Origin of the sequence: Nocardioides sp. GCM10028917, from assembly GCF_042666175.1 — a bacterium.
In the GTDB taxonomy this organism is placed as follows: domain Bacteria; phylum Actinomycetota; class Actinomycetes; order Propionibacteriales; family Nocardioidaceae; genus Nocardioides.
Window position 1 is genome coordinate 1 of the sequence record NZ_JBHTFL010000006.1, and the last position, 111,177, is coordinate 111,177.

Sequence of the window (111,177 nt, forward strand, 5' to 3'; positions counted from 1 at the left end):
CTGCCTCGCGGGTGAGTGCCGGGGCCGAGTGGATGGTGACCTCCGCGACCGCGCGGGCCCGCCAGGCCGGCACCCGCCCGCACTGGACCTGCGCCCACAGGCGCGCGAGGCGGTGCCGCAGCTCGAGGGCATGGCCGACGAGCTTCTTCGCCGCCGTCGTCGAGATCCCGAGGACGGTGCCGAGCTCGGCCAGGCAGAACTCCGCCACCAGCGGCGCCCCCTCACCCGCGATGGGCGCCTCGTGCTCACAACCCGGCACCGCGAACGCAGCCGCGTCGTGGATCGACTCCGGCGGGTGCAGGTCGGCCCACCGGGCTGCGACGACGAGCAGCTCTGCGGCAGCGCGGTCCTCGGCTGCCTTCCGGTCGCGCGCCAGTGCGAGCAGGTCAGAGGCGGTGAGGTCGTCGACCCCACCCATCTCTACCTTCGCCACAGCCTCGATCATGTGTTCGATTCTACCGGCGGCCACCGACAGCGGCCATGGCTGTGGACGGTTCCTGGCCACCCTTTCTCAGAGTGGTTTCGTGACGGGACTTCGTCCCTCCTCAACCACCGGCCGCAGGGCGCTGACTTCCACTTTGCTCGTACCTGGCGCCAGTGAACTTCGACCTACGAAGCTGGCCGTTCCTCTCGATCGGCGGTCCAGCCGGAACCCGGCGCGCAGGACGAGGCGGAGGGCTACCTCCAGGCCTTGGCGAGCCGCTCGACGATCTGGGTGAGCCGGTCCGGGGAGGTGGCGATGTTGAGCCGCACGTGGCCGGTGGTGCCGGGTGCGTAGGACTCCCCCGGGCTGACCTGCACGCGACCGCGCTCGAGCGCGACGGCCGCGGCGTCGTCGTGGCCGTAGGCGGAGGCGTCGAGCCAGGCCAGGTAGGTCGCCTCGAGCGGACGCATCCGCGCCTCGGCGAGGTGGGCGGCGAGGAGCTCGCCGAGCAGCGCGCGCTGCTGGTCGAGCCGCTCGACGAGGGACGCGAGCCACGGGTCGCCGAGGTCGTACGCCGCCCGCGCGGCGACGGCGCCGAGCGGGGACCACGAGTCGTTGCGCGACATCGGCTCCGCGTCCAGGCGGGCGCGGGCCGCGGGATCGGGCACCACGAGCTGGGCGCAGCGGAGGCCGGCGGTGTTGAACGCCTTGGACGCGGCCACGACCGCGACCGCGTGGTCGTGCGTGCCGTCGATGGAGAGGTAGGAGACGTGCTCGGCGCCCGGCAGCACGAGCGGCGCGTGGATCTCGTCGCTCACGACACGAGCGCCGTGCCTCACCACCACGTCGCGGATCCCCTCCAGCTCCGCGCGGGTGAACACCCTGCCCCACGGGTTGTGCGGCTGGGTCAGGATCAGCGTCTGTGCCCCGTCGGCGAAGAGGCGGTCGAGCCGGTCGAGGTCCACCTCGGCCCGGTCGGCCGAGGCGGCCACGTCGAGACGGACCTCCTCGCGACCGGTGACGGTGGCGAGGCCGAACTGCGCGTTGTAGCCCGGCGTCGGGAACACCACGCCGCCCGGCCCGCTGAGGACGTCGATCGCCAGCCGGACGCCGGCCGTCACGTCGACCACGGGGCGCACGGCCTCGGGCTCGGGTGCCCAGCCGAAGTGCCGCGCGGACCAGCCGGCGTACGCCTCGGCGAGGCCGGGGTCCCGCTCCTGCGGGTAGCCGGTGACTCCGTCGGCCAGCGCCTGCTGGACCGCCTCCATCACGACCGGGTCGACGGCGTAGTCCATCTCGGCCACCCAGGCGGGCAGGACGTCGCCCGGCACACCCCACTTGAGCGGCAGGGCCCGCCGCGCCTGCTCGTCGGTGAGGTCGACGATCGGGCGGCGGGCGTCGGTGGTCGTCACCCCGACGTCAGACCTGCTCGCGCGAGGCGACCGCGGCGGCCACCCGCTCGATGGCCTCGGCCAGCGGCACCCCGTTGTCCTGGCGGCCGTCGCGGTAGCGGAACGACACAGCGCCCGCCTCCACGTCGGCGTCGCCGGCGATCATCATGAAGGGCACCTTGGCGAGCTGCGCGTTGCGGATCTTCTTCTGCATCCGGTCGTCGGACTCGTCGACCTCGACCCGCAGGCCCTGCGCCTTCATCTGCTTCGCGATGTCGAACAGGTAGTCGTTGTGGCGCTCGGCGATCGGGATGCCCTGGACCTGGACGGGCGCCAGCCAGGGCGGGAACGCGCCGGCGTAGTGCTCCACGAGCACGCCGATGAACCGCTCGATCGAGCCGAACTTGGCGGAGTGGATCATCACCGGCTGCTGGCGGGTGCCGTCGGCGGCGACGTACTCCAGGTTGAACCGGTCGACCGCCGGCTGGTTGAAGTCGTACTGGATCGTCGACATCTGCCAGGTGCGACCGATCGCGTCCTTGGCCTGCACCGAGATCTTCGGGCCGTAGAACGCCGCGCCACCGGGGTCCGGCACGAGGTCGACGCCGAACTTGCGGGCCGCGGTCTCGAGCACGGAGGTCGCGGTCTTCCACTGGTCGTCGGAGCCGATGAACTTGTCGGGCTTGGAGTCGTCACGGGTCGACAGCTCGAAGTAGTAGTCGTCGAGGCCGAAGTCGCGCAGCAGCCCGGTGACGAAGGTCAGGAGGTGCTCGACCTCGGCCGGCGCCTGCTCCGGGGTGACGTAGGAGTGCGAGTCGTCCTGGGTCATCGCGCGCACGCGGGTCAGGCCGTGCACGACGCCGGACTTCTCGTAGCGGTAGACCGACCCGAACTCGAAGAACCGCAGCGGCAGCTCGCGGTAGGAGCGCTGCCGCGAGCGGTAGATGAGGTTGTGCATCGGGCAGTTCATCGCCTTGAGGCGGTACTCGGCGTGCTCCATCTCCATCGGCGGGAACATGGTGTCCGCGTAGTAGGGCAGGTGCCCGGAGGTGTGGAACAGCCCGTCCTTGCTGATGTGGGGGGTGCCGACGTAGTCGAAGCCCTCCTCGAGGTGCCGGCGTCGGACGTAGTCCTCCATCTCCCGCTTGATCACGCCACCCTTGGGGTGGAAGACCGCCATGCCCGACCCGATCTCGTCGGGGAACGAGTAGAGGTCGAGCTCCCGACCGAGCTTGCGGTGGTCGCGCCGCTCGGCCTCCTCGATGCGGTGGAGGTGCTCCTCGAGCGCCTCCTTGGTCTCCCAGGCGGTGCCGTAGATGCGCTGGAGCTGCTTGTTCTTCTCGTCACCGCGCCAGTACGCCGCCGCGCTCCGCATCAGCTTGAAGGCGGGGATCCGCTTGGTGGTCGGCAGGTGCGGGCCGCGGCACAGGTCGGACCACTTGGCCTCGCCATTGCGACCGATGTTGTCGTAGATGGTCAGCTCGCCGGCCCCCACCTCGACGGAGGCGCCCTCCCCGATCGAGTCCGGGTCGGAGGCACCGGCGCCGCCCTTGAGGCCGATCAGCTCGATCTTGTAGGGCTCGTCCTGGAGCTCGGTCAGCGCGTCGGCGTCGGTGGTGACCCGACGCTCGAAGCGCTGGTTCTCCTTGATGATCTTGCGCATCGCGGACTCGATCTTGACCAGGTCCTCGGGGACGAACGGGGTCTCGACGTCGAAGTCGTAGTAGAAGCCGTTCTCCACCGGCGGGCCGATGCCGAGCCTGGCCTCCGGCCAGATCTGCTGGACCGCCTGCGCCATCACGTGCGCGGTGGAGTGGCGCAGGATGTCGCGGCCGTCGGGGCTGTCGATGGCCACGCCCTCGACCTCGTCGCCGTCGGCGAGCTCGTACGCGAGGTCCTTGAGCTGGCCGGCCACGCGGGCGGCGACGACGTCGGCGTCGTCGCGGAACAGCTCCCAGGCCTTGGTGCCCGTCGTGACCGTGGTCTCCGCACGCTGATCGGCGTGGATGCGGACGACCTGGATGTCGGACACGAGGGCTCCTTCAGGGAGGTGTGAGGGGTGGGACGGATGTCCCCGGCGATGCTATCGGCCGGGCACCCAGTGCCTCACCCCGGTTTGTCCGCCCGGCCCCGGCGGTCAACCGCCCTGCACGCGTCGGCGGGCGAGCTCGACGACGTTGGCGCCGATGGCGAGCAGGGCGTTGCCGTGCCCACCCCGCAGGCCGTTGAGCTCCTCGCGCGACTGCAGCACGTTGCCCGGGCTCGGGCTCACCTCCACCGTCTGGTCCTGGGCCGCGAGGGAGAACAGCGGACCGACGAGTCGGTCGTAGGCCCACGGCAGGGCGGTGAAGCCGAACCGGATCACCTCGTTGGCGAGCCCGACCTGCCCACCGCTGCGCCGCCCGTCGGCCACCGCGAGGGCACGGTCGGCGATCCGCTCGGGACTGGTGACGGGGAACGGTGGACGCCCGGCCGCGTCGCCGTACGTCGCTGCCTGCCGGTAGATGGGCGTGTCGACGCCGCCGGGAGCGACGTACTCGATCCGGATGCCGGGGCAGTCGCGGTTGTCGACCTGCAGCTGCCGCACCAGCGCGCGGACACCCCACTTGCTGATGACGTACGCCGCCATGTCGGGGACGGCGACGTGACCGATCACCGAGCCGACCACCACGAGTTTGCCGGCCCCCTGCGTGCGCAGGACCGGCAGCACGTGGCGTGCGAGGTTGACCGACCCGAGAAGGTTCGTGGCCACCACCTGGTCGAACACCTCGGCCGGCACGTCCTCCACCCGGCCATAGGCGACCACTCCCGCGGAGCCGATGACGGTGTCGATCCAGCCGTGACGTTCCATGACGGTGGCGACGGCGGCTCCGACCTCGTCGTCGGCGCTGATGTCGGCCGTCACGACCGTGGTCGAGGCGGCACCCAGCCCGTCGCAGTCACCGGCCACCCGCTCGAGGGCGTCGCGGCCGCGGGCGAGGAGGACGACATGGTCACCGCGGCTCGCGACGCGGCGGGCAGCAGCCTCGCCGATGCCGCTCGAGGCACCGGTGACGAGGACGACGCGTGGCGGTCGATCGTGGGTCGGCATACCCGCCGGTACCCCGAGCGGCCCGGGTCAGACGCCCGCGGCCCCCTGCGGTGGAGAACGGCGTGCCAGCCGAGGGCTTGCGCGGCGGCGACGTTGGCCACCCAAGGGACGCTCGGGATCCCCCGGTCGCCTCACCCGGCGACGGAGTCCTGCTCCTGTGCCTGGCCCGTCTGGACACGCCAGAGGGCTGCGTAGGACCCGCCCCGCTCGATCAGCTCGTCGTGCGTCCCGGACTCGACGACCCGGCCCGCGTCGAGGACCCAGATGCGGTGGGCGTGCCGCACGGTCGAGAGGCGGTGGGCCACGACGATTGCCGTGCGCTGGGCGGTGGCCCGGCGCAGCGAGCGCTGGATCGCGGCCTCGGTCTCGTTGTCGACGGCGCTGGTCGCCTCGTCGAGCACCAGCACCGCGGGGTCGCGCAGGAGTGCGCGGGCCAGGGCGAGCCGCTGCCGCTGGCCACCGGACAGGGTCACCCCCCGCTCGCCCACCCAGGTGTCCAGGCCGTCGGGCATCGCCTCGATGAAGTCGAGCGCCGCGGCAGCCTCGGCGGCGTCCCGCACCTGCTCGCGCGTGGCGTCGGGTCGGCCGTAGGCGATGTTGTCGGCCACGGAGCCGGCGAACATGAAGACGTCCTGGGCGACGTAGCCGAGCGAGCCGCGCAGCGAGTCCCAGTCGAGGCCTCGCACGTCCTGCCCGTCGAAGAGCACCGATCCCTCCCGGGGATCGTCGAAGCGCAGCACCAGACGCAGCAGCGACGACTTCCCCGAGCCGGTGGAGCCGACGATCGCGTGAGTCTCGCCCGCCGGCACGAGGAGGTCGATACCGTGCAGGACGTCGGGCCCGTCGGCGTACCCGGCGCGCACGCCGCGCAGCTCGACGCGGCCGGCGACCGGGCGCTCGAGCGCCGTGACGCCGGCCGGGACGGTCACCGGCACCTGGAGCAGGCCCAGGATGCGGGCGGCCGACGCGCGACCGCGCTGGTACAGGTCGAGGACCTCGGCGACCTCGGTCAACGGCCAGAGCAGGCGCTGCGTCATGAAGACGAGGACGGAGTAGAGGCCGACCTCGAGGTCGCCGCGCAGCGTCGCCCAGCCGCCGAGCAGCAGCGTGCAGGTGAAGCCGGCCAGGATCGCCATCCTCACCAGCGGCACGAACGCGGCCGAGGAGCGGATCGCGTCGGTGTTGGCCCGCCGGTAGGCCAGGGAGACGGCCGCCACGCGGTCGCGCTCCCGATCCTCGGCGGTGAACGCCTTGATGGTCGCGATGCCGGAGATGTTGGAGGAGAGCGTGCTGGAGAGGTCGGCGACGGCGGCCCGGACCCGGTCGTAGAGCGGCTCGAGGCGACGCTGGAAGACGAGCGACCCGATGACGATCAGTGGGATCGGCAGGAAGGCGAAGACCAGCAGCTGGCCCGACGCGGCCGCGAAGACGGCCCCCACGAGCAGCACGTTGAGCGCCGTCTGCAGGATCGCCGGCGCGCCGACGTCGAGGAAGCGCTCGAGCTGGTTCACGTCGTCGTTCAGGGTGGCGAGCGTCGAGCCCGCCGGACGGCTTTCGTGCCAGTCGAGGTCGAGGTGCTGGACGTGGTCGTACGCCTCCACGCGCAGGTCGTGCTCGACCCCCTGGGCGAGGCCGCGCCACAGGACGCTGGCGACGTACTCGCTCACCGACTCCACGAGCCACACCACGGCGTTGATGACGGCCAGCCAGCCGAGCTGCGCGAAGCGCGACTCGACGCCCAGCACCTCCCCGACGAATGACGCGTCGCCGCGCACCACGACGTCGACGGCCGCACCGATGAGGAGCTCGGGCACGACGTCAGCCACCTTGTTGACCGTCGAGGCAGCGACGGCGCCGACGAACCGCGCCCGGTAGGCCCCGTAGCGCCGCCAGAGGGCTCTCAGCGGCTGGACGGCGTCGGGGCTGGAGGGCTCGGGCACGCGCACAGGTTAGGTGCGCCTAACTGCTGAACCCTCATCGGGCGGCGTCGATGTAGGCGACCATCCGGTCGAAGAGCAGCGTGGCCCGGTAGAGGTCCTCGGAGGCCCCGGGCGGGTCCGGTTGGGCCGGGACGTCGGCGAGACGCCAGTCCGGCCGCAGCTCGTCGGTCAGCGCGCCGGCGATCGTGCTGGCGTCACGGACCACCTGGGGGTCGACCGACCAGACGGCCTCGAACGTGCGCTCGCGCCCACCGTCGGCGCCCGGGCCGGGGCGCTCGACCGCCACCAGGCAGGCCGGCAGGTCCGCTGCGTCGCACACGACCAGCCACTCGCGGTTGAGCGGCGACTCGGGCGGGACGGCGACCTCCACCGGGACCCCGCGCGTCGGCGGGGCGGGGTCGGCCCCGAGGGGGAAGTCCGCGAGCACGACTGCGGACCGCGCCGTGCGGGCGAGCTCGCGCCAGCGGTCGTAGGACGCGCGGAGGAACCGCTCGCGCTGGAACCCCCCGAAGAGGACCGGGTCGGCGGCGCGCGCCGCGCACTCGTCCTCGATCGCGTGGCTCATCGACACCAGCGTGCCTCGGGACAGCACCTGCGGTCGGAGCAAGGGGTACATCCGGCGAAGGTCTGCGAAGACGGAGCCCGACCGGACCTGCGGGACGTCGGCGCGGTGGACGGAGGCGGCCAGCGAGAGGCCCCCGCGGCGGCGCGCCAGCACGTCCAGGACGGCCTCGACGTCGGCCTCGCTGTAGCGGCGGTGACCCCCGGGCTGCCGACGCGGCACCGGAAACCCGTAGCGCCTCTCCCAGCTGCGCAGCGTCGAAATGGGTACTCCGGTCCTGTGCGCCAGATCACCGATCGTCAGAGATGCGCGATCATGGGTGTCCAATCCTTGTCCACTCCTTCGCACTGTGCCTAGATTTAGTTGGAAGTGTTGCATAGGTTTGGCAACCAAGGAACGGTCGAGCTGCGGGAGGCACCAGATGATCGGCACCGCTACGGATGCGGCACTGGCACGGGTCATGGACGGCGGTCGACGGCGCGCGGCCGCGATCGACGCCCACCACGCACTCCTGTGGGAGGCGCTCTGCGCCGCCACCGAGGGCGGGAAGCGGTTCCGGCCGGCGCTGGTGGTCGCCACCCACGACGCGCTGGGTGGTGGCGCGTCCGACGCAGCGGCCGAGGTGGGTGCGGCGGTCGAGCTGCTCCACACCGCGTTCGTCATCCACGACGACGTCATCGACGACGACCACGTGCGTCGCGGACGGCCCAACGTCAGCGGCACGTTCCGTGCCCTCGCCGGGATCGACGGGGCCGACCCCGAGGTCGCGGCGGGCTACGGGCTCACCGCCGCGATCCTGGCCGGCGACCTCGCCCTCGCTGCCGCGGTCCGCACCGTCGCGCTGAGCGGCGCTCCCGCGCCGGTCGTCGAGCGGCTGCTCGACCTCTTCGACACCGCGCTGCACCGCACGTCCTCCGGCGAGCTCGCCGACGTCCGCCACTCCCTCGACCTCGCCCCCGCCACCCTCGCGCAGAGCCTGGAGATGGAGGCGCAGAAGACCAGCGCCTACTCCTTCGCCCTGCCGTTGCAGGCGGGTGCGGTGCTGGCCGGCGCCGACGCCGGGACGACCAGCCGGCTCGGTGACGTGGGCCGCGCGATGGGGATCGCGTTCCAGCTCGCCGACGACCTCATCGGCGTCTTCGGCGACCCGGCCCGTTCGGGCAAGAGCGCCACCTGCGACCTGCGCACCCGCAAGCAGACGCCGCTCCTCGTCCACGCCCGTACGACGTCGGCGTGGCCGCAGATCAGCGGCTACGTCGGCCGCGAGCTCAGCGACGCCGAGCTCGACGAGGCCCGCTCGCTCCTCGTGGCCTCCGGCTCGCGCCGCTTCGTGGAGGACCTCGCCCAGCAGCACCTCGCCCAGGCGCGCACCGTGCTCGACGGACTCGGCGTCCCGGTCGACCTGATCGACGGCGTGGCCCGCCCAGCCGTGCTGGCCGACGGCAGCGAGGTCGCGGCATGACGCTCTTCGTGGGCCGCAGCGCCCCCCGCAGCCTCTACGACTCCGTGTCCGAGGCGAGCTCGGCCGTGGTGATCCGCGAGTACTCCAGCTCGTTCGGCCTGGCCTCGCGCCTGCTGGGCGGGCCGGTGCGCACCCAGGTCCGCAACATCTACGCGCTCGTGCGGGTCGCCGACGAGATCGTCGACAACCCCGACCCGACCCTCGACCGGTCCGCGCGCGCCACCATGCTCGACTGGCTCGAGGGCGACGTCGCCCACGCGATGCGCACCGGCTACAGCGGCAATCTGGTGGTGCACGCCTTCGCGCGCACGGCCATCGCCGTCGGGATCGAGCCGGAGATCGTCTCGCCGTTCTTCACCTCGATGCGCACCGACCTCGACACCCGTTCCCACACCCCGGAGAGCTTCGAGCGCTACGTCTACGGCTCGGCCGAGGTCGTCGGGCTGATGTGCCTGCGCGCCTTCCTGGCCGCGCCCGACGGGCCGCCCGACCAGGAGGCGCAGTACGAGCGGCTCGCGCCGGGCGCACGGAGCCTGGGGGCGGCCTTCCAGAAGCTCAACTTCGTGCGCGACCTGTCCGACGACCACGACCTGCTGCGCCGTGACTACTTCCCCGGACTGGACGTCGAGCAGTTCTGCGAGGCCGACCGCGACCGCATCCTCGACGACGTCGACGAGGACCTGCGGGCGGCTGCGGCAGTCGTGCCCGACCTGCCCCCGAGCAGCCGCCGCGCGGTCCGCGCGGCCCACGCGACCTTCGCCGAGCTGGCCCAGCGGCTGCGCGCCGCCTCGCCCGACGAGATCCGGCACACCCGCGTCCGGGTCCCCACCCCGGTCAAGCTGCGCCTCGCCGCGAGCTCGCTGCGCGGAGGACGCTCGTGACGCTGCGCCTGCCCGAACGCCTCAGCCGGATCACCGCGACGCCCCGCCGCGCCGGTGACGGTTCGCCGCGGCGCGTCGTCGTCGTCGGTGGCGGCATCGCGGGCCTGGCCACCGCAGCGCTCCTCGCCTCCCGCGGCCACTCGGTCGACCTCCTCGAGAAGAACGACGACCTCGGCGGCCGAGTCGGCAGCGTCGAGCGCGACGGCTTCCGGTTCGACACGGGCGCCTCGTGGTACCTCATGCCCGAGGTCTTCGAGCACTTCTTCTCCCTCCTCGGCACCAGCGCCGAGGCCGAGCTCGACCTGACCGTGCTCGACCCGAGCTACCGCGTCTTCTTCGAGGGCCACTCCGAGCCGGTGGACCTGCGACCCGACCGGGCCCACAACCGGGCCCTGTTCGAGCGGCTCGAGCCGGGGGCGGGTGACCGCTTCGACGCCTACCTCCGCTCCGCGGAGGACACCTACGACATGGCTCTGCGCCGCTTCCTCTACACGAGCTTCGACTCACCGACGGCCTTCGTGCACCCCGACGTCGTACGCCGGACGCCTGCGCTCGGCCGGCTGCTGACGCGGTCGCTGGAGAGCCACGTCGCCGGCTCGTTCACCGACAACAGGCTGCGCCAGGTGCTCGGCTACCCCGCCGTCTTCCTGGGCTCCTCCCCCAGCCGCACGCCGAGCCTGTACCACCTGATGAGCCGGCTCGACCTCGGCGACCGGGTGCTCTACCCCCAGGGCGGCTTCAGCCAGCTGATCCGGGTCATCGCCGACCTCGCGGAGAAGCACGGCGCGCGGCTGCACACCGGTGCGGCCGTCACCCGGATCCTCACCTCCGACACGGCCGGCGGACGACCTGTTGTCACCGGTGTCGAGCACGAGACACCGGACGGCCCCCGCGCCCTCGACGCCGACGTCGTCGTCGGGGCCGCCGACCTGCACCACCTCGAGACGGCGCTGCTGCCCACCGGGCTGCAGACGCACCCCGAGGCGGCATGGCGCGACCGCTCCCCCGGCCCCGGTGCCGTGCTCGCGATGCTGGGCGTCGAGGGGCGGCTGCCGGAGCTGCCGCACCACTCGCTGTTCTTCACCCGCGACTGGGGGCAGAACTTCGGTGACATCTTCGGCAAGGATGCACGGGTGCCCGACCCCGCCTCGATCTACGTCTGCAAGCCCTCCGAGACCGACCCCACCGTCGCCCCCGAGGGGTGCGAGAACCTGTTCGTGCTCGTCCCCGTGCCGGCCGACACGACCATCGGCAGCGGCGGCGACGACGGAGGCGGGTCCGAGACTGTCGAGCGCACGGCCGACGCGGCCGTCGACCAGATCGCGTCGTGGGCCGGCGTCCCCGACCTGCGCAAGCGGATCCGGGTGCGGCACACGGTCGGCCCGGAGGACTTCGCCACCCGCTACCACGCGTGGCGGGGTGGCGCCCTCGGACTGGAGCACACCCTGCGCCAGAGCGCCTTCATGCGCCCGGGCAACGTGTCCGCCAAGGTGGACGGCCTGCTCTACGCCGGGGCGAGCACCGTCCCCGGCGTCGGCCTGCCGATGTGCCTGATCAGCGCCGAGCTCGTGCTGAAGCGCCTCAGCGGCGACCGCTCCAGCCTGCCGGTGCAGGCATGAGCGCCCCATGAGCCTTCCCCACTGGGCGTACGTCGCCATGCTGGCGTTCTGCGTCGCCGGGACGCTGCCCCTGGTGCCCGCCTTCCGGCTGCAGGTGCTCAAGCAGCCCGGACGCCTGCTCCTCACCATCGTCGCCGCCGGGACGCCGTTCCTGCTGTGGGACCTCTGGGCCACGCACGTCGGGCACTGGTGGTTCGACGAGGACCAGACGCTGCCGTGGCGCGTCGCGGGCCTGCCGCTCGAGGAGATCGGCTTCTTCGTGGTCATCCCGCTCGTGTCGGTGCTGACGCTCGAGGGCGTGCGCGCGGCCCGGCGCGGCGTACGACCCGGGGCGCCGCGGTCCCGCGAGGAAGCGAGGTGAGCGCCCCGTGACCTACACCGCCATCGCCCTCCTCTGCGTGCCGCTGGCCGTCGTGCTGGACCGCTGGGTCGTCCGCACGCGGCTGACCTCGACCCGCGACTGGTGGGCCGCCTACGCGATCATCGTGTTCTTCCAGCTCCTCACCAACGGCTGGCTGACCGGCCGCGGCATCGTGCGCTACTCCGGTGACGCGATCATCGGCAGCGGGCGGATCACGGTCCTCGGCGACGGCCGCCTGTTCTACGCACCGATCGAGGACCTGATGTTCGGCTTCGGGCTGGTGCTGTGGAGCTGCACCGCCTGGACGTGGCTGGGTCGCCGACGCGACCGGGCCGTCGACGAGGCGCTCCGATGAGCGTCGCGACACGCCTGCAGGCGATGCAGCCGACCGACGTCGGGGTGCCGGGACCGACGTCGTGGGACATGGCCCGCGCCTTCCGGTCGATCCGCGCCGACCCGCTCTCGTTCCTCGTCGAGGTGTCCCAGCACCACGGCGACACCGTCTCCTTCCCGGTGCCCGGCGCTCCGGCGCTGCTGCTCAACGACCCGGCCGACGTTAGGCACGTGCTCCAGACCTCGGCGCGCAGCTGGGGCAAGGACACCGTCCAGTACGCCGCCCTGGCGCGCGTCACCGGTCCCGGCCTGCTCGCCTCGGCCGAGCCGAGCTGGATCGACCACCGGCGGCTCGCCGCACCAGCCTTCCACCACCAGCGGCTGGAGGCGGTGGGTGACGAGGTGCGCGCCGCCGCCCGCACCGCCATCGCAGCACGCCTGGGCGGACCGCACGCCGCCGCGGTCGCGGACGGAGCCGTCGTCGACGTCGCCGCACTCACCCACACCATCGGCCTCGACGCGGTCGGCCGCGCGCTCTTCAGCACCGACCTCTCCGACCAGGCCCACGACCTGCTGGCGGCCACGAGCGAGGCCGCCGACCTCGTGGTGCGGCTCGGCCGCTCGATCCTCCCCCGCGCCGAGTGGACCCCCACCCGCACGAACCTCCGGCTGCGCTCCGCCCGCCGCCGTCTCGACGCCGGCGCCGCCGCGATCATCGCCGAGCGGCGGGCCCGCAACGCGCGCGCCGATGGCACGCCGCACCACGGCGACGACCTCCTCGGGCTGCTGCTCGACAGCGGCATGGGCGACATCGAGGTCCGCGACGAGCTCGTCACCATGGTGATCGCCGGCCACGAGACCGTGGCGGCCGCGCTCGCCTGGACCCTCATGCTGCTGGCGGAGCACCCGGAGGCGCAGGAGCGCGTGCGCTCCGAGCTCGACGCCCATCCCGGGCCGGTCCCGCTCGTGGGGCACCGCGACCGCCTGCCGTGGACCCGCGCGGTCGTCGACGAGGCACTGCGCCTCTACCCACCGGCCTGGGCCATCTCCCGCCGCTCGCACCGCGACGACGAGGTCGGCGGGCGCCAGGTCCCGGCCGGCACGCTCGCCATCATCAGCCCCTGGCTGGTCCACCGGCGTCCCGACCTCTGGCCCGAGCCCGAGGCCTTCCGTCCCGAGCGCTTCCTCGACGGCACCGCCCGCACGGGCTACCTCCCGTTCGGGCAGGGACCGCGGCTGTGCATCGGGCGGGAGTTCGCGCTCGGCGAGATGGTCGTCGTCCTCGCCGAGCTCCTGCGCGAGCACCGCATCGACGTGCCGGGCGGCTGGACCCGGCCGGTGGCGGAGGCCAAGGTCGCGGTCCACCCCCGCGGCGGCATGCCGCTCGTCGTACGACGGACGGGCACGCCGTGACGACCGCCCTCCTCGTCGACGTCGCGCTCGCGGTGCTGCTCCTCGGAGCGGCGGTGTGGGCGCAGCGGCTGGTGGCCGACCTCCGCACCTTGCCGCGAGCCGACGCCGCGACGGGTGCGACGACGGTCCCGGTGTCGGTGGTGGTCCCGGCACGAGACGAGGAGCAGACGCTGCCCGCGCTGCTGCGGTCGGTGGCCGAGCAGCTGCCGGAGGTCCGCGAGGTGGTCGTGGTGGACGACGCGTCGCGCGACGGGACCGCCGCCGTGGCACGCGCGGCCCGCGCCCGTGTCCTGCCGGCCGGCACGCCGCCGCCCGGGTGGACCGGCAAGGCGTGGGCCTGCCACACCGGCGCCGCGGCGACGACGGGCGACCTCGTGCTCTTCCTCGACGCCGACACCGTCCTCCGACCGGGCGCCCTGGCCCGCCTGCTCGCCGCCCACGCCCGGCACGGCGGGCTCGTGTCCGTGCAGCCGCACCACGACGTCGTACGCCCCTACGAGCAGCTGTCGGCCTATTTCAACGTGGTCGCGCTGATGGCCAGCGCAGCCTTCACCCGGCGCGATCGGGACGCCGCGAGCCCGGCGCCGATGGCGTTCGGGCCGTGCCTGCTGACCTCCCGCGAGGACTACGTGCACGCGGGCGGGCACGAGGCGGTCCGCGCCGACATCCTCGACGACGCCGCGCTCGCCGCGGCCTACCACCGGGCAGGGCTGCCCGTCTGGTGCGCGGTCGGGGGTGACGCGGTGCGGATGCGCAGCTATCCCGGCGGCCTGGGCCAGCTCGTGGCCGGGTGGACCAAGAACATCGCCTCCGGGGCAGCGGACGCGGCGCCGTCGGCGACCGCCGCCACTGTCGCGTGGATCAGCGCCCACCACGCCGTCGCCGTCGGCGCCGTCCTGTCCCTCCTCGTCGCGCTCACCGGACGGGGCGGGGCGCTGGTCGCCGGCAGCCCCCTGCTCTGGGCGGTGGCGTACGTCGCCGCGGCGCTGCAGCTGCGCTGGGTGCTGCACCGCGCCGGCTCGTTCAGGTGGTGGGCGTGGGCGTTGTTCCCCGTGCCCCTGCTGGCCTTCGACCTCGTCTTCGCGCGCTCGCTGGCCCTCACCGCCGTCCGCCGCTCGGTGTCGTGGCGCGGCCGCGACGTCTCCCTCGCCGACAACCGGTCCGGGGAGGAGGTGGCCTGATGCTCCGACTCGTCATGCCGCAGACCGTCACGATCGTGGTCGACGTCGTCGCGTGGGGCGTCTTCCACGCCGCCACGGGCTACGCCGCCCACCGGCTGGGCGACGAGCGGTTGTCGCGCGACGGCTGGGGGCTGCGGGAGCGGCCCTTCGAGGACCGCGGCCGCTGGTACCGCCGACGGCTGCGCATCCACCGCTGGAAGGACCGGTTGCCCGAGGCGGGCGCCCTGTTCGAGGGCGGCGTCAGCAAGCGCGAGCTGCCCGCGCTCGATGCCGAGGGCCTCGAGCTCTTCGTGCGCGAGACCCGCCGTGCCGAGCTGGGGCACTGGTGGGCGCTGTGGTGCAGCCCGCTCTTCGTCCTCTGGAACCCACCCCTGGCCGCCTTCCTGCTCGGAGCCTACGGCGTGCTGGTGAACCTGCCGTTCATCGCGATCCAGCGCTACAACCGCTTCCGGACCGAGGCCCTGCTCGAGCGCGTCTCACGCCGGCGGAGAACGACATGACCAGCTCCGCGACCGCACGGTCCCGATCCGGCGCCGCCACGGCGACGCCGGAGGGCGAGGTCGCGGCCGCCGCGGACACCCGCCACGGCCCGATCGCCCAGCTGCTGATCGCGTGGTCGCCGCTCAGCGCGATCCTGGTGGCCTACTGGCTGGCGCAGTGGATCACCGCCCCGCTCGGGGTGGGCGACGCCGCCGACACCAACCGCCTCGGCGCGAGCCTGCACGTGCTGGGACCGGCGCGCGCCGACGAGGCGCTGGTGGGGACGGTGCCCAGCGTCTGGCTGCAGGCCCGCCTCGTCGACGGCTCCCCACACTGGTACGACGTCGTGGCCGCGCTCGTCTACGTCACCCACTTCGTCACCATCCCGCTCATCACCGCGGTCGTGTGGTTCCGCCTGCGCCCCCGGTTCGGGCAGTGGCTCACCGCGGTGCTCGCGATGTCGCTGGTCGGCATCGCCGGCTACCTCGCCTACCCGGCGGCGCCACCCTGGCTGGCCGCCCAGCGCGGCGACATCGGCGCGCTCGACCGCATCTCCCACCTCGGCTGGGAGGTCCTCGGGCTCGACGCGGTCGGCCGGCTCGTGCAGCTCGGCCAGTCGGGCAGCAACCCCGTGGCCGCAATGCCGTCGCTCCACGCCGGTGCCGCGCTGCTGACGGCGCTGTTCCTGTGGCCGTCGGTGTCGCTGGTCGGGCGCGTGCTGCTCGCGGCGTACGCCCTGGCGATGGCGCTGACCCTCGTCTACACCGGCGAGCACTACGTCGTCGACGTGCTCGCCGGCTGGCTCGTCGCGGCCGTCGGCATCGGCATCTCGCTCCTGGTGGGGCGACTCGCCCGGGCTCCGGAGCCGGCGGGAGGACCGACATGAGCACCCGGCCCGTGACCGGCGGCGTCTCCGCCGGGAGCTCGCCGGGCCCGTCGCGCGCGCGGGTGCTCGTCGGCGCCGCGCACGCCGGGCCCGCCCTGGCGGTCACCGTCCTGGCCGGGCTGCTGTCCGTCGCGCAGGGGCTGGACCCGACCACGACCGCCGTGCTGGTCGCGGCCGTCCTCGCCGGCCAGCTGTCGATCGGATGGAGCAACGACCTCGTCGACCGCTCCCGCGACCGGGCGGCGGGGCGACGGGACAAGCCGCTCGCCAGCGGCAACGGCTCGGTCGCCCTCGTCCGGGGGGCGTGCGGAGTCGCCGTCGTCGCGTGCCTCGTCCTCTCGTTCGCCCTCGGACCGGCCGCCGGGCTCGTGCACGTGGTGTGTGTCGCCTCCGCGTGGGCCTACAACCTCGGGCTCAAGGCCACGGTGTGGTCGTGGGCGCCCTACGCCGTGTCGTTCGGTGGGCTCACCGCGGTGGTCACCCTCGCCGACGGTGAGGCACCGCCCTGGTGGTGGCCGGTCGGTGCCGCTCTCCTCGGCGTGGGCGCCCACCTCCTCAACGTGCTGCCGGACCTGGCGGACGACGCCGCCACGGGCGTGCGCGGGCTCCCCCACCGCCTCGGCCCGCGGCGCATCGCTCCTGTCGCCGCCGTCGTCCTCGTCGCGGCGTCCGCCGTGGTCCTCGTCGGCGCCGCCCCGCCGCTGGCCGCGACCGTCGCGGTCGCAGTCCTCGTGCTGGCACTGGCCGTCGTGGTCGTCGCGGGCACCGGACGGCTGCCCTTCGTCGCAGCGGTCGGCATCGCCCTGGTCGACGCCCTGCTCCTGGTGGTGGCGCGATGAGCCCCGGCACCGCCACCGAGCACTGGGACCTCGTCGTCGTCGGCGCCGGTCCTGCCGGCTCCGCCACCGCGCTGGGCGCGCTGGCCGAGGACCCCAGCCTCCGCGTCCTGCTCCTCGACCGCAGCGAGTTCCCGCGGGACAAGTCCTGCGGCGACGGCATCGCCCCCCACGTGCTCGACGCCCTCGCGCCGGTCGGTGCGGCCGACGTGGTCGACGGCTGGGCGCCGCTGCGCGACCTCGAGCTGGCCCACGGCGGTGTGTCCGTCGCGGGCCCGATGCGTCGCGAGGTGCACGTGGTGCCGCGCCGCGTGCTCGACGCCCGGCTGGTCGAGCGGGCGGTGGCCGCCGGGGCGGTGCTGCGCACGCACCGCGCCACCTCGCTGACGCGCACCGGCACGCCCCTGGAGTCGGGGGTGGTGCTGGGAGTCGGGTCGGGCGAGGTGTCCGCCGACGTCGTGGTGGGCGCCGACGGAGCGCACTCGTTCGTCCGGACGGCACTGCTGGGCAAGCGCCGCGAGCCGCGAGCCATCGCGATCCGCGGCTACGCGCCGACGACGCCCGAGATGGCCGGGCGGCAGGTCATCCGCTACGGCGACCGCCGCCAGCCGTCCTACGCGTGGGCCTTCGACCGTGGCGACGGGCTGGCCAACGTCGGCTACGGCGAGCTGCTGCCGGGTGAGCGTCACGGCGGTGCGCCGAGCCGCCGGCTGCTCCTCGACCAGCTCGAGCTGCTCGTGCCGGGAGCCGCCAGCACCGGCGACGACTGGCGCGGCCACCACCTCCCGCTGAGCAGCTGGCGGTGGGACCAGCCCGACGGCCCGGTCCTGCTGGTCGGCGACGCCGCCGGACTGGTCAACCCGATGACCGGTGAGGGGATCTACTACGCCGTCGCCACCGGCATCGCCGCGGGCCGCACCGCGGCGCGGGCGGTGCGTGCCGGTCGGCCCGCGGGGGCCGGCGCCGAGCACCGACGCGTCGTACGCACCCTGCTGGGCTCCCACCTGCGGCACACCTGGACGGCCTCGCGGCTGGCGCAGTCGCCCCGCATCGTCGACGCCGGGATCCGCGCTGCCGCCCGCGACCGCCACGCCTTCGACGCGCTCGTCGAGCTCGGCCTCGGCGACGGCCGCATCGACGCCCGACTCGCCGGCGGGCTGCTGCGCAGCCTCGCCCGTCCTACCCGACCCGCCCCCGACCCCCCAACGACCCCCACACCCCGAGGTGGCTGACATGAGGATCCTCTCCGTACGAGGCGCACTGCCGCCCCACTCGCACCCGCAGGCCGAGATCACCGAGGCCTTCGGGGAGTTCATCTCCGAGCGCAGCCTCGACCGGTCGCTGCTGCGCCGCTTCCACGCCAACGCGGGGGTCGAGCGACGCCACACGGTCCTCCCGCTCGACCAGTACGCCGGGCTCGGCGACTTCGGGCACGCCAACGACCTCTTCATCGAGCACGCCGTCGAGCTGGGCTCCCGCGCGCTCGTCGACGCGCTCAAGGCCGCCGACCTGACGCCGTCCGACGTCGACCTCGTGGTGACCGCGACGGTGACGGGCCTCGCCGTGCCGTCCCTCGACGCGCGCATCGCGGCCCAGGTCGGCCTGCGGGAGGACGTGCGCCGGATGCCGCTCGTCGGACTGGGGTGCGTGGCCGGAGCCGCCGGCATCGCCCGCGTCCACGACTACCTCCTCGGCCATCCCGACCACACCGCGGTGCTGATCGCCGTGGAGCTGTGCTCGCTGACCGTGCAGCGCGACGACGCCTCGGTGCCCAACCTCGTGGCGAGCGGGCTCTTCGGTGACGGGGCGGCGGCCGTCGTCGCGGTCGGGCCGTCCGCCCGGACCGGTCGACCGGGCCCGGTCGAGGTCCTCGACTCGCGAAGCCGGCTCTACCCCGACAGCGAGCGCACCATGGGCTTCGACGTCACCGGCAACGGCCTGCGCATCGTGCTAGACGCGGAGGTGCCCGCCCTCGTCGGCCGCTTCGTGCGCGGCGACGTCGACGCGTTCCTCGCCGACCACGGGCTCACCCGCGCCGACATCGGGTGGTGGGTCTGCCACCCCGGCGGACCCAAGGTGATCGAGGCCCTCGAGGAGGCCCTGGAGGTGCCCCGTGACGCCGTCCGGCTGACCTGGGAGTCGCTGGCCCGGGTGGGCAACCTCTCCTCGGTGTCGGTGCTCCACGTCCTGGAGGACACGCTGCGCGACCGTCCACCCGCCCCCGGCAGCCACGGCGTCCTGATGGCGATGGGACCCGGCTTCTGCTCCGAGCTCGTGCTGCTGAGGGCCACGTCGTGACCGGGCTCGTCGCGTTCACCGTCCTGGTGGCGCTCGTCGGCCTCGAGCGGGTCGCCGAGCTCGTCGTCTCGACCCGCAACGCCCGCTGGAGCCGCGAGCGCGGCGGCGTCGAGTACGGTCTCGGCCACTTCCCGTTCATGGTCGTCCTGCACATCGCGCTGCTGGTCGGCGCGCTGGCGGAGGCGTGGATCCGGCAGCCGCAGGTGCCGTCCCTGCTCGCGTGGTCGATGCTCGCGCTCGTCGTCGCGTCCCAGGCCCTGCGCTGGTGGTGCATCGTCACCCTCGGCCGGCGCTGGAACACGCGCGTGATCATCGTGCCGGGGATGGCGCCGGTGACGTCGGGGCCCTACCGGTTCCTCCGCCACCCCAACTACGTCGCCGTCGTGGTCGAGGGGATCGCCCTGCCGCTGGTGCACGCCGCCTGGATCACCGCCCTGGTCTTCACCGTCCTCAACGCCGCGCTGCTCGTCGTACGCATCCGCGTGGAGGACGCGGCCCTCGCCACCCTGCCGCGCGCCGACGCGACCACCGAGCCGCGGACGGAGGCCGCCGGTGCATGACCTCGTGGTGGCCGGCGGCGGTCCGGTGGGCCTCGCCGCGGCGCTGCACGCCCACCGCGCCGGGCTCTCCGTCGTCGTGCGCGAGCCCCGCACCGGGCCGATAGACAAGGCGTGCGGCGAGGGGCTGATGCCCGGCGCCGTCGCCGAGCTGGCCGCCCTCGACGTCCACCCGCACGGCCGCGAGCTGACCGGGATCCGCTACCTCGACGGCAGCGCCGACGGTCCCGCGGCGACGGCGAGGTTCACCCGCGGACCCGGACGGGGCGTGCGCCGCACCGTGCTCCACGACGCGCTGGCCGAGCGGGTCTCCGCCGCCGGCATCGCCGTCGACCCCCGCCCCGTGGCCCGCGTCGACGACGCCGGCGACCACCTGCTCGTCGACGGCGAGCCGGCCCGGCACCTCGTCGCCGCCGACGGCCTGCACTCCCCCGTGCGCCGCCTCGTCGGGCTCGACGTGCCCGTCACCGGTCGGCGCCGCTTCGGGCTGCGCTGCCACGTGCAGCAGGCACCGTGGTCGTCGTACGTCGAGGTGCACTGGTCGCCGCGCGCCGAGGCCTACGTGACACCGGTCGACGACGACCTCGTCGGCGTGGCCGTCCTCGGTGCGGCCGGGTCGCGCTTCGAGGAGCTCATCGACGACTTCCCGCTGCTCCAGCAGCGGCTCACCGGTCCGCGCACGCGGGTGATGGGCGCGGGACCGTTGCGCCAGCGCGCCCGCTCGCGCTCGGCGGGACGGGTCCTCCTCGTCGGCGACGCCGGGGGGTACGTCGACGCCCTGACCGGCGAGGGCCTCGCCCTCGGCCTGGCCCAGGCGCGCGTCGCCGTCGCGTGCATCGCCGACGGTCGCACCGACCGCTACGACCGGCTGGCCGGTCGGCTGGGGCTGCGCCACGAGCTCCTGACGCACGCCCTGCTGCGGGCCACCGCCCACGCCGCCGTCCGCCGGCGTCTCGTCCCGGCAGCGTCCCGGCTGCCGTGGCTCTTCGACACCGCCGTCAACCAGCTAGCCCGACCCGTGGGGAGGCCCGCATGACCACGACCGACACCAGCACCACGACCGACACCGCCACGCCCGAGCTGGTGGTGCTGCTCGACGAGGACGGACAGGCCGTCGGCACGGCCGACAAGGCCGGCGTCCACGACGCCGACACCCCGCTGCACCTCGCCTTCTCGTGCTACCTCTTCGACGACGCGGGCAACGTGCTGGTGACCCAGCGGGCGCTGCACAAGCGCACGTTCCCCGGCGTGTGGACCAACAGCTGCTGCGGCCACCCCGCGCCCGGCGAGCGGCTCGAGGACGCCGTGCGCCGCCGCGTCGAGCAGGAGCTCGGCACCACCGTGACCGACCTGCGGCTCGTGCTGCCCCGCTTCCGCTACCGCGCCGAGCAGGACGGCGTCGTGGAGAACGAGATGTGCCCGGTCTTCGTCGGCTCCACCTCCGGGACGGTCTCCGCCGACCCCGACGAGGTCGGCGACGCCCGGTGGGAGGCGTGGCTGCCGTTCCGCGCCGCCGTGCTCGACGGCAGCCGCGCGGTGTCCGCGTGGTGCCGCGAGCAGGTCGCCCAGCTGCCGGCCGACCCGCTGTCAGCGGCGGCTGCGGACGTCCTGGACCTCCCGCCCGCTGCGCAGGTCGTCCACCGAACGCCCTGAGGTTGCGCCGTTCGGCGGCGCCGCACCCGCGCGTGTGACACCCTGAGCCTGTGCCTCGAGGACCGTGGGCCACCGACCTCGCACGAGCCGGCTCGGGCTGGCATGAGAAGGACCTGTGACCGACGACGACGCCCCGCCGCCGACCTCGCGGTCCGTCCTCGACGCGGAGAGCGACCGCCTCGCCTGGCGCCTCGCGGTCGACGCAGCCGGCGTCGGTGCCTTCGTCTGGGACCTGGTGACCGGCGACCTCCGGTGGGACGAGCGGCTCCACGAGCTGTTCGGCCTCGACGAGGAGAGCTTCGGCGGGACGATCGAGGCCTTCAACCGCTGCGTGCACCCCGACGACGTGGGCCGCGTCTCGGACGCCCTCCAGCGTGCCATCGCCACGTGCGGTGACTACGAGTCGGAGTACCGGGTGGTCCTGCCCGACGGGACCCTGCGGTGGATCGAGGCTCGCGGCCACGCCTTCGCCGACCACCCCGACGGCCCGCCCGTCCGCCTGGTCGGGGCGGCGTACAACACCACCGAGGTGCGCGAGGGCGAGGCCCGTGTCGGCCGCGTCCTCGAGTCGATGTCGTCGGCGTTCTTCCAGCTCGATCGCAGCTGGCGCTTCGCCTACGTCAACTCCGAGGCCGAGCGGCTGCTGGGCGCGACGCGCGTCCACCTGATCGGCGCCAGCATCTGGGAGTCCTTCCCCTCGGCCGTGGGCAGCTCCTTCGAGGAGCACTACCGGGCCGCCGTGGAGTCGGGCGAGCCGGTGACCTTCGAGGCCTGGTACCCGCCACCGCTGGACGCCTGGTACGAGGTGCGCGCCTGGCCCTCCCCCGAGGGCCTGGCTGTCTACTTCGTCGACATCACCGCCCGCCGCGACGCGCAGGAGGCGCTGGACCGCTCCGCACACCGCCTCGCGCTGCTGGCGTCGGTGTCGGAGGCCCTCACCGCGACCCTCGACCCCACCGAGGGCGTCAGCCGGCTGGCCACCCGCCTGGTGCCCGAGCTCGCCGACTGGTGCCTGGTGACCCTCGTCGACGACCCCCACGCCGCCGACTGGCGGCGCGGGCTGCGCGACGTCGGCTGGTCGCACCGCGACCCCGCCATGGAGGAGGTCCTGCGCGACTACGCCGCCCGACGGCTGCGCGCGATGACCGACCGCTCCTACCTCGCCCAGGCGATCCGCGAGATGACGCCGGTGCTGATGGAGTCCTCCGCGTCGGAGGCAGTGGCGGCGGTGCTCGAGCCCGGCGCGGCGCGCGACCTGCTGCGCCGTCTGGCGCCCTTCTCGGCCGCGGTCGTCCCGCTGAGGGCCCGCGGCCGGACGGTCGGCGTCGTCAGCGTCTTCCGCGACATCCACCGCACCCCGTTCACCACCGACGACGTGTCCCTCCTCGAGGACATCGGCGCCCGCGCTGCCCTTGCGCTCGACAACGCCCGCCTCTACGAGTCGCAGCGCGACGTCTCCGAGGCCCTGCAGCGCAGCATGCTCACCGCACCGCCGCAGCGCCGCGGACTCCAGGTCGCGACCCGCTACACCCCCGCCGGCGAGGCGGCACGCATCGGCGGGGACTGGTACGACGCCTTCCTGCAGGGCGACGCCACAGCCCCGACCCCCGACATCGTGGTCGTCGTCGGCGACGTCGTCGGCCACGACGTGGAGGCGGCCGCCGCGATGGGGCAGGTGCGGGGCCTGCTGCGCGGTATCGCCGTGCACAGCGGTGACGCGCCCGCCGCGATCCTGTCCGGCCTCGACACGGTCATGCAGTCGCTGCAGCTCGAGACCACCGCCACCGCGGTCGTGGCCCGCTTCGAGCAGGTCACCCCAGCCGGCAACGGCGCCGCCCAGGTCCTGCTGCGCTGGTCCCACGCGGGGCACCCACCCGCGCTGCTCGTCGACCACCACGGGATCGTGACCCGGCTCGCCGACGCCGACGCCAACGACCTGCTGCTCGGCTTCGACCCCGCAGCCGCCCGCCACGAAGGCGTGGTGGCGCTGCAGGCCGGCGCGACCCTCGTGCTCTACACCGACGGGCTCGTCGAGCGCCGTGACCGCGACATCGAGGACGGCATCGAGGCGCTGGAGCGGCTCCTCGCCGAGGTGGCTCCCGGGACGACCGACCTCGACCATCTCTGCGACCGGCTGCTGGGTGCCATGGCGAGCGAGGAGCAGGAGGACGACGTCGCCCTGCTCGTCGTCCGGTGGGCTCCCGACACCGCCTGACCCGCGCCCGTACCCGGCTGCAGGATCAGGTGTTGTAGCGCAGCAGGCTGATCACGACGAAGATCGCCGCGATCAGCAGCAGCAGGCCGATCACGGCCAGGACGGGCGTGACCTTGGGGCGCGGTCCGGGCGCGTTCAGGGGCTGGTTGGTGGTCGGGCGGTCGCGATCGTCCATGCCCCGCCGTACCCCGCGGGCGGACGGCCCATGCCGCTCGCTCCGCCGCTCATCACCCGCGTCGGGGGAGGCGGGCCCGGGGAGGGATGCCGGAAGGTGCGCAGCATGAGCCAGCCCTGGGTCGCGGCTCCCCGACGCGAGGTCTGGGCGCACGGACTCTTCGTGGTGGCCAGGGTCGTGCTGACCGTGTCGCTGCTCTGCGCGACGTACTTCCTGATCCCGACGAGGCGCCCGGGGAGCGGCTTCGGGGTGTGGTGGCTGGTCCTGCAGCTCTGCGTCTTCGTCGCCATCGTCGGCGCCCAGGTGCCGGCCATCATCCGGTCGAGGTACCCCGTCCTGCGGGCGATCGAGGCCCTCGCCGTGCTGGTCACCGTGTACCTGCTGATCTTCGCCCGGATCTACGTGGCGAACTCGCAGAACGACCCCGCCGGCTTCTCCAGCCCCCTCGACCACGTCACGGCTCTGTACTTCACCGTCACCGTCTTCGCCACGGTCGGGTTCGGGGACGTGGTCGCGCTGACCGACAGCATGAAGCTGCTGGTGACCGGGCAGATGCTGCTCAACCTGATGGTGCTCGGGCTGGGGATCAGGCTGCTCACCTCGGCGGCGCGGCGCGGCATCGCCCGTCGCGGGGGCGAGACCGACGTCGGGCAACCGGACCGACTCTGAGACGCACGTCCGGGCGGTGTGACGTCGCTGTCTGCTCCGGGTGATCAGTGCAGGAACACCTTGCCCAGCACCGCGAGGATGCCCAGCGAGGCTGCCCCCGCCGACTCGAGCAGGAGCCACCAGCCCCGGATCTCGGCCCGGTGGGCGCCGAGGTAGCCGATCAGGGCGAGGAACGCCACCGAGAACCACAGCGCCCAGTAGGCCGCACCGCTCGCGGACATCCCCAGCAGGTCGAGCAGGAGGTAGACGACGACGGCGGGCACGGCACCGACGAGGATGAAGACCTCCTTGGCCGCCGCGTGGGGGGTGCGGCGGTAGAGCGGCCGGCGGTCACCGTGGAAGAGCATCTCCTGGGTCTCGGTGTACACATGGGCCAGCCAGTAGACAGCGACGACGGCACCGACGCTCAGCGCGACCCGCTGGACGTGCGAGATGTTCGCACTCACCGCGGCCAGCGATGCGGCCGTGACCACGGCCCCGTACACGATGGCGCCGGGATCGCGGCGTGCCAGCGTGTCCGCGGCCCTGCGGCGGTGACTCTCACTCACGCGTCGATCCTCCCGTCGGGTCGCGGCCAGGGCCGGGCCCGGGTCGACACGCACCATCGTCCGGCCAGACGCTACGGCCCCGCCCCCGGCTCGGACCTCACCTTGCGCGGGTGAGCCGCCGAGCCCCTCCCGCGCGTGGAATGGACCGGCCGACCCGTGAACGAAAGGAAGTCGCCATGTGTCGATGGCTCGCCTACTCGGGTTCGCCGGTGCTCCTCCAGGACCTGCTCTTCGCCCCGGAGAACTCGCTCGTGGTGCAGAGCCTGCACTCGCGGCTCGGTGTCGAGGCCGTCAACGGCGACGGCTTCGGAGTGGGCTGGTACGGCGCCGGGGAGGAGCCCGGGATCTACCACAGTACCGAGCCCGCCTGGAGCGACCGCAACCTGCGCGAGATCTCGGGCCACGCGTCCGCGGGTCGGGTGTTCGCGCACATCCGGGCCACCACCGGCACGCCCGTGCAGCAGACCAACTGCCACCCCTTCCGGCACGGGCGCTGGCTCTGGATGCACAACGGCGCGATCGCGGACTTCGCCTCGGTCAAGCGCGACCTGACGCTGGAGGTGGAGCCCGCGCTGTTCCCCCACATCGAGGGATCGACGGACTCGGAGCTCTTCTTCTTCCTCGCCCTCACCTACGGGCTGGCGCAGGACCCGCCCGGCGCGGTGGCCCGGGCGGTCGGCTGCATCGAGGAGACGGGACGACGGCACGGCGTCGAGCACCCGATCCAGATGACGGTCGGCACCACCGACGGCGAGACCACGTGGGCGTTCCGCTACTCCAGCGAGGGCACGTCCCGGTCGCTGTTCCACAACACCGACGTCAGCGCCCTCCGGCTCCAGCATCCCGACAACCCCACCCTCCAGCACCTGTCCGACGACGCACGCCTCGTCGTGTCCGAGCCCCTGGGCAGCCTGAAGGGCGCCTGGCGGGAGGTGCCGGAGTCGACCTGCCTCGTCATGCAGGGTGGACGGGAGCAGCTGCACCCCTTCTCGCCGTCCCCCGCCGCGTCGTCGGCGGGCTCCGCTGCCGCGGCCCGGTGAGGCGAGCGCGATGACAGCTCTCACGGTCTGGCGCTACGACACCCCCTTCGGGGCCGAGGCCGCGGCGGTGCGTCTGAAGCGCCTCGAGGAGCGCAAGGTCCTCACCGTCCACGACGCCATCACGATCGCGTGGATGCCGCAGGCACGGGAGCCGGTGATCGGGCACCTGAAGCACCCGACGGCCGCGAGCGCCGGCAAGGCGTCGGTGCTGGGCGGTCTGGTGGGCATGCTCGTCCTGGCGCCGGTGGCGGGCGCAGCGCTCGGCGCCGGGGTCGCGTCCGTCTCGGCACGACTGCGCAGGTCCGGAATCGACGAGGAGTTCGTCAAGGAGCTGGGCGCCCAGCTCACCCCGGGCTCGTCCGCCCTCCTCGTGCTGTCGAGCGACGGGGACCTCGACGAGGTACGGCCCGCGATGGAGCGCGAGCTCGAGCGAGGGGATGTCGTGCTGCTGCACGCCGAGCTCTCGGCGGACGCGCCGGCGGCCATCGTCGAGGCGATGGACGAGCTCCAGCGCGACGGCGGCGCGTCGGGGGCCTGACCCGGCGCGTGAGCGTCACCCGTGCCGGGTGAGTCCCCCGCGCCGATGTGGTGCGAGCCTGCTGCCGACAGCGTTGGGACGAGGAGGAGCACCATGACCAGTGACGCCACCCGGTCGCACCGCCTGGAGACGGACGATGCACCGGCCTCTCCCCTGTGGACCGGCATGCTGGGCTTCGCGTCCATCATGCTGTTGCTGCTGGGCGGCTTCCACGTCCTGGGCGGGTTCATCGCCCTCCTGGAGAACCGGGTGTACGACGTCGACGCCTCGGAGCTGCTCCTGTTCAGGAGCTACGCCGGGTGGGGCATCGCCCACATGGCGCTCGGCACCGCCGCGTTCCTCACCGGGATCGCCTTGTTCTACCGCAGGCCCTGGAGCCGGATCGCGACCATCGTGATCGCGTCCCTCAGCGCCGTGACGAACCTGGGGTTCCTCTCGGCCGCCCCCGTCTGGTACGGGGTGCTCATCCTCCTCGACGTCCTCGTCATCTACGCGGTCACCGTCCACTTCGACGACGAGCGCGACTAGCGCTCCGACACGGCGACTTCTCGTCCGAGCCGGCTGGCCGGGGCCCGTCAGCGGGGGTCGAGGTTGCTGAAGTAGTGGTCGTGCACGGCGCGTACGGAGTCGTCCACGGAGTCCTCCTCGTAGGCCGGGGCGGCCGCGAGCTGGCGTCGGGTGAGGACGATCCTGACCGTGCGGCCGTCGTGGTCCATCGACGCGACGGCGCCGGCAGGCACGAGACGCAGCCCCGTGGACACGGGAACGGCGTCGACGACCAGGTAGGCCGCGGCGGACGAGCTGGAGGCACGGACGACGACCCCGAGGCGGCCGTCGGGAGCCTCGACGTCGTAGCCGACCAGGTCGCGGTCCAGTGTCCACGTGGACTCGCGGTAGTCCCAGACGGAGTCCCTGTAGTCCCACAACCCGCTGCTCATCGTGCCACCTCGCTCAGGAGCCGCGGGCCAGTCCCGCGTGCACCTCCAACGTGTGGAGGCCCACGCCGTTACGCCGCGCGCTGAGGTCCGGTACCCACCGGTCGGGAACTTCACGCGGCGGACGGCGACGTGCCGATGACCCGCCTCGACGGGCGTGGCGGCCCGCGTCGGCGGGCGCGGTGTCAGCCGGCGAGAATGCGCGCCTTCTGCTGCTCGAACTCCAGCTCGTTCAGCACGCCGGCCGTCTTCAGCTCACCGAGCTCCTTCAGCTGCGCCAGCTTGTCGTCCATGCCGGCCTGGGCAGGAGGCGGCGGCGCGGCGTACTGCTGTTGCGGCGGCGGCTCCTGGGCGTACTGCTGCTGCTCCTGGGAGGCCCACCTGCCCGCCTGTCGGCGCGAGACCCGGTTGGACACGGCCGTGGCGGTGCCGGCGATGGCGGCGGTGCGTGCGACACCGCGGATGAGACCTGGCATGACGTGTTCCTGTTCTCTCGTGGATCAGACGGAGGCGGCAGCGGCGTCGGCCGCATCGACGGCGGCCAGCATGGCCTGGACGGGGATGCGGCCGCTGGCGACCAGCTGGCCACCCCCCTGACGCACCGCCCGGGCGAAGGGCGCCGCCCAGACGTTCTCGTAGACGAGGATGCCCGCGGAGCTGCCCGCTTCGAGCGCGGTGCCAGCCTCGTCAAGGTCCTCCTCGTCGAGCAGTCCGGACGAGGCGCCCTCGAAGACCGTCAGGTCCAGCTCCCCGTCGCCGTCGACGTCGCTGATGTCGATCGCGTGGATGGTCCCGTCCGGGTCCTTGGTGACGAAGGCGAGGTCGAGGATGCGGATGAGCCCGCGCTCGACGAGGTCGAGCAGGATCGGGAAGCCCTCCCCCGTCATCCTGCTCCCCGGGAACTCGACCACGATGTAGTCGATCGGACCCATGAGATCGAGGTCGTCGCCGGTCTGCTGGTCGAGGTCGTTGGACATGCTTTCCTCCTGCGGCTCGTTGGGACGCGACCCGGTGTGGTCACCCGGCCAGTCGTCCTCTCGGAGCCTAGGGAGCGCGCGCAGGACGCCGCTTCACCCGCAACGGATGAGCCCCGGGGCCGGTGCCGTCAGGGCAGGGTGGCCGACGATCCGATGTCCAGCACGAGCGGCCGGCAGGACGGCGCCTCGTGGGCCAGCGCCTCCACGAACCGCGGCCCGGCGAGATCCATCCAGCCGCGCGGGAACCGTCCGGCGACCGGCACGTGCAGGGTCTGCCAGTGCACCGGCACCGCGGAGCGGGCGCCCACGAGCCGGCAGGCCGTCGCCGCCTGCTTCGGTCCCATGTGCCCCGGGGAGAGCCGCGGCCCCCATCCACCGATCGGGACGACGGCCACGTCCACCGGGGAGCCGGCCAGCTCCGGGTGGTTCTCCATCTCCGGGTAGAGGTCGGTGTCGCCCGCGAGCCAGACGACTCCTGAGGGCCCCCGGACGAGGTGACCGTTCGCCGCGTTGGGTCGGTGCGGCATCGGTCGCGAGTGGTGCACCGCGGGGACCAGCCGCACCGCCACGTCACCGGCGTCGTCGACGGTCACCCACTCCCCCTCGCCGAGCCCGCGCCCGGCCAGACCCTTCTTCACCACCCAGACGGCGTTCTCCGGTGCCGTGAGCACCGGCACCCCGTCGAACATCCTCAAGGACGCGACCTCTGCGTGGTCGTGGTGGAGGTGGGAGAGCAGGACCGCGTCCGCGCCCGACCAGGCCTCGCCCCTCGGAGTGGCGCCACGGCGCCGCAGGATGCCGTTGTGCCGCTGCAGCAGGGGGTCGGACACGATCCGGACGCCGTCCATGTCGACCACGACGGTGGCGTGCCCCAACCAGGTGAGAGTGATGGTCACGCCTGCCCCGAGGGACGAGCGACGTCGGTCACGGCAGGACCACAGGACGCGAGGTCACCACGGCGTCTCCCCCATGCGCTTGCGTGCCGCGCGTGCCAGGACGAGGGACAGACGCATCGCCGTCCGCGCGTCCCGCATCCCCCGACGTACGGAGGGGGACGTGATCGTCAGCCCGAGCACGACGAGCAGCCCGACGGGGGCCGAGACTGCGACCAGGCCCGCCGCGCCGACGGTCGCGAGGGCCGACAGCGCGGCCACGTCCACCACGAGCCGCACCCGCGCGAGGTCGACCTTGCCCAGGCATGCGACGAAGAGCAGCACGGAGATCGCCACGCCGGCGAGCACGATCGCGCTCGGGACGACCCATCCCCACTGCACGACCGCCAGCAGCAGGCCGACGGCGCTGCACCAGTGCAGGCACCGCCACCACGCCCTGTCCCTGCCCCGGTCGATCACCCCTTGCCGGTCCTCCAGCCACAGCTCGTGCGTCGTTCGCGCCATCGGTCTCTCCTCTCACTGCAGCGCGGCGGTGAGCCGCATCGTGTTGTCGAGGTACCGCTGCCAGAACGAGCGCTGCCCCCACTCCTCGAGGGTCAGCTCGCGCGACAGCGCGCGGTAGTCGTCCTCGACCTTGCGGAACCGCGCGACGATGTCCGCGCCGGTGAGCATCATCGACACCTCGTGGTTGAGCGCGAAGGACCGCAGGTCCATATTGCTCGAGCCGATGACGGCGACGTCGTCGTCGATGGAGAAGTGCTTGGAGTGGAGCACGGCCGGGGCGGGGTAGAGATGGATGCGCACGCCTGCCTCGAGCAGCGCCTGGTAGTAGGAGCACTGAGCGTGGTAGACCATGAACTGGTCGCCCTCCTCGCTCACGAAGAGCTCCACCTCCACGCCTCGCCGAGCCGCCGTCGTCACGGCGTACAGCAGCGGCTCGTCCGGGACGAAGTACGGACTGGTCAACGAGACGCGGGACTGCGCCGAGTAGATCAGGGCGGTGAAGAGCCGCAGGTTGTTCTCCGTGACGTAGCCCGGACCGCTGGGCAGCACCTGCGCCGTCACCCCTCCCGCGTGGCTCTGAGGCTTCGTGGCGGAGACCTGCTCGGCCAGGCGCTCGTGGGTCTCGGTGAACCAGTCCTTCGCGAACACGGCGCGCAGGGCACTGACCGTCGGCCCGTCGACGCGCGCGACGAGCTCGACCCACTCGCGTCCCGCGGCATGGTTCTTCGGCTTGTTGTAGCCCGGCTCGATGAGGTTCTGCGAGCCCATGAAGGCCACCGTGCCGTCGACCACCAGGATCTTGCGGTGGTTGCGCAGGTCGGGGCGCTGGAAGTCGCCCTTGAGCGGGCGCACCGGGAGCATCGGCCGCCACTCGATGTCCGAGGCGTCCAGGCGCTTCACGAAGTCGTCCCAGCCCGGAATGCCCCTGGACCCCAGGTGGTCGACGAGCAGGCGCACCTGGACGCCGCGGGCGGTGGCCTCGACCAGCGCCTCGAAGAAGGGGCCGGTCACCTCGTCCCAGGCCGTGATGTAGAACTCGACCTCGACCGTCGACCGGGACGCGGCGACCTCGGCAGTCATCGCCGCGATGGAGTCGTGGTACCCGGTGATCAGGTCGATGCGGTTGCCCCCTTGGAGGGGAAGCGCACCGAGGTTGTAGTTGAGAATGGCCATCGACGGGAGGTACGCCGGCTCGGAGACCGTCGTCGAGGGCAGGATCTCCGTGGCGGCACGGATGGCCGCGTCGGCCTCGCGCTGCCGCGCCAGCCGGCCCCTTCCCAGGCTGGTACGACCCAGGACGAGGAAGATGAGGAAGCCGGCCAGCGGAACGATCAGGATCAGGATCAGCCACGCCATGGCCGACGAGGGCTTCTTGTTGCTCGGCAGCACCCCGAGGGCCAGGAACTTGATCACGTAGTCGAGGAGCACGAGGCCGGCCCCCAGGACCACCATGACGTCGCCCGTCACCGCGCTCGCCCTCGCCGGTGGTCTCGGATCATCTGCATCCACCTCGCCATCAAGCCCGTCGGGGTGACCGACGCACGGAGTGGCACACCGTCCGCACGGCCTCCGGTCGAGTCTCGGGCTCGACGGGCGCCGGCGTATCACCCACCACGTGTGAGCCGCGCAGCCCCTTCGCCTCACCCTCGCCGGATGACGACAGCGGCATCGACGCGACCGAGCATGGCGTGGTCAGGACCCGTGCGGACGCGGGTCGAGGAGGCGACGAGGGCGGGCAGGTGATCGCTCGTGCCGGCACGGACGGTCGCTGCCCGCCAGGGGTGAGCTGATGCGCCTGCTCCCGGAGGAGCGCACGGACGAGGTCAGCGCCCTGTCGCGCCGGGTCGCCGCCTCGTTCCTCGGCCAGTCCGTGCGGCGCTTCGCCCTCGTGGAGGGTTTCGACCGCTGCATCGTGCTGTCGTCCCAGGCCCTGACCGCGCTGATCCCGCTCTTCATCGTCGTGGCCAGTGCCGCTCCGGCCGGGCAGGAGGACGTGATCAGTCGGTCCATCATCCGGAGGTTCAACCTGACCGGTGCCTCGGCCGACGCCGTGGAGCACCTGTTCCTCACCCCCGCCGGGGCGTCCAGCAGCGTGTCGGTGTTCAGCGCACTGCTGCTGATCTACTCCGCGATGGCGTTCAGTCGCCGGCTCCAGTCGATGTACCGCGCCGCGTGGGGACGGACCAAGGCGGGCCTGCGCAGCACGATGTACGCCGGGCTCGGGCTGGTCGCCTTCACCGTGATGATCGGCCTGTCGTACCTGGTCCGTGAGCTGGCCAGTCGGTTCCCGCTCGAGTGGCTCTGGACGATCCCGCTCCAGGCCGGCATCGGTCTGGTGCTGTGGACGTGCATCCCCTACCTCCTGCTCGAGCGGCAGGTGCACTGGCGTCGCCTGCTCGCCACGGGGGGCGCCTCCGCGGTCTGCATGACGATCCTCGCCATCGGCACGCCCATCTACATGCCGGGGATGATGGAACGGGCCACCGCCGACTTCGGCCTGTTCGGGGTCACGATCACGCTGCTCGGGTGGCTGCTGGCGTCAGCCGGCATCATCGTCGGCTGCGCCGTCATGGGAGCCCAGTTCGACTCCTCGGACGCGCGATGGCTCGTCCAGCTGAGGAACCAGTTCGGGCTCACCGACCCGGCGGCCGGGGAGTCCGTGCAGGCGGAGCAGCAAGCTGACAGGGTCGTCGACGGCGGCCTCACCAGCGGCGACCTGCTGACCATCGTCCACGTGCTCGTGAACTGGTCGATCATGGCCGCGGCGGTGTGGGTCGCGACGGCACTCGTCCCGGGCATCGCGGTCAACGGCGGGCTGGGCACCTATCTCGCCGTGTCCGTGCTCTTCGGACTGGTCAACGCGATGGTCGGACCGGTGCTGCAGTGGCTCGCCGGCTCCCAGTCGTGGCTCCGGATGGGCGCCTCCGCGCTCCTCGTCAACGGGGCCCTCTTCGCCGTCACTGCGGGCCTGAGCCCGAACCTGGACATCGCGGGCGCGGGCAGCGCCCTGCTGGGTGCCGTGGTGGTCGCCGTGACGGGGACCCTGCTGGAGCTGGTGATCAGGCCCTCCGCGCCCAGCAGCAGCCCCTGATCGAGGGCTCACACCTGCCAGCCGGGGCACCCTTCGACCCACACCGCGGCGGGCGTCACCCGCGAGGGGTGACGCGTAGCCCACCCAGGTAGCGCAAGGTGGGCGCGTCAAGCATCCAGCGACGAATCGAGGGCCCCATGTCGAGATCGGTCTTCGAGATCCGCGCCGTCGGAGAAGTGCCACGCGACCTGCTGGACGACTTCGAGGGCGCGACCGTCTCCCGCGAACCCGGCGGAAGCACCATCCACGTGGTGCTGGGCGACGACGCCGAGCTCCATGGGCTGCTGGCCGCGCTCAGCCGCGAGGGCTTCGCGCTCGTGGACGTTCGCCGTGAGCCGGACGTCGAGCCCGGCGACGACTAGGAGAGCCAGGTCCCGAGAAAATTGTCCCGGGACCGTCCCAAGACCGTCCCGGGTGCAGACGCCGCCCCACCGCAGGCCGTATGGTCGACAGCAGGTCAGGAGCAGCTCGGGGGACTCGGGCCGGCGGGACGGGAGGCTGACCGATGAGCGCGTACGGGTCGGAGCCGTCGATTCCTCGCGCCGCCCTGCTGCCGATGGACCACCTGTCGGACGTGAAGCTCCACCCGCCGTCGCGGCGCGCGAGCTGGGTCGACCGACCGCGCCTGATGGAGGCCATGGCCCACGCGGTCCGCCGTCCGGTCACCCTCGTGGCTGCTCCGGCCGGATACGGCAAGACCACCGTGGTCGCACAGGCCCTGCAGAGCGAGAAGTGTCCCGACTCCGCCTGGGTGTCCCTCGACGCTGGAGACAACGACCCCGTGCGGCTGTGGAGCCACGTGGCCGCAGCCCTCGAACGGGCGGGGTGCGCCCTGCCCCTCGTCGAGCCCTCGCGGGTGTTCGGCAGACCCGTGCAGGCGCCGCCGACGTTGCTGATGACGATCATGGCAGCGCTGGCGGCCATGCCGGACGACTTGGTGCTCGTCCTCGACGACTTCCACTTCGTGCAGTCGGCCGCACGCCACGAGGAGGTCGAGCTCCTCGTGCAGAGCCTCCCGGTCAAGGCTCACCTGGTGATCATCACCCGGTCCGACCCGGGCCTCCGGCTGGGCCGGTTGCGGGTGTCCCACGACCTGGCCGAGCTCCGGGCCGAGGACCTGGCCTTCACGCCGGAGGAAGCCCACGAGATGGTCGGTCGCACGGGCGTCACCCTGTCGGACGACACCCTCGCCGAGCTGGTCGAGCGCACCGAGGGCTGGCCCGCGGCCCTCTACCTCGCCGCGCTCTCCCTCGCCGACCGACCGGATCCCGACGACTTCGTGCACCGCTTCAGCGGGAGCAACCGGTTCATCGGCGACTACCTCACCGAGGAGGTCCTCAGCCGGCATCCCCAGAGGCTGCGGGACTTCATCCTCGACGTCTCGGTGCTGGACCGGTTCTCAGCTCCGCTGTGCGACCACCTGCTGGGACGCACTGACAGTGCGACCATCCTCAACGCCCTCGAGCGCGCCAACCTCTTCCTCGTGCCGCTCGACGGGGATCGCACCTGGTTCCGTTTCCACCAGCTCTTCGCCGCCGTCGCCCGCAGCGAGCTCGAGCTGTCGCGCCCGCAGCGCATCGAGGAGCTCCACGGACGGGCCGCCGAGTGGTTCTCCGTCCACGGCCTCGTCCCGGAGGCGATCACGCACTGGCTCGCAGCCGGAAGGGCCCCGGACGCAGCCGAGCTCGTCCAGGCCAACTGGTTGCGGTTCGTGGACGCCGGTCGGGCCGCCACCGTCCAGGGATGGCTCGACGTCCTGGGTCCCGGCGACGGCGCTCCACCGGCTCACGTCACCGCGGCCTGGATGGCGGGCCTGGCCGGTGACGAGCAGGGCATGTCGCGCCACCTCCGCGCCCTCGACGGCCTCGACGACTACGGTCCGCTGCCGGACGGCTCCCGGTCGGTCGAGTCCGCCACGGCCCAGATGCGCGCCATCCTCGGCTTCGGCGGCCCCGTCGACATGATGGTCGCGGCACGACGCGCCGCCCAGCTGGAGACCGACGGCCGGTCGGCCCAGTTCGGCATCGCCCAGGCGGGGCTCGGTCATGCCCTCTACCTGCAGGACGAGCTCGACCAGGCCGTCCCTCACCTGCGTGCGGCCAGCCGGACCGACGGCGCGCCCGGGATGATCCGCATCCTGGCCCTGTCCCTCGAGTGCTTCGTCGAGAGCGAGCGGGGCAACGCCCCGCAGGCACGCGAGTGCGCCGAGCTGGCCATGGACGTGCTCGACGGCCGCGGTCTGGGAGCGACTCCTCAGGCTTCATGGGCCTACGTCGCCCTGGCCCAGGCGCAGGCCGACGCGGGCAAGTCCGACGACGCCATGCGCACCCTGGAGCTCGGTCTCGCGACACGCCGGCTCGACAACGCACAGGCGGCGTGGGGGCCCATCCACCACCTCATGCTGAGCGCGCGCATCGCAGCCCGCCTGGGACACGCCCCGCTCGCCCGCGACCTCTTGGCGGACCTCACCCAGCGCATGAACCGCTTCACCGACGGGATGACGGCGATGCGCGCGCGGGCGGACGCGGTCAGGAAGCTCGTCAACGACCTCGACGCCCGGGAGGTGCTCGGCGAGCCCCTCACCGAGCGCGAGCTCGACATCGTCCGCATGATGCAGGGCCCGCTGAGCCTGCACGAGATCTCGGTGGAGCTCTACCTGTCCGCCAACACCGTCAAGTCGCATGCCCGGGCGGCCTATCGCAAGCTCGGGGCGCACTCGAGGGCCGATGCGGTGCGGCTCGCGCGGCGACAGTCCCTCATCTAGTCCACTCAGCCTCACCCGGGTGAGATCACGCTCCGGGTGTTCCCGGCTCACCCCGATAGGTGGGTAGGTGACGGTGCCCGCTCGTCGCCGAACTGGGAGCCCCTCCATGTCACTGCACCCCCCTGCCCGGCAGACCCCGTCACGACAGACGCACCCTCCCGCATGCGTTGCCGACCCGACCGTGCCACGACCCCGCGCGACCGGCCGCGAGCAGGGCTCGCCCACGTGGGGCTGGGCACTGGTGGAGATCAGGGCCGACGGCACCTGGGGCGAACCCCGGGTGATCCCGGCGCCCGGGGCCGTCGAGCCTCCGCTCGCGGACGTCCGACCGACCGCTCCCTCGAGCATCACCGAGCTCAGCGAGCTGCTCAAGACCCACCTCTCGGCCGCACGGGTCGAGGACGCAGGTCGCGGCGAGGTCGCCGCGGTGCTCTCCCGGGGAGCGGAGGCCGCGACCCCCGAGACGCGCAGCCGGTTCCTGGGCCCACTGGCCCACGTGGAGGCGCTGCAGGGCGACCTGCGGCGGGCCGAGCGCCATGTCGAGCAGGCGCAGTCCGGCCCCGTTGACCCTCACGGCGACTCGGGCCGTGCTCACGCCGTCCTCGCCCAGGCCTGGGTCGCCCTCGAGCGCGCGGACTTCCACGGTGCCCGGCGCCACCTCGACACGCTGGACGGCGTCGCGCGCGGGCACGACGCCTGGCTGGCGACGAGCCACGTCCTGCTCGACGCGAAGCTGTCGATCTCGGTGGGCGCACCCGAGACCGCGACGCGGCTCCTCGCGGCTTGGGAGGATGCGGCCCCGGCCGTCGGATCGGACTGGCTCTCCGAGCTGGTGACGGTCGCGCGGGCCGAGGCGCTGATCGCGTCGGGCGAGCCCCACCGCGCCATGGCGTTGCTCACCCCCGTGCCCCGGCACGCCGTGGTCGAGGCGATGGTCACGGCTGCGCTCGCCCGGCGGATGATCGGAGACGTACGCGGCGCGCTGGCCGTCCTCAGCCGTGCAGTCACGGACCTCGACCACGCTCCGCTGGCCCTGCAGATCGAGGCGTGGCTGCTCGAGGCGCGGATGGCCGCGGACCAGCGGCGACCCGACCGAGCGCGACTGCTGACCGACCGCGCCCTCCGCTCGGCCACGAGCGAGGGGATGCGCCGCGCGGTGATGCGGGACGGCGCCTGGTTGCGCAGGACCGTGGAGCGTGACCCCGTCCTGCTGCGAAAGCACCGGGAGTTCCTCGCGACCTGCCCGGGGGACGACCACGCGACCGCGCGCCCGGCGCCAGTCGGACCGATCCTCGGCGCGGACGCCGACCGGCTCCGCCCCTCGCTCCTCACCGAGCGCGAGAGCCAGGTCCTCGAGCTGCTGGCGCAGATGAACTCGACGGAGGAGATCGCCGAGGCCCTCTTCGTGTCCACGAACACCGTCAAGACCCACCTCAAGGGGATCTTCGGCAAGCTCGGGGTCAACCGCCGGGTGGACGCCGTGCGCCACGGCCGGACCCTGGGCCTCTGCTAGCCGGAGCCCACCAGGTCGGGAATGCCGACGCGGTGCACCCGTGCCAGTCCTGCCCCGCAGTCCGTGCACGCCTGCAGGAACCGGTGGAGCTCTCCCGCGGCCAGCGTCAGCCGCACGAGCGTCTGCTTCTGCACGGGGTAGTGCGTGCACTTCAGGTAGCGCAGGGAGCTCCCGCCCAGCTCGCCGACGACCCGCACCTCGTAGAGCGCCGCACCTTCGACGTTCGTCACCCGGTGCACGTCCGTCAGCCTCAGACCCAGGGAGCCGATCTCGACCAGCAGGGCACTCAGCTCCTCGGGTCCGTCGACCCGCCGACGGAGGGCGGTCTGGGCCTCGGTGCTCCGCACCGTCATGCCGGGGTAGAGGGCACGGAGCGTGTCGTCCGGACGGCGGGTCAGCTGGACGTCGTACTCGAACTCTTGCTCCTCGTCGACCATCACGCCACGGTGCTCCGTCGGCGCGGTCCACGCGTCACCCTCGGTGGGTGAGGCCCTCCCACTGCGGTGTCTTCATGCTGGAGGAACGAGCACGACGAGAGGGAGGCAGGCTGATGGCGACACCGACCCCGGTGGCATCGCAGGACCGCCACGAGAACCGTTCGACGGGTGCATGGTCGGGCTGGATCGCGTTCGCGAGCACCATGATGTTCATCCTCGGGTGCTTCCACGCGATCGCCGGCCTCGTCGGCATCTTCGACGAGGACTACTACCAGGTCGGCGAGAGCGGCCTGGTCGTGAGCGTCGACTACACGACGTGGGGGTGGACCCACCTGATCCTGGGCATCCTCGTGGCCTGCGCGGGCGGGGCACTGCTCCGGGGTGCGATGTGGGCCCGGATCGTGGCCATCGTGCTCGCGGTAGCGAGCTCGATCGCCAACCTCGTCTTCATGCCGGCCTATCCCCTGTGGTCGCTCATCATGATCACCGTCAACGTCCTGGTGATCTATGCCGTCACGGCCCACGGTGACCGTCGGTCCCTCGAGGGCTACTGAAAGGCGGCGTCCCTGTGACTCGGCGTCCGTCCCGTCCCCCAGCGTAGGAGTAGGTAGACATGTCAGATGACTTCGGTTTTTGGGACGTGATGGTCTCGATCTTCTGGTTCACGATCCTGCTGGCCTGGATCTCGCTCCTCGTCCACATCCTGGCCGACATCTTCCGCGACGACAGCCTGAGCGGTGGCAAGAAGGCCCTCTGGACGATCTTCATCGTCCTCATCCCCTGGCTGGGAGCCCTCGTCTACATCATCTCGAGGGGCGACTCCATGAACCAGCGCAACCGTGATGCGGCGATGGCGCGCATGGCGATCTACGACTCGCAGCGGTCGCCCTCGACCCAGGTGTCGGAAGAGCTGCGAGGCCTCGCCGAGCTGCGCGACAGCGGCGTCCTGTCCCCCGCCGAGTACGACCAGGCCAAGGCCAAGGTGCTGTCCTGAGCGCGGGGCGCCCCGGCACGGGATGCCCCAGCGGCCCGACAGCAGGGAGGAACGATGGGACTCCGTGACCGGGGCCTCGACGGCCCCACGTTCCGCATGCGCGAGAAGCTGGTCGCGATCGGGGACGACTTCTGGATCGAGGACGACAGCGGCCACCGGCTCTTCAAGGTCAACGGCAAGGCCGCCCGCTTCCGCGACACCTTCCTGCTCGAGGACGCGGGCGGCAACGAGCTGTGCAAGATCCAGGAGAAGAAGCTCTCCGTGCGCGACAAGATGACCATCGAGCACGGCTCGATGACCGCGACCGTGCACAAGCGGCTCCTCGGTATCCGCGACCACTACATCATCGAGGTGGACGACGGCGAGGACCTCAAGGCCCACGGCAACATCGTCGACCACGAGTACGAGATCGAACGAGACGGTGACACCGTCGCAAAGGTCTCCAAGAAGTGGTTCCGGGTCCGCGACACGTACGGCGTCCAGCTGGCCGAGGGCCAGGACATCCCCCTGATCCTCGCCATCACCGTGTGCGTCGATGCGATGGCTCGAGGCTGACGGAGACGTGGTTGCGCGCGCCGGCCGGGCTACGTGGCCGCAACCACCCGCACGCCGTGCGGGAGGAGCGAGCCGTCACCGACCTCGTCGTCGAGCCACAACCCGACCACGCCTGCGAGCTCCGCAGGGTGACTGAAGTTCACCGCGTGTGCCGCTCCGTCGACGAGGGCGACCGTCAGGTGCTCAGGAGCGAGCCGGGCCACGTCGCGGATGCGGTCGGGTGGCGGCAGGAGGGGATCGCGGGTCCCGAGGACGGCGAGGGTCGGGACGGGCGTGTCAAGGAGTCGCTCGAGCGACGGGAAGCGGGTCAGCTCGCGGAAGAGGCGCAGTCCGTTCAGCGGCCCGAACCTCACGTAGTCGGGCAGCGCAACGGGAAACATCCTCGTGCTCTCACGGAGGACGTCCTTCGCCAGCTGCCCGATCGCACGACCCATGGGTTGGTTGTGGACGCCTCCGGCGGGCGACACCAGGACGAGCCGGTGCACCCGCTCGGGCGCTGCGTGCGCGACCTCCAGGCTGATGGCGCAGCCCATCGAGTTCCCGACCAGGACGGCCTTGTCGATGCCGAGACCGTCGAGGATCGCGATCGTGCTCTCGGCCAGGCTCGGGATGTCGAGGACGTGGTCGCGGCGCTCACTGCGCCCGTAGCCGGGGAGGTCCGGGACCACGTTGACCCCACGAGCGGCCAGGGCTCGGGCGGTCGGCATCAGGTAGGCGCCGGAGATCGCGAAGCCGTGCAGGTGGACGAGCGGGATGCCGTCCTCGGTGGTGCTGCGCCGGCAGTAGACCGACGTCCCTCCCACCTGGAGGTGCTCGTCGACCCACCCGTCCCCTGGTCCGCGGTGGGCCTTCATGCGCCGAGGCTAGTGGTCCTGGCCTGCGGACGTCGCGCGGACGACGAGGATGGTCACGCATGGCGATAGATCCCGCCGACGACTGGCGCCGCGGTGATCGGGTGGACACACCGCCTCCGGCATCGCCTCCCACGTTCGAGCTGGCGCCGGACGACGTCTCGGGCACCCCGCTCTGGCCGGTCCAGCAGATCGTCGACGGTGCCTTCTTCGTGATCGGGACGGTGCTCGTCATGTGGTTGGGGTGGATCGTGGTCACCGCCGGCCTCAACGACGGTTGGTACGTCATCGGCTCGGTGTTCCTGTTCTGGGTGCTGCTGGCCTACGTGGGGCTCCCTCGCCTCCAGGAGGTGCTGTCCAAGATCTACGTGCCCGACTACTTCATCGGGCGCTCCCTCACCGACATCGGTGTGCTCGGTGACCCGATCAACCTGGCCGTCGACGGCAACGAGGCAGACATCCACGCTGCCATGGTCCGAGCCGGCTGGACCCGTGCCGATGAGCTCACGATCCGCTCCTCGTGGCGGATCGTGGTCTCGTCGGTGCTGCGCCGCCCCTACCCGGAAGCGCCCGTCTCGTCGCTCTTCCTCTTCGGGCAGCGGCAGGCCTTCGCCTACCAGCAGGAGGTCGACGGCAACCCGGCGCAACGCCACCACGTGCGCTTCTGGCCGGTCCCCGACGGCTGGAAGCTGCCCGGTGGGTTCGAGGTGGAGTGGCTCGCCGCAGCGACGTACGACAGGGCAGTCGGGATCTCCCTGTTCACCCTCCAGGTGACGCACCGTGTGGACGCCGACATCGACATCGAGCGCGACTACGTCATCGACACGGTCCGGTACGCGGTTCCGGACGCCTCGCTGCGCATCATCACGGACTACTCCAGCGCCTTCACCACCCGCAACGGTGGAGGCGACGTCGTACGGACCGACGGCAGCCTGCCGATCCTGGACCTGACCAGCCTCCGCGCACCGGAGCCGGACCAGGGGCAGCCGGAGAGCGATGCGTTGTCCCGCGCGGTGTCCCACCGCGTACCGCCGCCGGCCCTCCTGGCAGCGGCCGTGATGAGCATGGGCAAGGCGGCCGTCACCCTGACGACCGTGTTCGCCGCCGTCGTCCAGGGCGCCAGCGTCCCCGCCACCGCTTCGACCTTCGAGATCGCCGTGATGGGAATCAGCGCCCTGTGCCTCGTCGGCCTGTGGGCCTTCATGCTCGCCCACCACGCGTGGGCCCGGTTCGCCCTCATGGTCGTGTGCACCGTCGAGGCCGTCACGCAGCTGGTCGACCTCGGCGCCGCTGCCGAGGTCCACTTCTCCGTCCTGACGAGCACCGCGATCACCGTCCTCATCCTCATCGCAGTGAGCTCGGACGAGGCCCGCCGCTGGGTGGGGCTCGACCGCCGGCGTGATGCCAGACTTCGGGCGTGACCGCATCCCGTCGCATCGTGATCAAGCCGTACAGCGCGAGGTGGCCGGCCGACTTCGCGCAGGTGGAGGCAACCTTGCACGGGGCGCTGGGCGACATCGCGCAGCGGATCGACCACATCGGCTCCACCTCCGTTCCAGGGCTGGCAGCCAAGGACATCATCGACGTGCAGATCACCGTCTCGGACCTGACGGACCCCGCTGTGACGCGTGCGTTCGAGAGCCTCGGTGCCACGACGACAGACATCACCAGCGACCACGTTCCACCTGGCGATCAGCACGATCCCTCAGCGTGGGAGAAGCGATACTTCCGAGCACCAGCCTCGTGGCGGCCGACCCACCTGCACGTGCGTGAGACGGGCCGCGCCAACACCCGGTACGCCCTCCTGTTCCGGGACTACCTTCGCCACTCGCCTGCTGCCGCGGCTGCCTACGCACAGGTGAAGGTGGCACTTGCGAGGCTGCATCCCGACGTGGACGCGTACTACGCCGTCAAGGATCCGGTATGTGACCTCGTCATGGAGGCGGCCGAGCAGTGGGCTAGAGGCTCGGCGTGGTCGCCCTGATCCCGGGTGGTGCGACCGGTTCGGTCGTGGTGCGTCACCTCGGTGATGCTCTGTCGTTGTACCGACCATGAGTCGTCCGTTGGTGGATCCCGCCGCTGGTGCTGCGGCTGATCTTGGTGGGCGATGCTGGGTTCGAACCAGTGACCTCTTCGGTGCGAACAACAGAGCCGCGCTACGTGGTAGCGCGGCTCTCGGTGATCTTGGTGGGCGATACTGGGTTCGAACCAGTGACCTCTTCGGTGTGAACGAAGCGCGCTACCACTGCGCCAATCGCCCAAGCTCGGCAGAACCGTATCCCATCGAGCGGCCCGGGTCGGAATCCGGGTCAGGTATCGGCCCCGACGGGCCGGTCCTCGGTCTTGCGGCCGCGGGCCTTGATGTCGCTGCGCAGCTCGTCGGCCTTCTCGGGGTGGCCGTGGAAGCGCCGGTAGCTGTAGATGATCAGGCCGACCGCGATGACGGCGGACGCCACCTGGGTGACGCCGGTCCAGATCCCACCGGGCAGCCACCACGTGTCGGCCACCGGCCACCAGTCCGGGGCCGGCGGCTTGATGATCCAGAGCACGCCGCACGCCGCGAGGACGATCGCACCGAGGCAGGAGGCGACGATGCGGGGCCAGGTCTCGACGCTCTCCGCGGCGCCGAGCATCGCCCGCAGCCGGACCGGCTCGACCCGCCTCTCCGCCCAGTCGTACTGCTGGGACAGGAGCGCGAGGCCGGCGAAGATGCCGAGCAGCCCCGGGCCCGGCAGGAAGATCGCCGCCACGCCGAGCACCAGCAGGGTCCACCCCAGGACCTCGAGTCCGATCCGCTTCGCTGCCCCCGTCATGAGAAGAACCTACCCGGGAGGACCAGGAGTTTCGCAGCAGCGGAAAGGTCGGGTTACCGTCAAGTTCGCCCCGAGCCAGCATCAAGTTCCGGTCTGGACCAGCCCGGGTCATCTTTTGCCGTTTTGCATCACGAGCATCCCGGCATGCCGTCTCATGAGCACGCAACCTCGGAGAATCCCTCACTCCGGGCGATCACAAGGAGCCCTCGATGAACCTGTCCGGTAGCGGGCACACCCTGTCCGACGTCGCGTTGGACATCACCGTCGAGTGCATGGACGACCGCGGCATCCGCCACGAGATCGACACCGTGCTGAGCTATGCCGCCTCCGACCCGTTCGCGGTCGCGATGACGTTCGTCACCTCTGACGGCAACCTCGTGTGGACCTTCGGTCGCGACCTGCTGATCCGTGGTATCGAGGCCCCCTCCGGCGAGGGCGACGTCCACGTCTCCCCCGCGATCGGCCTGAGCGGTCGCGCGATGGTCTCCATCGAGCTCAGCTCCCCCGACGGCCACCTCGTGCTGCTGGCCCGTGCCGCGGACGTCGTCGACTTCATCGCGCGCACCGTCGCGGTGGTCTCCCCGGGCACCGAGTCCGACGTCTTCGACGCCGACATGCTCATCAGCCAGCTGCTCGCTTCCTGAGGTCCGCCTCGGCGTCGCGGTGCTACACCCGCGAGTGCTGCGCGACCCAGCTCGCGTGGAGGCCGGCGTAGACGCTGCCGGCCTGGGTGACGAGCTCGCGGTGCGGTCCCCGCTGCACCACCCGTCCCTTGTCGACCACGATCACCTCGTCGGCGCTCTCGGCCGTCGACAGCCGGTGCGCGATGGTGACCGACGTCCGCGACTGCATCAGCCGCTCGAGGGCGCGGCCGATCTGCATCTCCAGCGCCGGGTCGACGGCGCTGGTGGCCTCGTCGAGGACCAAGAGGTCGGGGTCGGCGAGGTGCGCGCGCAACAGCGCGACGAGCTGCCGCTCGCCGGCAGACAACGACTCGCCGCGCTGGCCCACCTGGGTGTGGAGCCCGCGCGGGAGACCGCGCAGCCAGTCGTCGATGCCGAGCTCGACCGCCGAGGCGCGGATCTCGTCCTCCGTGGCGTCGAGCTTGCCGTAGCGCACGTTGGCCGTGATCGAGTCGTCGAAGAGGAAGCCCTCCTGCGGCACCAGCACGACGCTGCGCCGCAGGGACCGCGCCTCGATGCGTCGTACGTCGACGCCGTCGAGCAGCACGGCGCCGTCGGTCGGGTCCATCAGGCGGGTGAGCAGCTTGGCGAAGGTGGACTTGCCCGAGCCGGTCTCCCCCACGATCGCCACCCGGGTGCCCGCGCCGATGGCCAGGTCGACCTCGCGGAGCACCGGCGGCCCGTCGGGGTAGGCGAAGCTGACGTCGGCGAAGCGGACGTCGATCGGGCCACGCGGGAGCTCCGCGCCGTCGGCCCCCGGGTCGACGAGGTCGGCAGGCGTCTCGAGGATGCCGAGGACGCGGCGCCAGCTGGCGATGGCGTTCTGCGCGTCGGTGAGGATCTGGGTGCCCATCTGCACCGGCCCGACGAAGAGGGTGACCAGGAACGCGAAGGCGAGGACCCGGCCGGGAGTCATGTCGCCGGTGAAGCCGAGGAGCACGCCGATCACGATCACGCCGGCGTTGGCCAGGCCGGCCGAGAGGCCGCCGAGCGAGAACGACGTGACGGTGTAGGTCTGCGCGTGGGTGTAGGCGTCCTGCCAGTCCTGGATGGCGGTGTCGATGCGCGCCTGGGTGCGGTCCTCGACGCCGTAGGAGCGGACGACGGCGGCGCCGACGACCGGCTCGGAGATGGCGCCGAGCAGCACGCCCACCTGGTGGCGTACGACGGTGTAGGCGGCCGACAGCTTCTTCTGGAACCAGCGGATCGAGAGGAACAGCGGGGCGAACGACAGCCAGACCACCAGCGCGAGCTGCCAGCTGTAGACCACCATCAGCACCGTCGCGACCAGCATCTGTCCGATGCTGACGACGAAGATGAGGCCACCGAAGACGAGGAACTGGCTCACCTGGTCGACGTCGCTGGTCACCCGGGAGACCAGCGCGCCGCGGCGCTCGGTGTTCTGGGTGAGCAGCGGGAGGTCGTGCACGTGGCGGAACGCCTTGGTGCGCAGCGTCGCGAGCCCGCGCTCGGAGGTGGTGAACAGCCGGCTGGTCATCATGTAGGACGCCCAGCTCGTCACGGCGATCGCGAAGGCGGCGAGCACCCCCATCCAGGCGACGTAGTCGAGGCGGGGACCGCCGGGACCGTTGAGCCCACGGTCGAGGGTCTGCTGGACCGCGATCGGCACGACGATCTGGCCGCACGAGGCGATCACGGCGTAGAACAGCGTGAGCCCGAGGCCCTCGCGCAGCTCGGGTGAGTACTTCATGCCGAGGCGGAGGGTCGCCATGGCGCCGATGTCCTCCCCGGTGTCCATCCGGGTCCCGGAGGTGGGTGCGACAGTGCTCATTCCGGGGCCTCTGTCTCGTAGGCGTTGACCAGCTGGGCGTAGGCCGGGCTGGTGGCGAGCAGCTCGGCGTGGGTGCCCCGTCCGACGATGCGCCCGTCCTCGAGGTGCACGACCTCGTCGGCCAGCGAGATGGTCGCCTTGCGGTAGGCCACCACGACGAGCGAGGCGGCCGAGCCGTCGTCGTCGCCGTCCCCGTGACCGTCGCGGGAGTCGCGCAGAGAGGCCAGGATGCGCGCCTCGACCTCCGGGTCGACCGCGGACGTGGCGTCGTCGAGGATCAGCAGCCGCGGACGGCGTACGAGGGCACGGGCGAGCGAGAGCCGCTGGCGCTGGCCACCGGAGAGCGAGGTGCCGCGCTCCCCCAGCTTGGTGTCGATGCCGTCGGGCAGGGCGGCGACGAAGCCGTCGGCCTGGGCGGTGCGCAGCGCGGCCCACACGTCGGCGTCGGAGACGTCGGCGCCGAGCGTGACGTTGCCCCGGACGGTGTCGTCGAACATGAACGCCGTCTGGGGCACGAGCGCCACGTCGCGGGGCAACGCGCCCTTGCGGAGGCCCTTGACGTCGTGCCCGTCGATGCGGATCCGGCCCGCGTCGGGGTCGACCAGTCGGGTCATCAGGCTGGTGAGCGTGCTCTTGCCGGAGGCCGTCGCGCCGACCAGCGCGACGGTGCGCCCCGGACGTACGTCGAAGTCGACGCCACGCAGCAGCGGCGCCTCGGCGTCGTAGGAGTAGTGGAGGTCCTGGACCTCGAGCAGGGCGCCCGTCGTGAGCACGGGCAGCTCGTCAGTGCCGTAGGCCATGTTGCCGGTCGCGTCGAGCACCGCCTTGGCGCGGCGGTAGCCCACGACCGAGCGCGGGAACTCGCCGAGCAGCCACCCGATCGCCCGGATCGGGAAGGACACGATGGTCAGGAGGTAGGCGACCGTCACCACGTCCCCGGCGTCGGTCGCCCCGCTGGAGACGCGGGCGACACCGACCGCCAGGACGACGAGCACACCGAGGCTGGGCAGGCTGGCCAGGGTCGGGTCGAACACCGCGCGGATCCGGCCGGCGCGCACGTTGACGTCGCGCAGCTCGTGGGCCTTGGCACGGAAGCGGTCGGTCTCCTCGACCTCGCGCCCCAACGTCTTGACGACCATCGCGCCGTCGAAGGACTCGTGGGCGATCTCGCTCACCTCGGCGCGGAGCCCCTGGGCGCGGGTCATCAGCGGGGAGGAGAAGTGCTGGTAGAGCAGGTTGGCCGCGACGACGGCGGGGAAGACGAGCAGGCCCACCACGGCCATCACGACGTCGGCGATGAACATCTGCACCACCGCGATGACCATCATCACGACGGTGCCGAGCGCCATCGGCAGGGGCATGATCGGTGCCCACGCCGCCTCGACGTCGGAGTAGGCGTTGGAGAGCAGCTGGCCGGTCGGGTGGCGCTGGTGCCACTCCATCGGCAGGGAGAGGTACTGCCGGGTCACGCCGCGGCGCGTGTGGGACTGCATCCGGTAGTACATGATGCCGCCGCCGAGGCGACGGGCGACGATGCCGACCGCCCGCAGGATCGCCACGCCCATGAAGAGGGCGACCACCATGACAAGCATGTCGGTGCCGATCTCGCCGGTGTCGAACGCGGGGATCAGGACGTGCTGGGTGGCCCAGCCGAGCACCCACGCGTCAGCCACGGTGAGCACCCCGAAGAGCACGGCTCCCAGCGTCGCGACCGTGAAGACGATGGGCTCGCGCTTGATGCCGACCCACAGGACCCGGAAGCCGTCGAGAGTGGTGGTGCTCCGCAGCTCCGCGTCGTCGCCCACAGGTGTCGCCCGCCTCCTCGTCGTCCGATGTCTCCGCTGGTCGGTTGCCGAGCGCAACCAACCAACCGGGCAAGGCTATTCCTCGGCACCGACACTCCGCGAATCGAAAAGCGTCTCGATGAGGGCTGGATCCGGGCTGGATCAGCGGTCGATCGGCGCTCGATCAGGACGCGCGGATCCGCGAGAGGAAGGAGCGCGTGCGCTCCTGCTGGGGGTCGCCGAGCACCTGCTCGGGCCGTCCCCGCTCGTGGATGCGCCCGTCGTGCAGGAAGCAGACCTCGTCGGCCACGTCGCGGGCGAAGCCCATCTCGTGGGTGTTGAGCAACATGGTCACGCCCTCGGCCTTCAGCTCGGTCAGCAGGTCGAGCACCTCACCGACGAGCTCCGGGTCGAGCGCGCTCGTGACCTCGTCGAGCAGCATCAGCCGCGGGTTGGCCACGAGCGCCCGCGCGATCGCCACCCGCTGCTGCTGCCCGCCGGACAGGTCGTCGGGGCGCGCCTCCGCCTTGGCGGCGAGGCCCACCCGCTCCAGCATCGCCATGCCACGGGACCGCGCCTCCTCGGCGCCCACCCCGTGCACCAGGCGCAGCGCCAGGGTGACGTTGCCCATCACGTCGAGGTGCGGGAACAGGTTGTAGGCCTGGAAGACCAGGCCCATGCGCGAGCGCACCTCGTCGCCGTCGACGCGCGGATCGGTGATGTCGCGGCCCTCGAAGGAGATCACGCCGTCGTCGACGACCTCGAGGAGGTTGACGCACCGCAGCAGCGTCGACTTGCCGGATCCCGACGCACCGATCAGCACGACGCACTCGCCGGGCTCGATGGTCAGGTCGACCTCGCGGAGCACGACGTGGTCGCCGAAGGACTTGCGGACGCCGTCGAGGCGCAGCAGCTCGGACCGGTGCTCGCTGTTCACGGGTGTCGTCACAAGTGCCCTCCTGCCCCGTGGTAGCCCTTCTTGCGGGCGTAGCGGTCGGTGAGCCTGGCCATCGGGATGGTCAGGCAGCAGAACAGCACGCCGGCGACGACGTACGGCGTGTAGTTGAAGTCGATGGCCGTCTCGATCTGGGCCGCGCGGATCGCGTCCACGACGCCGAGCACGGCGATCAGGCCGGAGTCCTTCTGGAGCGAGACCAGGTCGTTCATCAGCGGCGGGATGACCCGGCGCCAGGCCTGGGGCAGCACGACGTGGCGCAGCGTCTGCCCGTAGGTCAGGCCGAGCGACCGCCCGGCCAGGCGCTGGCTCGGGTGGACCGACTCGATGCCGGCCCGGAACACCTCGGCGACGTAGGCCGAGTAGGACAGCACCAGGGCCGCACATCCCCAGAAGAGGGCCGAGGTGGGCAGCCCGGACAGGCTGAGCGCGGGCCCGCCGAAGCCGAGCAGGAAGATCACCAGCAGCAGCGGCAGTCCGCGGAAGACGTCGACGTACGCCGTCCCGACCAGGCGCAGCGGGAAGGCGACGGGACCGCGGATGGTGCGCATCACCGCGATCGTCAGGCTCAACGCGACGATGAGGACCGCGCACAGCGCCATCACGCGGATGTTGAGCCAGAGGCCCTCGAGCACCGCCGGGAACGACGAGACGGCCTTGTCCCAGTCGAAGTACGTCTCCTGGACGCGCTCCCAGCCCGGCGAGCTAACCACCAGGCCGCCGACGACCACGAGCAGCAGCACCGTGCTGCCCGAGGCGATGGCCGCGCTGCGGATCGTGCGCCGGCGCCGCCACTCGTCGCGCTCGCGCTGGACCTCGGAGGGCTCCCAGGCGGTGTCCACCTGGTCGGGCATCAGGACAGCTCGGGAGCGCCCTGCTGGGCCAGCCACTCCTGGCCGATCTGGTCGAGGACGCCGTCCTCGCGCAGCGTGTCGACGGCCGAGGTGACGCAGTCGGTCAGCGGGCTGTCCTTGGCGAGGACCGCGCCGAACTGCTCGGGCTCACCGTCGGGGAGCGGGAGCTGGCCGACGATGACGCCGTCGTCGAGCTGCACGGCGGTCATGAAGTAGGCGGTGGGGAGGTCGACGACGATGCCGTCGATCTGGCCGTTCTTGAGCGCCTGGACCGCCTGATCGTTGGTGTCGAACACGGCCGGGTCCTGCGAGGGCTGGATCTGGTCGGTGATCGCGGTGTAGCTGGTCGTGCCGACCTGGGCGCCGAGCTTGGCGTCGGCGAGGTCGGCGAGGCTGGTGGTGCCGTCGATCGCGCTGCCCTTGTTGGTGATGACGGTCTGCACCACGTCGTAGTAGCCGGAGGAGAAGTCGACGGCCTTGCGGCGGGCCTCGGTGATGGACACCTGGTTGACGTCGAAGTCGAAGTCCTTGGGTCCGGGCTGGACCACCTTGTTGAACGGGACCTTCACCCAGGCGACCTGGTCCTGGGTGTAGCCGAGCTGCTCGGCGATGGCGTACGCCACCGCGGACTCGTAGCCCTCACCGTTGGTCGGGTCGTTGTCGACGAACCACGGCTCGTAGGCGGGGTCGTCGGTCGCGATCGTCAGGGTGCCGTCGGCGACGGTCTCCATCGCGTCGGGCGTGCACTCGTCGGCGGCGGGCGCCTCGGACTCCGAGCTCTCCGAGGTCTCGGAGCCGGAGTCGCTGCCGCTGTCGGCCTCGTCCGTCGGGGCGCACGCGGACAGCGCGATCGCAGCGGACGCGAGGGTGACGACGGCGAGGTGGCGCCTGGCCGCGCGCCGGGAGGTCTTCAGCATGGCCGAATCCTACGACTGCGCCCGCCGTCAGCGGACCGCATGGCCGGCCGTGGACAGACCGGTCTTGACCTCTCCGATGGTCAGCGTCCCGAAGTGGAAGACCGTGGCTGCGAGCACCGCGTCGGCGCCGGCCGCGACGGCGGGCGGGAAGTGCTCGACCGCGCCCGCTCCCCCGCTGGCGATGACCGGGATGCCCACCTCGCGGCGTACGGCGCGGATGAGCTCGAGGTCGAAGCCGTCGGTCGTGCCGTCGGCGTCCATCGCGTTGAGCAGGATCTCGCCCGCCCCGAGCTCGGCGGCGCGCACGGCCCACTCGATCGCGTCGAGCCCGGCGCTCTTGCGTCCGCCGTGCGTGGTGACCTCGAAGCCGCTCTGCGTGCCGGCCGTGCGTCGGGCGTCCACGCTCAGCACGAGCACCTGGTTGCCGAAGCGGTCGGCGATCTCCGCGACCAGCTCGGGCCGGTGGATCGCGGCGGTGTTGACCGCCACCTTGTCGGCACCCGCGCGCAGGAGCCGGTCGACGTCCTGGACGCTGCCGACGCCGCCGCCGACGGTGAGGGGGATGAAGACCTCCTCGGCGCAGCGGCTGACCACCTCCATCGTGGTGGCGCGGCCCTGGTGGGAGGCGGAGATGTCGAGGAAGGTCAGCTCGTCGGCGCCCTCGGCGTCGTACAACCTGGCGAGCTCGACGGGGTCACCGGCGTCACGCAGCTCGGTGAAGTTGACGCCCTTCACCACCCGCCCGCCGTCGACGTCGAGGCACGGGATGACGCGGATCGCGAGGCTCATGGCCGCTGCTGGCGTGCGCGGGCGGACAGGGCGACGTCGACGATGCCGACGCGGGACTGGGCGTCGAGCTCGCCGAGCGGCACCCAGGCCGCGTGGTCGGTCGACCCGTCGACCTCGGTCGTGCCCAGCTCGCCGCCGGTGATCGTCGCCTCGAAGACGAAGCGCTGGGAGCGGAACAGACCGTCGAAGGTCCGCCCCTGACCGGTGAAGAAGTCCTCGGCGAGGAGCGCACCTGGCTCGACGTGGTAGCCGGTCTCCTCGAAGACCTCGCGCACCAGCCCGTCTCGGATCGACTCCTCGAAGTCGATCCCACCGCCGGGCAGGGACCAGGCCGGGTCGCTGTGCCCCTCGCCGTTCCACCACGCGAGCAGCACGCACTCCCGCCCGTCGACCTCGTCGACGAGCAGGACGTAGGCGGCCAGCCGCGTGTGGTAGTCAGTGAACTCCATGCTCACGGCACCGGCTTCGTCAGCGCCAGGGCGTCCTCGAGGGTGAAGCGACCCTCGTAGAGCGCCGTGCCGGCGATGGCGCCCTCCACGCCCTCGTCGACGAGGGTCATGAGCGCGCGGATGTCGTCGAGCGTGGTGACGCCGCCGCTGGCCACGACCGGCTTGTCGGTCGCGGCGCAGACGTCGCGGAGCAGCTGGAGGTTGGGACCCTGCAGCATGCCGTCCTTGTTGACGTCGGTGACGACGTAGCGGGCGCACCCCTCGGAGTCGAGGCGGGCGAGCGTCTCGTAGAGGTCGCCGCCGTCTCGGGTCCAGCCCCGCGCGGCCAGCGTCGTACCGCGCACGTCGAGACCCACCGCGACCCGGTCGCCGTACGTCGCGATGGCGCGGGCGCACCACTCGGGCTGCTCGAGCGCCGCGGTGCCGATGTTGACCCGCCGGCACCCGGCCGCCATCGCGGCCTCGAGCGACTCGTCGTCGCGGATGCCGCCGCTCATCTCGACCTGGATGTCGAGGGTGCCGACGATCCGGGCCTGGAGCTCCCGGTTGTGCCCGTGGCCGAAGGCGGCGTCGAGGTCGACGAGGTGGATCCACTCCGCCCCGGCCTCCTGCCACCGCAGCGCCGCCTCGACGGGGTCACCGAACCGCTTCTCGGACCCGTCCACTCCCTGGACCAGCTGGACGGCCTGGCCGCCCTTGATGTCCACGGCGGGAAGGAGCTCGAGGTACGGCTGCTCGGGGGTGCTGGGCATGGGTCGATCCTAGGAGCGACCGCTCTTCGCCCCCACCGGGTGGTGGCCCGGCGAGACGTGCCGGCTGGTCGCGGCCGGACGTCGTCGCGGCCCTCGTCGCCACGTTCTCGGAGAACTGCGGCCGGGCGACGGGCCAGGCCGGCCCCGGATGTCGGGAGGCCGCAGTTCTCAACGTCAGCTCCGGGGCGCGAACGCTGACAGGCAGGGGGCCGGCAGTGGGGTGCCGGGAGTGGGGAGGATCGAGCGTCCCCCGCGGACGAGACCACCGCTAGCGTGGCGGCGTGATCGGCGACCGGTGGGGTGTCACTGACGCTGAGGTGCGCCGTCCCTACGGGTGCGACGCCTTCGTCACCGCGCCGACGCTGCAGGCGTGGCGCGGCGTCACGGTCCGCGCGGAGCCCACGACGGTGTGGGCCCGCGTCCGGCAGGTGCGCCTGGCGCCCTACTCGTACGACGTCGTCGACAACCTCGGCCGGCGGTCACCGCGCGACCTGCGCGACGTTCCGGAGCCGCGCGTCGGCGACCCGTTCACCCGCGCCCTCGGCCGCGACCACGGGCGGGTGGTGGCGGTCGAACCCGGCCGCGAGCTGACGGCGACGATCATGGGCGCCCACCTGTCGTACGCCGTCCTGCCGCGGGAGGGCGACGTACGACTCGTGCTCAAGGTGGTGGCTCGCACCAGCAGGTTGCTGGCGCCGGTTCTCTCCGTCGGCGACCTGGTGATGGCGCGCAAGCAGCTGCTCACCCTGAAGGCGCTGGCCGAGGGCGACCAACGCGACCGCTAGGGTCGGCCGCGCTTGAGGGTCGGCAGCTCGTAGGCGATCCCGTCCATCGGGTGGGTCGCCCCGATGCCCATGGCCCGCAGGATCGTCGGCATGATGTCGACCGACCTCACCTCCGCGCGCAGGTCCTGGTGCGACGTGTTGGCGCCGGCAAAGACGATAGGGACCTGCTGCGACGAACGCTGGATGCCGCCGTGGTCGCCGAGGACCGAGTACGTCGTGTCGTCAGGCAGCGTCGCGATCAGGTCGGGACCGTGGTCGGCGGCCTGCGTGTCGACGAGCTCCTGCGCCTTGGTGGCGAACCACCGCTTATCGGCGCCGTGCATCCGGTCCCAGCGCACCGGCGTCACGCGGTCGTAGTGGTCGCCGTTGCGCTGCCACACCGCGGTGACGTCGGCCAGGTCCTCCATGACGGCCGCCGCCTCGGCGACCGCCTCGGGCGACTGGTCCTTCAGCCACACGTTCAGCGAGGAGTCGCTGTACGAGAGGCCGACATTGGTCTCCCCCGTCCCGTCGTCGGTGCCGTCGATGAGCGGGAGCAGTGCTTCCTGCGGGCGGAGGTACGGCACGTCGTTGGCCGGCGAGCCGTAGTACCAGTTGAAGTAGCCGTAGTCGTTCACCGGCTCGAAGTCGCCGTGGAAGTGATCCTCGTCAGCCGCGACGGAGCCGTGGTCGGCGGTGAGCACGACGAGCGTGTCGTCGAGCTGGCCGCTGTCCTCGAGCGACTGCATGATCCGGCCGACCTGGGCGTCCGCGGTCTCGGTGGCGTACTCCATGTGCGTCATCGGGTCGTAGCCGGGGGTCGCCCCCTCCGGGTCGTTGACCCCTCCCCACATGTGCGCGGCCTTGTCGACGCCGGGCAGGCTGACGAAGATGCCGCTCCAGCCGTCGCCCTCCTGCCCCATGATCTCGAGGACGGCGTCGGTCGCCCAGATGTCCCCGCCCTGGTGCGCCGGGTCGTTGCCGACCACGTAGCGGTTGTCGGTGGCGGGGTAGAGCTGCGCCGGGTACTGGAGGGTGTCGTACGCCGTGTCGCGGGCCACCACCCAGCGCGAGCCGCAGTCCGCCGAGATGTAGGACGGCACGTTCCAGCCCGTGGGCGCGCGGTGGCGCGTGGTCGCCGGAGGGTTGCTCCCCGGGACAGGGCACGTCTTGCTGCCGAAGGTGATGGTCGAGGTGTTCGCCGAGCCGGGACCGCTCAGGCCCCACGCGGCGTACCCCTTGGGGCTGACCGTGAACACCTTGCCGGTGTCGTCGAGGTAGTCGGACAGGTGCGGGTAGCCGGCCGCCGCCTGCAGCGGCGCCATCTGGTCGCGGCCGAAGTTGCTGGTGATGTAGAGGCCGCCGGGGGCGCCGAGCAGGCCGTCGACGTCGCGGTAGCCCTCGTTGGTCCAGCCCATGTGCTTGGGCGACGCACCCGTCGTGACCACGTTGTGCGTGACGACCGTGACCGACCCGGTGTGGCCGAGGTAGCCCTTGGGCGTGTCGACGCCGTCCTTCATGAGCGCCTGCACGTTGCGCATGCCGTACGTGTCGACGATCTCCTTGCTGAGCGCGTCGACGAGGATGACCACGACCTTCGTGGGCCGGTCGGGCGGATTCGGCCCGTGCCCGCCGCGACCCCCGGCCTGGGCACCCGACTGGGTCCCGACGACGGTGAGCGCGACGGCCGAGGCAGCGACGACGGCGAGCAGGCGGGCACGGTGCTGAGCCATGACGACTCCCTCCCGGCGCGGCAACGCCGCCGCGGTCCGTGAGCCGAACGTAGACCCGGCCCGGATCCCCGGCAATCCCCCGGGATGGGTAGGTCCGCGCCTCCGCCGAGGGCCGGGGATCAGCGCCAGACGGGCGCGACCTCGCGACGGTAGCGGCGCGCGACGAGCAGGGTGAGGATCGTGATGACGGGCCCCGGGATGTTCGCGCGCAGCGCCGACCGCTCCCGCTCTCCCGCGCCGTCCTGCATCCAGGCCAGGGAGTTGGCCGCGTCGACGGGGCTCGCCGGGCGGAGCTTCTTCGTCAGTGCCTTGAACTCCTCGTCGTCGTGCAACGCGCCCATCGGGCCCTCGACGTCACGCTCCTCGTGGTCGAGGTGGCCGTTGATCACCTCGCGGGCTCGCGCGACCTCGTCGGCCGCGGCCGAGGCGTTGGTGGTGGACGGTGCGGCGACGACGGCGTCGAGGCTGGTCGACACCGACGACAGCGCCTGCTTCATCGCCACGTGCTCGGACTCCATCTGCTCGAGGAGCGTGAGGTCGACGCCCCGCGACTGGAGGAACGGCCACACGTGCTCGTCCTCGGCCTCGTGGTGGTGGGTGAGCTCACGGACCAGGTTGCGCCAGGCCGTCCGGATCTCGCGGGCGCGCGCCGTGTCGCCGTCCGGCAGCGAGCGCAGTGCCTGCTCGGTGCGGCTCACGTCGCGGCGCACCGCCGCGTGGATGATCTGGTTCATGCTGAGCTGCTCGGTCATGTCGGGACGCTAGCGAGCGGAGGCCGGAGCCGGCGACCCGATTTCGGGGTAATTCAGGGCTGGACCGACTCCTGGAGCGACGCCACCCAGTTGGCGAGCAGCGCGGCGCCGGCGTCCCCGGACTTCTCCGGGTGGAACTGGGTCGCGGACAGCGGACCGTTCTCGACGGCGGCCACGAACCGGTCTCCCCCGTGCTCGGCCCACGTGACCAGCGGGGCCACCGTGCGGTCGTTGGTGACGAGGTCCCAGGAACGTACGCCGTAGGAGTGCACGAAGTAGAACCGCTCGTCCTCGATGCCGGCGAAGAGGCGCGAGCCCGACGGCGCCTCGACGGTGTTCCAGCCCATGTGCGGCACCACGTCGGCCTGCAGCCGGTCGACCGTGCCGGGCCACTCGTCGCACCCCGCGGTCTCGATCCCGTGCTCCACGCCCCGCGCGAACAGGATCTGCATCCCGACGCAGATCCCGAGCACCGGGCGACCGCCCGCCAGCCGCCGGCCGATGATCCGGTCGCCCTTGATCGCGCGCAGGCCATCCATGCAGGCGGCGTACGCGCCGACGCCGGGCACGACGAGGCCGTCGGCCGCCAGCGCGGTGTCGAAGTCGCTGGTCAGGGTGACCGTGGCCCCGGCGCGCTCGACGGCGCGCACGACCGAGCGGAGGTTGCCCGAGCCGTAGTCGAGGACCACGACGCCAAGAGCAGTCACAGGCTGCCCTTCGTGGACGGTACACCGGTCTCGCGCGGGTCGATCGCCACGGCGTCGCGGAACGCGCGCGCGAAGGCCTTGAACTGCGCCTCGACCACGTGGTGCGGGTCGCGGCCGCCGAGCACCCGCACGTGCAGCGCGAGGTGGGCGTGGAAGGAGATCGTCTCGAAGACGTGACGGGTCAGGGAGCCCATGTAGGTGGCGCCGGTGCCGCCGATGGCGACGTACTCCTGGCCCTCCGGCTCGCCGGTGTGCACGCAGTAGGGACGGCCCGAGACGTCGACGACGGCCTGGACGAGCGCCTCGTCGAGCGGCACGGTGGCGTCGCCGAAGCGTCGGATGCCGGCCTTGTCGCCGAGGGCCTCTCGCAGCGCCTGGCCGAGCACGATCGCGGTGTCCTCGACCGAGTGGTGGGCGTCGACGTGGGTGTCGCCGCTGGTCTGGACGACGAGATCGACCAGGGCGTGCCGGGCGAAGGCGTCGAGCATGTGGTCGTAGAACCCCACGCCGGTCGAGACGTCGGAGCGGCCCGTGCCGTCGAGGTCGACCTCGACGAGGACGCCGGACTCCTTGGTGGTGCGCTCGATCTTCGCGGTGCGGCTCATGTGGGATCCTTCGTCGTCTCGATTGTGTCCAGCAGGGCCTTCTTGAAGGCCGCCATCTCCTCGGCCGTCCCGATCGACACGCGCAGCCACCCGTCCGGGCCGGTCTCCCGGATCAGCACGCCCCGGTCGACCAGACCCTGCCAGACGACGTGCCGGTCGGCGAACCGACCGAACAGCGCGAAGTTGGCGTCGGAGTCGGCGACCTCGAGTCCCTGGTCGCGCAGCCAGGCCACGGTCGCGTCACGCTCGGCACGGAGGTCGTCGACCTTGCCGAGCAGCTCGGGAGCGTGGCGCAGCGCCGCCAGCGCGGTCGCCTGGGTCACGGCCGAGAGGTGGTAGGGCAGCCGGACGACCCGGATCGCGTCGCAGATCGAGGGATCTGCGGCGAGGTAGCCCAGCCGGGCCCCGGCCAGGGCGAACGCCTTGCTCATGGTGCGCGTCACGACGAGGTTGCGGTGCCGCGGCAGCAGCTCGAGCGCGCTCGGGGTACCGGCGCGGCGGAACTCGCCGTAGGCCTCGTCGACCACCACGATGCCGCCGGACTCGTAGGACGCGGCCGCCTCGCACAGCATCGTCACCGCCTCGGGCGGCAGCGCCGTCCCGGTCGGGTTGTTGGGGCTGGGCAGGAGCACGACCGACGGACGACGCTCCTCCACCAGCCGACGCGCGGCGTCGAGGTCGAGCGAGAAGTCCTCGGCGCGGTGGCCGGCCACCCACTCGGTCATCGTGTCGCGGGCGTACTCGGGATACATGGAGTACGTCGGCGCGAACGACAGCGCCACGCGCCCGGGTCCGCCGAATGCCTGCAGCAGCTGGAGCATGACCTCGTTGGACCCGTTGGCCGCCCACACCATGTCAGGGGTGATGCCCGAGCCGCCGGAGGTGTCGAGGTACGCCGCCAGGGCGGTCCGCAGCTCGACGAACTCGCGGTCGGGGTAGCGGTTGAGCGACACCGCGGCCGCACCGACGGCGCGGGCGATGTCGGCCGCCGCCTCCGGCGAGGGACCGTAGGGGTTCTCGTTGACGTTGAGCTGCACGGGCGCCTGCTCGAGCGAGAGCTGGGGCGCACCGTAGGGCTCGATCCCCCGCAGCTCCTCGCGCAGCGGTGGGAACAGCCCGCTCACCTCTGTGACCGGTCGCTGTCGAACCGGACGCTGACCGCCTGGCCGTGGCCAGGGAGGTCCTCCGCCCCGGCCAGCGTCACGACGTGGTCGGCGACCTCGGCGAGCGCGTCGCGCGAGTAGTCGATGACGTGCACCGACTTCGTGAAGGCCCGCACGGAGAGACCGCTGGAGTGGCAGGCGCAGCCGGCTGTCGGCAGCACGTGGTTGGAGCCCGCGCAGTAGTCGCCCAGGGACACCGGCGACCACGGACCGACGAAGATCGCGCCGGCGTTGCGCACGCGTGCGGCGTGGGCAGCGGCGTCGCGGGTGACGATCTCGAGGTGCTCGGCGGCGTAGGCGTCGACGACGTCGACGCCCTGCTCCATGTCGTCGACCAGCACGATGCCGGACTGCCGCCCGCCCAGCGCGGTGCGGATGCGCTCGGTGTGACGGGTGGCGAAGACCTGCTTGTCGAGCTCGGCCTCGACCGCGTCGGCCAGCTCGAGCGAGTCGGTCACCAGCACGGACGCCGCCATCGGGTCGTGCTCGGCCTGGCTGACCATGTCGGCCGCGACGAACGCGGCGTCCGCGGTGTCGTCGGCCAGGATCGCGATCTCGGTGGGACCGGCCTCGGAGTCGATGCCGACGACCCCGCGCAACAGCCGCTTGGCGGCCGCGACGTAGATGTTGCCCGGACCGGTGACGAGGTCGACGCGCTCGCAGGGGCCGGCGCCGTAGGCGAACATGGCGATCGCCTGCGCGCCACCGACCGCGTACACCTCGTCGACGCCGAGCAGCTCGCAGGCCGCAAGGATCGTGGGCTCCGGCAGCCCGTCGCGGTTCTTCTGCGGCGGGCTCGCCAACGCGATCGAGCGCACCCCGGCGACCTGCGCGGGCACGACGTTCATCACGACGCTGCTCACCAGCGGGGCGAGCCCGCCGGGGACGTAGAGGCCGACGCGGTCGATCGGCACCTTGCGGTGCGTGACGGTGGCCCCGGGCGCGACCTCACTCGTGACGTCGCGCTCGAGCTCGGCCTCGCAGGTGGCGCGGAGGCGGCGGATCGACTCCTCGAGACCGGCCCGCACGGCCGGGTCCAGCCCCTCGAGCGCGGTCGTGAGGGCCTCGCGCGGCACCGCGATGTCGTCGCCCTCCACGCCGTCGAAGCGGGCGGAGAACTCGGTGATCGCCTCCACCCCGCGCGCCCGGACCGCGTCCAGGATCGGCTGCACCTGATGCGTGGCGGCCTCGACGTCGAACTCGGCGCGAGGCACGCTCGCGCGGTAGTCGACGGACGCCGCGTCGGCGCCCCTCAGGTCGATGCGACGGATCAGGGACATGCCCTGATTCTAGGTTCCCCCGCGGGTCGGGCCGAAGTCGCGGGCGTCGGGTGGACACCGGCCACTAGTGTCGTGGGTGTGAGCGACCCACTGCCGATGTTCCCGCTGAGCACCGTGGTGTTCCCGGGCATGAGCGTGCCGCTCCACGTCTTCGAGGACCGCTACCGGATGCTGGTGCGCCACCTCCTGGAGGAGGACGACCCGGCGCAACGGGTCTTCGGCACGGTCGCGATCCGCGAGGGCTACGAGGTCGGCGACCACGGCGCCCAGTCGGTCTACCGCGTCGGCTGCGTCCTGCAGCTGACCGAGTTCGACCGGCGCGACGACGGGACCTTCGACATCGTCGCCGTCGCCCGCGAGCGCCTGCTCCTCGAGGAGATGCAGCGGGGCAGCGACTACCCGCAGGGCCTCGCCGCCGTCCTCCCCGAGCCGGAGGTGCACGTGCCGTCCGAGGTGCTCGAACGGGCCCGCGCCACCTTCACCGCGTTCCGCGTGGCGATGACCGAGCTGCAGGGCGACCCCTACAGCGGCACGCTCCCCCGCGACCCCGACTACCTCGCGTGGACGCTGTCCGCCCTCGCACCGCTGCCCATGGCGGAGCGGCAGTCGCTGCTGGAGGCGGAGGACGCCACCGAGCGGCTCACGCTGGTGACCCGGATGCTGACCGAGGAGCTCCGGGCGATCAACGTCATCCCGTCGTTGCCGGCCACCCAGGTGGCCCGCACCGCCTGGTCCCCCAACTGACCCGCGGGCCTCGCTGATGGCGAAGAAGGCGCGCGGCGCCGGAGGTACGCCGGCCACGGTAGCGCTGTCCGCCGCGGGCATCGCCTTCGAGGTCCGCGCCTATGAGCACGACTCGCTGGTGACCGATCGGTCCCTGAGGAGGGCGTCCAACGCCCGTCACGAAGGGTACGGGCTCGAGGCGGCCGAGGCGCTCGACGTCGACCCCGCCCGGGTCTTCAAGACGCTGCTGGCGTCACTGGACGGCTCGCTCGTCGTCGGGATCGTCCCCGTCACGGGCCAGCTCGACCTCAAGGCGCTGGCGCGCGCCCTCGGCGGGAGCAAGGCGGTGATGGCGGAGGTGGCCGCCGCCGAGCGCGCCACCGGCTACGTCGCAGGCGGCATCTCGCCGGTCGGGCAGAAGCGGGCCCACCGCACGGTGCTCGACACGACTGCCCTCGACCACGACACCATCCTGGTCTCGGGCGGGCGGCGCGGCTTCGACATCGAGCTCGCGCCAGTGGACCTGGTGGCGATCACCGGAGCGGTGACCGCCACCATCGGTCGCTGACGACCGGCTCGACCCGGTCCCGCGAGGGGCGCGGACCGGTCAGTCGGTGGTAACCTTCACCAGTCCGTGGACGACCTCGTCGTCGACCCACCCACTGACGCCGAACGCCGACAGCGGCTCGAGGTTCTTGCTGACCTCCGGCGAGTCGCCGGTCAGGCGGACCAACCAGTCGTCGTCGGTGTCGAAGTTGACGAACATGACCGACTGGGCCTCGTCGGCCACGACCTCGGAGTAGGCAGCGCTGTCGCCCAGGCCGCCCCCACCCTCGAGGTCACCGCGGTAGCCCTCCTGCAGCGCCAGCACGGCGTAGCCGTCGCCCTCGGTGACCTGCATGAGCTCCGCCATCTCAGGGCCCGCCTGTGCGGCGATCTTGTCGAGGACGGCCTGGATCTCGTCGGCGTCACCGTCGATGCGGATGCCGAGCGGGACCTCACCCGGGCCGCCGTTGGCGACGGCGTCGGGGTCGAGGCCGCTGCCCATCGACACGGTCAGGCCCTTGCCGAGAAGCGTCTCGATGTCCTCGGGGAAGGCCAGGCCGGTCTCGGACTCGAGCTGCGCGAGCTGCTCGTCGATCGTCGCGCTCTCGTCGGGCAGGTTGCGCTTGACGTAGTCGAGCATCGCGCCGGCCCAGCCCTCCTCGAGGGACATGCCGAAGGCCGCGACGGTGTCGTCCGGCAGGCTGGCGACCATGTCGGCGCCGTTCTGGCTGTCGAGGAACTTCGTCATGTCCGGCTGGTAGTTCGACATGGCGTACTCGACCTCGACCGCGCCGTCGTCGAAGCGGACGGTCGCCGCCATGCCGTCGAAGTCGTCGATCATCCGCTGGAGCTCCTCGGGGACCTCCTCGGAGGGTGGCTCCTCGGCCATCCAGTTCTCGTCCTCCATCGCCGCGCCGGGCATGCCCATCATCCCCATGCCGCCCATGCCACCGAGCTCGTCGAGGTACTTGGTGACCCCCTTGCCGACGTACATCGACATGAAGCCGTCGTCGCCCGCCTCGCCGGTCCACTCCTCGAAGGAGGAGTTGGTCGCGAGCGTCGAGCCGTCGGCCGCGTCGACGACCTTCTGGGCGATCTCCGGGGTCTCTGCCACGACGATCCAGTCGCCGTCGACCACCCAGCCGCCGACGTCGCCCTCGGCGCCCTCGCCGGCCCCGCACGCGTCGACCAGCGCCGACAGACCGTCCTCGGCCTTGCCGGAGTCGGTGGTCTGCACGACCCCGACCGGGGTCGGCTCGTCCTCACCGAGGTCGACCACAGCCATCGCCGCGCGCGAGCCCAGCCACGGCTTGACGTCGGCGTCGTAGTCGAGGCCCTCGCACTCGCCCGAGGAGGTGAGCTCCTCGAAGAAGCGCTCGCGCAGGTCGTCGTCGGTCTGCAGGTCGACCTTGTCGGTGAACCCGGGGAACTTGCGCAACGTCTTGATGGCCTCGATCTTCTGGCCGCCGCTCGGGTCGAGGTCGACGCTGAAGTAGGCGACCGTCGAGGCGGGCAGCGCCTCAGCCGGCTGCGCGCCCGTGGAGAAGAAGCTGGTGGCCGCCCAGGCGCCACCCGCGACGACCGCACCGCCGGCGACGATCGCGCCCACCGCGATCAGTCGCTTCTTGTTGTCGTTGTCGGGCGCCGTCCGAGCCGGCCCCGATCCGTCGAGGTACTCAGGCCCGTCGGCCGGACCGCCCGGTGTCATGCTCATGTCGCTCTGCTCCCCCGTTGCACGGGTCCCGGCGTTGCCGGGACTGCCCACTTGCGGGCGGCGCAAGCCTACCCACGCGAACGCCGCGCGGACCCTCTGTTCCCCAAGAGATAGGTACCGAGCAGACCGGCCATCGCGCCGGCGGGCAGGACGACGAGTGCGGTGGAGTGCCACCGCACCCGCCCGTCGTCGGGGGCGGTCAGGCCGAGGTCGCCGGGCAGCGGGGTGTAGTCGGGCCGGCCGGCGGCCAACGCCTGCGGGTCCGGCGGTCCGAGCGCGGTGCCGACGGCGTACATCACGGCCGCGGCGATGACCGCCGAGACGAGCACCGCGACCACCGTGACGGTCTCGTGGCCGCGCCACAGCCCGACCAGCACGGCCAGCGCGAGGCCGAGCGGGAACGCGATGAGCACGTAGAGGGCGATGCCCTCGAAGGAGAAGTCGGGCCCGGCGGGCTCGAGGTACCAGCGGCCCTGGTAGGCCAGCCCCGTCGGGGCGTCCCACAGCCGCTCCCAGAGCACCCCACCGGCCGCGCCGCCGACGACGAAGAGCGCGAGCACCCACAGCACGCGACGCAGGATCCCCGAGACCTCGCCCGTCGAGCTGGTCGAGCCGTCGGGGCCGGCGGGCGCTGTCACGTCGCTCATCCCGTCAGGCAGCCTGGCCCCAGCAGCTGCTTGAGGTCGGCGAACAGGGCGGGGCTCGGGCTGACGCGCAGGTTGTCGTCGAGGCGAAGCACCTTGGTCGAGCTCCGGGTCAGCAGTCGCAGCTGCACCTCGGTCATGCCCGGGTGGGTGCCGAGGACGTCGCGCAGCTGGGCGACGACCGGCGGGGTGCACCGGGTCGACGGCAGGCTGATCACGACCGGTCCGGCCGGCCCCTGAGTGAGGTCGGGTGCCGTGACCTCCTGGGCGCGGAGCTCGGGCTGGTCCTTGTCACGTGAGAGCTGGCCCTTGATCCGGACGATGTTGTCCTCGACGAGCAGCGTCGAGGCCAGGGTGTAGGAGCTCGGGAAGAGGAGGACGTCGATCGCGCCGTCGAGGTCCTCGAGCGTGATCGTGGCCCACGGGTCGCCCCGCTTGGTGATCTTGCGCTGGACGGAGGTGATGAGGCCGCTGACGGTGAGCGTGGAGTTGTGGGCGCGCTCCTCGTCGAGCATCAGCTGGCCGATCGTGCAGTCGGTGCCCTGCGAGAGGACGTGCTCGAGGCCGAGCAGCGGGTGGTCGGAGACGTAGAGCCCGAGCATCTCCCGCTCGTGGCCGAGCAGGGTCATCTTGTCCCAGTCCTCGACGTCCGGGATCACGACGGTCGCACCAGCAGCTCCGACGTCGTCCGGCATCAGCATGTCGATGAGCGAGTCCTGCCCGCTCTCGTCGTCCTTCTTCGCCTGGACGTACTTCTCGACGGCGTCCTCGTGGATGATCGAGAGCGCCCGACGCCGGTGCTTCATGTCGTCGTAGGCGCCGGCCTTGATCAGCGAGTCCACGACCCGCTTGTTGCAGACCAACGCCGGGACCTTGTCCATGAAGTCGTTGAAGTCGGTGTAGCGGCCCTTCTCCTCGCGGGCGCTGACGATCCGGTCGACGACGTTGCTGCCGACGTTGCGCACCGCGGTGAGGCCGAACCGGATGTCGTTGCCCACCGGGGTGAAGTTGGCGTGCGACTCGTTGACGTCGGGCGGCAGGACCTGGATCTTCATGCGCCGACACTCGTTGAGGTAGATCGCCATCTTGTCCTTGTCGTCCTTGACGGACGTGAGGAGCGCGGCCATGTACTCGGCCGGGTAGTTGGCCTTGAGGTAGGCCGTCCAGTAGGTGATGACGCCGTAGGCGGCGGAGTGCGACTTGTTGAAGGCGTAGTCGGAGAACGGGAGCAGGATCTCCCACAGCTTGTCGATCGCGACCTGGGGGAAGTTGCGCTCGAGCATGCCGGCCTGGAAGCCGGCGTACTGCTTGTCGAGCTCCTCCTTCTTCTTCTTGCCCATCGCGCGGCGGAGGTTGTCGGCGGCGCCCAGGGTGAAGCCGGCGAGCACCTGGGCGATCGCCATCACCTGCTCCTGGTAGACGATCAGGCCGTAGGTCTCCCCCAGGACGGGCTCGAGTGCCTCGGCGAGCGCGGGGTGGATCGGCTCGATCGCCTCGCGGCCGTTCTTCCGGCGGGCGTACTTGTTGTGGGAGTCGGCACCCATCGGACCGGGGCGGTAGAGCGCGCTGACGGCGGTGATGTCGGCGAAGGCGTCGGGCTGCAGGGAGCGCAGCAGCGCGCGCATGCCCGAGCCGTCGAGCTGGAACACGCCGAGCGTGTCGCCGCGGCCCATCAGCTCGTAGGTCGCCCGGTCGTCGAAGGGCAGCTCCTCCAGCACGACCGTCTCGTCGCGGTTGACCTGGATGTTGGACAGCGCGTCCTCGAGGATCCGGAGGTTGGACAGGCCGAGGAAGTCCATCTTGACGAGCCCCAGCGACTCGCACATCGGGTAGTCGAACTGGGTGATGATGGCGCCGTCCTGCGGTCGGGCCATGATCGGGACGACGTCGATGATGGGCTCGCTCGACATGATCACGCCGGCGGCGTGCACGCCCCAGTTGCGGATCTGGCCCTCGAGGCCGAGCGCCGTGTGGAAGATCGTGCGCACGTCGGGGTCGGAGTCGTGCAGGGCGCGGAACTCGCCACCCTCGTTGTAGCGCTTGTGCTGCGGGTCGAAGATGTCCTTGAGCGCGACGCCCTTGCCCATCACGTCGGCGGGCAGCGCCTTGGTGATGCGGTCGGAGATCGCGAAGCCGTGGTCGAGGACGCGCGCCGCGTCCTTGATGGCGGCCTTGGCCTTGAGCCGGCCGAAGGTCGCGATCTGGGCGACCCGCTCGGTCCCGTACTTCTCGGTGACGTACTTGATGACCTCGCCGCGACGGGCGTCGTCGAAGTCGATGTCGAAGTCGGGCATCGAGGGGCGCTCGGGGTTGAGGAACCGCTCGAAGAACAGGCCGTGCTCGAGCGGGCACAGGTCGGTGATGCTCAAGGCGTAGGCGGCGATCGACCCCGCTCCGGAGCCACGACCCGGGCCGACGCGGATGCCGTTGGCCTTGGACCACTGGATGAAGTCGGCGACCACGAGGTAGTAGCCGCAGTAGCCCTTCTGCGAGATGACGCCGAGCTCCATCTCGACCCGGTCCTTGACCTCCTGGGTCAGTCGGTCGCCGGGGTAGCGAGCCTCGATGCCCCGCCACACCTCCTTGCGGAACCAGCTCTCCTCGGTCTCGCTCTCGGGGACGTCGGCGCGGGCCATGTAGCCACCGGTGGACTCGACGAACTCCACGTTGCACCGCTCGGCGATCTCGAGGGTGTTGTCGCAGCCGTCGGGGACCTCGGCCCACAGCTCACGCATCTCGGCCGCGGACTTGATGTAGTAGCCGCCGCCGTCGAACTTGAGCCGGTTGGTGTCGGCCAGCCGCTTGCCGGAGGCGACGCAGATGAGGGCGTCCTGGCCGTCGGCGTCCTCGGGGTTGGTGTAGTGGGTGTCGTTGGTGACGATGGTCGGCAGGCCGAGCGTCGCGGCGATCTTGCGCAGGTCCTCGCGGGTGGCCCGCTCGGCGGCGATGCCGTGGTCCATCAGCTCGAGGTAGAAGTTGTCCTTGCCGAAGATGTCCTGGAACTCCCCGGCAGCGCGGAGCGCCTCGTCGTACTGCCCGAGCGTCAGCCGGGTCTGGATCTCACCGGACAGGCACCCGGTGCTGGCGATGATGCCCTTGGAGAAGCGCTGGAGCAGCTCGCGGTCCATCCGGGGCTTGTAGTAGTAGCCCTCGAGGCTGGCGAGGCTCGCGAGCCGGAAGAGGTTGTGCATGCCCTCCGTGGTCTCCGCCCACATCGTCATGTGGGTGTAGGCGCCACCGCCGGCGACGTCCTTGCCGCCCTCCTCGGCGAGGTCGCCCTGGCCCCAGCGGACCCGGCGGCGCTCGCCGCGCATGGTGCCGGGGGTGAGGTAGGCCTCGATGCCGATGATCGGCTTGACGCCGTGCTGCTTGGCCCGCCGGTAGAAGTCGTAGGCGCCGTGGAGGTTGCCGTGGTCGGTCATCGCGATCGCCGGCATGCCGAGCTCGCTGGTCCGGGCGAACAGGCCGTCGAGCAACGACGCCCCGTCGAGCATCGAGTACTCGGTGTGCACGTGCAGGTGCACGAAGTTGCCCGCGGAGCTGGAGGAGGAGCCGGACGACATGGAGGAGACTTCCGCGCCTTTCAGGGGTCGCTGACGGTGTCACAGGTGGGGCAGGTGCTGGCTGCGCAGCGGGCATCCAGAAGGAGGGGGAAGAGCAGTCAGCCTACGTCAGTGTGCCCGGCCCCACCGACAGGACACTCGACCCGATCCGCGCCGCGGCGGGTGCCACGCTCAGAGCCAGTCGATGGCGTGCCCGTGCCCGTGGCTGTACGCCACCGCGGTGCCGTCGAGCGCGGTCACGAACCGCCCGGAGGGCACCTCCAGCCCGCCGGTGACGCGGGGCAGGACCCGCCTCCCCTCGTTGCTGATCCACCGACAGCGGCCCTCGGCCACGAGCCTTGCCATGAGGTCGTGGAACCGCTCGCGGTCCGGCTCCTCGAGGTAGGCGATCACCGCCGAGTGCAGGACGACCGGCGTGCCGTGGGGCGCCGCCTCGTCGACGAGGTCGGCGACGTGGTCGAGCAGGTCGCCCTGCCGGATTGCCGGTGGCTCCCGGCGAGCGACGTCGACGGCGGCGCGCAACCGCTCCCGGCGCTCGTCCTGCTCCGGCCAGACCAGGTTCTCCAGCCACGCCATCGCGTCGGGGTCCGCGACGTCGAGCGGGTTGAGGTCGACACCGCCGCGCCAGACGACGTGCGGGTGGGTGCCGGGGACGGGAAGGTCGCCGGACGCCCGAGCGCTCAGCAGCGGACCGCCGCTCCCCCGCAGTCCGCCCAGGGGCCGCCACTCGTAGTCGTAGCGGTCGGGGAAGAGGCAGAGACCGGCGCTGGCCCCGACCTCGATCAGGGACAGCGGTCCCTCGACGAGCCCGAGGACCGGGACGAGGACCGCGAGACGGCCGACCTCGTTGGTCTGGGTCGCCCGCTCCATGACGGTGGTGCGGACGGCCGGCTCCTGCTCGAGCAGCACGGCACGCAGGGCGTCGTACGACGCCGGGGCCGGGGCACCGTGCCACCGGGCGGCGGCGAAGACCAGGTTGGGCTGGCGCTTGAGGGTCGGCAGCGTGCCCAGCCAGGCCAGCACCTCCTCGTCGTCGGCGACGCCGAGAGCCCACTCCTGGAAGCACGGCGAGTCACCCGCCGCGTAGGTCGCGAAGTCGCGGTACTCGGCCACCACGTCGTCGTAGAGCAGCACCCCGCCATCATGCTCGGCCCGCCCGGTCCGCGTCCCTCGGTCCGGACGAGGGCGTTGACCTCAGTGACGTGGGTCACATACCGTTCAGCTCGTCCATTTGTTTGGCTTCCAAACAAACAAACTCCCCCCATCATGCGAAGGACGACCCATGAGGAAACCGCTCAGCCTGCTCACCACCGGCCTCGCGGCCGGCGCCCTGCTCCTGACCGGAGCCAGCTACGCCTCCGCCGGAGCCGAGGCCGATCCAGCCACCAGCGCCGCCGCGACTGCGGAGCCCTACAAGGTGCTGGTCGTCGGCAAGACGCTCGGCTTCCGCCACTCCCACATCGACGACACCACCAACGCCGTCATCAAGCTCGGCCAGGAGCACGGCTTCACCGTCGACGTCTGGGACCCGGTGCAGACCACGCTCACGCTGCCCTCGACGCCGTTCACCACGGCCGAGAGCCTCGGTCAGTACGCCACCATCCTGTTCGCATCGCCGGTCGACGCCACGAACAACCTCGACCCGGCGCGCCCGCGCCTGCTCAACGACACCGAGCTCGCGGCGTTCCAGGGCTACATCCGCGCGGGCGGCGGCTACGTCGGCCTGCACGCGGCGACCGACTCGATGCACACCGTGCCGTGGTACAGCGAGCTGACCGGTGGCGGCGCCCGCTTCCGCAACCACCCGGCCCAGCAGACCGCGACCATGCGCGTGGAGAGCCCGACGCACCCGTCGACGGAGATGTTGCCGAAGGAGTGGATCCGCTTCGACGAGTGGTACAACTTCACCGCCAACCCGCGCGAGGACGTGCACGTCCTGCTCACCCTGGACGAGTCGACCTACAACCCGGGCAGCGGCGCGATGGGTGCCGACCACCCGATCGCCTGGTGCCACAACTTCGAGGGCGGCCGCTCCTGGTACGAGGGCGCCGGTCACGTGGACGCGGCCTACACCGACCCGCTGTTCCTCGACCACCTGCTCGGCGGCATCGAGTGGACCGCGGGCGTCGTGGAGGGTGGCGGCAACTGCGTGACCTTCCCGGAGGTCGAGGAGATCACCGCCGACCTGAGCGACGGGGGCAACCGCAACGCCAAGCTCAGCGCCGAGGTGGCAGACGCCCTGGCCGCGGCGGAGGCTGCTGCTGACGAGGGTGACCACGCCGCTGCCGCGCACATCCTCAAGAAGGCCAAGGGCAAGGCGCACGGGCTGCAGGACGAGACCCTCGTCGACAAGCTCGCCGACCTCGTCGACTGGCAGGGAGGCCTCGTCGGCTGGTGACCACCGCCCGGCTGCACCAACTGACACACCAGTGACCGACGACCGGCCACGCCCCACCCCCGGGCGTGGCCGGTCGTCGTGGGTGTTGAGCGGGTGATCAGCGCGTGGTCAGCGCGACGCGTCGAGCGACACGGTGATGATGACGTCGACGATGCGGGCCACCCGCTCCGCCCCCAGCTCGGGCACCACCTGAGCCACCCGTTCGGCGATCTCCGCCTCGCGCACGGGATCACGCTCGGCCGACGGCTTCACCGCCTGCACTGCCCGGGTCAGCGCCGTACGACGCGCGAGCACGTCGCCGAGCACCAGGTCGGTCTCGTCGATCAGGCCGCGCAGGAAGGCCAGCGGGTCGGCGCCGGGCCACGCCACCCGGATGTCCGGCGCGCCCTCCTCGTTGGCCGAGCCGTCGGTGCGCTCGAGCTCGAGGCAGCCGTGCCGGCCGTAGAACGCGCGCGCCGGCACGTTGGACTCGAAGACCCACAAGCAGAAGCCCGCCGGGCGCGTCGACGCGACGAGCTCGAACAGCGCGGTGCCGACACCCTGGCCCTGGTGGTCGGGGTGGACGTAGAGGTCGTCGAGCCAGGTCGACGTCCAGCGGGCGTAGCCGACGGGCTCGCCGCCGCGCTCGGCCACCCAGACGTCGTACGCCGACAGGTCCCAGCCGGCGACCCACGCCCGCGCCTCGTGGTCGGGGTGCACGGGCGGCGGGAAGGAGTCACCGGCCTGGCGCCGAGCGGCGAGATGGAGCTCGGCGACGGCCGGGAGGTCGTCGGTCGTGACGGGACGGAGCGTCAGCTCAGTCTTCATCGCGGATGACGTCGAGCGCGTGCGCGAGGTCGTCGGGGTGCGTGGACTCGTAGGTGACGTAGTCACCGGTCTCGGGGTGCTCGAAGCCGAGGCGCATGGCGTGCAGCCACTGCCGCTCGAGACCGAGCCGCTTGGCCAGGGTGGGGTCGGCCCCGTAGGTCAGGTCGCCCACGCAGGGGTGCTTCAGCGCGCTCATGTGCACGCGGATCTGGTGGGTGCGCCCGGTCTCCAGGTGGACCTCCAGCAGGCTGGCGAACCGGTGCGCCTCGAGCGTCTCGTAGTGGGTGACGCTGTGCCGGCCGTCCGCCATCACGGCGAACTTGTAGTCGTGGTGCGGGTGACGGCCGATGGGCGCGTCGACGGTGCCGGCGAGCGGGTCGGGGTGGCCCTGGACGAGCGCGTGGTAGGTCTTGTCGACCGTGCGGTGGCGGAAGGCGTTCTTCAGCACCGAGTAGGCGTGCTCGGACTTGCAGATGACCATCACGCCGCTGGTGCCGACGTCGAGGCGCTGCACGATCCCCTGCCGCTCGCTCGCCCCGCTGGTGGAGATGCGGAAGCCCGCGCCGGCGAGGTGACCGACCACGGTGGGACCGGTCCAGCCCGGCGAGGGGTGCACGGCTACGCCGACCGGCTTGTCGATCACCACGATGGCGTCGTCGTCGTGGATGATCCGGATGCCCTCCACGATCTCGGGCTTCACCTCGAGCGGGTCGCGCTCGGCCGGGATCGTCACGTCGAGCATCGCACCGGCGTCGACCCGGTCGCTCTTGCCGACGGCCGAGCCGTCGACGTGCACCAGGCCCTGGGCGATCAGGTCGGCGGCCTTGGTGCGGGACAGGCCGAACATCCGTGCCATCGCGGCGTCGACGCGCTCCCCGGCCAGGCCGTCGGGGACGAGGACCGTGCGCTGCTCGGCGTGGGTGGTCACGCCGCCTCGCGCCCGGATCCGCGCTCGGAGTCACGGGTGCCGTCGAGGGCGATCCCGCGGAACGTCTGCAGGATGATCACTCCGGCGGCGATGTTGATGCAGACGTCGGCGATGTTGAAGACCGGCCAGTTGGGCAGCATCAGGAAGTCGACGACGTGGCCGTGGAACGCCTCCGGCTCGCGCACGATGCGGTCGGTGAGATTTCCGGCAACGCCACCCAGCAGCAGGCCGAGGGCCAGCGCCCAGCCGGTGCTGCGGATCCGGCGGCTCAACCACAGCACGACCACGACCGCCACCATTGCCAGGCAGGTGAAGACGATGGTGAAGTCGGTGCCCGTGCTGAACGCCGCCCCCGGGTTGAACGTCAGGTGGAAGGTCAGCCAGTCACCGAGCACGGGGATGTCGCCGTCGGCCAGCTCGGACAGCGCCCACTGCTTGCTGGCGAGGTCGAGCCCGTAGGCAACGAGGGCGACGGCCGCGAACACCAGCCGCGCATCCACGCGGGGTCGGGCCGGGACGTGATCGACCTGGTCGCTGTGGTTCAGCGACGCTCCTCGCGCTGCTTGCATGACATGCACAGTGTGGCATGCGGCACCGCCATCAACCGATTCTTGCCCACGGGGTTGCCGCAGGAGTCGCAGACGCCGTAGGAGCCGTCGTCGATGTGGGCCAGGGCCCGCTCGATCTGCGCCAGCGTCTCCCGCTCGCGGGCCAGGACGGTCAGCTCGTGGTCGCGCTCGAAGCTGGTCGCCCCGACGTCGGCCTGGTCGTGACCGGCCCCGTCGCCGGCGTCGCGCATCAGGCCCGCCAGCTCCTGCTCGGACTCACCCACGATGGCGGTGAGGCGGTCGCGGTGCTCCTTGAGCTCCTTCACGACCTCGTTGAGCTCGCCGCGGGTCCACGGGTCCTCGCCATCGAGCACCACGAGGGTGGAGGGGGTGGCCTTGCGTACCTTCTTCGCCGGCGCAGCCTTCTTGGCAGGCGTCGGAGCAGCCTTCGTCACGGGCGCAGCCTTCTTCGTCGGAGGGGAGGTGGTCGATGCAGTCTTCGTGGGCGCGGTCTTCTTCGCGGCGGCCTTGGCGGCCGGGGCCTTCGTCGCCTGGGTCGCCGCAGGAGTCGCCTTCTTGGCGGGGGCCTTCTTGGTCGCGAGAGCCTTCTTGGCGGGAGCCTTCTTTGCTGCAGCCTTGGTGGCCGGCGCCTTCTTGGTGGCGGGTGCCTTCGTGGCAGGAGCCTTGGTGGCGGGCGCCTTCTTCGCGGGAGCGGCCTTCTTGGCTGGCGCCGCCTTGGCCGGGGCCTTCTTGGCGGGCGTGGCCGCCGCCGTCTTCTTCGTCGCGGCCTTCTTGGCGGTGCTCTTCGTCGCCGGAGCCTTCGTGGCCGTGGGCCCGTCCGCGGCACGCCCGCGACCGATCACCCGCTTCGCAGCGGCGGCCGCGGTGCCGGCCAGGGACTTGCGCGTGGTGCCAGCCATCTCCGAGGGCCTCCAGCATCCGTCAGGTGTGTGGCGGGAACCACACGGTGCAGGGAGGCTAGCCGGTGCACCCTGACGAACCAACCTCGGCTCGCCGAAATGCGAGAACGACCACCCCGAGGGGCGGCCGTTCTCGTCACGCGTGGAGCCAGGTGGTCAGTTCTCGTCGTCACCCAGCACGGAGCGCAGGCGCTTCGGCGCGTTGCCGCTGTCGACGGGAGCCTGCGTCTCGCCGCCGCTGGCAAGTGCCTCCAGCTGCTGCGTGAAGTAGGTCTTCAGGCGGGAGCGGTACTCGCGCTCGAACTGGCGGAGGGTCTCGACGTCGCTGTTGAGCTTGTCGCGCTCCTTCTCCAGGTCGCCGAACATCTGCTGGCGGCGCTCGGCGGTCTCCGAGTCGAGCATCTGCGAACGCTGGCGGGCGTCGGCCTCCATGCGGTCGGCCTTGGTCTTGGACTCGGCCTCGACGCGCTCGGCCTTGGTGCGTGCGGCACCGACGATGCGGTCGGCCTCGTTCTTGGCGTCCTCGACGAGCTCGTCGGCGTTGCGCGTCGCGATCTCGAGGAGGCGGGCGGCGGCGTTGGACGCCTCCGGCACGGTCGACACGCGCAGCGTCTGCATCGGCGCGGCGGCGACGGGTGCCGGCGCAGCCCGCTCCGGCTCCGGCTCGGGCTCGGGCTCGGGCTCCGGCTCAGGAGCGGCGGGAGCGAACGACGCAGGCGCGGGGGCCGACGTCGACGCATCACCGGACTGTGCGGCGGACAGCTTGGCCCGCAGGTCTTCGTTCTCCTTGGTGAGCCGGGCGAGTTCGGCCTCGACCTCGTCGAGGAACTGGTCCACCTCGCCCATGTCGTAGCCCTCACGGAGGCGGACAGGCGTAAAGCGCTTGTTGCTCACGTCCTCAGGCGTCAGCGGCATGACCTCACCCAAACTTTCACGATCGAATATCACGGTGGCTCTGCTGTCAGGAGACAATAGCGCCCGGGAGGCCACCGGGCACAGTGACCCGTGTGACGGATGGTTCTAGAGGCCGAAGATGGTGGCGACCACGTTGAGCAGCAGCCATGCTCCCACCATCACCAGCAGGAAGCTCAGGTCGAGCGCGACCTGGCCGATCCGCAGCGGTGGCACCACGCGACGCAGCGCCACGATCGGCGGGTCGGTGGCGGAGTAGACGCCCTCTAGGGCGACGAGCAGCGGACCCCTGGGCTCCCAGCGGCGGGCGAACACCTGGACCCAGTCGACGACGAATCGCACCCACAGCAGCGCTATGAAGAGCAGCAGGATGACGTAGAGGACCTGACCGAAGGCTTGCACGAGACGAGTATGGGTCAGCTCTGGTTGAAGAAGCCGTCCTCGGCCATCCGCTCCTTGTCCTCGGCCGAGATCGCCACGTTGGGCGGCGAGAGCAGGAAGACCTTGTTGGTGACGCGCTCGATGGAGCCGCGGGTGGCGAAGATCAGGCCGGCGGCGAAGTCGACCAGACGCTTGGCGTCGTTGTCGTCCATCTCGCTGAGGTTCATGATCACGGGCGTGCCGTCGCGGTAGTTCTCGCCGACGAGTCGCGCCTCGTTGTAGTTGCGGGGGTGCAGGGTGGTGATGCGGCTCAACTCGGCCACGACTCCTGTCTGGACCGGGGCCGGACGACGGCGCTCGGCGAGGTCGGACACGGGGGCAGGGCGACGCTCGCGCTGGACCGGACGCTGGTCGACAGCCTCCTGGGTCGAGGTCTCGGCGTCGCCTTCGTAGTCGTCGTAGTGGCCGGTGTCCTCGAGCAGGCCGAGGTACTCGCCGATCTTGCGCATCGCGCCGCTCATGAGACTGTTCCTCCGCTAGACCCGGCACCCGGGACCGGGTGCCTGTTGACTGTTCTGGACATTACTGGACCGTGGGCCTCTCACCGAGGACCGCGGAGCCGACACGCACGTGTGTCGCACCGTGCCGGACGGCCGCCTCGAGGTCGCCGCTCATCCCTGCGGACAGCGTGGTGGCCTCCGGGTGGTCGCGGACGAACGACTCGCGGACGTCCGCGAGCCGGGCGAAGGCGACGTCGGGCTCCTCCCCGAGCGGCGCGACGGCCATCAGGCCGCGCAGTCGGAGCATGCCCGCCTCCTCGACGCGCCGTGCCAGGTCGTCGAGGTCGTCGGGGTCCGCCCCCGACCGGTGGTCGGCGCCCGGTGGGTCGAGGCTGACCTGGAGCAGCACGTCGACCCCCTCCGACCCAGGGTGGCCGCGGGAGTGGGCGCCCCGCGCCAGCGGGGCGACCAGCTTGGCGCGGTCGACCGACTCGACGACGTCGGCGTAGGCCGCGACGGCCGCCGCCTTGTTGGACTGGAGCCCCCCGATGAAGTGCCACCGCAGGCCGAGGTCTGCGCACTCGGCGGCCTTCTCCTCGGCTTCCTGGTGGCGGTTCTCCCCGACGTCCGTGACGCCGAGGTCGGCGAGCAGGCGGACGTCGGAGGCGGGGAAGAACTTGGTGACGACGACGAGGGACACGTCGTCCTCGGGCCGCCCCGCCTCGGCGCACGCCGCGGCGATGCGCCGGCGTACGACGTCGAGGTTGGCGGCGAGCACGTCCGCGCGCGCGGTCATCGGTGGCTCCAGATGACGCCGGCGAACCGGGTCGCCGCACCACCGTCGCGACGGTAGGACGGCCAGGAGGCGTCCTCGCGCGTGCAGGCGTCGATGGTGCGTACGTCGACGATGCCCGCGGCGGTGAGCTGGGCGCGGACTCCCGCGCCCAGGTCGAGCCCCGGCGTTCCCCACGAGGTGGTGGAGCGCGCCGCGGGGACCGCGTCGGCGACCTGCTCCTGCAGGTCGGCGGGCACCTCGTAGCAGGCGCCGCAGACGTGGGGTCCGATCCAGGCGACCGTCGGGTCGCCGCCCCGCTCGCGGACGGCGGCGACGGCTGCCGGGACCACTCCCCCGGCGAGTCCCGGCCTGCCGCTGTGCACGGCCGCGATCCACCCGGTGGCGGGGTCGGCCAGCAGGACCGGGACGCAGTCGGCGGCCCTGGCCAGGAGGGCGACGCCGGGCCGTGAGGCGACGAGGGCGTCGCACGACCGCGCGCGCCCCGCATCCTCGACGGACTCGACGGACGCGACGTCGGCGCCGTGCACCTGGTGCATCAGCACCGGTGCCGCCCCGGTCTCCCGCGCCACCTGCGCCAGCGCGTCGGCGCGCACCGCATCGTCCGCGGCGTCGCCGAGGCTCAGGGAGACGTCGGTGAAGGCGACCTCGATCACGAGGTCGCCTTCGATCCGATCACGGTGGTGCAGCAGCGGCACGATCCTGCGTCAGCTCACTTCAGGAAGTCGGGCACGTCGAGGTCGTCGTCCTCGAACTGCACCTGACGAGCCGGCCGCGAGGGGGCAGGCTGCTGGGTGGACTGCTGGGCCTGCTGCGCCGGCGCCTGGGTGGACTGCTGCGGCTGTGACGGCGCGAACGTCGTGGTGGCCGGACGGTCGGACGTCGACTCGCTGCGCGGCTGCACGGGGGCCCTGGTCGCGATCTGCTGGGCCGCGGCGCGGGTCTCGTCCTGGCTCTGGGCCGGCTGGCCCTGGCGCAGCACGTTGCCGTCGGAGCGACGCTTGGGCATGCCGCCGTCGAAGCCGGCGGCGATCACCGTCACCCGCACCTCGTCGCCCAGGGCGTCGTCGATGGTCGCGCCGAAGATGATGTTGGCCTCGGCGTGGGCGGCCTGGGAGACGAGCGCGGCGGCCTCGTTGATCTCGAAGAGACCGAGGTCGGAGCCACCGGCGATGGAGAGCAGCACGCCGTGCGCGCCCTCGATGCTGGCCTCGAGCAGCGGGCTCGAGACCGCCATCTCCGCGGCGGCGACCGCACGGTCCTCGCCGCGGGCCGAGCCGATGCCCATGAGGGCCGAGCCGGCGTTGGCCATGACCGACTTCACGTCGGCGAAGTCGAGGTTGATCAGGCCGGGGGTCGTGATCAGGTCGGTGATTCCCGAGACACCCTGGAGCAGCACCTGGTCGGCCTGCTTGAAGGCGTCGAGGATCGACACGCTGCGGTCGGTGATCGAGAGCAGCCGGTCGTTGGGGATCACGATGAGGGTGTCGACCTCCTCGCGGAGCTGGCTGATGCCCTCCTCGGCGGAGTTGGCGCGTCGTCGGCCCTCGAAGGCGAACGGTCGCGTCACGACGCCGATGGTCAGCGCGCCCAGCGAGCGGGCGATGCGGGCCACGACGGGCGCGCCGCCGGTGCCGGTGCCGCCTCCCTCGCCGGCGGTCACGAAGACCATGTCGGCGCCCTTGATGACCTCCTCGATCTCGTCCGCGTGGTCCTCGGCGGCCTTCGCCCCGACATCGGGGTTGGCGCCGGCACCGAGGCCGCGGGTGAGCTCGCGGCCGATGTCGAGCTTGACGTCGGCGTCGCTCATGAGGAGTGCCTGGGCGTCGGTGTTGATCGCGATGAACTCGACGCCCTTGAGGCCGACCTCGATCATCCGGTTGACGGCGTTGACGCCGCCACCACCGATGCCCACGACCTTGATGATCGCCAGGTAGTTCTGCGCTGCTGCCACGGCTCCGGGGCCTTCCTTGTGTGGGTCTGTGAAGTCTGGGGATGGACGGTGGTCGACACCCTCGGTGGCCCGCCGGAACCCTAACCGTGAGCCTGAGGGTTATAGTTATGTCAACCCCGCCTTTCGCCAGACACTAGGCACCGATGGACGTGAATCCCCGGCGGACACGCCCACGCGTCGCGTGTCGGCAAAGAATTTCTGGCGGTGCGTCGCCGGACGTCCCGTGGGCGCCTCAGGGCGTGGCGCGGTAGGTCGGGTTCCCCGGGACGCTCACGTCGTAGTACGGCGCCTGCTGGGCGGCCAGCAGCTTGTCGACCACCTGCGCCTTCAGCTCCGACTCCTCCGCACTCCCCCACAGCACCTCGCGCTGGTCACGCATGACGAGGGTGATCTGGTCCACGGTGGCGACCTCGACGTGGTCCACGCGGGTGACCAGGTCGTCGGGCAGCGCCGACACGACGGTGGCGGCCTCGCGCAGCGCGTCGGTCCCGGCGTTCGCACCCGGGCGGATGAGCGGCATCGCCTTGGGGACGGCCTTGTAGTCGCGGAACACCACGCCGTCGGCGTCGAGGCCGCGCAGCCTGCCGGCCAGCTCGACCGCGGCCACGGCGGTGCGCTCGACGACCGCGATGCGTACGACGTCGGGCCAGGTGCGGGTGACGTCGACGGACTCCACCTCGGCGAGCGACCCCACGCGGGCGTCCGCGCGACCGAGGTCGACGAGGGCGAGCTGGTCGCCGACCGGCACGTCGGCCACCTCACGGAGGCGGGCGTCGCTCAGCAGGCTGTTGCCGACCACCTCGACGCGCTTGACCTGCAGGGTCGTCGAGAAGAACACCAGGTAGATCGACGTGCCGAGCAGCGCGAGGACCAGCAGGAGGCCCAGGACGTAGCGCAGCGACAGCCAGCGGCGGGCCCACTGCCGGCGGGCGAAACGACGACGGGTCCGGCGCGTCGCCGCAGCCACCTTGCCCGTGTCGTCCGCGCCAGACGTGCCCTGCCCGCCGTCGCGGCCGATGCTCGTGACGCCGGTCGCCACGCGGTCGCCCTGCTCCGGTGCCTCGGGATCCACTCAGTCACCCCCGAGCAGGTCGAGCACCCGCGGCCCGACGCCGGTGATGTCGCCCGCCCCCAGCGTGATGACGAGGTCGCCCGGGCGCGCGCGCTCGGCCAGCGCCTGGGCGGCGGCGCCCAGCCCGTCGACGTACGTCACGTGCTGGACCGGGAGGGGGACGGCGTCGGCGACGAGCAGGCCCGTCACCTCGGGGTCGGGGTCCTCGCGGGCGACGTAGACGTCGAGCACGACGACCTCGTCGGCCGCGCCGAGCTCGCGGCCCATCGCCTCGCCGAAGATGCGGGTGCGCGAGACGAGGTGCGGCTGGAAGGCGGCGACGACGCGACCGTCGCCGGCGAGCGCGCGGGCCGCCTCGAGGTCGCCCCGGATCTCGACGGGGTGGTGGGCGTAGGAGTCGTAGACGCGCACGCCGTCGACCTCGCCCTTGAGCTCCATCCGGCGTCCGGTGCCGGTGAAGCCGCCGAGGCCCTCGGCGAGGGCGTCGTAGGGCAGGCCGAGACGCAGCCCCATCGCGAGGGCGGCGACGGCGTCGAGGACGTAGTGGCGACCGGGGATGCGCAGCAGCAGCTCCCCGAGGTCGTCGGCGCCGCGGCTGACCCGGCACGTCGAGGTGGAGCCGTCGAGCGTGAGGTCGTGGATGCGCAGGTCGGCGGCCGCCGACTCGCCCACCGTCACCACGTCGAGGCCCCGCTCGCGCGCCAGCGCTGCGAGTTGTGCGGCACCGGGGTCGTCGACGACGCAGACGAGGAAGCCGTGGCGGTCGATCGTGTCGGCGAAGTCCTCGAAGGCCTGGTGGTAGGCCTCCTCCGTGCCCCAGTTGTCGAGGTGGTCGGCCTCGACGTTGGTGACGATCGCCGCGTGGGGGCGGTAGTGCAGGAAGGCGCCGTCGCTCTCGTCGGCCTCGGCGACGAACAGGTCGTCGGCACCGGCGTCGGCATTGCGCCCGGTGGCGCTCAGCACGCCCCCGACGGCGTACGACGGATCGACGCCCGCCGCGAGCAGCGCCGAGGTGAGCAGACCCGTGGTCGTCGTCTTGCCGTGGGTGCCGGCAACGGCGAGGACGCGGGAGCCGGTCATGACCGCCGCGAGCCCGGCGGAGCGGGGCAGGATCCGCAGGCCGCGTCGCCGCGCCTCGAGGACCTCGGGGTTGTCCTCACGGGCGGCGGTCGTCACGACGAGGGTGTCGGCGTCACCGAGGTGGGCGGCGTCGTAGCCGAGGTGGCAGGTCACCCCCAGCTCGCGCAGAGCGGGCAGGAAGGGGGTGTCGTGGTCGTCGCTGCCGCTGACCACGAGGCCGCGCCGGGCCATGATCCGGGCGATCGCGGAGATGCCTGCGCCGCCGATGCCGACGCAGTGGACGCGCCCGAGCTCGGCGGCGGGCAGCACCTCGTCGGGGACCGGGATCCTCATGCTGGCGAGGCCCCTGCGTCGAGGACCATCCGGGCCAGCTTCTCGTCGGCGTCGAGCGGGATCACGCCGGTCGCCGCGGCCCCCATGGTCGCGAGCCGTGCGCTGTCGTTGAGCAGGCCCGGGACGCTGGCCGCCACCCACTCCGGGGTCAGCGCCGCGTCGGCGACCAGCAGCCCGCCGCCGGCGTCGACGACGGGGCGCGCGTTGAGCGCCTGCTCGCCGTTGCCGATGGGCAGCGGGACGTAGATCGCCGGGAGGCCGACGCCGGAGACCTCGGTGACGGTGTTGCTGCCCGAGCGGCAGAGCACCGCGTCGGCGGCGGCGTAGGCGAGGTCCATCCGGTCGACGTAGTTGAGCACGACGTAGGGCACCTCACCCGACGCGATAGTGAGCTCGTGCTTGGGTCCGACGACGTGGAGCACCTGCACGCCCGCCGCGGCCAGGGCAGGCGCTGCCCCGGAGACGGCTGCGTTGATGCGGGCGGCTCCCTGCGAGCCGCCGGTGACCAGGAGCGTCGGCAGGTCCTCGCGCAGGCCGAACGTGGCCAGGGCCTCGGGCCGCAGCGCGTCGCGGTCCATCGTCGAGATGAGCCGGCGGATCGGCAGGCCCGTGCACACCGCGCGCGGCAGGTCGGTGGCGGGGAAGCTCGTGGCGACCCGGGTCGTCATGCGGGCGCCCAGCTTGTTGGCGATGCCGGGGATCGCGTTGCCCTCGTGGACCACGATCGGCACGCCGCGCTTGCGGGCGGCGAGGTAGGCGGGGACGGAGACGTAGCCGCCGAACCCGACGACGACGTCGGGACGCACCCGGTCCACCACCTCGAGCGCGGCCGCGCGCGCGGCGCGCAACCGGGTCGGCGTACGCAGCAGGTCGGGGCCGGGACGACGCGGGAGCGGGACGCGCGGCACGATCTCGAGCGGCAGGCCGGCCTCGGGGACGAGGCGGGCCTCGAGCCCCTCGCGGGTGCCGAGGCAGACGACCTCGGTCGCCGGGTCGAGCCGGCGCAGGGCGTCGGCGGTGGCGAGCAGGGGCGAGGTGTGGCCGGCGGAGCCGCCGCCGGCGAGAAGTACGCGCATCGGGGGCAAATCTAGCGAGCGGGACCCGCGGAGAGTCCGGCGGAGCGGTTGCGACGGCGTGCCGCGAGGGCGGCTGCAGCCTCCGGCTCACGGCGCGCGAAGCCGATCACCAGCCCGAGGCCCACGAGCGAGGGCAGCAGGGCCGACCCGCCGTAGGACACGATCGGGAGCGGGATGCCGATGACCGGCAGGACGGCGAGCACCATGCCGACGTTGATCATCATCTGGCCGAGCAGCCAGACCACGATGCCGAAGGTCGCGTAGCGGACGAAGGGGTCCTCGGTGCTGAGGGCGACGCGGACCGCGGCGTAGGCGATGGTGAAGAACAGCCCGACGACCAGCAGCGTCCCGACGAGACCGAGCTCCTCGCCGAGGACGGCGAAGATGAAGTCGGTGTGGGCCTCGGGCAGGTCACCCCACTTCTGCGTGGACGCGCCGATGCCCTGACCGAACCAGCCGCCGCTGGACAGGGCGTAGAGCCCGTGGGCCGGCTGCCAGCCCGCGTCGGTGTAGTCCTTGAAGGGGTCGGTGAAGTGGGTGATGCGCTCGAGCCGCTCGGGGTCGGTGGCGGCCAGCGCGACCGCGGCGACGCCGAGCACCGAGAGGCTGAGCCCGAAGAGCCGTAGCGGCGCCCCGACGACCCACAGCATCCCGAGCAGGATGGCCGCCAGGACCATCGCGGTGCCGAGGTCGCGGCCGACCAGCACGAGGGCGATGACGGCGAACAACCCGGGCACCACCGGCACGAGCAGGTGGTGCAGCTCGCGCAGGCGCCGCTCCTTGTGGGCGTAGATGTTGGCGGCCCAGAGCACGATGGCGAGCTTGGCGATCTCGGCGGGCTGGATGTTGACCGGACCGAGCGCGAGCCAGTTCTTGTTGCCGTTGATCAGCACGCCGAAGCGGGCGACGAGGCCGAGCAGCACGAGGGCCACCAGGAACCCCGGGTAGGCGAGCCGGCGGACGTGGCGCACGGGGATCCGGGACGCGACCCACGCCGCGGGCACACCCAGCACGACCCACATCAGCTGGCGCTTCACCACGGCGTAGGAGTCGTCGTAGGTGAGGTAGGAGCGCACGCTCGACGCGCTCAGCACCATGATCACGCCGATGGTGAGGAGCAGGGCCGACGACCCGAGCAACAGGTAGTAGGACGCCAGCGGCTTGTCGAGAGCCTCGCGGACCGAGCGCCAGCCGGCGGCGAGACCCGATCCCAGCGGCGCACGCCCGACCTGCGCCGCCGTGCCGCGCGCGTCAGCCTGCGTCTCCGGCGCCGGCCCCGTGCCGACCTCCAGCCCCACTCCTCCGGGGTTCGCGGTGGTCATCCGTCGCGGCTCCCCTCAGGTCGGTGGCTGCTCTAGTCGGTGTCGGGCTGGTCGGGCTGGTCCCGCTGGGTGGTGCGGGCGATGTGGGCGTGCACGGCGGCCGCGAACGCGTCGCCGCGGGCGCCGTAGTTGGCGAACATGTCCATGGAGGCGCACCCCGGCGCGAGCAACACCGTGTCACCGGACCTGGCGAGCCCGGCAGCCGCGTCGACCACGCGCTCCATCGGATCCCCAGTCTCGTCGGCGCCCACATCGATGACCGGCACATCGGGCGCGTGTCGCGAAAGTGCGTCGGCCACGACCTGGCGGTCGCGGCCGAGCAGGACGACGCCCCGCAGCCGGCCGCCCACCGCGCCCACCAGGTCGTCGAACCGCGCGCCCTTGGCCAGGCCGCCCGCGATCCACACGACGTCCTCGTAGGCGGCGAGGGACGACTGGGCGGCGTGCGGGTTGGTGGCCTTGGAGTCGTCGATCCAGGTCACGCCGTCGGCCTCCGCGACGTGGGCGATCCGGTGGCCGTCGGGACGGAACGCCCGCAGCCCGTCGCGCACGGCCTGCTGGCTGACGCCGTGGGCGCGCGCGAGCGCGGCCGCGGCCAGGGCGTTGGCGACGAAGTGCGGGGCGGCCGAGGCGAGGTCGCCCAGCGTGCAGAGCTCGGCCGCGCTGGTCGTGCGTTCCTCGATGAACGCCCGGTCGACGAGGAGGTCCTCGACGACACCGAGGTTGCCCGCGGCCGGCATGCCGAGGGTGAAGCCCACGGCGCGCGCGCCCTCTCCGACGTCGGCCTCGCGGACCATGTCCTCGGTGGCGGGGTCGGCGAGGTTGTAGACGCACGCCCGCTGCACGCCGGCGTAGACGCGGGCCTTGTCGGCGGCGTAGACCTCCATGCCCGTCCGGGCGCCGGGGTCGGTGCCCGCGCCCGGCTCGTCGTCGTACCAGTCGAGGTGGTCCTCGGCGATGTTGAGCACGACGGCCGACTCCGCGGCCATCGAGCGCGTGTAGTGGAGCTGGAAGCTGGAGAGCTCGACCGCGAGGACGTCGTAGGGCTCGGGGTCCATCACGGCCTCGACGATCGGCAGGCCGACGTTGCCGACCGCGACGGCACGGAGCCCGGCGGCGGTGAGGATGGACTGCAGCATCTGCACGGTCGTGGTCTTGCCGTTGGTGCCGGTGACGGCCAGCCACGGGGCCGCGGCGTCGGGGTCGCGCAGGCGCCACGCCAGCTCGACCTCGCCCCACACGGGGATCCCGCGCCCGGCGGCCTGCGCGAGCAGCGGCGCGGTCGGCTTCCACCCCGGTGACGTGACCACCAGGTCGACGTCGTCGGGCAGCACGTCGGTCGCACCCGGCTCCAGCCGCACGGTCCCGCCGAGCGTCTCCAGCAGCTGGGCCTTCTCCGCCTTCTCGTCGCTGGTGGACTCGTCGAGCGCCGTCACCTGTGCGCCGAGGAAGAGGAGGTTGTCGGCGGCGGCGAACCCGGAGACGCCGAAGCCGGCGACCACGACGCGTACGCCGGACCAGTCACTGGTGCGGCCGAGGCCGTCGACGTCCACCCCGCCGGGAGCGTGCTCACCCAACGCCGGCGACCCACTCGGCGTAGAAGAGGCCGAGGCCGGTGGCCACGGCGAGCCCGGTGACGATCCAGAAGCGGATGACGATGGTCACCTGCTCCCAGCCGAGCATCTCGAAGTGGTGGTGCAGGGGCGTCATCCGGAAGACCCGGTAGCCGGGCTGGACCTTGAAGATGCTCCGGAACAGCCCGCTCGCCCGGCTGACCTTGAAGACCGACACCTGGATCATCACCGACAGCGTGATGACGACGAACAGCCCGCCGATGACCAGCAGCAGCAGCTCGGTGCGGGTCATGATGGCGAAGCCGGCCATCGCGCCGCCCAGTGCGAGCGAGCCCGTGTCGCCCATCATGATCTGCGCCGGCGAGGCGTTCCACCAGAGGAAGCCGAAGCACGCCCCGGTGAGCGCCGCTGCCACGACCGCCAGGTCGAGCGGGTCGCGGACCTCGTAGCACTTGGGGCCGGCCTCGAGGGCGCACGACTGGCTGTTCTGCCAGATGTTGACGAGCGTGTAGGCGGCGAAGACCAGGATGCTCGCTCCGGTCGCGAGGCCGTCGAGCCCGTCGGTCAGGTTCACCGCGTTGCTGGCGCCGGTGACGATGACCCAGATCAGCAGGATCGCCACGATCGTCGGCAGGGTGAACCGCTCGTAGTCACGGATGAAGGAGAGATGGTGGGAGGCCGGGGTCCAGCCGCGCTCGTCCTCCAGGGCGGGCGACAGCGCGAGGAAGCCGAAGACCACCGCGACGACGGTCTGGCCGATCATCTTCGCGCGGCTGCGCAGGCCGAGGTTGTGCTGGCGGCTGACCTTGAGGAAGTCGTCGAGGAACCCGACGCCGCCCAGCCCGACGAGCAGGAACAGCAGGAGCATCGCGGACGCGGTCGGGGCCTGGCCGGTGATCAGCTTGGCGGCGAGGTAGCCGATGACGGTGGCCAGCACGATCACGGCACCGCCCATGGTCGGCGTACCGCGCTTGACGTGGTGGGTGGTGGGGCCGTCGTCGCGGATCGGCTGCCCGAATCCCTGGCGCGTGAAGAACCGGATCGCGTAGCGCGTGCCGAGCAGGGAGATCAGCAGGGAGAGGCCTCCTCCGAACAGGATGGCTCTCATGTGGTGGTTCCTTCCTTGCCGATCCCGGTCAGGAGGTCGTCGGCGATCAGTTCGAGCGCCGCCCCCCGCGATGCCTTCACCAGGACGACATCAGCAGCCGAGACATTGTGCCGCAGCCAGGCGACCGCTTCGTCACGCCCCGCCGTGGTGATGCTCACTCCCCCGCCTCCGACAGCGTCGAAACCGCGCGAGATCCCCGCCGCGTCGTCGCCGACGGCGAGCAGGACGTCGACCCCGGCGCGGGCGGCGTAGTCGCCCACCTCCCGGTGAGCTGCTGCGGCGCCCTCACCGAGCTCGAGCATCTGGCCCAGCACGGCGACCGTACGCCGACCGGTGCGGTCGCCGATGCCGGCGAGCGTCTCGAGGGCTGCCCGCATCGACTCGGGGTTGGCGTTGTAGGCGTCGTTGACCACGACGAGCCCGTCGGGGCGCTCGGTCAGCTCCATCCGCCAACGGCTGGCCGGGACGGCGTCGGCGAGGGAGTCGGCGACCGTGTCCAGGTCGAGGCCGGCAGCGAGCGCCATCGCGGCGGCCGCGGCGGCGTTGCGCCACTGGTAGGCGCCGACCTGGGCGAGGTGCACGGTGGCGCCGGAGCCGCGGTGGACCAGCTCGAACGACTGACGCCCCAGCTCGTCGGTGGTCACGTCGCTGACGGCGACGTCGGGGGCCGGGCCGCCCGTCGGGCCGCCGAAGGTGACGACCTGGGCCGTGGTGCGCCCGGCCATCGCGGCCACGAGGTCGTCGTCGGCGTTGAGCACGGCGGTGCCGTCCGCGGGCAGTGCCTCGACGATCTCGCCCTTGGCCTGCGCGATCGCCTCCCGGCTGCCGAACTCCCCGATGTGGGCGGTGCCGACGTTGAGCACCGCGGCCACCGTGGGTGGCGCGATGGCGCACAGCTCGGCGACGTGCCCGACGCCGCGGGCGCCCATCTCGACGACGAGGTAGCGGGTCTCGGGCGTCGCCCGGAGCACGGTCAGCGGCACGCCCAGCTCGTTGTTGAAGTTGCCGCGCGTCGCGACCGTGGGACCCGCCTCAGACAGCAGGTGGGCGAGGTAGTCCTTGGTGCCGGTCTTGCCCTGGGAGCCGGTCATCGCGAGGACGACGACCTCGGGCAGGCGGTCCACGACGTGGCGCGCGAGGAGCCCCAGCGCCGCTGTCACGTCGTCCACGACGACGGTCGGCAGCTCGGTGGGCCGGCTGCCGAGCACCGCCGCGGCACCGGCGGCGCCGGCGGCCGCGGCCAGGTCGTGGCCGTCGACCCGCTCGCCGGCCACGGCCACGAAGAGGCCGCCGTCCTCCGGGGTGCGGGTGTCGACGAACGCGCCGCCGACGACGACCGCCTCGCCGTGGGCGGTGCCGCCGACGACGTCGGCGATCTGGTCCAGGGACATCTCGATCATGCGTCGCTCCCGGGCTGGTCGGAGCCGTCACGGTCGGCCGCGAGCGCGCCGACCTCCTCGGCGGCGACCACGCGGTCGTCGAACGGGTGCACCACGTCGCCGACCTCCTGGCCGGTCTCGTGACCCTTGCCGGCGATCAGCACCACGTCGCCGGGACGCGCACGGCGTACGGCCTCACGGATCGCGAGCCGGCGGTCGCCCACCTCGACCACCTCGGCGGGGCCGCGGGCGCCGGCCAGGACGGCGGCGCGGATCGACGCGGGGTCCTCCGTGCGGGGGTTGTCGTCGGTGACCACGACGACGTCGGCGAGCCGCGCGGCGATCTCCCCCATCACCGGACGCTTCACCGTGTCGCGGTCGCCACCGGCGCCCACCACCACGACGACCTGGCCGTCGGTCAGCGGTCGCAGGGTGGCGAGCACCGCCTCGAGGGCATCGGGCTTGTGCGCGTAGTCGACGACCACGGTGAAGTCCTGACCGGCGGAGACCTGCTCGAGCCGACCCGGCACCCCGCCGACGCGGGCGATGCCGTCGGCCACCTGTCGCGCGTCGAGCCCGGCGAGCGCCGCCGAGGCGATGGCGGCCAGTGCGTTGGAGACGTTGAACTCGCCCGGCACGTGGATCTGCGTGCGCAGCTCGACGTCGGGGCCGAGGACCGTGAAGCTCGCGCCCCCGGCCGTCAGGTCGACGTCGACGGCCCGCCAGTCGGCGTCGGCACCACGGGAGGAGTAGGTCGACATCGGGATGCCGGCGACGTCGAGGAGGCGACGGCCGAACTCGTCGTCGATGTTGGTCAGCCCGACACGCGCGCGCTCCGGGGTGAAGAGACCGGCCTTGGCGGCGAAGTAGTCATCGAGGTCGGCGTGGAAGTCGAGGTGGTCGCGCCCGAGGTTGAGGAAGGTCGCGACGTCGAAGACGACGCCGTCGACCCGGCCGAGGACGAGCGCGTGGCTGGAGACCTCCATGGCGCACGTGTCCACGCCGCGCTCGCGCATCACCGCGAACAGGCCGTGCAGGTCCGGCGCCTCGGGCGTCGTGAGCTGGGTCCTGACGTCCTCCCCCGCGATCCGGGTGCCGACGGTGCCGATGACCGCCGAGGTGACGCCGGCCTCGGTGAGCCCCTGCTCGAGCACCCGGGTGGTGGTGGTCTTGCCCTGGGTGCCGGTGACGCCGATGACGCGCAGGCCGGAGGCCGGGTCGCCGTAGATCCGCGCGGCGAGACGTCCGAGCACGCGGCGCGGCTCCGCCACCACGAGCGCGGGCGTGCCCGGCGCGAGCCGGTCCAGTCCGGCGCGGTCGGTCAGCACCACGACCGCGCCGGCCGCGACGGCCTGCGCGGCGAAGTCCGCACCGTGGGCCCGCGCGCCCGGGAGCGCGGCGTACAGGTCACCGGGCCGCACGCGTGCCGTGCTCAGCGAGATGCCGGAGACGGCGACGGGCAGGTCACCGTGCACGTCCACCTCCGTCGTGGCTGCGAGCCAGTCGGCGAGCTCGGTCGCAGGGGTCGACGGGGACCGCTGCGGCCGCGTCGCACTCTCAGGGTCGTGCACCGGCCGAGGGTACCGAGTCACCACTCGACGGGCAGGCGTGACGGCGTGCCGTTGGTCGGCTCGACGCCGTAGCGGCCCAGGACGTAGCCCATGATCCGGGAGAACACCGGCCCGGCGATCGAGCCGCCACCCCCGTCGACCTTGGGTGCGTGGACCACGACGTAGACCGTGAAGCGGGCGCCGTCCGCCGGCGCGAAGCCGCCGAAGGACACCGAGGTGCTGCCGTCGTAGCCCGAGCCGTCGCTGGCGACCCGCTGGGCGGTGCCGGTCTTGCCGGCCACGAGGTAGCCGGGCACCTGCGCGGCGGGCGCGACACCGTCCTCGGGGTCGACGACCTTCTCCATCATGCGGGCGGTCGCGCGTGCGGCCTGCTTGCTGACGACCCGGGTGCGCGTCGCGACGTCGGTGCCCACGGTGACCCCGTCGTCGGTGACCGCGGAGCCGGCGATCAGGCTCGGCGAGACCCGCACTCCGCCGTTGGCGACCGTGTTGACGGCCGCAGCCATCTGGGCGACGTTGACAGAGAGGGACTGGCCGAAGGCGACGCGGTCCTTGGTCTGCGAGGTCATCGCCTCACCCGGCGTGAGGATGCCGGGGGTCTCGCCGCGCACGCCGACGTCGGTCCGCTGGCCGAGGCCGAACTTCTGCAGGTAGGCGACGAGCTCGACCGGCGAGAACGCGTCGGCGGCGAGCACGGTGCCGATGTTGGAGGACTTGGCGATGATGCCCGCCAGCGTGAGCCGGATGTTGCCGTGGTCGAACCAGTCGCCGATCACCCGGTCCTGCCGGGCGAGGCTGGGCGGCACCTTGAAGCGCTGGCGCGGGAACGCCTTGCCGGCGTCGATGAGCGATGCGGCGGTGAGCACCTTCTCCACCGAGCCCGGCTCGTAGGTGTCGCTCATGGCGCGGGAGCCGAGGTCGTCCTCGTCGGCCTCGGTCGGCGCGTTGGCGTCGAAGGTCGGGACGTCGGCGAGCGCGAGGATCTCGCCGGTGCGGGTGTCCATGACGACCGCGGCACCGCTCTCGGCGCGGTACTGGCGCACCGACTGCGCGAGCACCTTCTGGGTGAACCACTGGAGGTCGCGGTCGATGGTGGTGCGCAGCGGCGCACCGTTCTGCGCGGCCTTGAGCGTGCTCTCGCGCAGCGGGATCCGCACGCCCTTGCCGGAGTTCGACTGCCACGTCGCCTCGCCGTCGACACCGGCCAGCTGCTTGTCGAAGGTGCGCTCGAAGCCGCCGAGCGGCTCGTCGGTGCCCATGTAGCCGAGCAGGTTGGCGGCCACGTCGCCAGAGGGGTAGGAGCGGATCGGGTCGTCCTGGAGGCTGATGCCGGTGTACCCGGCGTCCTCGAGCTCGGCGAGCGTGTCGCCGGCGAGGGTGCTCGGCACCCGGCGGGCGACGTACTCGTAGCGGCTGCCCTCCTTGCGACCGCGGAGCGCCGTGAGGGTCCTGAAGTAGTCGACGGAGAGCCGGTCCGAGAGCAGGCGCGCGAGCTCGGGCGCGCGGTCGGCGGTCAGGTCGGGGTCGGCGATGACCATCTTGCCCTTGACCGAGTCGGCGAGGGGTACGCCGTTGCGGTCGAGGATGTCGCCCCGCTCCGCCACCAGGGGCAGCCGCACCGCGCCCTCGGCGGCCGCACGGACGGCGTACGAGCGCGGGTCGACGCCCTGGAGCTGCACGAGCCTGGCACCGAAGAAGGAGAGGACGATCGCGATGAGGACGAACCCGATGCGCAGTCGCAGCATCGGCGCGCCGCGCGAGGCGCCGCGCCTGGTGCGGGTGCTCGGCACTGGTCTCCCTCGTTTCCCGGTCGGCTCCCGGCTGGATCCGACCTGCTTCGACAATCTAGGTGTGCGGTGCCGTCGAACGGCGTGACCGCGCCGTCAGCGGTTGCGGTTCTTGCGGGGCCTGGCGTTCGCCACCCCGGGGTCCGTCGCCGCCTGCTCCTCGACGGTGGGAGCGGCGGGCACCTCGACGTACGTCGGCTCGGGCGCGAGGACCGCCGGCTTGATCGGGGCCGGCGGCTGCAGCTGGAGGGCGTTCTCCCGGGTGGCCGGCGTCCGCACGCCGGTGGTCTTCCCGGTCTCGAGGTCGAGGAACACCGGGGCCGCCGGGATCACCATGCCCATCGTCTGCGCCTCGGCCGCCACGCGCTGAGGGTTGCGGAGCTCGTCGAGCTCCATCCGTAGCGTCTGCTCGCGCGCGGCGAGGGTGTCGGCCTCGGCCTCGAGGGCGGACGCGGTGAAGGACGCCTGCTGCATGGAGGTGTTGAAGAGGAGCAGTCCCACGATGCCGCCGACCAGGACGAGGCTCACCAGCGTCATGAACGGCACCCGCGGCGCGCGGGACCGCACGCGCGGCACCACGGTGAGGCGGGCCTTGTCGACCGCCTCCTGGGCGATCCGCGTGACGCGGGTCCTGGGCTGGAGGGCGGGACTGCTCATCGGGCGGCTCCTGGGGAAGAGGGAGAGGACGAGGACGGGAGGACGCGCTCGACGGCGCGCAGACGGACGGACGCTGCTCGGGGGTTCTCGGCGATCTCGTGCTCGTCGGCCTGCTCGGCGCCGCGGGTGACCAGCCGCAGGGCCGGCTCGGCGCCCTCGGGCACGAACGGCAGGTCCGGCGGCACGTCGAGCCGGGTGGCGTCGGCGAAGGCTCGCTTGACCAGGCGGTCCTCGAGCGAGTGGTACGCCTCCACGACCACGCGACCGCCGACGCCGATCACCTCGATGGAGGCGGGGATGGCCCGGCGCAGGACCGCGAGCTCGTCGTTGACCGCCATCCGCAGCGCCTGGAAGGTGCGCTTGGCGGGGTGTCCACCCGTACGCCGCGCCGGTGCGGGGATCGATGCGTAGAGCAGCTCGACGAGGTCGGCGCTGGTGGTGAACGGCGTCGTCTCGCGCCGGCGGACCACCTCGCGGGCGATCCTGCTGGCGAACTTCTCCTCGCCGTACTCCCGCAGGATGCGCGTGAGCTCCTGGGCCGTGGCGGTGTTGAGCAGCTCGGCCGCGGTCCGGCCGGTCGTCGGGTCCATCCGCATGTCGAGCGGTGCGTCCTCGGCGTAGGCGAAGCCGCGTTCGCGGACGTCGAGCTGCATCGAGGAGACCCCGAGGTCGAAGAAGACGGCGTCGACGTGGTCGAGGCCGAGCGAGCCGACCACCTCGGGCAGCTCGTCGTAGACCGCGTGCACGGCCGTGAAGCGGTCGCCGTGCGCCGCGAGCCGCTCGCTCGACATCTGCAGGGCGGTCGGGTCGCGGTCGATGCCGATGACCCGGGCGTTCGGGAGCCGCTCGAGGACCGCCTCGCTGTGGCCGCCGAGGCCGAGGGTGCAGTCGACGTAGACCGATCCGGGGGCCTCGAGCGCAGGCGCCAGCAGGGCGACGACCCGGTCGAGGAGCACCGGGGCGTGGCGGGGAGTCGTCATCTGCTCAGCCCTGGGAGCCCAGGTGGGTCAGCAGGAGCAGGGCCAGCGCCAGGCCGCAGGCCGTGGCGGCCGAGAACGCGATGAGGGCGGCTGCCTCGCGCGCCTGCTCGCGCACCCGCAGCGGCGGTGCCGCTGCCGTGCGTCCCACGGGCTGGGTGGTGCTCATGGTCTCGACCCCACTTGTTGCTGCGGACTTGTTGCTGCGGATGTGCGTGCTGGTGCTGCTGGTTGGCGGTGCGGCTGACACTCCCCGTCGTGTGGCACGGGGCGAGCCGCCGCACCAGGTCCCTGCCCGCTCCTCTGCCCCCGTCGGGGGTAGGTGCCCTCTGGTGCCGGGGAAGTGCCCCAGATGGCCACGCGAGGAGCGGGCTCGAGACCTGGTGATACGGGTCGCGATGTCAGCTGTGGAGTTGTCGGGTGGTGCTGGCTCAGATGCCGGGGAAGACCTCGTCGCTGAGCTCGGAGAACTTCTGCTCCTGCTCCTCGGAGTAGGTCGCCCAGGCGGTCGGGTCCCAGATCTCGATCCGGTTCATCGACCCGATGACGACGCACTCCTTGCGGAGCGAGGCGTACTCCCGCAGCGGTGCCGGGATGTTGATGCGTCCCTGCTTGTCCGGCACCTCCTGGCTGGCGGCGGCGAACAGCATGCGGACGTAGTCACGGGTGTTCTTCTGCGTGACCGGCGCCTCGCGGAGCCGGTCGGTGAGCTTCTCGAAGTCGGCCATGGACCAGACGGTGAGGCAGCGCTCCTGACCCCTGGTCACCACGAGTCCCTCCGTCAGCTCGTCCCTGAACTTCGCCGGGAGGAAGAGCCGGCCCTTCTCGTCGAGCTTGGGCGTGTACGTGCCGAAGAACATCCGGCACCTCCCCTGCTCGGCGGGCAGATCGACCCTGTCCCCCACTTCGCACCACAGTACTCCACTTCGCTCCACCGTCAACCAGATCCCGCGTGTCTCACGCACGAATTTCGGGCTGCCGGAGCCCCGCCGGCGGCTCCGCCAGCCGCTGGTCCGGCGCTCGACCAGGCGCACAGGAGCGCCGATCCACGCTCAGCACGGGCCGCGCGCGGGCCAGGTGGAGCGCCGGTGGGGAGATCCGGCCACCGGTGGTGGAGCGAAGTGGGGGAAGCGGGGTGCCCCGGGTGGGTGACGCCCGCAGAGACGGGCCGCGCGGGCCGGTTCGGGCGGGTATGTTGCGCGCACCACATACCGTGGTGGCGAGCACGTACGAAGGGGACGGACAACGTGACGACTGGGTTTTCCGAGCAGGCGCCCGACCTGGACACCGTTCGGCGGGTCACCGGCGCCGTGCGCCAGAACATCGAGCGCGTCATCGCGGGGAAGCCCGACGTCGTCACCGCCGCCCTGGTCGTCCTCCTCGCCGAGGGTCATCTCCTCATCGAGGACGTGCCCGGCGTCGGCAAGACCCAGCTCAGCAAGGCGCTGGCCCGCAGCATCGACTGCTCGGTGGCGCGCATCCAGTTCACCCCGGACCTGCTGCCCTCCGACGTCACCGGCGTCTCGATCTTCAACCAGGACACCCGCGAGTTCGAGTTCCGGCCCGGCGGCGTCTTCGCCAACATCGTCGTCGGCGACGAGATCAACCGGGCCTCGCCCAAGACGCAGTCAGCCCTCCTCGAGGCCATGGAGGAGCGCCAGGTCACCGTCGACAACGCGACCTACATGCTCGAGAAGCCGTTCATGGTCATCGCGACCCAGAACCCCATCGAGATGGAGGGCACGTACGCCCTCCCGGAGGCGCAGCGCGACCGCTTCATGGCACGCGTCTCGGTCGGCTACCCCGTGGAGTCCGCGGAGATCGCGATGCTCGAGGGCCACACCGCCCACAACCCGCTCGACGACCTCGAGCCGGTCACCGACGCCGGGGAGATCCGCAAGGTGATCGAGATCGTCGGCCGGGTGCACGTGTCCACCGCCGTCCAGCGCTACGCCGTGGCCCTGACCACCGCGACCCGTGCCAGCAACGACCTCCACCTCGGGGCGTCACCGCGGGCGACGCTCCACCTCGTGCGGGCGGCCAAGGCGGTCGCCGCCACGCAGGGACGCGACTACGTCCTGCCCGACGACATCCACGGCATCACCTCCCCCGTCCTCGCCCACCGGCTGCTCCCCAACGTCGAGGCGACGATGAGCGGACGGACGACCGCCGCGATCCTGTCCGGGATCGTGGAGTCGGTGCCCGTCCCCACGGCGTCCGGCTCCACGTCGATCCCACGCGGCAGCCGTGCGTGAGGCACTCGCTGCTCTGACCGTCCGCGGACGGGCGTTCCTGGCGGCCGGGATCACCACCGTGGTGGCCGCGATCGTCGTCGGTCACTCCTCGGTGGTGCGCATCGGCGTGCTGGTCGCGGTGCTGCCGCTGCTCACCGCCTGGTGGGTCGGCCGCTCCCGCTACCGCCTCTCGCTCGTCCGCACGGTCACGCCCCAGCTCGTCGTCGCGGGGCAGCCCGCGACCGTCGAGCTCATTGTCTCCAACGAGTCGCGCACGCCCACGGGCGTGCTGCTGCTGGAGGAGCGACTCCCGTACGTCCTCGGCACCCGCCCGCGCTTCGTGCTGGAGGGCCTCGGGCACGGATGGCGCCGGCACGCGACGTACCAGGTGCGCTCGGAGCTGCGCGGACAGTTCGAGATCGGCCCGATGTCGGTGCGGGTGACCGACCCGTTCGGCTTCGTCGAGCTCGGCCGCACGTTCCACGCCATGACGCGACTGACCGTCACACCGCGCACCACCCCCCTGCCGAGCATCCCGCTCGGTGGGGCCTGGACCGGGTCCGGCGACAACCGTCCCCGGGCCTTCGCCACCGGCAGCGCGGAGGACGTCACGGTCCGGGAGTACCGGCGCGGCGACGACCTCCGGCGCGTCCACTGGCGCAGCTCGGCTCGCGTCGGCGAGCTGATGGTGCGCCGCGAGGAGCAGCCGTGGCAGTCGCGCGCCACCGTGTTCCTCGACAACCGCGGCACCGCCCACCGCGGCCAGGGAGCGGCCAGCTCGCTCGAGGGCGCCGTGTCCGCGGCCGCGTCGATCGCCATCCACCTCGCCCACCACGGCTACACCGTCCGCCTGGTCACTGCGTCCGGCGACACCCGCGAGACCGAGTGGCACTCCCACAGCGCCGAGGCCACCACCATCCCTCTCCTCGAGGCGCTCGCCGTCGTGCAGCTCGACCACTCCCCTGCTCCCGACACGCAGTGGCTGGCCGAGCCCGGCCACGGCGGTCTCACGATCGGGATCTTCGGAGGACTGGGCGAGCCCGACCTGCCGTTCCTCCGCCGCCTGCAGCACCACGCCTCGTCGAGCCTGGCGATCGCGCTCGACGTGGACGCCTGGGCCCCCCACCTGCCGGTCCAGCCCGGCATCGGCGCGTCCGCCCACCTCACCTCGACCGGGTGGCGCTCGATCACCCTCGGCCCGCGCGACCGCCTCGACACCGCCTGGCAGGAGCTCGGGCTGATGCAGAGCCGGGCCACCGTGTCATCAGCCGGAGCCGCGCGATGAGAGCCTCGTGGAGCACGCTCCCGCACCAGCTGCGCATCGCCGGCATCGCGCTCCTCGCGGCCTGGACGACCGTGCTCTCCTGGCGCGTCCTGACAGAGGACTTCGGCCAGGTCGCGATCCCGCTCCTCCTCATCGGGGTGGTCCTGGGCGGGGCCGGCGCCCTGGCGCGCTGGAGCAGGCTCCCGGCGCTCGCGATCGTCGCCGGTCAGCTGGTGCTCGGCGGACTGCTCGTGCTCGGCACCACGACCGGATCGTCGATCCCGACCCCGGGCAACGTCGACACCTTCATGACCGCGCTGTCCGACGCGCTCGAGACGTCGCGCAGCTACGCCGCCCCCGTGCCGTCCGGCGTCCCGCCGGTGCACCCGTTGCTCCTCATCGGCGGCACGCTCGTCGTGCTGCTGGTCGACCTGATCGCCTGCACCATGCGCCGGGCCCCGGTGGCCGGCCTCGTGCTGCTCGCCGCCTACACCCTGCCGGTCGCCGTCACCGGGGACGCGGTGTCGTGGTGGCTCTTCGCCGTCATCGCCGGCCTGTTCCTCACCCTGGTGTTCATCCAGCACAGCGACCACGTCGCCAACTGGGGCCGCGCACCGGAGGGCGAGAAGGGCTCCTTCTCGGTCCGCACCGGCGCGATCGGCAACACGGCGCTGGCGCTCGGGGCGACCGCCATCGCGCTCGCGGTCGTCGTACCGGTCGCCGTGCCCACGATGAGCATGAGCGTCTTCGAGGGCAACGGACCCGGCACCCGCGAGGTCGAGGTCCAGGACCCGATGGTCGACCTGCGCCGCGACCTGCGCCGCGGCGAGGACATCCCGCTCCTGTGGGTCACCACGGTCGGGCCGAAGCCCACCTACCTCCGCTACACGGTCCTCTCCCGGTTCAGCGGGTCGCAGTGGACGCCCGGGGACCGCGAGATCCCGGAGTCGCAGGCCGCGACGGGCGCGCTGCCCCCGCTCGACGGCGTGGGCGTCGACGTGCCCCGTCGCGAGTTCAGGTACGACGTGCGGGTCGGCCCCGAGTTCGCCTCGTCGTGGCTGCCCACCGCGGCGCAGACGACGCGGATCGCGGCCGGCAACGACTGGCGATACGACCTCAACACCCGCGACGTCATCGCCGCCCGCGAGGACATCACGACGGCCGACAGCACCTACGACTACACCGGTGTCCAGCTCACCTACGACGCCGAGCGGATGAACTCTGCGGTGTCCGGTGCCGGCTCGGTGCCCGGGATCTTCACCGAGGTTCCGAGCACGCTCAACAACGAGATCCGCCGGATCGCGGCGAGCATCACCGCGGACGCACCCACGCGCTTCCAGAAGGCGCAGGTGCTGCAGCAGTGGTTCCGCGAGGACGGCGGCTTCCGCTACGACCTCAGCGAGGTGCCGTCCGCCGGCGACGGCAGCGCCGACCTCCTCGCGTTCCTCAACGACCGGGTCGGCTACTGCGAGCAGTTCGCGGCCTCGATGGCGATCATGGCGCGCATCATCGGCATCCCGAGCCGGGTGGCGGTCGGCTTCCTCGAGCCCGAGCGCGCCACCAACGGCTCGTGGGAGTTCTCCTCACACGACGCGCACGCCTGGCCCGAGCTCTACTTCCCGGGATCGGGCTGGGTGCGCTTCGAGCCCACCCCACAGTCCCGCGCCAGCCAGCCCCCGGACTACACCGAGGCACAGTTCGCCGCGGTCCCCGAGACACCCACGCCCAGCGCCGCCCGCCCCAGGGAGGACCTGCCCGAGCGCGGCGCGGAGGCCGGCGCCGACGCGACCACCGACGACGCCAGCGCCTCGTCGATCCCCTGGGTGCCGGTCGTCGCCGGCGTGCTGGGCCTGGCGCTCGTAGGGCTCCTGCTGATGACGCCACGGCTGGTCCGCACGGCGCGGCGCCGGCGCCGTCTCGACGGGGACGTCGAGGACCTCTGGGTCGAGCTGCGCGACGTCGCCGTCGACCTGGGCCATGCCTGGCCGGTGGGCAGGTCGCCCCGGCGCGCCGGCGACTGGCTCGGCCACCTGCTGGCGACGCCCGTCCACGACGGCTCGCGACCCGACCGCCCGCGACGCGGTCGCGACCAGGCACCCGAGGCGGCTCAGGCACTCGACCGGCTGGTCTCGGCCCTCGAGCGCAGCCGCTACGCCCGCGACCCCGAAGCCTTCACCGCCGACCACCTGGCCGACGACCTCGGCCTGGTCGAGGAGTCGCTCGCGGCTGGGGTGACGTCACGGGAGGCGCGTCGCGCCGAGTGGTGGCCCACGTCCGTCGTGGGTCGGCGCAGGTCGTGGCGCCCACGCGCCCGCGCTGGTCGGGCCACGACCACCACCCCGGACCACGAGTCCGCCCGGACGGTCGACGAGCTCGTCGGCTGAGCCCACCGGCCGCCGGCCGCTGGGTCGTCGTACCGGCCCGCGCCGAGGTGGTACGCCTGCGCGTCCCCGCTGTGGACGCACGAACGCCCGGTCCGAGGACCGGGCGAGGGGGTGCGATCAGGTGGTGGGATCGGCGGCGATCAGAGACCCCGCTCGCGGCGACGGCGCCACCGCTCCTCCATGCGCTCCATGAAGGGACTCCCGGAGCGCTGGCGGCTGGGGCGGTGCGGGCGGCCGCCGTCGACGACCCCGAACCCGGTGCGGCCGGAGGCGCGGACCTTGGGCGTCGCGCGACCGGGGCTGCGCGCGGAGGTCAGGGCCAGGATCGCACCGGCGAGCATCACCACGAAGCCGAGGACACCGGTGATCGTCTGGAGGACGGCGGTCAGGTCGAGCAGCACCGCGACGATGAGGAGGCCGATGCCGACGAGGAGGATCGCCCCGCCGAGGATCATCCGACGACGTGCGGCCCGTTGGAACGACGTGCCGCGCAAGGTCGAGGCGAGCTTGGGGTCCTCTTCGACGAGGGCGCGCTCCATCTGCTCGAGCATTCGCAGTTCTTCTTCGGAGAGCTCCACGTTTCCTCCTCACCTCTGGGGCAAGTCTAGGCACCCACTACCGCCTACGGTAGGCGTCCCCGGAAAATTCCACCCCGGGGCAGGAGCCTGACGTCAGACCAGGCTCGCTGGACGGACCGCCGCGGCCCCGAAACGCCGTGTCGCGCGGTCGACCGCGCGGTCGGCCTCGGCCCACCCGTGCTCCGGCTCGCCGAGGACGAGCTGCCGGTGCACAGCGGCCCGCGGCACGAGTCCCTCCACCCGTACGCCGACCAGTCGCAGGCGCGCGCGCTGGAGCCCGAGCGCGTCGTAGAGACGGGTCACCGCGCGGTGGACCTCGACGGTGACGTCGGTCGCCTCCGGCATCGTGCGGGAGCGGGTGATGGTGGTGAAGTCGGCGAAGCGCACCTTGAGGGTCGTGGTGCGGCCGGCCACCCCGGCCGCGCGCATGCGTCCGGCCACGCGGGCCGAGAGGCGCAGCAGCTCGCGGACGATCACGTCGCGGTCGTCGGTGTCGCGCGCGAAGGTCTCGTCGGCGCCCATGGACCGCTCGGGCTCGTGCGGGCCTGCCGTCGGGGTGAGGTCGCTGCGGTCGGTGCCCCAGGCCAGGTGGTGGAGCTGGCGACCGAGGTGGTCGCCGACCGCGCGCTGGAGGGTCTCGAGCGGCGTGTGGGCGACGTCGCCGACCGTGAGCAGGCCGAAGCGGTGCAGGAGTGCCTGCGTCTTCTCCCCCACGCCGTAGAGCTCGCCGACGTCCAGGGGGTGCAGGAACGACGTGACCTCCCCCGGAGGGACCACCACCACACCGTCGGGCTTGGCGCGCCGGCTCGCGACCTTGGCCACCGACACCGACGCCGCCACCCCGACGGAGCAGGTGATGCCCTGCTCGTCGTGGATCGTCGCCCGGAGGTGCTCGGCGATCTCGGCGGGAGTGCCGAGGCGTCGGGTCGCGCCCCTGACGTCGAGGAACGCCTCGTCGAGCGACATCGCCTCCACCACCGGGGTGACGTCGCGAAACGTCTCCATCACCGACGCGGAGACGCTGGTGAAGGTGGAGTAGTCGGGCGGGAGGACCACGACGTGGGGGCAGAGGCGGCGGGCCCGGGTCATCGGCAGCGCCGACCGGATGCCGTAGCGGCGCGCGACGTAGTTGGCGGCCAGCACGACACCTCGGCCGCTGCCGCCCACCACCACCGGCTGGTCGACCAGGTCGGGGCGCTCACGGAGCGCGACGGAGGCGTAGAACGCGTCCATGTCGACGTGGAGCAGCGGGGTCTCGGTCATCGCCGGCCCCCGTCGGGGTGGTGGTCAGCGGCGCGCGACGACGTGGAGCTGGGCAGCGAGCGGGAGGTACTCGGGGCGGGTGGCCACGGCCCTCTCGAGCTCGACCAACGCCGCCGTCGCCCCGGGCTCGAGGTCGAGGAGGCTGCCCGGCACCAGGTCGGCGAAGACGCGGACGGCGTGGATCCACTCGGGGTGCAGTCCGGCGCCGGCCAGGAGGTCGACGACCTCGTCGTGGGTGAAGCGGCGCCCGCCTCGCCCCACCGGGCCGCCCGAGGCGTGACCCGGACCGGCCGAGCCGTCGGGCGCGTCGTCGAGGAGCTCGCGGGCCGCCTGGAAGTGGCCGGCCATGGCGCGTGCCACCACGGCGGCGTGCCGTTGGGCGACGAGCAGGCTGAGGTGGCCGCCGGGGCGCAGCACGTCGGCGATGGAGGCGAGGGAGGCCGCGGGGTCGTCCACCATCTCGAGGACGCCGTGGCAGAGGACCAGGTCTGCCTCCTCGGCGAGGTCGGACAGGTCGGACAGGTCGCCCTGCTGGCCCGTGACCCGGTCGGCGACGCCGGCCTCGCGGGCGCGCCGGTCGAGGGAGGCGAGGGCGTCGGGGCTGGGGTCGATGACCTGGACGGTGTGGCCCAGCTCGGCGAGCGGGACGGCGAACCCGCCGGTGCCGCCCCCGACGTCGACGATGCGGGCCTGCCGTCCGTCGGTCGCGTCGCCGGCCTCGAGGAGGCGGCGTACGCCCTCCCAGGCCACGCCGGTGCGGACGGACTGGCGGCGCTCGCTGGCAGAGGAGCTCGCGGTCGGCTGGGCCATGGGCGCAACCCTAGTGGCTCGCCGTGCGGGGTCCCCTCGCGGCCGGACGGGCCGCACGCGCAGCACGTGGGAGCGGTGACGTCGGTCATCCGGGGCTCCCGGGACTGCGGTGCCACAGGGTCCGGGACGGAGGTCGGTCGCCGACCCGGGCATCGTCGCCGGCGGCCGCACCGACCTTGCGCCCGACGTCGCGGGCGGGGTCACCGGCCGGCGCGACGTCGGCGTAGGGCGAGAGCCGGAAGCCGCTGGAGTGGACGAGGGCCCGCCTCACGGTCGGCTCACCCGCGCCCTCCGCCAGTGGCTCGGGCCGTCGGGCCAGCTCGGCGCGCACCTGCTCGAGCGCCTCGTCGGTGGTGCGGGCGCGTTGCCACAGCGCGTCCAGCGCGGGCAGGTCCCACGCGCCGGTCGCTCGCAGCGACACGCCTCGGCGGCCGGTGCGCCGCAGCTCGCCGCGCACGAGCAGCAACCAGGACGAGAACACGGTCGCGGCGTAGGGCCCCTGGGCGTCCTCGAAGAAGGTCGCGTCGACCGGTCCGGTCCCGTCGTCGAGGGTCAGGAACACCACCCGCCGCCCCGACCTGATCGGCGGCGTCTGGGTCGCGACCTTGACCCCGGCCACCACCAGCTCGGACCTGCTGCGCCGGCGCAGCAGGTCGCGGCTGCGCGTCACCCCGAGCGCATCGAGGAGCGAGGCGTAGGGCGTGACCGCGTGCTGGCTGACGTCGAGGCCCAGGATCTCCAGCTCGGCGCGCATCCGCTCGAGCGTCGTCATCTCCGGCAACCCGGTCGCCCGCTCCCCCGGCCGGCCCGGCTCGTCACCCAGCTCCAGCGTGAGCTGGACCGACTCGGCCCGGACCACCGGCCGCGGCGCCTGCGACTGCGCGGAGGCGCGTGCCCAGACGCCCGCCTCGGCCAGCGCGTGCCGCTCGGTCGACCGCGAACCGTCCCGCACCGTGGGGTCGGTGCTGTTGCGGGCAGCGGCGTCGGTCGCGGCAGCGGTCGCCGTCGACGGCACGCTCCGCCTGGTCAGGCCGCGACCCCGCGCTCGCGAGGCCCGGTCGACCAGACGCGCGTGGAGGTCGAGCTCGGCGACCTGCAGCAGCAGGTCGCGCCGCGTGGTCCGACCACGCCGGCCGAGGGCCTGCTCGCCCGTCGCGATGCCGTAGACACCGTCGAACCCGCCGGCCAGCACCAGGCGCTCGAGGGTCGGCCGGGAGACCCGGGCCCGGTGGAAGAAGTCGGACAGCGACGCGTAGCGGCCGCCCCCGCGTGCCTCGACGATGCGGGCCACCTCGGCTGCGCTGATGCCCTTGACGTCGGCGAGCGAGAGCCGGATCGCGTGGCTCCGCGGCCCGTCCCCGGTGTCGGCCCGCTCCACGACGTACGTCGATGCGCTGGCGTTGACGTCGAGCCCCCGCACGCCGACCCCGACCTGGCGGGCGTCGTCGAGGATCAGCCGCTTGGGGTACATGCCCGGGTCGTGGGTCAGCACCCCGGCGAGGAAGTGGGCCGGCCAGTGGGCCTTCAGCCACGCCGACTGGTAGGTCGGCAGGGCGAACGCGGCGGCGTGGGCCTTGCAGAAGCCGAACGACGCGAACGCCTCGAGGACCGTCCAGATGCGCTCGACCAGCGCCAGGTCGTAGCCCTGTCCCAGCGCCCGCGGGAGGAACCACGTCCTCGTCGCGGCCATCCCGTCGGTGGTCCCGAGCGCTCGGCGCTTCTCGTCGGCCTCGGCGTAGGAGACACCGCCGAACGTCGCGATGATCTCGATCACCTGCTCGTGGAAGACCACCACGCCGCGGGTGCCCTCGAGGATCGGGCGCAGGTCGTCGTGGAGGTAGTGGACGTCTCGCCACCCGTGCTTCGCCTCGAGGTAGGGCGTGATCATGTCGCTCTTGACCGGGCCGGGGCGGAAGAGCGAGATGTCGGTGATGATGTCGTCGAAGGTCTCGATGCCGGACTTCCCGACGAGCTCACGCTGTCCCGGTGACTCGATCTGGAACACGCCGAGCGTCTTCGCGCTGCTGATGAGGTCGTAGGTCGTGGCGTCGTCGAACGGCACCTGAGCCTCGTCGTCGAGGTCGACGTGAACCCCGTCGACACGGCGCACCTCGGCGACCGCGTGCGCCATCGCCGACTGCATCCGGATGCCGAGCACGTCGAGCTTGAGCAGGCCGAGCTCCTCGACATCGTCCTTGTCGAACTGGCTCATCGGGAAGCCGGCGTGGGACGCCTCGACGGGTGTGCGGTCGAGCAACGTCACGTCGGAGAGCAGCACCCCGCAGGGATGCATCGCGATGTGGCGCGGCAGCCCGTCGAGCCGCTCGACCAGGCCGAAGAAGCGGTCCAGCGCGCCGTCGCCGAGCCCGCTGGCCCTCAGCTCGGGCAGGTCGCGGAGCGCCGAGCGGGCGTCGCGGGCCCGGACGTGGGGGAACGCCTTCGCGATCGCGTCCACCTCTCCCGGAGGCATGCCGAGGGCGGCGCCGACGTCGCGGACGGCGTGGCGGACCCGGTAGGTGTCCATCATCGAGACGGTGACGCACCGCTCGCCGCCGAAGCGGTCGAGGATGGCGCGGTAGACCTCCTCGCGCCGCGCGGACTCCACGTCGACGTCGATGTCGGGCAGCGAGGCACGCAGGGGCGAGAGGAACCGCTCCATCAGCAGGCCGTGGCGGATCGGGTCGACCCCGGAGATGCCGAGCAGGTAGTTGACCAGGCTGCCGGCGCCCGACCCGCGCGCGGCACGACGTACGCCCATCTCGCCGATCAGGTCGGTGACGTCGGCGACGGTCAGGAAGTAGGACGCGTAGCCCAGGGACCGGATGGTCTCGAGCTCGTCGTCGAGCCGCTTCCAGACGCGCATCCTCGGGCCGGTGCCGTAGCGCCAGCCGATCGCCGCCTCGCAGCGGGCGCGCAGCAGGGCGTCGGCCGTGCGGTGCGGACCCGCCTCGGGGAGCTCGAGCTCCGGGAAGTGCACCTCGCCGATGCCGAGGTCGGTGCGCGGGTCGAGCGCGCACCGGTCCGCGGCCGCGCGCGTACGGGCGAGCAACCGCCTCGCCTCCCGCGCGCTGTCGCCCAGCCCGGCGAGGCGGCAGATCTCGTCGGCCACCTCCTGCATCTGCTTCCCGGTCTTGAGGAATCCCTCGGCGTTGCCGCGCGTGCCGTCGGGACCGACGTCACGCAGCCCGGCCGAGCCCAGCGGCACCAGCCGCCGGGCCGCGTCGAGCACGTCGACCGTCGGCGCGTCGAGCCGGTCGGCGTAGCGCACCGCGTTGGTCAGCACCGTCGTGAGGCCGGCGCGGCGGGCGAGGCCGGCCATCCGCGCGGCGTGGGCAGACGTACCCGGCCCCCAGGCACCCGCGCGGCCGCCGAGCCGGTGGGACACCAGTCCGACGACGAGATTGGCACGCGGCACCACCTCCAGCCATGGCGCGAGCACCGCCGGGCCGAGGTCGTCGCGGCGCCGGGTGGCGACCGCGCCCACCTCCGAGGACGGCCCGAGCAGCACGAGCACGTCACCGCCGGCAAGGTGGGGGGCCAGCAGGTCGAGCGTCGCGACGGGTCGCCCGCGCTCGCCGGACAGGTGCACCGAGGACACCATCCGGCACAGCGCCGCCCAGCCAGCCCTTCCCATGGCCAGGAACGTGACGCGGGCGCTGCCCCCCGGCAGCTGGGACGGATCACGGGACACGCCACCGCGCGCCGGTGCCGGACGTCGGGGCGGGCGCCCACCGCCGCCCCTGACCGCCGCCCCTCCGGTCGCCGCGTCGGTGGTCGGCGCGACCGCGAGGTCGACCCCGAGCACCGGCCGGATGCCGGCCCGGCGGGCGGCGCCGACGAACTTGACGGCGCCGTAGGTCCCGTCACGATCGGTGAGCGCAAGGGTGTCCATCCCGTGCTCGGCAGCCCGCTGGACGAGCACGTGGGGGTGGGACGCGCCGTATCGCAGGGAGAACCCGGAGGCGACGTGGAGGTGGACGAACGGGTCTGACGACACCTCGCCCCGCCCTCAGGCGACGCTGGCGTGCGGGACCAGGCCGAGCGCCTGCTCGACCACGGCGAGGAACCGGTCGGCGTCGCGCACCAGGTCGTCGGCCTCCCGCTCGGTCACGGCCCGGGTCGACCCGGCCTCGGCGGCCGCCCGCTTGCCGGCACCGGCGGCGAAGAAGCTCGCCCACTCCGTCAGCTCGGGCGCCACCTCGGCGAGCAGGACCCACGCGTTCTTCTGTCGGCGGCCCCGGGGAGCCGGGCGGGCCCGGGCCGCGAGCAGGGCTGCCGCGGCACAGAGCGCCGCGACGTGGGCGCAGGCGTACCGAGTCGGCACGTCGCGCGCCGTGATGGAGTCGCGGAGCGACGTCGCGGAACGCTCGAGGTAGGAGTGCGCGGTGGCCGGGAGCAGGTGCGGTCCGGCGGAGGGACCGGGGCTGGTCGTGGAGGTCATGGCGCCGGCCCTCAGTCCAGGCACCCGACGAGCTGCCAGCGCCCGTCGGACCAGTCGAAGGAGAGGTCGAAGACACCGTAGGACTGCTGGTCGCCGGCCTGCTGCCGTCCGCCCTGGATCCCGCGGCCGGCCTCCACCCGCCACAGCTCTCGCTCGGCGACGAGATCGGTCGGGGTCCTCGACTGCTCGCCGTCGGTCGCCCCCTGCCACCAGGGACCGGTCTCCACCCAGTGCGCGACGACCGCGCGCACCTTCCACAACCTGCCTCGCCACAGGAACTGGTCGGGGTCCTCAGCCTCGCCTCGTCGCACCTCGACGGGGTCGTCGTACTGCCTCATCGCGCCTCCTCGCATCCGTCGACCCCGGGCCGACCCGGGGGGCGGTGGGGGTCGAGGTCACCGCCACCCGGGTCGCATCGAACACCTGTTCGAACAACCACAACGGTACTCCCCCCCACCGACAACCCGTCAAGGGCCGGCGCGACTTCTGGGGACGAAGTCCGGATACGAACGGAGGTGAGCGGCGGACGGGCGCGGAAGGTCGTCAGACCCGACGCAGGTACGCGGTCGTCTCGCGCTGCCAGAGGAAGAACGAGAGCACCAGGCCCTCGACGATCACCAGGGCCGACAGCACGACGAAGACGACGGGGAGGTTGCTGTCGAGGCAGACCACGCCGACCAGGACACCGACGCCCGCGGTGGCGGTGAGCACCGGACGGGTCCAGCCGTAGCCGCCCACGAAGAAGGAGCCGAGCACGAGCACCAGCGCAGCGAAGCCGACGAACGCGACGACCGAGAGCGCGACGAAGCCCGGCACGATGGGGCTCTCCCGCAACATCTCGATGCCACCCTGGGCGAGCAGCTCCTGCGCCGACGGGTTGCCCTTCGCCCAGCCGAGGATGACGTCGTCGCGCCTCAACCAGATCAGCAGCGTGATCACGCCGGACGTCGCCACGATCAGTCCGAGCACTCGCAAGCTGTTGACCACGGATCCCGGCAGGTCGCGCGCCATGGTGAAGTCCCCCTGAGGCTGGTCGTCGTTCGTCGCTAGGCTCGCATCATGTCGACCGAGCACGCATCGATCACCTCATTTCGAGGCGACCTCACCCGGCGCGGAGGCACCGGTGACGTGGTCATCCTGCCCGAGAGCGCCCACACTGCCGCACTCGCCGCGGCGGCGCTCGGCTGTGAGGTCGGCGCCATCGCCAACAGCCTGCTCTTCGACGGTGACGGCGAGCCCGTCCTGGTCCTCACCTCCGGTGCCCACCGCGTCGACACGGCGCTGGTCGCCGAACGCATCGGCGTGACCCGGCTCCGGCGTGCCGACCCCGACTTCGTGCGCCGGCACACCGGCCAGGTGATCGGGGGCGTCTCCCCCATCGACCACCCGGCGCCGATCCGCACCTGGATCGACCCGTGGCTGCGTCGGCACGACGTGGTGTGGGCGGCGGCCGGCCACCCGGCCGCGGTGTTCTCGACGTCGTACGACGAGCTGGTGGCGATGACCGGCGCGGTCGAGGTCGAGGTGGACTGATGGGGGCCCGCTGATGGACGCACTGGCCCTCACCTTCTCCAGCGGGTGGGCGAGCGGCATCAACGCCTACCTCGTCGTGCTGGTGCTGGGCATCGCCGACCGGGTCGGCTCCTACTCCGACATCCCCGACGTCCTGGGCCGGTGGGACGTGCTGGCCGCGGCCGGCTTCATGTTCGCGATGGAGTTCGTCGCCGACAAGATCCCCTACATCGACTCGACGTGGGACGCGATCTCCACCGCGATCCGGCCGACCGTCGGCGCGGTCATCGGCGTGCTGCTCGCCGGCGACGCCACGTCGCTGGACCAGGCCGTCCTCGGCGTGGTGGGCGGCGGCACCGCACTGCTGAGCCACCTGGCGAAGGCGGGCGGCCGGCTGGCCATCAACTCCTCCCCCGAGCCGGTGACCAACGTCGGTGCCAGCCTGACCGAGGACGCCACGGTGCTCGGCGTGGTGTGGTTCTCGCTCGAGCACCCGCAAGCGGCTGCCGCGATCGCCGGCGTCCTGCTCCTGGCCGGCCTGGGCCTGCTGCTGGTCCTCAGCCGGCTGGTGCGCCGCGGGTGGCGGCGCTGGAAGAACAAGGAGCCCGTCGACCGGACGACCTAGGGGACGCCTAGGGTTCCCTCGTGGCTCGTGTGGCGGTGGTGGGAGGCGGCTTCAGCGGCATGGCAGCCGCTGCCCGGCTGGCCAGGCTGGGCCACGAGGTCACCCTCCTCGAGCGCGCCGAGCACCTCGGCGGGGCACTGACCACGGTCGAGCACGACGACTTCGCCTGGGACGCCGGACCGACCACGACGCTCCTGCCAGCGGTCGTGCGCGACCTGTTCCGCAAGTCGGGCCGCCCGCTCGAGCGGGAGGTCGACCTCCAGCCGCTCGACCTGGTCCGCGAGCACCGCTTCGCCGACGGTTCGTCGGTGCGCCTGCCCGGCGGCTCGCGAGCCGCCCAGCACGCGGCCTTCGAGTCCCTCGGTGCGGGCCTGGGTCGGCAGTGGGTCGACCACGTGGCGTCGTACGGCGAGCCGTGGGAGCTGCTGCGCAAGGAGTGGTACGAGCGGCCCTTCGACCCCGACGTCGCGCCACGCGAGCTCGTGGCGCTGCTCGACCGGCGCGAGTCGCTGCACAAGCGGCTGCGTCGGTCGCTCGGCGACGAGCGGCTGCGCCTGGTCGCGGGGCACCGGCTCGTCATGGACGGTCACGACCTGCGGCGGGCGCCGGTGCTCGCCGGCGTCGACGTCTACCTCGAGCAGCGGTTCGGCTCGTGGACCGTCCCCGGCGGGCTCGCCGCCCTCGGCGTGGCGATGGCCGACCGCCTCGCGCTGCGCGGCGTCACCGTGCTGACCGGTACGCAGGCGATGGACCTCGTCGTGCGCGACGGTCGGGTCGCGGCGGTCCGCGCCGCGGGCAGCGAGGTCGACGCCGACCACGTGGTCGTCGCGATCGACCCGCGACGGCTGCCCGCTCTCGCGTCGTACGTCCGGCGCTCGATGCCCGCCTTCCCGCCGGTCGTGTGCCACGTGGGGCTCGAGGGCGAGCTGCCCGACCTGCCCCACGAGGTGGTGCTCCACGGCGACCCGCTTCTGGTGGTGCGCCCGGGTGGCCGGGCGCCGGACGGTGCTGCGGCGTGGACGGTGCTGGCACGAGGCCTCGTCGCCGAGGACGTCCTCACGGCGCTGGCGCGCCACGGCCTCGACGTCCGCCGACAGGTCGTCGCCCGCGTGGACCGCACCCCGCGCGACCTCGTCGAGGCATGGGGCGGCTCGCCCCACGGCGTCCAGTGGCAGGGTCCGCGCACAGCCCGCTCGCGTCTGGGCCCGCGGACGCCGATCGCGGGCGTGCTGGCCGTCGGGGCGCACGCCACCACCGGGTCCGGCCTGCCGTTCGCCGGCCTCAGCGCCGCACTGGTCGCCGAGATGGTCGGCCGGGCCCCACGTCAGTAGGCGAGCTCCCACACCACCGTGACGGTCGTGCTGACCGACGCCTCGCCCGGCTCGAGGCCGTCGGCTGACGCGCGGGCCAGCGCGATCTTCGGCATCGGCGAGGGGCCGCGGTGGGCATCGCCCTCGACGATCGTCTGCACGGCACCGAGTCCCGCACCGGCGAGCCGGGCCAGCTGGGCGGCGCGCTCGCGCGCGTCGTGGAAGGCGGCCTCGCGGGCCTTGTCACCGGCTCTGTGGTCCTCGGTGACCTCCAGCGCCACGCCGTCGATCGCGAGCGAGTCACCGACCTCACCCGCCAGGTCGGCCACGAGCGCACCGGCGGCCGCCAGGTTCGGGCAGGCGATGGCGTAGGAGTGGCGCGCCTCGTAACCGGCCTCGCGCCCCTCGTGGTCGCGGGCGGGCCACACGGAGATGCCGGACGAGGCGACCCGGGTCTCCTCGGTGTGGCGGTGCGCGACCTCGACGACGGTGGCGGCGGCGGCTGCCATCGCTGCATGGGCCTCCGCGACGCCGCTCCCCCGCGCCACGGCCGCGAGCCGCACCACGGCGCTGTCCGGCACGACGGTGACGACGCCGGTCCCGGTCACGGTGACGGTCTGCACGCGCGTCAGACGGTGATCTGCAGGTTGGCGAAGATCTCGCGCGTCGCCTTGGACCGGTTGAGCGTGTAGAAGTGGAGGCCCGGAGCTCCGGCGTCGAGCAGCGTCTCGCACAGCTCGGTCGCGATCGCGATGCCCTCGGCCCGGAGCCGGGCCGGGTCGTCGGCGTACGGCGTGAGGCGGGCGGTGATCTCCTCGGGCAGCTGTCGGCGCGAGAGCTCCACCATCCGCTCCATCGAGCGGAGGTTCAGGATCGGCATGATCCCCGGGATGATCGGCAGGTCGGCGCCGACGGCCCGCGCGCGCTCCACGAGCGCGACGTAGTCGCTGGCGCGCAGCACCATGTCGGTGACCGCGAACTCCGCACCGGCGTCGTGCTTGGCGCGAAGCACGCGCGCGTCCGCGTCGAGGTCCGCTGCCTCGACGTGGCCCTCGGGGAAGGCGGCGACGCCGATGCGCATGTCGGTCCGCTCGCGGATCAGCGCGACCAGCTCGTTGGCGTAGGTCAGCCCACCCTCCGTCGGCGTCCACGGCGTGCCCGGACCGCCCGGCGGGTCGCCCCGCAGCGCCATCACGTGCTCGACGCCCGCTCGGCCGAGGTCGTCGAGGATCGCGGCGATCTCGTCGGTCGTGTGCCCGACGCAGGTCAGGTGGGCGACCGGGAGCATGCTGGTCTCCCGGGCGATCCGCTCGGTGATCGCCACGGTGCGGTCGCGCGTCGTGCCGCCCGCGCCGTAGGTCACCGACACGAACGTCGGCCCGTAGGGCTCGAGGTCCGTGATCGCCTGCCACAGCTGCTGCTCGCCGGCCTCGTCCTTGGGCGGGAAGAACTCGAAGGAGAACGACCGGTCGCCGCGCGCGAGCAGCTCGCGCATGCTCTGTCCCCGTGCTTGCGTCATGCGCAACAGCGTACGGACGACCGCGCCGTCATCGGCGCGGTGTCCAATGTCTAGGCTGAACTGGTGACGACCTGGGACCCCGCCGACCTCCGCGACCGGGTCCAGCAGGTGCTGGATGCCTTCCTCGACGAGCGGGCGGCCGAGCTCGCCCCGCTCGGTCCCGACGCCGGTCGCCTGATCGCCGAGGCACGGACGGCCGTCAGCGGGGGCAAGCGGTTCCGCGCGGCCTTCTGCCACTGGGGCCACCGGGCCATCCGGCCGTCAGTGGACGACGACGCCGCGCTGGCCCGGGCGTGCGCCTCGCTGGAGGTGCTGCACGCCAGCGCGCTCGTCCACGACGACTTCATGGACGCCTCCGACACCCGGCGCGGCCGGCCGGCGACCCATCGCGCGTTCGAGGCCGAGCACCGTGCCGCGGGGTGGCGCGGCGACCCCGAGCAGTACGGTGCCGCCGCCGCGATCCTGCTCGGCGACCTCCTCCTCGGCTGGGCCGAGGACATGCTGCGCCGCAGCGGGTTCCCCGCCGACGAGGTCGCTCCCGGCCTGGCCATCTTCGAGCAGTGCCGCAACGAGGTCATCGCGGGCCAGTTCCTCGACGTCTCCGTGCAGGCGCGCGGCCGGGCGGACGTCGACACGGCGATGACGGTGCTGCGCTACAAGTCCGCCAAGTACTCCATCGAGCGCCCGATACACATCGGGGCCGCCCTCGCCGGGGCCACCCCCGGCCAGCTCGAGCAGCTCGGCCGCTTCGGCCTGCCCCTGGGCGAGGCCTTCCAGCTGCGCGACGACCTGCTCGGGGTGTTCGGCGACCCGGAGGAGACGGGCAAGCCGGCCGGCGACGACCTGGTGGAGGGCAAGCGCACGGTGCTCGTCGCCCTCGCCCTCGATGCCGCTCCCCGCGCCGCGGCCGAGCGCCTCGACGCCGCGCTGGGCACGCCGCTCACCGGCACCGACGTCGACGAGCTGCGCGGCATTATCGACGACTCCGGGGCGCGCGCGCAGGTCGAGGCCGTGATCGGGCAGCTGTCCGAGCACGCGGTCGAGGCGCTCCGGGCAGCCGACATCGACGCACACGCACGCGACGTGCTCGTCGAGCTGGCGGCAGCGGCGACCCAGCGAACGGTTTGATGGGCTCGGTCTAATGGGCTCGCTCCGCTCGCCGTGTCCGCGGCGCTCGTGACCCGCTCGTTCGTCGTCGCGCCCGCGGCCTCCCCCGCTCCGCTCCTCCGGCCTTGGCGCTCCTCCTGCACTCGCGGGCGCGCGCGGACCCCTCGGGCACGGGCGTCCCGGTCAGTCCGCTCAGTCCAGGCTGGTGACCCCGGGCACGACGGGGCCGTCGCCCCGCAGCAGCACGGTGAACGGCACGCCTCGCTCGTCGTTGACCCGGGAGCCCAGCACGCTGAGCGCGATGCTGAAGGCCTTCTCGTCCGCCCGGGCGAGCGTCGACCAGCCGTCCCACAGCAGGACGACTCCGTCGCGACCGCTCCCGATGTCGTGGAGGCAGTCGGCGAGGGCGTCGAAGTTCTGCCCGTAGTGGTCCGGGAAGTCCAGCGCCTCGCCGACCGCCGCGAGGAAGGCCGGCTTCGTGTCCGCGCCGGTCCAGCCGTCCACCCAGCCGAAGCCCCAACCGGCGTGCTCGACGGCGTGGCGGACGTCGGCGACGTCGAACGCCCCGTGCCACCGATGGATCCCCGGGGGTTCGTGCCCTGCCAGGACCGCTGCGAGTCCGCTCACGTCCCTACCTCCTGATGAGTGAGAACGAGCTGTAGTGGTCGTCGGTCCAGTAGAGCTCCTCGCCGTCGCCCGCCACGATGCGGCGCGCACCGCGGTGGTCGACGCCGGGGGTGGGGACCGTGTACTCCCGGTAGTAGCCCATCGGCCGGTCGGGCAGCAGCTCCTCGCGGTTGCCGAAGGTGCCGCCGTCGTGGTCGGGCTCGGGGAACGGGCCGCCGGCGTCGATGAGCTCGACCGTCCGTCCCGCCTCGGGCGGGAGAGCAGCCAGGCGTACGACGGGCAGGCCGCTCGCCGCGTCGGTCGCGGTCGCGTCGTCCCGGGACGGGGCGGTGGTCGGGGACGGGGACGAGGAGGTCGACCGGGAGTCGCCCTCCGGGTCCTCGTCGCCCTGACCGCCGCCGGCGACCAGCCAGGCGACGAGCATCGTCGCCGCCGCGAGGAGCAGCAGCCAGCGGTAGCGCTGCCTGCCCGTCGACGCGGCCTCGGCCATCAGTACTCCAGCACCTGGGCGCGGCGCTTGACCTCGCTGCCGCGGTTCTCGCGGAGGGCGTCGATCGGACGCCCCGGGAGGTCGTCGTCGGTGAAGAGCCAGGCGATGCACTCGCGGTCGTCGAAGCGGTGGTCGTGCAGGAGAACCAGCAGGCCGGACAGCCCCTTGACCACCAGGCCGTCCTGGATGAAGTCGGCCGGCACCTTGGGGCCGGCACCCGGAACGGGCACCGCGGCGGCGAGCTCGTGCTCGCGGATCATCGTGCGCACCTTGCCCGGCGTCACGCCGAGCAGCTCGGCGACCTGGTTCCAGTCGAGCCACTCGGGGACGAGGGCAGCCAGGTCACGATCGGCGAGGGGAACGCCACTCATGCGCGTACTCGCTTCGCTCCGTGCGCGCACGAGGCACATGTCAGGCTGTGTTCGACTATTCCTTCGCTGCGCTCAGTCATGCCCGCAGCCTATGAGAGCGCCGCTGCGGCAGCGAAGTCCTGCGAGGCCGCCGAAGTTGTCACCCCGGCGGGTGGTCCGTACCGTGCCGTGGATGCACCCCCTCCGATCCGCTCTCGCTGCAGCCCTCGTGGGCCTGCTGGCGCTCACGCTCTCCCCGGTCGTGGGCCCCGCCTCGGCCGACCACTACGACGGCGCGCCCGGCCCGGTCCACGCCGGCAACACGTTCGGCTGGTACCAGCACGGCGTGTTCCGCCAGGAGTTCATCGGCCCCAAGCCGGGCTTCTGGAAGAAGCAGGGCCGCGGCGTGGTCCGCACCCAGAACGGCATGCTCACCCTGATGAGCACCAAGCGGGGCAGCGTGTCGGCCACCCTCGACCTCAAGGGCCACACCTACGGTCGCTGGGAGGTCCGGATGCGCGCCCGCACCATGGCGAA

Annotated in this window: 111 protein-coding genes, 1 tRNA gene and 1 pseudogene (1 of these 113 only partly in view); 42 read left to right on the forward strand and 71 right to left on the reverse strand. The window is 72.4% G+C overall.

Annotated elements, in window-relative coordinates; translation table 11 throughout:
- From ACFQW6_RS07620 to ACFQW6_RS07645, 6 genes and pseudogenes are all read right to left on the reverse strand, one after another.
- Positions 1-445, reverse strand: a pseudogene (locus tag ACFQW6_RS07620) (hypothetical protein); the annotation flags it as partial.
- A 233-nt stretch (positions 446-678) separates the two neighbouring features.
- Positions 679-1,836 (reverse strand): MalY/PatB family protein, encoded by a 1,158-nt coding sequence (locus tag ACFQW6_RS07625; protein WP_378542927.1) that lies wholly within the window; start codon positions 1,834-1,836, stop codon positions 679-681.
- Between the two features lie 7 nt (positions 1,837-1,843).
- Entirely contained in the window at positions 1,844-3,847 is a 2,004-nt protein-coding gene (thrS, locus tag ACFQW6_RS07630) for a threonine--tRNA ligase (protein ID WP_378542929.1), read from the reverse strand.
- 105 nt (positions 3,848-3,952) lie between these two features.
- Complete coding sequence (locus ACFQW6_RS07635; RefSeq protein ID WP_378542931.1) at positions 3,953-4,906, reverse strand: SDR family NAD(P)-dependent oxidoreductase; 954 nt, start codon at positions 4,904-4,906, stop codon at positions 3,953-3,955.
- Positions 4,907-5,037: 131 nt separating this feature from the next.
- On the reverse strand, positions 5,038-6,846 hold the full coding sequence (locus ACFQW6_RS07640) for an ABC transporter ATP-binding protein (protein ID WP_378542933.1): 1,809 nt from the start codon (positions 6,844-6,846) through the stop codon (positions 5,038-5,040).
- 34 nt (positions 6,847-6,880) lie between these two features.
- Positions 6,881-7,870, reverse strand: a complete 990-nt coding sequence (locus ACFQW6_RS07645; protein WP_378542935.1) for a DICT sensory domain-containing protein — start codon at positions 7,868-7,870, stop codon at positions 6,881-6,883.
- On the opposite strand from ACFQW6_RS07645, the gene ACFQW6_RS07650 reads away from it, so the two are divergent.
- The 16 genes from ACFQW6_RS07650 (at position 7,830) to ACFQW6_RS07725 (ending at position 23,583) form a co-directional block, all read left to right on the forward strand.
- The gene (locus tag ACFQW6_RS07650) at positions 7,830-8,870 is read left to right on the forward strand and encodes a polyprenyl synthetase family protein (protein ID WP_378542937.1); all 1,041 of its coding nucleotides are present in this window, start codon (positions 7,830-7,832) and stop codon (positions 8,868-8,870) included. The two genes, ACFQW6_RS07645 and ACFQW6_RS07650, sit on opposite strands and share 41 nt — an antisense overlap.
- The gene (locus ACFQW6_RS07655; protein ID WP_378542939.1) at positions 8,867-9,751 is read left to right on the forward strand and encodes a phytoene/squalene synthase family protein; all 885 of its coding nucleotides are present in this window, start codon (positions 8,867-8,869) and stop codon (positions 9,749-9,751) included. Before ACFQW6_RS07650 ends, ACFQW6_RS07655 begins: the two co-directional genes overlap by 4 nt.
- Positions 9,748-11,370 (forward strand): phytoene desaturase family protein, encoded by a 1,623-nt coding sequence (crtI, locus tag ACFQW6_RS07660; RefSeq protein WP_378542941.1) that lies wholly within the window; start codon positions 9,748-9,750, stop codon positions 11,368-11,370. Before ACFQW6_RS07655 ends, crtI begins: the two co-directional genes overlap by 4 nt.
- Positions 11,371-11,377: 7 nt before the next feature.
- The gene (locus ACFQW6_RS07665) at positions 11,378-11,731 is read left to right on the forward strand and encodes a lycopene cyclase domain-containing protein (RefSeq protein WP_378542943.1); all 354 of its coding nucleotides are present in this window, start codon (positions 11,378-11,380) and stop codon (positions 11,729-11,731) included.
- A 7-nt stretch (positions 11,732-11,738) separates the two neighbouring features.
- Complete coding sequence (locus tag ACFQW6_RS07670) at positions 11,739-12,086, forward strand: lycopene cyclase domain-containing protein (protein WP_378542945.1); 348 nt, start codon at positions 11,739-11,741, stop codon at positions 12,084-12,086.
- Positions 12,083-13,477, forward strand: a complete 1,395-nt coding sequence (locus tag ACFQW6_RS07675; protein ID WP_378542947.1) for a cytochrome P450 — start codon at positions 12,083-12,085, stop codon at positions 13,475-13,477. The genes ACFQW6_RS07670 and ACFQW6_RS07675 overlap by 4 nt, the downstream gene beginning before the upstream one ends.
- Positions 13,474-14,658 carry a glycosyltransferase gene (locus tag ACFQW6_RS07680; protein ID WP_378542949.1) on the forward strand — a complete coding sequence of 395 codons (1,185 nt, stop codon included), beginning with the start codon at positions 13,474-13,476 and terminating at the stop codon, positions 14,656-14,658. Before ACFQW6_RS07675 ends, ACFQW6_RS07680 begins: the two co-directional genes overlap by 4 nt.
- Positions 14,658-15,158, forward strand: coding sequence for a hypothetical protein (locus ACFQW6_RS07685; RefSeq protein WP_378542950.1), 501 nt, complete (start codon positions 14,658-14,660; stop codon positions 15,156-15,158). The genes ACFQW6_RS07680 and ACFQW6_RS07685 overlap by 1 nt, the downstream gene beginning before the upstream one ends.
- Positions 15,155-16,024 (forward strand): phosphatase PAP2 family protein, encoded by an 870-nt coding sequence (locus tag ACFQW6_RS07690; protein WP_378542951.1) that lies wholly within the window; start codon positions 15,155-15,157, stop codon positions 16,022-16,024. The genes ACFQW6_RS07685 and ACFQW6_RS07690 overlap by 4 nt, the downstream gene beginning before the upstream one ends.
- A complete protein-coding gene (locus ACFQW6_RS07695; protein WP_378542952.1) occupies positions 16,021-16,863 on the forward strand; it encodes a UbiA family prenyltransferase in 843 nt (280 codons plus the stop codon). The genes ACFQW6_RS07690 and ACFQW6_RS07695 overlap by 4 nt, the downstream gene beginning before the upstream one ends.
- Positions 16,860-18,092, forward strand: coding sequence for a geranylgeranyl reductase family protein (locus ACFQW6_RS07700; protein ID WP_378542953.1), 1,233 nt, complete (start codon positions 16,860-16,862; stop codon positions 18,090-18,092). Before ACFQW6_RS07695 ends, ACFQW6_RS07700 begins: the two co-directional genes overlap by 4 nt.
- A gap of 1 nt (position 18,093) precedes the next feature.
- On the forward strand, positions 18,094-19,158 hold the full coding sequence (locus ACFQW6_RS07705) for a type III polyketide synthase (RefSeq protein WP_378542954.1): 1,065 nt from the start codon (positions 18,094-18,096) through the stop codon (positions 19,156-19,158).
- Complete coding sequence (locus ACFQW6_RS07710; protein WP_378542955.1) at positions 19,155-19,718, forward strand: isoprenylcysteine carboxyl methyltransferase family protein; 564 nt, start codon at positions 19,155-19,157, stop codon at positions 19,716-19,718. The genes ACFQW6_RS07705 and ACFQW6_RS07710 overlap by 4 nt, the downstream gene beginning before the upstream one ends.
- Complete coding sequence (locus tag ACFQW6_RS07715; protein WP_378542956.1) at positions 19,711-20,751, forward strand: NAD(P)/FAD-dependent oxidoreductase; 1,041 nt, start codon at positions 19,711-19,713, stop codon at positions 20,749-20,751. The genes ACFQW6_RS07710 and ACFQW6_RS07715 overlap by 8 nt, the downstream gene beginning before the upstream one ends.
- Positions 20,748-21,368: an isopentenyl-diphosphate Delta-isomerase gene (idi, locus tag ACFQW6_RS07720; protein WP_378542957.1), complete on the forward strand. Its 621-nt coding sequence runs from the start codon at positions 20,748-20,750 to the stop codon at positions 21,366-21,368. The genes ACFQW6_RS07715 and idi overlap by 4 nt, the downstream gene beginning before the upstream one ends.
- A gap of 115 nt (positions 21,369-21,483) precedes the next feature.
- Positions 21,484-23,583, forward strand: a complete 2,100-nt coding sequence (locus ACFQW6_RS07725) for a SpoIIE family protein phosphatase (RefSeq protein ID WP_378542958.1) — start codon at positions 21,484-21,486, stop codon at positions 23,581-23,583.
- Between the two features lie 25 nt (positions 23,584-23,608).
- On the opposite strand, the gene ACFQW6_RS07730 is transcribed toward ACFQW6_RS07725, so the two are convergent.
- Complete coding sequence (locus tag ACFQW6_RS07730; protein ID WP_378542959.1) at positions 23,609-23,758, reverse strand: hypothetical protein; 150 nt, start codon at positions 23,756-23,758, stop codon at positions 23,609-23,611.
- A 105-nt stretch (positions 23,759-23,863) separates the two neighbouring features.
- Between ACFQW6_RS07730 and ACFQW6_RS07735 the strand changes: the two genes are divergently transcribed.
- Positions 23,864-24,427, forward strand: coding sequence for a potassium channel family protein (locus ACFQW6_RS07735; RefSeq protein WP_378542960.1), 564 nt, complete (start codon positions 23,864-23,866; stop codon positions 24,425-24,427).
- Between the two features lie 44 nt (positions 24,428-24,471).
- On the opposite strand, the gene ACFQW6_RS07740 is transcribed toward ACFQW6_RS07735, so the two are convergent.
- The gene (locus tag ACFQW6_RS07740; protein WP_378542961.1) at positions 24,472-24,975 is read right to left on the reverse strand and encodes a hypothetical protein; all 504 of its coding nucleotides are present in this window, start codon (positions 24,973-24,975) and stop codon (positions 24,472-24,474) included.
- Positions 24,976-25,151: 176 nt separating this feature from the next.
- Here ACFQW6_RS07740 and ACFQW6_RS07745 point away from each other — a divergent pair, with 176 nt between their 5' ends.
- The 3 genes from ACFQW6_RS07745 (at position 25,152) to ACFQW6_RS07755 (ending at position 27,081) form a co-directional block, all read left to right on the forward strand.
- On the forward strand, positions 25,152-26,015 hold the full coding sequence (locus tag ACFQW6_RS07745) for a class II glutamine amidotransferase (protein WP_378542962.1): 864 nt from the start codon (positions 25,152-25,154) through the stop codon (positions 26,013-26,015).
- 10 nt (positions 26,016-26,025) lie between these two features.
- Complete coding sequence (locus tag ACFQW6_RS07750; RefSeq protein WP_378542963.1) at positions 26,026-26,553, forward strand: DUF1269 domain-containing protein; 528 nt, start codon at positions 26,026-26,028, stop codon at positions 26,551-26,553.
- Between the two features lie 93 nt (positions 26,554-26,646).
- Complete coding sequence (locus ACFQW6_RS07755; RefSeq protein ID WP_378542964.1) at positions 26,647-27,081, forward strand: hypothetical protein; 435 nt, start codon at positions 26,647-26,649, stop codon at positions 27,079-27,081.
- A 47-nt stretch (positions 27,082-27,128) separates the two neighbouring features.
- Here the strand turns inward: ACFQW6_RS07755 and ACFQW6_RS07760 are convergent, their stop codons facing one another.
- From ACFQW6_RS07760 to cls, 6 genes are all read right to left on the reverse strand, one after another.
- On the reverse strand, positions 27,129-27,491 hold the full coding sequence (locus ACFQW6_RS07760; RefSeq protein WP_378542965.1) for a hypothetical protein: 363 nt from the start codon (positions 27,489-27,491) through the stop codon (positions 27,129-27,131).
- 182 nt (positions 27,492-27,673) lie between these two features.
- Positions 27,674-27,964, reverse strand: a complete 291-nt coding sequence (locus ACFQW6_RS07765) for an SHOCT domain-containing protein (protein WP_378542966.1) — start codon at positions 27,962-27,964, stop codon at positions 27,674-27,676.
- A gap of 24 nt (positions 27,965-27,988) precedes the next feature.
- Entirely contained in the window at positions 27,989-28,465 is a 477-nt protein-coding gene (locus ACFQW6_RS07770) for a DUF6325 family protein (protein WP_378542967.1), read from the reverse strand.
- Positions 28,466-28,593: 128 nt separating this feature from the next.
- A complete protein-coding gene (locus tag ACFQW6_RS07775) occupies positions 28,594-29,361 on the reverse strand; it encodes an MBL fold metallo-hydrolase (protein WP_378542968.1) in 768 nt (255 codons plus the stop codon).
- Between the two features lie 54 nt (positions 29,362-29,415).
- Positions 29,416-29,862 (reverse strand): hypothetical protein, encoded by a 447-nt coding sequence (locus ACFQW6_RS07780; RefSeq protein ID WP_378542969.1) that lies wholly within the window; start codon positions 29,860-29,862, stop codon positions 29,416-29,418.
- Positions 29,863-29,874: 12 nt separating this feature from the next.
- Positions 29,875-31,329 (reverse strand): cardiolipin synthase, encoded by a 1,455-nt coding sequence (cls, locus tag ACFQW6_RS07785; RefSeq protein WP_378542970.1) that lies wholly within the window; start codon positions 31,327-31,329, stop codon positions 29,875-29,877.
- Between the two features lie 322 nt (positions 31,330-31,651).
- Between cls and ACFQW6_RS07790 the strand changes: the two genes are divergently transcribed.
- The 4 genes from ACFQW6_RS07790 (at position 31,652) to ACFQW6_RS07805 (ending at position 37,230) form a co-directional block, all read left to right on the forward strand.
- Positions 31,652-32,953: a phage holin family protein gene (locus tag ACFQW6_RS07790; RefSeq protein ID WP_378542971.1), complete on the forward strand. Its 1,302-nt coding sequence runs from the start codon at positions 31,652-31,654 to the stop codon at positions 32,951-32,953.
- Positions 32,954-33,090: 137 nt separating this feature from the next.
- On the forward strand, positions 33,091-33,315 hold the full coding sequence (locus ACFQW6_RS07795) for a hypothetical protein (protein ID WP_378542972.1): 225 nt from the start codon (positions 33,091-33,093) through the stop codon (positions 33,313-33,315).
- A 143-nt stretch (positions 33,316-33,458) separates the two neighbouring features.
- A complete protein-coding gene (locus tag ACFQW6_RS07800) occupies positions 33,459-35,717 on the forward strand; it encodes a LuxR C-terminal-related transcriptional regulator (protein WP_378542973.1) in 2,259 nt (752 codons plus the stop codon).
- Positions 35,718-35,898: 181 nt separating this feature from the next.
- Positions 35,899-37,230, forward strand: coding sequence for a LuxR C-terminal-related transcriptional regulator (locus ACFQW6_RS07805; protein ID WP_378542974.1), 1,332 nt, complete (start codon positions 35,899-35,901; stop codon positions 37,228-37,230).
- Here the strand turns inward: ACFQW6_RS07805 and ACFQW6_RS07810 are convergent.
- The gene (locus ACFQW6_RS07810) at positions 37,227-37,667 is read right to left on the reverse strand and encodes a hypothetical protein (RefSeq protein WP_378542975.1); all 441 of its coding nucleotides are present in this window, start codon (positions 37,665-37,667) and stop codon (positions 37,227-37,229) included. The genes ACFQW6_RS07805 and ACFQW6_RS07810 overlap by 4 nt on opposite strands.
- A gap of 113 nt (positions 37,668-37,780) precedes the next feature.
- Here ACFQW6_RS07810 and ACFQW6_RS07815 point away from each other — a divergent pair, with 113 nt between their 5' ends.
- From ACFQW6_RS07815 to ACFQW6_RS07825, 3 genes are read left to right on the forward strand one after another with little or no spacing between them, the layout of a single operon-like run.
- Positions 37,781-38,221, forward strand: a complete 441-nt coding sequence (locus tag ACFQW6_RS07815) for a hypothetical protein (protein WP_378542976.1) — start codon at positions 37,781-37,783, stop codon at positions 38,219-38,221.
- A 59-nt stretch (positions 38,222-38,280) separates the two neighbouring features.
- The gene (locus ACFQW6_RS07820; RefSeq protein WP_378542977.1) at positions 38,281-38,661 is read left to right on the forward strand and encodes an SHOCT domain-containing protein; all 381 of its coding nucleotides are present in this window, start codon (positions 38,281-38,283) and stop codon (positions 38,659-38,661) included.
- A gap of 54 nt (positions 38,662-38,715) precedes the next feature.
- The gene (locus ACFQW6_RS07825; RefSeq protein WP_378542978.1) at positions 38,716-39,216 is read left to right on the forward strand and encodes an LURP-one-related/scramblase family protein; all 501 of its coding nucleotides are present in this window, start codon (positions 38,716-38,718) and stop codon (positions 39,214-39,216) included.
- A gap of 29 nt (positions 39,217-39,245) precedes the next feature.
- Here ACFQW6_RS07825 and ACFQW6_RS07830 read toward each other — a convergent pair whose 3' ends face one another.
- Positions 39,246-40,070: an alpha/beta fold hydrolase gene (locus ACFQW6_RS07830; protein WP_378542979.1), complete on the reverse strand. Its 825-nt coding sequence runs from the start codon at positions 40,068-40,070 to the stop codon at positions 39,246-39,248.
- Positions 40,071-40,129: 59 nt separating this feature from the next.
- On the opposite strand from ACFQW6_RS07830, the gene ACFQW6_RS07835 reads away from it, so the two are divergent.
- Both ACFQW6_RS07835 and ACFQW6_RS07840 read left to right on the forward strand, forming a co-directional pair.
- A complete protein-coding gene (locus ACFQW6_RS07835; protein WP_378542980.1) occupies positions 40,130-41,488 on the forward strand; it encodes an LssY C-terminal domain-containing protein in 1,359 nt (452 codons plus the stop codon).
- Positions 41,485-42,051 (forward strand): GrpB family protein, encoded by a 567-nt coding sequence (locus ACFQW6_RS07840; RefSeq protein WP_378542982.1) that lies wholly within the window; start codon positions 41,485-41,487, stop codon positions 42,049-42,051. The genes ACFQW6_RS07835 and ACFQW6_RS07840 overlap by 4 nt, the downstream gene beginning before the upstream one ends.
- Positions 42,052-42,252: 201 nt before the next feature.
- On the opposite strand, the gene ACFQW6_RS07845 is transcribed toward ACFQW6_RS07840, so the two are convergent.
- Both ACFQW6_RS07845 and ACFQW6_RS07850 read right to left on the reverse strand, forming a co-directional pair.
- Positions 42,253-42,327 (reverse strand) — tRNA-Val (locus ACFQW6_RS07845).
- Positions 42,328-42,376: 49 nt separating this feature from the next.
- The gene (locus ACFQW6_RS07850) at positions 42,377-42,880 is read right to left on the reverse strand and encodes a PGPGW domain-containing protein (RefSeq protein ID WP_378542984.1); all 504 of its coding nucleotides are present in this window, start codon (positions 42,878-42,880) and stop codon (positions 42,377-42,379) included.
- 209 nt (positions 42,881-43,089) lie between these two features.
- Between ACFQW6_RS07850 and ACFQW6_RS07855 the strand changes: the two genes are divergently transcribed.
- A complete protein-coding gene (locus tag ACFQW6_RS07855) occupies positions 43,090-43,524 on the forward strand; it encodes an SsgA family sporulation/cell division regulator (RefSeq protein ID WP_378542986.1) in 435 nt (144 codons plus the stop codon).
- Positions 43,525-43,546: 22 nt separating this feature from the next.
- Here the strand turns inward: ACFQW6_RS07855 and ACFQW6_RS07860 are convergent, their stop codons facing one another.
- The 8 genes from ACFQW6_RS07860 to priA form a co-directional block, all read right to left on the reverse strand.
- Positions 43,547-45,355 carry an ABC transporter ATP-binding protein gene (locus ACFQW6_RS07860; RefSeq protein WP_378542988.1) on the reverse strand — a complete coding sequence of 603 codons (1,809 nt, stop codon included), beginning with the start codon at positions 45,353-45,355 and terminating at the stop codon, positions 43,547-43,549.
- Positions 45,352-47,160 (reverse strand): ABC transporter ATP-binding protein, encoded by a 1,809-nt coding sequence (locus ACFQW6_RS07865; protein WP_378542990.1) that lies wholly within the window; start codon positions 47,158-47,160, stop codon positions 45,352-45,354. The genes ACFQW6_RS07860 and ACFQW6_RS07865 overlap by 4 nt, the downstream gene beginning before the upstream one ends.
- 163 nt (positions 47,161-47,323) lie before the next feature.
- The gene (locus ACFQW6_RS07870) at positions 47,324-48,088 is read right to left on the reverse strand and encodes an amino acid ABC transporter ATP-binding protein (protein WP_378542992.1); all 765 of its coding nucleotides are present in this window, start codon (positions 48,086-48,088) and stop codon (positions 47,324-47,326) included.
- Positions 48,085-48,948, reverse strand: a complete 864-nt coding sequence (locus ACFQW6_RS07875) for an amino acid ABC transporter permease (protein ID WP_378542994.1) — start codon at positions 48,946-48,948, stop codon at positions 48,085-48,087. The genes ACFQW6_RS07870 and ACFQW6_RS07875 overlap by 4 nt, the downstream gene beginning before the upstream one ends.
- On the reverse strand, positions 48,948-49,865 hold the full coding sequence (locus tag ACFQW6_RS07880) for an ABC transporter substrate-binding protein (RefSeq protein WP_378542996.1): 918 nt from the start codon (positions 49,863-49,865) through the stop codon (positions 48,948-48,950). The genes ACFQW6_RS07875 and ACFQW6_RS07880 overlap by 1 nt, the downstream gene beginning before the upstream one ends.
- A gap of 27 nt (positions 49,866-49,892) precedes the next feature.
- Positions 49,893-50,654, reverse strand: a complete 762-nt coding sequence (gene hisF, locus ACFQW6_RS07885; protein ID WP_378542998.1) for an imidazole glycerol phosphate synthase subunit HisF — start codon at positions 50,652-50,654, stop codon at positions 49,893-49,895.
- On the reverse strand, positions 50,651-51,103 hold the full coding sequence (locus tag ACFQW6_RS07890; protein WP_378543000.1) for an NUDIX domain-containing protein: 453 nt from the start codon (positions 51,101-51,103) through the stop codon (positions 50,651-50,653). The genes hisF and ACFQW6_RS07890 overlap by 4 nt, the downstream gene beginning before the upstream one ends.
- A gap of 2 nt (positions 51,104-51,105) precedes the next feature.
- Entirely contained in the window at positions 51,106-51,855 is a 750-nt protein-coding gene (gene priA / locus ACFQW6_RS07895) for a bifunctional 1-(5-phosphoribosyl)-5-((5-phosphoribosylamino)methylideneamino)imidazole-4-carboxamide isomerase/phosphoribosylanthranilate isomerase PriA (protein WP_191196933.1), read from the reverse strand.
- 281 nt (positions 51,856-52,136) lie between these two features.
- Here priA and ACFQW6_RS07900 point away from each other — a divergent pair, with 281 nt between their 5' ends.
- The gene (locus ACFQW6_RS07900; protein ID WP_378543002.1) at positions 52,137-52,640 is read left to right on the forward strand and encodes a hypothetical protein; all 504 of its coding nucleotides are present in this window, start codon (positions 52,137-52,139) and stop codon (positions 52,638-52,640) included.
- Here ACFQW6_RS07900 and ACFQW6_RS07905 read toward each other — a convergent pair.
- The 6 genes from ACFQW6_RS07905 to hisD form a co-directional block, all read right to left on the reverse strand.
- Entirely contained in the window at positions 52,637-54,352 is a 1,716-nt protein-coding gene (locus tag ACFQW6_RS07905) for an alkaline phosphatase family protein (RefSeq protein ID WP_378543004.1), read from the reverse strand. The two genes, ACFQW6_RS07900 and ACFQW6_RS07905, sit on opposite strands and share 4 nt — an antisense overlap.
- A 119-nt stretch (positions 54,353-54,471) precedes the next feature.
- Entirely contained in the window at positions 54,472-55,104 is a 633-nt protein-coding gene (locus ACFQW6_RS07910; RefSeq protein ID WP_378543006.1) for a hemerythrin domain-containing protein, read from the reverse strand.
- Between the two features lie 53 nt (positions 55,105-55,157).
- Positions 55,158-55,811 (reverse strand): imidazole glycerol phosphate synthase subunit HisH, encoded by a 654-nt coding sequence (gene hisH, locus ACFQW6_RS07915; protein ID WP_378543008.1) that lies wholly within the window; start codon positions 55,809-55,811, stop codon positions 55,158-55,160.
- Entirely contained in the window at positions 55,808-56,416 is a 609-nt protein-coding gene (hisB, locus tag ACFQW6_RS07920; RefSeq protein ID WP_378543010.1) for an imidazoleglycerol-phosphate dehydratase HisB, read from the reverse strand. The genes hisH and hisB overlap by 4 nt, the downstream gene beginning before the upstream one ends.
- Positions 56,413-57,531 (reverse strand): histidinol-phosphate transaminase, encoded by a 1,119-nt coding sequence (locus ACFQW6_RS07925; protein ID WP_378543611.1) that lies wholly within the window; start codon positions 57,529-57,531, stop codon positions 56,413-56,415. The genes hisB and ACFQW6_RS07925 overlap by 4 nt, the downstream gene beginning before the upstream one ends.
- Before the next feature lie 5 nt (positions 57,532-57,536).
- On the reverse strand, positions 57,537-58,853 hold the full coding sequence (gene hisD, locus ACFQW6_RS07930) for a histidinol dehydrogenase (RefSeq protein WP_378543614.1): 1,317 nt from the start codon (positions 58,851-58,853) through the stop codon (positions 57,537-57,539).
- Positions 58,854-58,937: 84 nt separating this feature from the next.
- On the opposite strand from hisD, the gene ACFQW6_RS07935 reads away from it, so the two are divergent.
- Together ACFQW6_RS07935 and ACFQW6_RS07940 are read left to right on the forward strand one after the other, a co-directional pair.
- Complete coding sequence (locus ACFQW6_RS07935) at positions 58,938-59,603, forward strand: LON peptidase substrate-binding domain-containing protein (RefSeq protein WP_378543012.1); 666 nt, start codon at positions 58,938-58,940, stop codon at positions 59,601-59,603.
- Between the two features lie 16 nt (positions 59,604-59,619).
- The gene (locus ACFQW6_RS07940) at positions 59,620-60,150 is read left to right on the forward strand and encodes an aminoacyl-tRNA deacylase (protein ID WP_378543014.1); all 531 of its coding nucleotides are present in this window, start codon (positions 59,620-59,622) and stop codon (positions 60,148-60,150) included.
- A gap of 39 nt (positions 60,151-60,189) precedes the next feature.
- On the opposite strand, the gene ACFQW6_RS07945 is transcribed toward ACFQW6_RS07940, so the two are convergent.
- From ACFQW6_RS07945 to ACFQW6_RS07960, 4 genes are all read right to left on the reverse strand, one after another.
- Complete coding sequence (locus tag ACFQW6_RS07945) at positions 60,190-61,842, reverse strand: DUF3352 domain-containing protein (RefSeq protein ID WP_378543016.1); 1,653 nt, start codon at positions 61,840-61,842, stop codon at positions 60,190-60,192.
- A gap of 68 nt (positions 61,843-61,910) precedes the next feature.
- Positions 61,911-62,489: a hypothetical protein gene (locus ACFQW6_RS07950; RefSeq protein ID WP_378543018.1), complete on the reverse strand. Its 579-nt coding sequence runs from the start codon at positions 62,487-62,489 to the stop codon at positions 61,911-61,913.
- The gene (gene dnaE / locus ACFQW6_RS07955; protein ID WP_378543020.1) at positions 62,486-66,049 is read right to left on the reverse strand and encodes a DNA polymerase III subunit alpha; all 3,564 of its coding nucleotides are present in this window, start codon (positions 66,047-66,049) and stop codon (positions 62,486-62,488) included. The genes ACFQW6_RS07950 and dnaE overlap by 4 nt, the downstream gene beginning before the upstream one ends.
- A gap of 171 nt (positions 66,050-66,220) precedes the next feature.
- A complete protein-coding gene (locus ACFQW6_RS07960) occupies positions 66,221-67,183 on the reverse strand; it encodes a DUF2332 domain-containing protein (RefSeq protein WP_378543022.1) in 963 nt (320 codons plus the stop codon).
- Between the two features lie 148 nt (positions 67,184-67,331).
- On the opposite strand from ACFQW6_RS07960, the gene ACFQW6_RS07965 reads away from it, so the two are divergent.
- Positions 67,332-68,447, forward strand: coding sequence for a ThuA domain-containing protein (locus ACFQW6_RS07965; protein WP_378543024.1), 1,116 nt, complete (start codon positions 67,332-67,334; stop codon positions 68,445-68,447).
- Positions 68,448-68,555: 108 nt separating this feature from the next.
- Here ACFQW6_RS07965 and ACFQW6_RS07970 read toward each other — a convergent pair whose 3' ends face one another.
- The 23 genes from ACFQW6_RS07970 to mraZ all read right to left on the reverse strand — a co-directional run bounded on the left by ACFQW6_RS07970 (position 68,556) and on the right by mraZ (position 90,986).
- Positions 68,556-69,254: a GNAT family N-acetyltransferase gene (locus tag ACFQW6_RS07970; protein ID WP_378543026.1), complete on the reverse strand. Its 699-nt coding sequence runs from the start codon at positions 69,252-69,254 to the stop codon at positions 68,556-68,558.
- Positions 69,244-70,182: an RluA family pseudouridine synthase gene (locus ACFQW6_RS07975; protein WP_378543028.1), complete on the reverse strand. Its 939-nt coding sequence runs from the start codon at positions 70,180-70,182 to the stop codon at positions 69,244-69,246. Before ACFQW6_RS07975 ends, ACFQW6_RS07970 begins: the two co-directional genes overlap by 11 nt.
- Positions 70,179-70,751, reverse strand: coding sequence for a signal peptidase II (gene lspA, locus ACFQW6_RS07980; RefSeq protein WP_378543030.1), 573 nt, complete (start codon positions 70,749-70,751; stop codon positions 70,179-70,181). Before lspA ends, ACFQW6_RS07975 begins: the two co-directional genes overlap by 4 nt.
- Positions 70,724-71,185: a TraR/DksA family transcriptional regulator gene (locus ACFQW6_RS07985; RefSeq protein ID WP_378543617.1), complete on the reverse strand. Its 462-nt coding sequence runs from the start codon at positions 71,183-71,185 to the stop codon at positions 70,724-70,726. Before ACFQW6_RS07985 ends, lspA begins: the two co-directional genes overlap by 28 nt.
- Before the next feature lie 621 nt (positions 71,186-71,806).
- Complete coding sequence (locus ACFQW6_RS07990; RefSeq protein ID WP_378543032.1) at positions 71,807-72,565, reverse strand: DivIVA domain-containing protein; 759 nt, start codon at positions 72,563-72,565, stop codon at positions 71,807-71,809.
- Between the two features lie 105 nt (positions 72,566-72,670).
- Positions 72,671-72,964, reverse strand: coding sequence for a YggT family protein (locus ACFQW6_RS07995; RefSeq protein ID WP_191196913.1), 294 nt, complete (start codon positions 72,962-72,964; stop codon positions 72,671-72,673).
- Positions 72,965-72,978: 14 nt separating this feature from the next.
- Positions 72,979-73,464 (reverse strand): cell division protein SepF, encoded by a 486-nt coding sequence (locus tag ACFQW6_RS08000; RefSeq protein WP_378543034.1) that lies wholly within the window; start codon positions 73,462-73,464, stop codon positions 72,979-72,981.
- Between the two features lie 61 nt (positions 73,465-73,525).
- The gene (locus ACFQW6_RS08005; RefSeq protein ID WP_378543036.1) at positions 73,526-74,239 is read right to left on the reverse strand and encodes a YggS family pyridoxal phosphate-dependent enzyme; all 714 of its coding nucleotides are present in this window, start codon (positions 74,237-74,239) and stop codon (positions 73,526-73,528) included.
- The gene (locus ACFQW6_RS08010) at positions 74,236-74,934 is read right to left on the reverse strand and encodes a polyphenol oxidase family protein (protein ID WP_378543038.1); all 699 of its coding nucleotides are present in this window, start codon (positions 74,932-74,934) and stop codon (positions 74,236-74,238) included. The genes ACFQW6_RS08005 and ACFQW6_RS08010 overlap by 4 nt, the downstream gene beginning before the upstream one ends.
- A gap of 14 nt (positions 74,935-74,948) precedes the next feature.
- Complete coding sequence (gene ftsZ / locus ACFQW6_RS08015) at positions 74,949-76,190, reverse strand: cell division protein FtsZ (RefSeq protein WP_378543040.1); 1,242 nt, start codon at positions 76,188-76,190, stop codon at positions 74,949-74,951.
- 232 nt (positions 76,191-76,422) lie between these two features.
- Positions 76,423-77,262 carry a cell division protein FtsQ/DivIB gene (locus ACFQW6_RS08020; protein WP_378543042.1) on the reverse strand — a complete coding sequence of 280 codons (840 nt, stop codon included), beginning with the start codon at positions 77,260-77,262 and terminating at the stop codon, positions 76,423-76,425.
- Positions 77,263-78,675 (reverse strand): UDP-N-acetylmuramate--L-alanine ligase, encoded by a 1,413-nt coding sequence (gene murC, locus ACFQW6_RS08025; protein ID WP_378543044.1) that lies wholly within the window; start codon positions 78,673-78,675, stop codon positions 77,263-77,265.
- Positions 78,672-79,751, reverse strand: coding sequence for an undecaprenyldiphospho-muramoylpentapeptide beta-N-acetylglucosaminyltransferase (murG, locus tag ACFQW6_RS08030; protein WP_378543046.1), 1,080 nt, complete (start codon positions 79,749-79,751; stop codon positions 78,672-78,674). The genes murC and murG overlap by 4 nt, the downstream gene beginning before the upstream one ends.
- A gap of 11 nt (positions 79,752-79,762) precedes the next feature.
- Positions 79,763-81,073, reverse strand: a complete 1,311-nt coding sequence (ftsW, locus tag ACFQW6_RS08035) for a putative lipid II flippase FtsW (RefSeq protein ID WP_378543048.1) — start codon at positions 81,071-81,073, stop codon at positions 79,763-79,765.
- 32 nt (positions 81,074-81,105) lie between these two features.
- The gene (gene murD, locus ACFQW6_RS08040) at positions 81,106-82,650 is read right to left on the reverse strand and encodes a UDP-N-acetylmuramoyl-L-alanine--D-glutamate ligase (RefSeq protein ID WP_378543050.1); all 1,545 of its coding nucleotides are present in this window, start codon (positions 82,648-82,650) and stop codon (positions 81,106-81,108) included.
- Positions 82,643-83,755 carry a phospho-N-acetylmuramoyl-pentapeptide-transferase gene (gene mraY, locus ACFQW6_RS08045; RefSeq protein WP_378543052.1) on the reverse strand — a complete coding sequence of 371 codons (1,113 nt, stop codon included), beginning with the start codon at positions 83,753-83,755 and terminating at the stop codon, positions 82,643-82,645. Before mraY ends, murD begins: the two co-directional genes overlap by 8 nt.
- A complete protein-coding gene (murF, locus tag ACFQW6_RS08050; protein ID WP_378543054.1) occupies positions 83,752-85,155 on the reverse strand; it encodes a UDP-N-acetylmuramoyl-tripeptide--D-alanyl-D-alanine ligase in 1,404 nt (467 codons plus the stop codon). The genes mraY and murF overlap by 4 nt, the downstream gene beginning before the upstream one ends.
- Positions 85,152-86,705 carry a UDP-N-acetylmuramoyl-L-alanyl-D-glutamate--2,6-diaminopimelate ligase gene (locus ACFQW6_RS08055; protein WP_378543055.1) on the reverse strand — a complete coding sequence of 518 codons (1,554 nt, stop codon included), beginning with the start codon at positions 86,703-86,705 and terminating at the stop codon, positions 85,152-85,154. Before ACFQW6_RS08055 ends, murF begins: the two co-directional genes overlap by 4 nt.
- A gap of 17 nt (positions 86,706-86,722) precedes the next feature.
- Positions 86,723-88,495, reverse strand: coding sequence for a peptidoglycan D,D-transpeptidase FtsI family protein (locus ACFQW6_RS08060; RefSeq protein WP_378543056.1), 1,773 nt, complete (start codon positions 88,493-88,495; stop codon positions 86,723-86,725).
- Between the two features lie 93 nt (positions 88,496-88,588).
- The gene (locus ACFQW6_RS08065) at positions 88,589-89,149 is read right to left on the reverse strand and encodes a hypothetical protein (protein ID WP_378543058.1); all 561 of its coding nucleotides are present in this window, start codon (positions 89,147-89,149) and stop codon (positions 88,589-88,591) included.
- Positions 89,146-90,129, reverse strand: coding sequence for a 16S rRNA (cytosine(1402)-N(4))-methyltransferase RsmH (rsmH, locus tag ACFQW6_RS08070; RefSeq protein WP_378543060.1), 984 nt, complete (start codon positions 90,127-90,129; stop codon positions 89,146-89,148). The genes ACFQW6_RS08065 and rsmH overlap by 4 nt, the downstream gene beginning before the upstream one ends.
- 4 nt (positions 90,130-90,133) lie before the next feature.
- The gene (locus ACFQW6_RS08075; RefSeq protein WP_378543062.1) at positions 90,134-90,295 is read right to left on the reverse strand and encodes a hypothetical protein; all 162 of its coding nucleotides are present in this window, start codon (positions 90,293-90,295) and stop codon (positions 90,134-90,136) included.
- A gap of 262 nt (positions 90,296-90,557) precedes the next feature.
- On the reverse strand, positions 90,558-90,986 hold the full coding sequence (gene mraZ / locus ACFQW6_RS08080) for a division/cell wall cluster transcriptional repressor MraZ (protein ID WP_268112446.1): 429 nt from the start codon (positions 90,984-90,986) through the stop codon (positions 90,558-90,560).
- A 387-nt stretch (positions 90,987-91,373) separates the two neighbouring features.
- On the opposite strand from mraZ, the gene ACFQW6_RS08085 reads away from it, so the two are divergent.
- Genes ACFQW6_RS08085 through ACFQW6_RS08095 form a run of 3 tightly spaced genes read left to right on the forward strand, consistent with a single transcriptional unit; the run spans position 91,374 to position 96,008 of the window.
- On the forward strand, positions 91,374-92,381 hold the full coding sequence (locus ACFQW6_RS08085) for an AAA family ATPase (RefSeq protein ID WP_378543064.1): 1,008 nt from the start codon (positions 91,374-91,376) through the stop codon (positions 92,379-92,381).
- Positions 92,374-93,645, forward strand: coding sequence for a DUF58 domain-containing protein (locus ACFQW6_RS08090; protein ID WP_378543066.1), 1,272 nt, complete (start codon positions 92,374-92,376; stop codon positions 93,643-93,645). The genes ACFQW6_RS08085 and ACFQW6_RS08090 overlap by 8 nt, the downstream gene beginning before the upstream one ends.
- The gene (locus tag ACFQW6_RS08095; RefSeq protein WP_378543068.1) at positions 93,642-96,008 is read left to right on the forward strand and encodes a transglutaminaseTgpA domain-containing protein; all 2,367 of its coding nucleotides are present in this window, start codon (positions 93,642-93,644) and stop codon (positions 96,006-96,008) included. The genes ACFQW6_RS08090 and ACFQW6_RS08095 overlap by 4 nt, the downstream gene beginning before the upstream one ends.
- 140 nt (positions 96,009-96,148) lie before the next feature.
- Here ACFQW6_RS08095 and ACFQW6_RS08100 read toward each other — a convergent pair whose 3' ends face one another.
- The 7 genes from ACFQW6_RS08100 to ACFQW6_RS08130 all read right to left on the reverse strand — a co-directional run bounded on the left by ACFQW6_RS08100 (position 96,149) and on the right by ACFQW6_RS08130 (position 104,111).
- Positions 96,149-96,586, reverse strand: a complete 438-nt coding sequence (locus ACFQW6_RS08100; RefSeq protein ID WP_378543070.1) for a DUF3040 domain-containing protein — start codon at positions 96,584-96,586, stop codon at positions 96,149-96,151.
- A gap of 93 nt (positions 96,587-96,679) precedes the next feature.
- Positions 96,680-97,849, reverse strand: coding sequence for a DNA polymerase IV (gene dinB, locus ACFQW6_RS08105; RefSeq protein ID WP_378543072.1), 1,170 nt, complete (start codon positions 97,847-97,849; stop codon positions 96,680-96,682).
- A gap of 24 nt (positions 97,850-97,873) precedes the next feature.
- Positions 97,874-98,659, reverse strand: coding sequence for a methyltransferase domain-containing protein (locus tag ACFQW6_RS08110; RefSeq protein WP_378543074.1), 786 nt, complete (start codon positions 98,657-98,659; stop codon positions 97,874-97,876).
- A gap of 85 nt (positions 98,660-98,744) precedes the next feature.
- Positions 98,745-102,656 (reverse strand): DNA polymerase III subunit alpha, encoded by a 3,912-nt coding sequence (locus ACFQW6_RS08115; RefSeq protein WP_378543076.1) that lies wholly within the window; start codon positions 102,654-102,656, stop codon positions 98,745-98,747.
- Positions 102,657-102,668: 12 nt separating this feature from the next.
- Positions 102,669-103,100, reverse strand: a complete 432-nt coding sequence (locus ACFQW6_RS08120; protein WP_378543078.1) for an SAV_6107 family HEPN domain-containing protein — start codon at positions 103,098-103,100, stop codon at positions 102,669-102,671.
- Positions 103,101-103,111: 11 nt separating this feature from the next.
- Positions 103,112-103,438, reverse strand: coding sequence for a DUF6504 family protein (locus ACFQW6_RS08125; protein ID WP_378543080.1), 327 nt, complete (start codon positions 103,436-103,438; stop codon positions 103,112-103,114).
- Positions 103,439-103,643: 205 nt separating this feature from the next.
- Entirely contained in the window at positions 103,644-104,111 is a 468-nt protein-coding gene (locus ACFQW6_RS08130; RefSeq protein ID WP_378543082.1) for a hypothetical protein, read from the reverse strand.
- 48 nt (positions 104,112-104,159) lie between these two features.
- Between ACFQW6_RS08130 and ACFQW6_RS08135 the strand changes: the two genes are divergently transcribed.
- The 3 genes from ACFQW6_RS08135 to ACFQW6_RS08145 are packed head-to-tail and all read left to right on the forward strand — an operon-like array spanning position 104,160 to position 106,568.
- A complete protein-coding gene (locus ACFQW6_RS08135) occupies positions 104,160-104,633 on the forward strand; it encodes a YbaK/EbsC family protein (protein ID WP_378543084.1) in 474 nt (157 codons plus the stop codon).
- A gap of 13 nt (positions 104,634-104,646) precedes the next feature.
- Positions 104,647-105,237 (forward strand): DUF4126 domain-containing protein, encoded by a 591-nt coding sequence (locus ACFQW6_RS08140; protein ID WP_378543086.1) that lies wholly within the window; start codon positions 104,647-104,649, stop codon positions 105,235-105,237.
- Between the two features lie 20 nt (positions 105,238-105,257).
- Positions 105,258-106,568: a phytoene desaturase family protein gene (locus ACFQW6_RS08145; protein WP_378543088.1), complete on the forward strand. Its 1,311-nt coding sequence runs from the start codon at positions 105,258-105,260 to the stop codon at positions 106,566-106,568.
- Here the strand turns inward: ACFQW6_RS08145 and ACFQW6_RS08150 are convergent.
- Together ACFQW6_RS08150 and metF are read right to left on the reverse strand one after the other, a co-directional pair.
- Positions 106,562-107,170, reverse strand: a complete 609-nt coding sequence (locus ACFQW6_RS08150) for an SIMPL domain-containing protein (protein WP_378543090.1) — start codon at positions 107,168-107,170, stop codon at positions 106,562-106,564. The genes ACFQW6_RS08145 and ACFQW6_RS08150 overlap by 7 nt on opposite strands.
- A gap of 5 nt (positions 107,171-107,175) precedes the next feature.
- The gene (gene metF / locus ACFQW6_RS08155) at positions 107,176-108,066 is read right to left on the reverse strand and encodes a methylenetetrahydrofolate reductase [NAD(P)H] (RefSeq protein ID WP_378543092.1); all 891 of its coding nucleotides are present in this window, start codon (positions 108,064-108,066) and stop codon (positions 107,176-107,178) included.
- Positions 108,067-108,129: 63 nt separating this feature from the next.
- Here metF and ACFQW6_RS08160 point away from each other — a divergent pair, with 63 nt between their 5' ends.
- Positions 108,130-109,194, forward strand: a complete 1,065-nt coding sequence (locus ACFQW6_RS08160; RefSeq protein ID WP_378543094.1) for a polyprenyl synthetase family protein — start codon at positions 108,130-108,132, stop codon at positions 109,192-109,194.
- 171 nt (positions 109,195-109,365) lie between these two features.
- Here the strand turns inward: ACFQW6_RS08160 and ACFQW6_RS08165 are convergent, their stop codons facing one another.
- The 3 genes from ACFQW6_RS08165 to ACFQW6_RS08175 are packed head-to-tail and all read right to left on the reverse strand — an operon-like array spanning position 109,366 to position 110,661.
- Entirely contained in the window at positions 109,366-109,800 is a 435-nt protein-coding gene (locus ACFQW6_RS08165) for a barstar family protein (protein WP_378543096.1), read from the reverse strand.
- A gap of 4 nt (positions 109,801-109,804) precedes the next feature.
- Positions 109,805-110,290, reverse strand: a complete 486-nt coding sequence (locus tag ACFQW6_RS08170) for a ribonuclease domain-containing protein (protein WP_378543098.1) — start codon at positions 110,288-110,290, stop codon at positions 109,805-109,807.
- Complete coding sequence (locus ACFQW6_RS08175; protein WP_378543100.1) at positions 110,290-110,661, reverse strand: Rv2175c family DNA-binding protein; 372 nt, start codon at positions 110,659-110,661, stop codon at positions 110,290-110,292. Before ACFQW6_RS08175 ends, ACFQW6_RS08170 begins: the two co-directional genes overlap by 1 nt.
- Positions 110,662-110,833: 172 nt before the next feature.
- Between ACFQW6_RS08175 and ACFQW6_RS08180 the strand changes: the two genes are divergently transcribed.
- Positions 110,834-111,177: the beginning of a family 16 glycosylhydrolase gene (locus ACFQW6_RS08180; protein ID WP_378543102.1), read on the forward strand. 457 nt of this gene lie beyond the right edge of the window; the window shows 344 of its 801 coding nt (coding positions 1-344); its start codon is at positions 110,834-110,836; its stop codon lies beyond the right edge, outside the window.

Bases quoted from the DNA above. Each gene is read 5' to 3' on its own strand.
- ACFQW6_RS07635 (WP_378542931.1), bottom strand. From the start codon at position 4,906: ATGCCGACCCACGATCGACCGCCACGCGTCGTCCTCGTCACCGGTGCC.
- ACFQW6_RS07950 (WP_378543018.1), bottom strand. From the start codon at position 62,489: ATGAGCGACGTGACAGCGCCCGCCGGCCCCGACGGCTCGACCAGCTCG.
- mraY (WP_378543052.1), bottom strand. From the start codon at position 83,755: ATGAGAGCCATCCTGTTCGGAGGAGGCCTCTCCCTGCTGATCTCCCTG.
- ACFQW6_RS07910 (WP_378543006.1), bottom strand. From the start codon at position 55,104: ATGACCGAGCAGCTCAGCATGAACCAGATCATCCACGCGGCGGTGCGC.
- ACFQW6_RS07750 (WP_378542963.1), top strand. From the start codon at position 26,026: ATGACAGCTCTCACGGTCTGGCGCTACGACACCCCCTTCGGGGCCGAG.
- ACFQW6_RS08065 (WP_378543058.1), bottom strand. From the start codon at position 89,149: ATGAGCAGTCCCGCCCTCCAGCCCAGGACCCGCGTCACGCGGATCGCC.
- ACFQW6_RS07655 (WP_378542939.1), top strand. From the start codon at position 8,867: ATGACGCTCTTCGTGGGCCGCAGCGCCCCCCGCAGCCTCTACGACTCC.
- ACFQW6_RS08095 (WP_378543068.1), top strand. From the start codon at position 93,642: ATGAGAGCCTCGTGGAGCACGCTCCCGCACCAGCTGCGCATCGCCGGC.
- ftsW (WP_378543048.1), bottom strand. From the start codon at position 81,073: ATGACCACCGCGAACCCCGGAGGAGTGGGGCTGGAGGTCGGCACGGGG.
- ACFQW6_RS07780 (WP_378542969.1), bottom strand. From the start codon at position 29,862: ATGGCGCGAACGACGCACGAGCTGTGGCTGGAGGACCGGCAAGGGGTG.
- ACFQW6_RS07745 (WP_378542962.1), top strand. From the start codon at position 25,152: ATGTGTCGATGGCTCGCCTACTCGGGTTCGCCGGTGCTCCTCCAGGAC.
- ACFQW6_RS08075 (WP_378543062.1), bottom strand. From the start codon at position 90,295: ATGAGCACCACCCAGCCCGTGGGACGCACGGCAGCGGCACCGCCGCTG.
- ACFQW6_RS08130 (WP_378543082.1), bottom strand. From the start codon at position 104,111: ATGGCGCGCGACCTGCCGGGATCCGTGGTCAACAGCTTGCGAGTGCTC.
- ACFQW6_RS07735 (WP_378542960.1), top strand. From the start codon at position 23,864: ATGAGCCAGCCCTGGGTCGCGGCTCCCCGACGCGAGGTCTGGGCGCAC.
- ACFQW6_RS08125 (WP_378543080.1), bottom strand. From the start codon at position 103,438: ATGAGGCAGTACGACGACCCCGTCGAGGTGCGACGAGGCGAGGCTGAG.
- ACFQW6_RS07880 (WP_378542996.1), bottom strand. From the start codon at position 49,865: ATGCTGAAGACCTCCCGGCGCGCGGCCAGGCGCCACCTCGCCGTCGTC.
- ACFQW6_RS07675 (WP_378542947.1), top strand. From the start codon at position 12,083: ATGAGCGTCGCGACACGCCTGCAGGCGATGCAGCCGACCGACGTCGGG.
- ACFQW6_RS08110 (WP_378543074.1), bottom strand. From the start codon at position 98,659: ATGGCCCAGCCGACCGCGAGCTCCTCTGCCAGCGAGCGCCGCCAGTCC.
- ACFQW6_RS07815 (WP_378542976.1), top strand. From the start codon at position 37,781: ATGGCGACACCGACCCCGGTGGCATCGCAGGACCGCCACGAGAACCGT.
- ACFQW6_RS07810 (WP_378542975.1), bottom strand. From the start codon at position 37,667: ATGGTCGACGAGGAGCAAGAGTTCGAGTACGACGTCCAGCTGACCCGC.
- dinB (WP_378543072.1), bottom strand. From the start codon at position 97,849: ATGACCGAGACCCCGCTGCTCCACGTCGACATGGACGCGTTCTACGCC.
- ACFQW6_RS07695 (WP_378542952.1), top strand. From the start codon at position 16,021: ATGAGCACCCGGCCCGTGACCGGCGGCGTCTCCGCCGGGAGCTCGCCG.
- ACFQW6_RS07700 (WP_378542953.1), top strand. From the start codon at position 16,860: ATGAGCCCCGGCACCGCCACCGAGCACTGGGACCTCGTCGTCGTCGGC.
- ACFQW6_RS07705 (WP_378542954.1), top strand. From the start codon at position 18,094: ATGAGGATCCTCTCCGTACGAGGCGCACTGCCGCCCCACTCGCACCCG.
- ACFQW6_RS08170 (WP_378543098.1), bottom strand. From the start codon at position 110,290: ATGGCCGAGGCCGCGTCGACGGGCAGGCAGCGCTACCGCTGGCTGCTG.
- ACFQW6_RS07760 (WP_378542965.1), bottom strand. From the start codon at position 27,491: ATGAGCAGCGGGTTGTGGGACTACAGGGACTCCGTCTGGGACTACCGC.
- mraZ (WP_268112446.1), bottom strand. From the start codon at position 90,986: ATGTTCTTCGGCACGTACACGCCCAAGCTCGACGAGAAGGGCCGGCTC.
- ACFQW6_RS07945 (WP_378543016.1), bottom strand. From the start codon at position 61,842: ATGAGCATGACACCGGGCGGTCCGGCCGACGGGCCTGAGTACCTCGAC.
- murG (WP_378543046.1), bottom strand. From the start codon at position 79,751: ATGCGCGTACTTCTCGCCGGCGGCGGCTCCGCCGGCCACACCTCGCCC.
- ACFQW6_RS07730 (WP_378542959.1), bottom strand. From the start codon at position 23,758: ATGGACGATCGCGACCGCCCGACCACCAACCAGCCCCTGAACGCGCCC.
- ACFQW6_RS08140 (WP_378543086.1), top strand. From the start codon at position 104,647: ATGGACGCACTGGCCCTCACCTTCTCCAGCGGGTGGGCGAGCGGCATC.
- murF (WP_378543054.1), bottom strand. From the start codon at position 85,155: ATGATCGAGATGTCCCTGGACCAGATCGCCGACGTCGTCGGCGGCACC.
- ACFQW6_RS07855 (WP_378542986.1), top strand. From the start codon at position 43,090: ATGAACCTGTCCGGTAGCGGGCACACCCTGTCCGACGTCGCGTTGGAC.
- hisB (WP_378543010.1), bottom strand. From the start codon at position 56,416: ATGAGCCGCACCGCGAAGATCGAGCGCACCACCAAGGAGTCCGGCGTC.
- ACFQW6_RS07770 (WP_378542967.1), bottom strand. From the start codon at position 28,465: ATGTCCAACGACCTCGACCAGCAGACCGGCGACGACCTCGATCTCATG.
- ACFQW6_RS07965 (WP_378543024.1), top strand. From the start codon at position 67,332: ATGAGGAAACCGCTCAGCCTGCTCACCACCGGCCTCGCGGCCGGCGCC.
- priA (WP_191196933.1), bottom strand. From the start codon at position 51,855: ATGCCCAGCACCCCCGAGCAGCCGTACCTCGAGCTCCTTCCCGCCGTG.
- dnaE (WP_378543020.1), bottom strand. From the start codon at position 66,049: ATGTCGTCCGGCTCCTCCTCCAGCTCCGCGGGCAACTTCGTGCACCTG.
- ACFQW6_RS07875 (WP_378542994.1), bottom strand. From the start codon at position 48,948: ATGCCCGACCAGGTGGACACCGCCTGGGAGCCCTCCGAGGTCCAGCGC.
- ACFQW6_RS07755 (WP_378542964.1), top strand. From the start codon at position 26,647: ATGACCAGTGACGCCACCCGGTCGCACCGCCTGGAGACGGACGATGCA.
- ACFQW6_RS07650 (WP_378542937.1), top strand. From the start codon at position 7,830: ATGATCGGCACCGCTACGGATGCGGCACTGGCACGGGTCATGGACGGC.
- ACFQW6_RS07795 (WP_378542972.1), top strand. From the start codon at position 33,091: ATGTCGAGATCGGTCTTCGAGATCCGCGCCGTCGGAGAAGTGCCACGC.
- ACFQW6_RS07800 (WP_378542973.1), top strand. From the start codon at position 33,459: ATGAGCGCGTACGGGTCGGAGCCGTCGATTCCTCGCGCCGCCCTGCTG.
- ACFQW6_RS07835 (WP_378542980.1), top strand. From the start codon at position 40,130: ATGGCGATAGATCCCGCCGACGACTGGCGCCGCGGTGATCGGGTGGAC.
- ACFQW6_RS07850 (WP_378542984.1), bottom strand. From the start codon at position 42,880: ATGACGGGGGCAGCGAAGCGGATCGGACTCGAGGTCCTGGGGTGGACC.
- rsmH (WP_378543060.1), bottom strand. From the start codon at position 90,129: ATGACGACTCCCCGCCACGCCCCGGTGCTCCTCGACCGGGTCGTCGCC.
- metF (WP_378543092.1), bottom strand. From the start codon at position 108,066: ATGACGCAAGCACGGGGACAGAGCATGCGCGAGCTGCTCGCGCGCGGC.
- ACFQW6_RS07645 (WP_378542935.1), bottom strand. From the start codon at position 7,870: ATGACCCGTGCCAGTGCCGCATCCGTAGCGGTGCCGATCATCTGGTGC.
- ACFQW6_RS07685 (WP_378542950.1), top strand. From the start codon at position 14,658: ATGCTCCGACTCGTCATGCCGCAGACCGTCACGATCGTGGTCGACGTC.
- ACFQW6_RS07820 (WP_378542977.1), top strand. From the start codon at position 38,281: ATGTCAGATGACTTCGGTTTTTGGGACGTGATGGTCTCGATCTTCTGG.
- ACFQW6_RS08175 (WP_378543100.1), bottom strand. From the start codon at position 110,661: ATGAGTGGCGTTCCCCTCGCCGATCGTGACCTGGCTGCCCTCGTCCCC.
- ACFQW6_RS07825 (WP_378542978.1), top strand. From the start codon at position 38,716: ATGGGACTCCGTGACCGGGGCCTCGACGGCCCCACGTTCCGCATGCGC.
- hisF (WP_378542998.1), bottom strand. From the start codon at position 50,654: ATGAGCCTCGCGATCCGCGTCATCCCGTGCCTCGACGTCGACGGCGGG.
- ACFQW6_RS08000 (WP_378543034.1), bottom strand. From the start codon at position 73,464: ATGAGCGGCGCGATGCGCAAGATCGGCGAGTACCTCGGCCTGCTCGAG.
- lspA (WP_378543030.1), bottom strand. From the start codon at position 70,751: ATGCAAGCAGCGCGAGGAGCGTCGCTGAACCACAGCGACCAGGTCGAT.
- ACFQW6_RS07905 (WP_378543004.1), bottom strand. From the start codon at position 54,352: ATGGCTCAGCACCGTGCCCGCCTGCTCGCCGTCGTCGCTGCCTCGGCC.
- ACFQW6_RS07665 (WP_378542943.1), top strand. From the start codon at position 11,378: ATGAGCCTTCCCCACTGGGCGTACGTCGCCATGCTGGCGTTCTGCGTC.
- ACFQW6_RS07890 (WP_378543000.1), bottom strand. From the start codon at position 51,103: ATGGAGTTCACTGACTACCACACGCGGCTGGCCGCCTACGTCCTGCTC.
- ACFQW6_RS07990 (WP_378543032.1), bottom strand. From the start codon at position 72,565: ATGCCGCTGACGCCTGAGGACGTGAGCAACAAGCGCTTTACGCCTGTC.
- ACFQW6_RS07830 (WP_378542979.1), bottom strand. From the start codon at position 40,070: ATGAAGGCCCACCGCGGACCAGGGGACGGGTGGGTCGACGAGCACCTC.
- ACFQW6_RS07860 (WP_378542988.1), bottom strand. From the start codon at position 45,355: ATGAGCACTGTCGCACCCACCTCCGGGACCCGGATGGACACCGGGGAG.
- idi (WP_378542957.1), top strand. From the start codon at position 20,748: ATGACCACGACCGACACCAGCACCACGACCGACACCGCCACGCCCGAG.
- murC (WP_378543044.1), bottom strand. From the start codon at position 78,675: ATGAGGATCCCGGTCCCCGACGAGGTGCTGCCCGCCGCCGAGCTCGGG.
- ACFQW6_RS08005 (WP_378543036.1), bottom strand. From the start codon at position 74,239: ATGACCGCGCGCGCGGACGTGCTCGCCGCCAACCTCGACGTCGTACGC.
- ACFQW6_RS07765 (WP_378542966.1), bottom strand. From the start codon at position 27,964: ATGCCAGGTCTCATCCGCGGTGTCGCACGCACCGCCGCCATCGCCGGC.
- ACFQW6_RS07690 (WP_378542951.1), top strand. From the start codon at position 15,155: ATGACCAGCTCCGCGACCGCACGGTCCCGATCCGGCGCCGCCACGGCG.
- ACFQW6_RS08135 (WP_378543084.1), top strand. From the start codon at position 104,160: ATGTCGACCGAGCACGCATCGATCACCTCATTTCGAGGCGACCTCACC.
- ACFQW6_RS07970 (WP_378543026.1), bottom strand. From the start codon at position 69,254: ATGAAGACTGAGCTGACGCTCCGTCCCGTCACGACCGACGACCTCCCG.
- ACFQW6_RS07940 (WP_378543014.1), top strand. From the start codon at position 59,620: ATGGCGAAGAAGGCGCGCGGCGCCGGAGGTACGCCGGCCACGGTAGCG.
- ACFQW6_RS07790 (WP_378542971.1), top strand. From the start codon at position 31,652: ATGCGCCTGCTCCCGGAGGAGCGCACGGACGAGGTCAGCGCCCTGTCG.
- ACFQW6_RS08120 (WP_378543078.1), bottom strand. From the start codon at position 103,100: ATGACCTCCACGACCAGCCCCGGTCCCTCCGCCGGACCGCACCTGCTC.